Below are 115,343 nucleotides of genomic sequence, written 5' to 3' on the forward strand. Positions count from 1 at the left end.
CGCGAACGGGCCAGCGAGCGCGCCAGGGTGTTGGGGATGTAGCCCAACTCGCGGACCGCCTGCTGTACCGCTCCCACCGTTTCCGGGCTGACCTTGCGCGTGCCGTTGAGCACGTGGGACACCGTCGAAGTCGACACCCGCGCCAGCCGTGCCACGTCCTCCATCTTGACCACTGCGTTCACTCCTGCTGCCCGGCGTTTCAGTGCTTGCTCGACCAGCCAGTGTACGAACCGATGTTGTCGCGAGTGATCAGTTTCGGCGTGAGTTGGGTCACCGCTTCAGCGGGTTTCTTGTCGTTGAGCAGGTCGTTGCCGATCACCACTGCCTGCTGCGCCATGGCCCATGGGTCCTGACTGGCGGAGGCCTGGATCGACGACTCGGATTTCAGCGCATGCTCGATGTCCGGCGCGCCGTCTACCGAAGTAATCACGATGCCGCTGCGCTTGAGCTGCCTGGCGGCCAGGTCGCTGCCGATGGCTTGCGGGTCGTTGATCGCAAACAGGCCGTCGATTTTCGGGAAGCGCGTCAGGTAGCCCTGCATGGCATTCAGGCCGCCGTCGCGGGAGCCTTTGGCGTCCTGATCGTCAGAGAGAATCTTGATGTCCGGCGCGGCGGCGAATGCCGATTTGCATCCGGTCACGCGGTCGGTCACGGCGGTAACCTGCGGGCCGTTTTCGATGATCACATTGCCCTTGCCGGAGAGCTTGTCGACGATGAACTGACAGGCCAGCTTGCCGGCCTCGACGTTGTCGGTCTGCACGGTCGCGTCGACCTTGGCGGCGTTGACGTCAACGGCCACCACCTTGATTCCGGCTTTCTGCGCTTTCATCACCGCCGAGGCAATGGCGTTAGGGTCCACGGCGTTGATCAGAATCAGGTCCACGCCGGCAGCGATGAAGTTGTCGATCTGCGAGAACTGCTTGCTCAGGTCGTAATCGGCGGACACCGAGGTGACCTTGGCGTTGGGGTTGATTTCCAGCGCCTTGGCCTTGGCGCCGTCAGCCAGAGTGACGAAGTAGGGATTGCCCAGCGACCCCAAGGTAATGCCCACCGATTTCAGCTCGCGGGCCTCGACGCCCTGAGCCAACAGCGCGGCCAGGCACAGGGATACGACAGCAGGGAATTTGAGTTTGAAGTTCATGATTTCTCTCTTGTGATTATTGTTGAACGTATTTTTTGAGACCCAAACCACACGCTGGCTAATCACGTCCGCGCACCGGACTGGCGATAGCGGTCAAGCGCCACCGCGCCGATGATCACGATGCCCTTGATGATGTACTGCCAGATGTCCGAGACGCCCAGCAACACCAGGCCGTTGGTGAGCACGGCGATGATCAGCGCGCCGATCAGCGTGCCGCCGATGGTGCCGACGCCGCCGGTGAAACTGGTGCCACCAAGGATCACGGCGGCGATGGCATCCAGCTCGTACGACTGCCCCAGTTGCAGGCCGTTGGCGGCAAACAATCGTGAAGCGCTCATCACCGCACCGAGCCCGGCCAATGCGCCGGAAACGGCATAGACGAACAGCAGGACCTTCCACACCTTGATTCCGGAAAGTCGCGCGGCCTCGGGATTTCCGCCCACCGAATAGATCTGCACGCCCATGACCGTGCGCCGCAGGATGAACCAGGAAATGGCGATCACGGCCACTGCGATGATCACCAGCCAAGGCACGCCAAGCACCGAATCGTTGCCGATGAACGCGAATGGCAAGTCGGGATTGAATACGGTCTTGTCGTCGGCCAGCAAACGCGCCAGACCGCGCATCGCAGTGAGCGCGCCGAGGGTGACGATGAAGGGAGGCAGGCGCATGAAGGCGATCAGGCCACCGTTGACCAGCCCCAGCAACAGGCCAAAACCAACGCCGGCAAAAATCCCGAGCATGCCCCACTGCGGGGACATCGAAGCCTGCAAGGCAACCACTGCCGAGGCCGCGAGAATCGCCCCCACCGACAGGTCGATACCGGCAGTGAGAATCACGAAGGTCATGCCCGCCGCCAGCACCACGTTGACCGAGGCCTGCTGGGTGATGATCGACAGATTCTGCAAGGTCATGAAGCTGTCGGTCATCAGCGCAAAGCCCACCAGCAGCAATATCAGGACCGGCAGCATGCCGACAGTGCGCATCAGTTCACGCATGCGCTCGCGCTTGCTGATGGCGGCCACGGTTGGCGAGTTTTCCAGGGTCAGACTCATGGCCTGGTTTCCTTTTTTTGTTATTGAAATGTGAGATCTCAGCATTGACGCAACCCCCCACGGGCGTCATCCGGCGCCTGCAACACCGCAAACAGGCTCGGGCACCTGCTCACCCCCAGTCGCCAGATCGATAATCCGTTCCTGAGAAATCTCGTGCCCCGACGCACCGCCCACCTCGGCGACCAACTGCCCTTCGCGCATGACCAGCACACGGTCGCAGGTGCCGATGATCTCCGGCAGTTCGCTGGAAATCACCACGATGCCGACTCCGGCCTTGGCCAGCTCATTGATGATGCGGTAGATCTCCGACTTCGAGCCGATGTCAACGCCCCGGGTCGGCTCGTCGAGAATCAACACATGAGGTTTGACCTCCAGCAGCCGCGCCAACAGGACCTTCTGTTGGTTGCCACCCGACAGCGCACCGACGTTGACCTTGCCCGACGCCACGCGAATCGACAGCGAGCGAATCGCCTCCACCGCCCGCCGTGCGCCGCGTCCGCGATCCAGCACGCCGCCTGCATGAGCATCGGGCACGCAGGCGCAGACGTTGATGTTGTCGCGCACGCTCATGTCCAGGAACAGGCCCTGAGCCTTGCGATCTTCGGTCAGGTAAACCACCCCGGCGCGAATAGCATCGGTCGGATTGCGCAATTCAGTGATGGCTTTGCCGGCCACTTCGAGGGTGCCGGAGCTGCGTGCATCGGCAGCGAAAATCAGCCGCGCGAGTTCCGTGCGCCCTGCCCCGACCAGCCCTGCAATGCCCAGCACCTCGCCTGCGTGGAGGTCGAAACTGCATGGCTTCACTCGTTTGCCGTCGGCCATGTCGCGCACCCGCATGACCACCTGGCCGGGGTCATAGGGTGCGTGTTCTTTTTTGTAGAACCCAGAGAGATCACGGCCGACCATCAGCTTCACCAGCGCATCCGCCGAGAGCCCGTCGCGTTCAAGCATGCCGACGTACTCGCCATCGCGCAGCACCGACACCCGATCCGACAACTCGTAGATTTCCGCCATGCGATGGCTGATGTAGATGATCGCCAGACCCTGATCGCGCAGCTGTTTGATCAACGCGAACAGACGGTCGGTTTCCCGGGACGACAAGGGCGTTGTGGGCTCGTCCATCACCAGGATTTTTGCCTTGGCGTGCAGCGCCCGAGCGATCTCCACCAGTTGCCGTTCGGCAATCGACAGCACGCTGACCTTGGTCGAGGGTTTGAAATCGGCGCCCAACCGCGCGAGCACATCGACGCAACCGGCCTCCATCGCCTTGCGGTCGATGCTCCAGCCGCGACGCAGTTCACGGCCCAGGTAAATGTTCTCGGCCACGCTGAGGTTGGGGCACAGGCTCAACTCCTGATAGATCACCGCAATACCTTGGGCTTTGGCGGTCAACGGATCGAAGGACGCCAATGTCTGGCCGCCGATACGAATCTCACCCCCGGCATCGGCCTGATAGGCGCCGGAGAGGATTTTCATCAGGGTCGATTTACCCGCGCCGTTCTCGCCCATCAGCGCATGGACTTCGCCGGCGTAGACCTTGAGGGCAACGTTTTTCAGCACGCGCAGGCCGTTGAATGTCTTGGAAATGGCGTTCATTTCCAGCACAGGCATGGGGGATTCGGAGAGTAAGGCGCTCATGGGAGAGCCACCGAGGCTGGTGCTACAGGCGTTCGCGACGCCGTGAAAGCGCGCGGAATCAGAGCAGGCAAGCTGTTCATGTGCATCCTCGAGATTTCTTGTTGTTATGCGGGCCACCTCGAATCGGGCGGCGCTCGGGAACTGCTTTTCGGAATTGCGTTGAAACACTCTAGATCAGCTGAAACGATTCACGCAAGCGCTTGCTTTTTCTCCCCGACGAAAACCGTCAGTAGCTCGATGAATGGCCGACACAAAAAAACGCTCTGGTGTGCGGGTGTTCGGCCCGCCGCCAGAGCGTTGAGTTTTTTGCAAAAAAGTTAAGGTTTGGCGACTGTCCACATGTCCTTGAAGCCATCGCCCGTGGTGTCACCGGCTTTGGCGTCCTTGGTCCAGGTGTACAGCGGCATGCCGTTGTAAGCCCACTGCTTGCTGCCGTCGTCACGGGTCACGACGGTGTATTTGCCGTCGGTCTTGGCGTCCGCGCCGGCCATCAGCGGCGGCCAGGCCTTGGCGCAATCGCCGTTGCAGGCCGACTTGCCGTCGCTGTCTTTTTTGAAGGTGTAGAGGGTCATGCCCTTGTGATCGGTGAGCACTTCGCCTTTGTCGGTCTTGCCGGTCATTGCGGGGGCGGCAGCGAACGCCAGGCTTGAGGCACAGGTCAGGACCACGGCGGCGGTGAGGATGATTTTCTTCAGCATGGTGAACTCCTTGGTTATTTTTCGAGTAGGGGAGCAAACGCCAGAAACCTTCCAGGCTCCCGCTGCCCGCGCCAATTGACGCAAGCAGTGAAGGTAAACGTCTGTCGAAGGGGGTTTATTCCATGGGGCTGAAGAAATATTTTCAAACACCGCCATGAACCCTCAAGCCTTGGCGATTTCCGGCATCAGCATCCACTCAGCGCTGTCGTTCCAAACGTCCATCCGGGTGATCTTGCCGTTGCGCACTTCGAAGCGGTCCAGGTAGCGGTTGCCGGAGAAGCTGCGGCCGTCCGGCCATTCGCCGTACAGGGTGCCGTTGGAATACACCACGGTGTGGTCGCCGCGATCCATCCAGTCGAAATTGCCCAGTGCCTTCTTGACCCACGCGTAGCGCGCGCCGTTGAAGGCAGTGATGGTTTGCGGGTCGGGCATGGCGCGGCCACCGGTGAAGGTGATCTTCACGTCATCGCTCATGAAGGTCGCGGCGCGGACGGGGTCGGGTGCCATGGAAGCCTCCAGAAAATTGCTAACAATCTGTACGTCTTTATTCACTTCGGACATAACCCGCTCTCCTGACTCGATGAAGGCCCGTGATGGGCCGCATGCCTCTGCGTGGTGCAAAGCGCTTTAATTTGGAGCGAAATTGCTGGCCGTTTCGCCAGCAGCACGCGCTTTTAAAGCGTTCTCGGACTGGCATCCTACTTGCTAGCAATAATTTTACAAGTGCTAGCAATCAGGAGCGTCACCTATGTCCTTCCAGCGTCCAAACGTGCAGCGTCTGTTGTTCCCCGTGGCTGCGGCCTTCTCCCTCACGCTCGCCATTTGCGCTGGTGCGCAGGCTGCAGAACCTCCGATCAAGGTCGGTCTGGTGGCGGCGCTGTCCGGGCAATCGGCGAAATCCGGCGAGGCGCTGACTCGCGGCCTGACCATGGCCATTGACGAGGTCAACGCCCGTGGCGGTGTACTGGGACGCCCACTGGAACTGGTGCGCCGCGACGACGAAAGCAACCCGTCCAAAGGCATGCTGGCGGCGCGTGAGCTGATTCAGCGGGAGAAAGTCACGGTGCTGTTCGGCGGCCTCGACACGCCGGTGTCGCTGGCCATCGTGCCCTTGGCCAATCAGCTGAAAACCCCGTTCATGGGCATCTGGGCCGCGGGTACCAAGATCACCGAAAACGGCGCTGCAGATAACTACGTGTTCCGCGTCTCGGCTGTCGACGAACTGGTGGACGAGGCGCTGGTTAAATACGGGGCCGCTCAGGGCATGAAGAAGCCCGGCATGATCCTCATCAACAACCCGTGGGGCGAATCGAACGAAGCCGGCTTCAAGCGCGCACTGGAAAAACGCGGGCTGGAAAACGCCGGCGTCGAGCGCATTCAGGACAGCGACCTGGACGTGGTGCCGCAACTCACCCGCCTGAAAAACGCTGGCGCCGACACCCTGCTGATGGTCGGCAACGTCGGGCCATCGGCGCAGGTGGTGAAATCCCTCGACCGCATGGGCTGGGACGTGCCGGTGGTGTCGCACTGGGGCCCAGCAGGTGGTCGCTTCGGTGAACTGGCCGGGCCGAGTGCCTCGCGTGTTCACTTCATCCAGACCTACGTTTTCACCGAACACAACAACGCCAAGGGCGATGCCCTGCTCGCTTCGCTGAAAACCGCGTACCCGCAGATCAAGACCCTCGCCGACGTCACCCCGGCAGTCGGCATCGCCAACGCCTACGACGCTCTGCACCTCAGCGCGCTGGCCATCGAGAAAGCCGGGAGCACCGACGGCAAGGCAGTGCGCGACGGCTTCTACGGGATCACCGACTACGACGGCCTGATCAAGGATTACAAGCAGCCTTTCAATGCGCAGAAGCATGACGCACTGGGGCCGAACGACTATGTGTTCACCCACTTCGTCGGCGATCAGATCGTGCCGCTCAAGCCGTGAGCCAGACAGCAGCTTTGACTGAACCGTTTCGCACGCTCTAAGGAATCACGCCATGTTCACCGCCGCCATCGTCACCGGCCTCGGCCTGGGCAGCATGTACGCCCTGCTCGCCCTGGGTTTCCATCTGACCTACGTGGTTTCGCGCACGGTCAATTTCGCCCAGGGCAGCGCCATGATGGTCGGCGCTGTGCTGGGTTACACCCTGTGCATCACCTGGGGCTTGTCGCTGTGGCTGGCCTTGCCGCTGACCCTGTTGCTCAGCGCCCTGTATGGCCTGGTGATCGAACGCTGGCTGGTCCGCCCATTTCACGGCCGTGGCTCGCAAGCCTGGCTGCTGGCGACGGTCGCGGGGGGCATTCTGGTGGACAACCTGGCGCTGTTCACCTTCGGCAAGGAGCCGCGTCAGTACGAAAGCAGCCTGGTCAACTTGAAGATCGAGCTGTTCGGCAACGGCATCGGCGCCTTGCAACTGTTGATCCCGCTGATCGGCGCGGCCATTGCCCTGGCGCTGTTTCTGGTGCGGCGTTACACGCGGCTGGGCAAGGTGCTTGAAGCCTGCGTGCAGAACCCCAAAGCGGCGATGCTGATGGGCATCAACGTCAATCGGGTAGTCGCCATCGCCTTCGCCATCTCCACCGTGTTCGCCGCCGTCGCCGGGCTGTTGATTGCGCCGCTCTTCAGCGTTAACGCCGAGATGGGGATGTTGTTCGGCCTCAAGGCCTTCGCCGTAGCGATTCTTGGCGGTATTTCCAGCGCGGGGGGTGTGTTCGGTGCCGGGCTGTTGTTCGGCCTGACCGAAGCGCTGATCACCTTGTATTTCGGCTCGGCGTTTACCCAGATCTTTACTTTCGCTTTGGTGATCCTCGCCTTGGCGATTCGCCCCAACGGCCTGTTCGGCAGCCAGGCACTGGTGAAAGTATGAAAAACCTGAAAACCCTGCTGGGCCCTGTTTGCATTGCCGTGCTGGCGCTGTTCAGCGTGGCGGCTGTGTTTTTTCTCGACAGTTATTCGTTGCTGGTCTTTACCTTGTGCGCGCTGGCCGCCGTAGTCGGTGTCGGGCTCAACGTGTTGATCGGCCTGAGCGGGCAGATTTCGTTCGGACACATCGCGTTTTACGCCATCGGCGCCTACATCTCGGCGCTGATGACGCTCGCGGGAATGCCCCTGTGGCTGGCGGTTCCCGCAGCGGGCGTGGTGGCCGGCGCAGTCGGCGCGCTGCTGGCGATTCCGGCTTTACGTGTGACCGGGCCGTATCTGGCGATGATTACCATCGCCTTCTCATTCGTCGTGCATCACAGTCTGATCGAATGGCGCGACGTCACCGGCGGCTCCAATGGGCTGATGGGCATTCCTTTGCCGGAATTCGCCACAGTGGACCCTTCGATTCTGCTGGCGCTGATCGCGACTGCCCTGATGATCGCTGCGCTGGCGTTCTATCAACGCCTGCATCACAGCGGCTGGGGCAAGGCCATGCGGGCCGTTAAGGCGTCGGAAATCGCGGCGCGCTCGCTGGGCTTCAACCCGGTCGTCAGCAAGACCCTGGCCTTCGCGCTATCGGCACTGCTGACCGGCCTTGCGGGCGCGCTCTTGTCGCCGCTGCTGATGTTCATCAACCCAGAATCCTTCCCCTTCTCGCAGTCGATTCTGTTCGTGCTGGCGGTGATCGTCGGCGGTAGTGGCACGCTGTTCGGGCCCGTCCTCGGCGCCTTGTTGATCGTGCTGGTGCCGGAATTGCTGTCGGACTTCGCCGAATACCGGCTGCTGATTTTCTCCGTGTTGCTGCTGGTGGTGCTGTGGATCGCCCCCAACGGCTTGCTGGGCGCCCTCGCCCGCCGCTGGATCAAACCGACCCCACTGACCCCGCCCAGCCAGATCGACCAGAAACGCATCGCCGCTTACCTGCGCAGTCGCACTGGTGCCGATGGCTTGCACATTCGTGATATCGGTATTCGTTTCGGCGGCGTGCAGGCGGCGCAAGGCGTGAACCTGCATGCGCCAGCCGGCAGCATCACCAGCATCATCGGGCCGAACGGTGCGGGTAAAACCACGGTGCTGAACATGATCAGCGGTTTCTATGCCCCCGACAGCGGCCAGATCGAACTCGATCAACCGCTGGCCGGCCTGCCCGCGTGGAAAACCGCCCGAGCCGGAATTGCGCGCACGTATCAGACCACCCAGTTGTTTGGCGAGATGTCGGTACTGGACAACGTCCTGGTGGCGATGCAGAAAGGCCGAATGGGTTTTATCTTCGGCCACTCCACGTCTTCGCAGCGTGAACTTGCGCTGGATCTGCTGGCCCTGGTCGGTTATCGCGGCGCGGTCAATATCGCGGCTGATGACCTGCCCCACGTCGACCGCCGCCTGGTGGAAATCGCCCGGGCTCTGGCCACGGCGCCTGCGGTGTTGTTGCTGGATGAACCGGCTGCCGGTCTGAGCCGCCGCGACACCGATGCCCTGGCGATTCTGCTGCGGCAACTGGCGGGTTTCGGCCTGACCGTGATTCTGGTGGAGCACGACATGGCGCTGGTGATGGCGGTGTCCGAGCGTTTGCTGGTGCTCGACGCGGGCAAGCCGATCACCGTCGGTACGCCTGCCGAAGTGCAGCAGAACGAGCGCGTGATCGCAGCCTACCTGGGCGGCACCGAGTACCAGGCCACGCCACGGGATGAGGCCTGGGAAGGCAGCCACGATGCGCGTCTGTATGTGAAGGATCTGGTGATCGATTACGGCGCGGCGCCAGTGGTGAACAAGGTCAATCTGGTGGTCAATCCAGGTGAACTGGTGGCGATTCTTGGCGCCAACGGCGCAGGCAAATCGAGCATCCTGCAATGCCTCGCGGGCCTGCATCGAGCGTCCGGCGGCAGCATCCTGCTGGACAACGAAAACATCGAACAGGCCAGCGCCAGCAGCATCGCCGGGCAAGGGTTGGCGCTGGTGCCGGAAGGCCGTCAGGTGTTCCCGTATCTGAGCGTGCGCGACAACCTGCTGCTGGGGGGTTATTCCCGTCGCGATGCCTTCGACGCAGACGCCGAGATCGAAGCAATCCTCAAGCGCTTCCCGCGCCTGCGTGACCGCATCGACAGCCCTGCCGGTCTGCTCTCCGGTGGCGAGCAACAGATGGTCGCGGTCGGTCGCGGCTTGATGGCCAAACCGAAAATCCTGTTGCTCGACGAACCCTCGCTGGGGTTGTCGCCGTCGATGATCGGTGAGCTGTACGACGCCCTCGCCGCATTGCGTGACGAAGGCGTGACCCTGCTGCTGGTGGACCAGATGGCCAATCTCGCGCTGCAAGTGGCCGACCGCGCTTATGTGCTGGAAACCGGTTGCGTGATCAAGTCCGGCAGCGCCGCCGAACTGCGTGAAGACAGCGAGCTGGCAGCGGCGTATCTGGGTGAAGGAGTCTGCGCATGAGTGCCCTGATCATCAGCAATGCCCGGGTGGGCAACGACCTCGATACGACCACGCTGTATGTGGAAAACGGTCGCTTCGTGGCAGCCCTCGGCCGTGATACCGCGACCTGTGAAAGTCTCGACCTCGAGGGACGCCTGTTGCTGCCGGGCCTGATCGAAACCCACATCCATCTGGACAAGGCCTGCATCATGCAGCGCTGCCAGTTGCAGGCCGGCACCCTGGCAGAAGCCGTGCAACAGACCCGCGCCGCCAAGGCTGAATTCACCGAACAGGATGTCTATGAACGTGGCGCGCAGGTGCTGGACAAAGCGATCCTGCAAGGCACCACGCACATGCGCACCCACGTCGAACTGGACCCGCAGATCGGCCTGACCGGCTTCAATGCCATACGCCGTTTGCAGGCCGATTACGCCTGGGCAATCACGCTGGACATCTGCGTGTTCCCGCAGGAAGGCATGCTCAACAACCCTGGGACCGAGGCACTGTTACGTCATGGCCTGGAGAATGGTGCGACGGTATTGGGCGGTTGCCCTTACACCGACAGCGATCCATTGGCGCAGATTGACCGGCTGTTCGAACTGGCACTGGAGTACGACTGCGATCTGGACATGCACCTGGATTTCGATCTCAACCCTGAAGGCCTGACCATCGAGCACGTGGCGCGCTGTACGCAACAGCACAACTGGGGCGGGCGTGTGACGGTTGGCCATGTCACCAAGCTGTCGGCATTGCCGATGGAAGCGCTGATCGGCCTGGGTATTCGTCTTGCCGAGGCTGGCGTGCAAGTGACCTGCCTGCCGAGTACCGATCTGTTTCTCACCGGCCGCGAGCATTTCCATAACAAGCCGCGAGGCGTGGCACCGCTCAACCATTTGCACGCCTGCGGGGTGACCTGTTCGGTGTCGACCAACAACATCGGCAACCCTTTCACCCCGTACGGCGACGCGTCGCTGGTGCGTCAGGCCAACCTGTTCGCCAACGTCAGCCAGATGGGCACGGCGGCCGAGTTGCTGCAGTGCATGGCGTGGGTGTCGAGCGAATCGGCGCGGATGCTGCGCCTTAAGGACTACGGCCTGACGCCGGGTTGCCATGCGGACTTCATCGTCTTCGATGCGCCCTCACCTGCGGCGGTAATCGCCGAAATCAGCGCACCGTTGCTGGGGTATAAACGCGGCAAGCGCACGTTTGAAAGGCCGCAAGGCAGATTGCTTGCGCCTGAGTGATGATCAAGCCCACGGGATCGGCACAGACCCTGTGGGAGCTGGCCTGGTTACGACGGCCGCCAAAGCGGGGTGTCAGGCAGCACCGGTTCGCGGCCCTCGTAACCTCGGAACCCTCCCACAGGATCACCATAGACTCTGCGGAGCAGGCCCATCTTACGACGGCCGCCAAAGTGGTGTATCAGGCAGTCCCGGTTCGCGGCCCTCGTAACCTCGGAACCCTCCCACGGGGATTGGCCAGGGCTAAAATCAGTCGCTCAGCGCCTGCTTGAGATTGAACTCGGCAGGCACCGCCGCTTCCAGCGCAAGCTGCCCTTCCAGTTCATCCAGGTGCTCGATCATCACGGCCACGGCCTTCTCATGATCGCCCTGCTCAAGGGCACTGATGATCTGCTGATGCTCGTCCGAGGCACATGAAGGTACGTCGTTACGCTGATACAGCGCGACGATCAGCGAACTGCGCACCATCAGATTACCGAGGATATCGCTGAGCACACTGTTGCCGCAGATCGCGCCGAGCATCAGGTGAAACTCACTGAGCTCGCGCACGATGGCGCGCCGGTCGGTGTCGTTGGTTGCCTTGCGTTCGTTGTTCATGTGGGTGGCGACGCGCTGCCGTTGCTTGCGCATGATCGCCGGGGTGATGGACTCGACAATCGCCCGCTCGATGGCGCGCCGGGCGGTGAAGATATCCCGCGCCTCCTGGGCCGTCGGTTGCGACACCATGGCGCCGCGATTGGCTTCGATGGTCACCACCTTCTGCAACGCCAGACGTTGCAACGCCGCCTGCACATGGTTGCGGTTGGCTTGCAGGGTTTCGACGATCTGCGCTTCGATCAGCCGCGTGCCAGGCGGCAGGCGATGCTGGGCAATGGCCTTGTACAACGCATCGACGATGCGCTGTACCTCAAGCTGTTTGGCGGTGACAGTGCTCAAGCCCATCCATTCCTCGTTTCTGCAGAAGACCTTCTGCCTCGCGCGCCGCAGTGGCGGGCGGGCAACGGGCGGCATTATCCGCCAGCGCCCCAGGCACGGCAAACCCGGCGTTCAATGGCAGTCGAATCGACCTCACAGCCCCAGGCTCACGCCTTCACCACGGGGGTCATGCATCGCGTAAAGCGTGCCGTCACGCTCGACGCTGATGATCCCGGCATGCCCGGTCATCGGGCTTTGCGCGGGGATCAGTTCCACCTCATGGCCCATTTCCGCCAGCCCCACGGCGCTGTCAGGGCTGATGTCACTTTCCAGTTTCAGGTTGTCGGTGCTGTCGAAAAAGCTGCGCCCCAGCAAGAAGCGCGGCATGCGCAGTGCGCGGTCGACAGGCTGGCGGTAATCGATCAACTGCGTCGCCAGCACCATTTGCGTCTGCGGCTGGCCGTCGCCGCCCTGGGTCCCGAAGAAGAATCGGCGTCCGTCATCTGCCAGATAACAGGACGGATTGAGCGTGTGCGCCGGGCGTTTGCCCGGTGCCCAGCCGTTGACGTGATCCGGGTCGGCATTGAACCCCGCCGCACGGTTTTGCCAGAGCACGCCAGTGTCGCCGAGGATGCAGCCCGAACCGAAATCGTGGAACAGGCTCTGAATCAGGCAGGCCGTGCGGCCTTCGGAATCGGTCGCGGCCATCCAGATGGTGTCCGCCGGACGCCCCGGCTCGTTCCAGGGCGCGGCACGCTGATCGTCGATGGCAGCGGCGTAGCGCTCGATACTTTGCGGGGACAGGCTCGCAGCGAAATCCCAGCCGCCGTGGGACGGATCGCAGAGTTCGGCGTTGCGACGCAACAGGCCCTGTTTTATCGCCTCCACCAGCAGGTGATAGTAGGCCGCGCTGCCATTGCCGATCCCGGCCAAAGGTTTGTGCTGCAAGGACGCCATGGCCTGCAGGGTGTACACGCCCTGGCTTGGCGGTGCGACATTGAACAGCCGGCCCTGGCGATAAGGCACCGAAATCGGCGCCACTTCCGGGGCCTGGGTCGCACGTAGATCGGACTTGCTCAGGCCGCAGCCCAGGCGTACGAATGCCTCGCCGAACGCATCTGCCAACTCGCCTCGATAGAAATCCTCGACCCCATGACGAGCCAGGTGGCGCAGCGTGTTGGCCAGTTCCGGCTGGCGCAACACATCGCCCTCGCGCATCCAGCGCCCATCGGTTTTGCAAAGAGAGTGCAGATCCGAGAGCTGCTCGATCAACGGTTGACGCAATATCTGCCAGAACAACTGCGATCGGGAGACTGGCACGCCCTGATCCGCAACCGTCGCCGCATCACCCAACAAATCGGCCCAGCCCAGTCGCGACCCCCACTCATGGCGACTGATGTTCGCCGCCGTCTGCCAACTGGCCAGCGCACCGGCGGTGCTAGCCACAGAACTCGCCCCCCGCAAACCGATGCTGCCTGCCTCGGGCAAGCGCATTCCCGCCTGCCCGATCCCCACGATGGTGCGTACCTTGCGGTCATGGATCATCCACAGCGCATCGCCACCGAGCCCGGTCATGTGCGGAAAAACCGCACTGAGCATGGCACTCGCCGCCAGCATCGCGTCGATGGCCGTGCCCCCAGCCTCGAGAATCCTGAGCCCTGCGGCACTGGCTTCAGCGTGGGGAGTGGTGATGACAGCGCGGCGGGAAGTCGCAAGCATGGATGTGGGCCCTTATGCAGATTGCTAGCTATTTATTTTCCTGTGGCTAGCAAAGCAAAAGGTGTGCCGGACCTCTGGAGCTCAATCGTTGGAATTACTCTGCGTTCCTACAGCCTCAAGCCAGAATCTCAAGACCATATTTCTGCACGATGGTCAGCAACTTCAAAGCCATTCCTCCAGGTCTTTTAGCTCCCGCTTCCCATTGCTTGACTGTAGAGGTACTGGTGTTCAGATACCGGGCAAACACCGGTTGGCTAACGCGACTGCGTTCGCGGATTTCCTTGATTTGCGCCGGATTGATTTCAGCTGGCACTTCGGCGATACAGGTTTGGTCGAACTCACGCATTGTCGCCTTGTCGATTGCCCCGATTTCAAGCAGGGCAATAGCCGATTCGTGGACCGACTGCAGCGCCTCACTGTTGAATTTGTTGTCACTGCATATCTCCAAAAAATCCTCACGATCTACCAGACGCTGAATCTGGTCATTGCTCAAGCCTTCGTACCGCTTGGCAAGCTTCTGTGACGCCCACCATAACCTCCCCCGTCATCGCTTCCAGCTCAAACGACTCCAAGAAAAAGGCGAGAACATGAACATCACATTACAGATTATCTGCTCGCCAGGTCGGCGGTTAATCTGGCATCTCAAACATAGACGCCCCCATCATGCGCAATCGTTTGCACCACAGTGGCGCACGGCCATGTGCTTCCGGCATATCCCATACCGAACCGGCATAACGTTGTATTTTTGCGCATGGTAGCCTCGCACGATTATTGTGTTGGCGTTGATCGTTCCCTTCGATGATGGCCAGAACCAGGAAACGCCATGTCCAGAATTTCCCACTCCGCCCTGCGCCGCAATTTCCGTGAATTGCTGGCTTCCAAAGCCTGTTATGAAACCGCTTCCGTCTTCGATCCGATGTCGGCGCGCATTGCCGGCGATCTCGGTTTCGAAGTCGGCATTCTCGGTGGTTCGGTGGCCTCGCTGCAGGTCCTGGCAGCGCCGGACTTTGCGCTGATCACCCTGAGCGAGTTCGTCGAACAGGCCACCCGTATCGGCCGTGTCGCCCAGTTGCCTGTCATTGCCGACGCCGACCACGGCTACGGCAACGCGCTGAACGTCATGCGCACGGTTGAAGAACTGGAGCGTGCCGGCGTTGCGGCGCTGACCATCGAAGACACGCTGCTGCCCGCGCAATTCGGGCGCAAATCCACCGACCTGATCACCATTGAGGAAGGCATCGGTAAAGTCCGCGCCGCCCTGGAAGCTCGTGTCGATCCAGAACTATCGATCATCGCCCGCACCAATGCCGGCGTGCTGCCGGTCGAGGACATCATCGAGCGCACTCAGGCTTACGAAAAAGCCGGTGCGGACGGCATCTGCATCGTCGGCATCAAGGACTTTGAGCATCTGGAGCAGATCTCGGAAAAACTCACCGTCCCGCTGATGCTGGTGACGTACGGCAATCCGAAGCTCAACGACAGCCAGCGCCTGGCGGACCTTGGCGTGCGCATCGTCGTTGCCGGGCACGCGGCCTACTTCGCGTCGATCAAGGCGACCTACGACAGCCTGCGCGCCCAGCGCCGCATCACCCGCAGCACGGAGAACCTCAGCGCCACCGAGTTGACCCACACCTACACCCAGCCGGAAAGCTACGTGGCGTGGGCCAAAGAGTTCATGGATGTGCAGGAGTGATCCCAACGGGATCTGGAATCACAGCGTAGTCGTTTCTGCAGCCATGCGGCTTGCAAGCGGCAACAACTGACATGCCGCCGAGGAGCCGGACGGCTTCAGAGCTCCAGATTTCTCAACGATCAGAACAACCCCATCTGTCCGCCGATCAAGGTGCTGAAGTCATCCTGCACGAACGGCAGAATCGCATCGGCAATCGGCTGCAGTTGCCGGGTGATGTAGTGGTCGTAGTCGATGGGGGCGCTGCGCACTTCCAGCGGTTCGGGGCCTGCGACCGTGATCACGTAGCTGATCCAGCCACGGTTCTGATATTGCAGCGGCCGGCCCTGTTTCTGGTTGTACTCATCGGCGATGCGCGCAGCCCTGACGTGAGGCGGAACGTTGCGTTCATAGTCGTCCAGCGCGCGACGCAGGCGTTTGCGGTAGATCAATTGATTGTCCAGTTCGCCCGCGAGCGTGCGCCGCACGTAGTCGCGCACATAGTCCTGGTACGGGCGCCGATTGAAGATGCGCAAATAGAGCTCCTGCTGAAAGGTCTGAGCCAACGGAGACCAATCGGTGCGTACGGTTTCAAGGCCCTTATAGACCATTTCGTCTTCGCCACTGGCGCGAGTGACGAGCCCCGCGTAGCGCTTTTTGCTGCCCTCCTCCGCGCCGCGAATCGTCGGCATCAGAAAGCGCTTGAAGTGGGTTTCGAACTGCAACTCAAGCGCGCATTCCAGGCCGTATTCATCACGCAGGTGCTCACGCCACCAGTCATTCACGCCCTCGACCAGCGCCTTGCCGATGTGCGCGGCCTCTTCCTGACCGTGGGGGCGTTTGAGCCAGACAAACGTGGAGTCGGTGTCGCCGTAGATCACCTCATAGCCTTGGGCCTCGATGAGCTGGCGGGTCTGACGCATGATCTGATGCCCGCGCAGGGTGATCGACGACGCCAGCCGGGTATCGAAAAAGCGGCAGCCGCTGGAACCGAGCACGCCGTAGAAGGCATTCATGATGATTTTCAGCGCCTGAGACAGCGGCGCATTGCGCTCACGCTTGGCGGCTTCGCGCCCCTCGGCCACCCTTGAGACAATCGCGGGCAGGCAGTGCCGGGTGCGGGAAAAACGAGCCCCGCGAAAGCCTTCGACCGACTCACTGTCTTCGGGGTGTTTGAGGCCTTCGATCAGGCCGACCGGATCGATGAGGAAGCTGCGGATGATCGACGGATACAGGCTCTTGTAGTCCAGCACCAGCACAGACTCGTACAGGCCTGGCCGCGAATCCATGACGAACCCGCCAGGACTGGCTTCGGGCATGCGCTCGCCCAGATTCGGCGCGACGAAACCCTGACGATGCATCAATGGCATATACAGGTGCTCGAACGCCGCCACCGAACCGCCGCTGCGGTCGGCGGGTAACCCGGTGACGGTTGCCCGTTCCAAGAGGAATGTCAGCAGCTCGGTCTTGGCGAAAATCCGCGTGACCAGTTCGCAGTCCTTGAGGTTGTAGCGCGCCAGCGCGGGTTTATCCTCAGCGAACATGCGGTTGATTTCGTCCATGCGCTGGTACGGGTTATCGATGGCTTTCCCCTCACCCAGCAGCGTCTGCGCGACGTTCTCCAGACTGAACGACGCAAAGCTCCAGGTCGCAGAGCGCAGTGCTTCGATGCCATCGATGATCAGCCGCCCTGCCGCCGCCGCGAAGAAGTGGTTGTTTCGGGCGCCGTGTTCACGCCAGGTCATGACCTCGCCATCACGGCCCAGACGCAGCGGCACGTTCAGACGTCGTGAATGTTCATGCAACACGCGCAGGTCGAACTGCACCACGTTCCAGCCGATAATCGCATCGGGGTCGTGCAGCGCCAGCCATTCATTGAGCCTCTCCAGCAGGCTCACGCGGCTGTCGCAGTATTCGAACTTGAAATCCACTTGGGACGCATCGCCGTTGGCCGGCCCGAGCATGTACACCTGACGCTCGCCGCAACCTTCCAGTGCGATGGAATACAGCTCGCCGCGCTCGGTGGTTTCGATATCGAGCGACACCAGTTTCAATTGCGGCCGATAGTCCGGAGCCGGTTTCATCTGCGCGTCCAGCAGCAAGCCGTTGGCATCCGGCGTTCCGCCGAACTGCACGGGCGCTGTGATGAAGCGCTCCATCAGATATCGCTCTGGCGGGCGGACATCAGCCTCGTAGATGTCGACACTGGCCCTGCGCAGGTCTTTTTCCAGATTCATCAGTTGCCGGTGCTGCCGGGTATAGAGGCCCAGCACTGGCCGATGGCGGAAGTCGCAGAGTTCCAGGGGCTTGAGTTCGACGTTCTTTTCGCTGCGCAGCACGGCCTCGGCGCGCTCGCGGTGTTGCGCCGGGATGAAGGCGACCGAAGTCTGCAAAGGCAGCCGCAGGCGACGCGGGCCGTCGTCCGTCGCCAGCCAGAATTCGACTTCCGTGCCTGCGTCGGTATCGCGCCAATGCCGGGTCAGGACGAAGCCCTGCTGTAAATCCACCTGTGCAACCTCGAAAACTGTCTTTCAGGGGTGGGATTCTACGGCGATCACTGCCGGAAAGCCCGCAGTCTGGCGCGCTTGTTCCGGCTGCCTGAACAATCAATGGGGAACAATGCACGCCGCCGCGCTATCAGAAGATCACTCGCACACCATCTGAGGGATCCAGCATGCTCGTTCGACGTACCTCTCTGGCGGCCGCCGTCGCCGCCTCACTCCTCTGCTCCATGGCCTTTGCCGCCGAACTGCCTCCCGAACAGCTTCTGAAAAAAGCCGAAGCCGAACAGAAGGCGTATCTGGCCACCGTAAAACAACTGGTAGACATCGACACCGGCACCGGCCAGGCGCCAGGGCTGAAAACCGTCAGTGCGGTGCTGGTCGAACGCCTCAAAGCATTGGGCGCAACCGTTGAAACCACACCCGCGACGCCCTCTGCAGGCGACAACATCGTCGGCACGATGAAGGGCAATGGCAGCAAGAGCTTCCTGTTGATGATTCACTACGACACGGTTTTCGGCCCAGGCACTGCAGCGAAACGGCCGTTCCGGGTCGATGGCGAGCACGCTTACGGACCCGGTGTCGCCGATGCCAAGGGCGGCGTGGCGATGGTGCTGCATTCGCTGAAGCTGTTGCAGGATCAGAAGTTCAAGGACTTCGGCACCATCACCGTGCTGTTCAACCCGGACGAGGAAACCGGATCGGCGGGCTCGAAGAAAATCATTGCCGATCTCGCGCGCAAACATGACTACGTGTTCTCGTACGAGCCGCCCGACAAGGACGCGGTCACCGTCGCCACCAACGGCATCAACGGCGTGTTCGTCGACGTCAAAGGCAAATCCTCCCATGCAGGCTCCGCCCCCGAGGCAGGACGCAACGCGGCGATGGAATTGGCCCATCAGCTGGTACAACTCAAGGATCTGGGAGATCAGGCCAAGGGCACTACCGTGAACTGGACGCTGATCAAGGGCGGCGAGAAGCGCAACATCATTCCGTCCAGCGCAGCGGCCGAGGGCGACATGCGCTACTCGGACCTTAGCGAAACCGACCGCGTTCTCGCCGACGGGCAGCGCATCGTGCAGAACAAATTGATCGACGGCACCGAGGTCACCTTCCGCCTCGACAAGGGCCGCCCGCCACTGGTCAAGAACCCCGCCAGCGAAGACCTCGCGAAAACCGCACAGGCCCTGTACGGCAAGATCGGCCGCAACATCGAGCCCATCGCCATGCGCTTCGGCACCGACGCCGGCTACGCCTACGTCCCCGACAGCCAGAAACCCGCCGTGCTCGAAACCATGGGTGTGGTCGGCGCGGGATTACATGCCGATGATGAATATGCAGACCTGTCGAGCATCGCGCCGAGGTTGTATCTGAGCGTGGCGATGATTATGCAATTGTCTGCCCATCCTTGACGCCAATACGTGCGCGGCGGCTGTGGCAGACTTCGCCGCGCAGTGGCGAATTGGTGAAGGATTTAAAGTAATGGCCGAGCGGTTGTACTCGACTCAAGAGATCAGTCTCTCTCCAGAGCGCCAGCAAGAAGTCTTGCGCTCGCTGGAACTGCAGATGGACCGTAAGCACAAGCCAAAGACGGACTCACTTAATCGCGTCTTGACCGAAATGTTCGACGACCGACCTTATTTCAGTACTCGACTCACAGCTGGGTGGGAACCGGATCGGACCAGCCGTGGATTGACGAAGTTACTGAGCATTTACAGACCCAGGGAGCTACAGAACATTTGAGAGTGCAGCGCAGCGATGCTTGCATATAGGCACGACCGCGATCGTTTGGTCGAATACTTCTCGTGGGAGGGAGCTTGCTCGCGAAGCGTTTTGGACATTCGCTGAAGCTGCAGCGGATGTACTGCCCACTTCGCGAGCGAGCTCCACACGGTCCGCAGTTTCTGGAAGTCGAGTGTTGTTCACCCGAATGTTTGAAGTCCGGCGCTGTTCATGCAAACGCCGCGGATCCTGTGGGAGACGCCGGAGTTTACGACGGCAGCGATGGCGGTGGGTCAGTCAGTACCTACCAGCCTGAATCACCGCGTCGCCACTGTCGTAAGCTCCCAGCAGCTCCCACAGGGTCCGGGGTCTCTGGACGTCGGAGTTGTTCACGCGGCATGTTTGAAGGCCGGCGCTGTTCATGCAAACGCCGCGGATCCTGTGGCAGACGCCGGAGTTTACGACGGCAGCGATGGCGGTGGGTCCGTCAATATCTACCAGCCTGAATCACCGCTTCGCCACTGTTGTAACCTCCAGCAGCTTTCCCACAGGAACGTTAACAGTCCGGACGTTTGACGCCATTTCGGAGTGATCGGTACCGCGGTTTTCGGTCTACTCCAACGCCCCAACCACCCCACCCACAATCATCTCCACATCCGCCTCATCGATGATCAATGGCGGCAACAAGCGAATCGTCTGCCCCCGCGTGACGTTGATCAGCACGCCATGGTCCTGTGCGGCCTTCAGGCAGAGGTCACGGATGGGCCGATTCAGCTCGATCCCGACCATCAGACCCAGGCCCCGAACACCCGCCACATCCGGATGCCCGTGCAAGGCTTCGCGCAATCGCACCACGAGGCGTTCGCCCTGCCCTGCGGCGTTGTTCAGCAAGCCCTGCTGCTCGATGATATCCAGCACGGTGCAGCCCACGCGACAGGCCAGCGGGTTGCCGCCGAATGTGCTGCCGTGACTGCCTGGCGTGAACAGCCGCGCCACGGCCGCCGATGCCACGCAGGCACCGATGGGAATGCCATTGCCCAGTGCTTTGGCCAGGGTCATGACGTCCGGGACGATGCCGTCGTGCTGATGCGCGAACCAGCGACCGGTGCGGCCGATGCCGGTCTGGATTTCGTCGAGGATCATCAGCCAGCCGTTGTTGCTGCAATGCGCGCGCAGGGCTTTGAGATAACCCGGCGGCGGCAGCGCAACCCCGCCCTCGCCCTGGATCGGCTCCAGCATCACCGCGACGATGCGCTCGCCATAGACCCGCGCGGCCTGCCGAATGGCGTCCATGTCGCCGAACGCGACCTTGACGAACTCACCCGACATCGGGTGATACCCCAGGCGCGCCGTGCCGTTATCGCTGGCCGACAGTGTGCCGAGGGTGCGACCGTGGAACGCGTTTTCCATGACCACCACCAGAGGCCGTTCGATGCCTTTGGCCCAGCCATACAGACGCGCCAGTTTGAGCGCAGTTTCGTTGGCCTCGGCGCCGGAATTGTTGAAGAACACCTGCTCCAGGCCAGACAGCCGTGTGAGCTTCTCTGCCAGCCGCTGTTGCCAGTCGATGCGGTAATGATTGGAGGTGTGCAGGAGTAACCCCGCCTGTTCGCAGATCACCGAGACGATCCACGGGTGACTGTGGCCGACATTGGTCACGGCCACCCCCGCCACGGCGTCCAGGTACTGACGGCCGCTGTTGTCCCAGAGTCGCGCGCCTTCGCCCCGGACGAAACTCAGTGGCAGCGGTTTGTAGGTGTTCATCAGGCAGGCGGCGGTCATGTTCGAAGCTCCATCACGGTGGGATGCAGCCAGTATCGTTAACCCGATTTGCTGTATAAAGATCGACTTACTTCAGTGACTTTAAAGCAGAGATTGATAATGGACGTTTTCCAGGCCATGGCCGTGTTTGTCAAAGTCGTGGAAAGCGGCAGCATGACGGCCGCCGCGCGGCAGTGCGAAATGTCGACGACCATGGTCGGCAATCACCTCAAGGCGTTGGAGCAACGACTGGGCGTGAGCCTGTTGCAACGCACCACGCGCAGGCAAAACCTCACCGAGTTCGGGACGCAGTACTACCGCCGCTGTGTGGAAGTGCTGGCGCTGGTGAACGATTCCGAGCGCATGGCCGAACAGGCACAGACTCAGCCCAGCGGTACATTGCGCATCACCGCGCCGCCTGCGTTTGGCGCTGAACGGCTGGCGCCGATGCTCAGCGATTTCATTCAACGCTACCCACAAATCAAAGTGGAAGTGGTGCTGAGCAATCAGTTGATGGACCTGGTAGAGCACGGCTTCGACGCCGCCATTCGCCTCGGTGTCCCGGAATCTTCTGCGCTGATCGCACGACCTCTGCGCGATTACACGCTGACCATTTGCGCGTCGAGAGACTATCTGCAACGCCGGGGAACGCCGCTGCGCGCCGAAGACCTTGGCGATCACAACTGCCTGGCGTTCGCCTACCCGGCCGGCGATGACTGGCGCGCCGCCGACAAGCTATGGAAGCTCACGGGGCCGGAAGGTGTGATGGAGATCCCGGTGTCGGGCTCGATGATCGTCAACAGCTCACCCGCCTTGCGTCAGGCAGCGTTGTCAGGCATGGGCATTGCCATGCTGCCCGATGTGCTGGTCAGCGAAGACCTGCAAGCAGGCAGGCTGGAGCCGTTGCTGCAGCAGTATCAGCCTCCCAGTCGCCCGATGTGGCTGATGTACCCGCAGGATCGCTATCGACTGCCCAAAGTCAGGCATTTCGTGGAGTGTGCGCTGACTGAATGGGGGCAGTGAATCCCTGCGCTCAGTCCGGCTCCGCCACCGCAATCAGATCCATCTCCACCGTGGCGTTCTTCGGCAGCTGAAAGACGCCCACCGAACTGCGGGTATGGGCGCCTGCTTCACCGAACACGAAGAACAGCAGCTCCGATGCGCCGTCAGCCACCTCGCTCTGCTGGGTGAAGGTGTCAGTGCATTGCACGAACAGCGTCATGCGCAGCACACGTTTGATGTTGTCGAGGCTGCCCAGGCTGCGTTGCAGCAAGGCCATGGCGCGCAAGGCACTTATTTTCGCCCCCAGTTGCGCCCGCTCCAGGGTCACATCGGCGCCCGCTCGGCCGGTGACCACCACGGTGTCACCCACTCGCGGAATCTGCCCGCTGATGTAAATCTGATCCTCGTGACGAATCAGCGGCACGTAATTGCCTCCAATCCTGATCTCGCCATCGAAGTCATACCCCAACTGCTCACACGCCTGTCTGAAGCGAGCATCACACGACATTTTCAGTCCTTTTCGTTCGAAAAATGAATGAGAGCGCCTGCGCCCTCAGCATAAGGCTTGCCTCCACCATTTGCGCCATCAATCCCCGAGAGTTCCATAAACCCGAATTGATAACGGACATGTCGGGTATCGACAGAGAGAAATAGTGCGAATAGCCCTACGTCGATACAGTCATTACATCCTTAATCAAATGAGTCGAGGTTGGAAATGTCACGCGCCATCAAATTTCATCGCTTCGGCAAAGCCGATGTGCTCAGTTGCGAGGAGCAGCCTGACCGGTCCCCCGGTCCACAGGAAGTGCTGGTTCGTGCCGAGGCCATCGGCATCAGCTGGGACGACGTGTTGTGGCGGCAGAATCTGGGGCTGAGCAATGTGCAACTGCCTGCTGGCATTGGCAGCGAAATGGCCGGGATCGTCGAAGCCGTAGGCTCTGGCGTGACCGATTTGCAAGTCGGTGACAAGGTCGCCAGCTTCAAGGCCATGAGCGCCAACGACTACCCCGTGTGCGGCGATCATGTACTGGTACCGCGCAACGCCCTGACCCGCTACCCGAACGTCCTGACGCCGGTCGAGGCCAGCGTGCATTACACGCCCATGTTGCTGGCGTACTTCGCCTTCGTCGATCTGGCAAAAGTGCAGCCCGGCCAGACCGTGCTGGTCACCGACGCCGCCTATAGCCCGGGAATCGCTTTCGTTCAACTGGGCAAGGCGCTTGGTCTGCGGGTGATCGCAGCGACCCAGCACGCGGAACACCGCGAATACCTGCTGGCGAACGGTGCCGAGCGAGTGATCGTTACGGACGAAGACGACATTTGCCTGCGCATTGCCGCACTGACCAAAGGCCAGGGTATCGAGGCGGTGTTCGACGGTTTCGGCGGCATGCAGATGTCGATGCTCGGTGACGTCCTCGCACCCCGCGGCAGCCTGGTGCTGTATGGCTTGCGCGGCGGCAACAAGACGCCGTTCCCTGCACTGCAGGCGTTCCGCAAGAACATGCGTTTTTTCGTGCACTGCCTGGAGAACTTCACCGGCAAACCGGAGTTGGGTATCGAACAGGACACGGCGGCGATGAAACGTGCGCTGGACACCATCAATGAGCTGACCGTTCAGGGCCTGCTCAAACCGGACATCCATCGCACCTGGCCGTTCGAGCAGTTCGGCAAGGCGCACAACCATCTGGATGAAGACCCGGTGCGAGGTCGTGTGGTGTTGATGGTGCGTTGAACCACCGTCCGCGAATGTCACAGCGGTACCGTCTGCGCAATGCAGCGGGGCCTTTGATTCAAAACAGCATGGGCGCTTACTGAAGTCGACGGTAAACGCCTGAAGAATGTCCCCTTTTCCCTCGCTCTTGATCTTCCGTTGCCAACAGATGGCCGCAGAGGGTAGATCGCGCCTGCGAATCTGCAGGGTCCATCAGCAGCGCGTAATCAGGCCCTGCCGGGCAATGCGGGTCAGGTGTCGAATCACGGATTCAGCGTGTTCGGCATCTGGCGCCTGAACCACGGCGAGGTCGAACTGGTCGTTGGTGAAACGTTCGAGAGAGTCGTGGGTGTCGATGAACTGGATCAGGAAGGCGTGGGGCCCGTGCTGGCGACGGGGCCAGCCATCCAGGTAACGCAGCAGCGTTGGCTGATGGGAGCCGCCAAGGAGGATCTTGGGATTACGACGGGTGAACTGGCTGGCAATAGGTGCCAGACGGACGAGGGGGCGTGGGCTGGGGATGCTGCTCATAGTGTGGTTTCTCTGCCTCAGTGTTCCGCTGGGCAGCGGTGAGAGGCAACACCGAACCAGCGCTTTAGCGGTATTTCGATGGCGTTTTCACGACATCCGGCGCCCCGCAAGTAGCTGTTTAAATCGGCGCATGAGCAGCATCCTAGAGAAGCGGTGTGGGGATTGTCAATTGGCGGTGCAATGGTGGGGATTACGTTCAGATCCATTATCTTGGACGGCCCTTATATGGGGAGACGCTGGAGTTGTGCGACGGTACGGGCCGCGACTCGGACCATGCGGTCTGCAAATACCCTGTCTGCAACTGGCCCACCACTATCGCTGCTGTCGCACAGCTCCCGCTTCTCCCACAGGGATTGGTGCTGAACTCTACAACCTCGGCTCGACACATAACCCTGTCGCAGTCCGGCTTGCCGGCGGTGGCGCAAGTGAGGTCGCCTTCGTTAAGGAACGACGGCGACGGTGTTGCCAAACCAGAAGCAAGAGCGTTCTGGTCACTTTCGCGCTTTTCGAGAGTGACCCGCTGTAAGCGCGCAAAGGTGAATCGGCGTCAACACCGATAATGAATACACACGCAAAGCCAAAAGCCAGCTGACAAAAAAATCCCGATCTCAGAAAGACCGGGATTCTCGATAAAGCACCAATCGTTACTTAGTGGCGATCACCCGATCCAGCGAAACGCGTCCAGCGCCTTCCACCAGCACCGCAATCGCCGCACCCAACAACGCCAGGCCAAACTCGTAACCGTTGTTGGCCATGAACAGCCCGTTATGGATATGCACCGACAGGATCGCCACCACCAGCATCACAATCAACACAACAGCAGCAGGACGCACCAACAGGCCCAGGAACAGTGCCAGACCACCGAAGAACTCGGCACTGCCCGACAACAGAGCCATCAGATAGCCCGGATTCAGACCCAGACTGGCCATGTACTGACCGGTGCCTTCCAGACCATAACCACCAAACATGCCGAACAATTTCTGGCTGCCGTGAGCCATGAAGATGATGCCGACGAGAATGCGCAGGAGGGTGATGCCGTAGCCAGCGCGGGTGTTGAACAGCGATTTGAGTTGAGTGTTCATGGCGTTTAATTCCATTTGGGAAGAAGAAAGTGGCGCCATGATAATCGGATTAACAAATATGAATACCGCAAAAAACGCATCATCAATATCGAAATACTAGATTAATCGCGAACAGCCACTTTACGCTGTGAAGGACTCTCCAGCGAACTGCGCTCCTGGTCGTACGCCAGATAGTATTTGTTCACACTATTAACGTAGCTGACCACACCCATCCCCACCTGCTCCATCGCCACCCGTTCGACCTGGAAGAACCACTGATTGGGGTTCAGGCCCTGACGTTTGGCCTGGGTGCGCATCGCCTGCACCCGCTCGGGCCCCAGGTTGTACGCTGCGAGCGTGAACGCCATGCGCTCGCGCTCATTGATCCGGGGGCTGGCGAAAAACTTGCGCCGGATCATCGCCAGATACTTGCTCGCCGCCTGAACATTCCCGTCAACATCGTGGATATTGCCCACGCCCACCCGTTGCGCCGCTGAAGGCGTGATCTGCAGGAGCCCCGTGGCGCCGCTGCCGCCCTTGGCGGTCGGGTTCAGTTGCGACTCCTTGAAGGCCAGGGCGGCGAGGTCAAGCCAGTCCATTTTCTGCGCGTCGGCATGACGTTGCAGGGTTGGGCGCAATTTCTCCAGACGCTGGCGATCTTCACGTGCCAGGGGATAGTGGACGCGGTAAAGATCCTTGTAAGCCTTCTGGAACGCGATGTCCTGATTGGCGGGCGGCTCGTAGGTTTCCAGGAATCGGTCGACCGTGGCATGCAACATCACGGCGTCCTTGCGCACGAACCAGTTCATGTCGCCCGGATCGCTGAGCGCCAGCGAGCGGTCGACGCGCAGCTTGGGCATGACCTTCGCCCAACGCTCGGCAATCGGCTGCTCGACCACAGTCAGGTGATAAATCCCGGCCTGAACCATTTCCAGCACGTCTTCAACCGCAAGGCTCGGGTCGACCCACTCGATCTTTACCGGCGGCAACTTGCGCAGTGCCAGCTTCTGATTCAGTTGAATGATGGCTTCGTCCGCCGCACTGCCGTTGGCCAGCATCAGTGTGCGCCCCGACAGTTGCTCGGCGCGTTTGAAACTGCGCTCCCCGCGAACCCCGACCACCACCAACGGCACGTGGCTTACCACAGGTTCGGTGGCATCGACGTAGTGAGCGGCGCTGGCATCAAGCAGTTCGCCGGGCGCAACCATGTCGCCCTCCCCGCGTTGCAGCGCAGCGAGCAATTGGTCTTTGGCTTTGGGGATCAGTTTGAGGGAAACTTTCTGGCCATCGCGGGCGTGGCCGTTGAGGTATTGCTCGAACGCTTGCAGACGGCGGTACTCGACCCCGATGGGCTGGCCTTGCACTTCACCGGAACTGTTGCGGCTCTGGTTGACCAGCACGCGCAAGACCTTGCTGCTGCGAATGGCGGCGAGGTCGCGGACCTGAGTTTTCTTGATGACCACCGGCGGCCCGGCAGGACGCGCCTGGGCGTGGGTCGGAACCAGTAAAAGACACAGCAACGAGATCAGAGAGGCTCGGATCATTGACGCTCCGGGAAAATGCCGAAAAAACGGGCTTGAAGTCTGTGTTGGCCAGTCGCCAGCGCTGCGGACAGGTTCCGCAGCAGCAACATCACAGGGATCTAATAATTCTAAGCAGTTGAGTCTGCTTGTTTTTTATCGCTTCAATCGCTCTGGTATTCTTCTCGGCCTCCGGCCTGAGGTAGCACCATGCAACTAATCGACATCGGCGTCAATCTGACCAACCCAAGCTTTGCCTCAAAAGAGCGAGACGTTCTCGACCGTGCATACACTGCGGGCGTGGCTCAGTTGATCCTCACTGGCACCAGCGTCGAGACCAGCGAACAGGCTCTGCAGATGTGCCGCCAAATGGACGAAAGTGGTCAGCGATTATTCAGCACCGCCGGGGTACACCCCCATTCGGCGAGCGATTGGACACTCGACACCGAGAAACAGTTGCATGCCCTGCTCAAAGAAAATTCGGTGTGCGCAGTCGGCGAATGCGGGCTGGATTTCAACCGCGATTTTTCGCCGCGTCCGCAACAGGAAAAAGTTTTCGAAGCGCATCTTGCCCTGGCGGTCGCGCTGAAAAAGCCGGTGTTTTTGCATGAGCGTGATGCCGACGAGCGGCTGCTGGCGATCCTGCGCGACTACCGCGATCATTTGCCCGCCGCCGTGGTGCATTGTTTCACCGGCGAGAAACGCGCGCTGTTCAGCTATCTGGACATGGACCTGCACATCGGCATCACCGGCTGGATCTGCGACGAGCGCCGGGGTACACATTTGCACCCGCTGGTTCGGGAGATCCCCCGGGGGCGGCTGATGCTGGAAAGCGATGCGCCTTATCTGTTGCCGCGCAGCCTGCGTCCGAAGCCGAAAAACGGCCGCAACGAACCGGCCTATTTGCCCGAAGTGCTGCGCGAAGTGGCGCTGCATCGCGGGGAAACCCTAGAAGACGTTGCCGCCCACACCACCGCCTGCGCCCGGTCGTTCTTCTCGTTGCCCACTGTTTAACCTCCCAGAGCAGCAGGGCTTGCCGCGTTCGTGACGTCACCGAACGCACTGCGCGCCAGACCGTGGACGCGGCCAGCACCAGCGATGAACTGGCGACCCTGGCCAGAGAATTGAACACGGCAATCGGGCAGTTACGGCTTAAGCCGCGAACCCATTGCTTTCCCTCATGCTGGCTATGACACCGATAGCAAACCTCGATTCGCCGTCGTACGACGGCGGGCCTATTCTGAACTCATCGAAAACAGTTCTTATTCAGGCTTCACGAGGTCATCATCATGCCCAAGTTCATTTCCAACCTGCACCTTGAAGACTTCTTCTCGGCCAACAAGTACGGCCTTTCGTCGAAGCTGGTGCTGTCGTCCATGGCGTTCCCGCTGTCCGTCGTCTCGGGCTTGTTGTTGCTCGATGCGGCGCTGAATTCCAGCGTAACGTCTGCTGGCATCGGCATACTCGGCCTGATCGCAGCGCAGGCCATCAAAACCCGAGGCCAGTAAGGTCTCGGGGCAGTTCCCCAATTCAGCGTAATCCCTCGTGCAACAACCTTCACCCGGCGGCTCTCAGCCTGCGCTTTCAAGCTCCCTCTTTAACCAAAAACCGTCACTGTCTGGCGACTGATCGCCACCAACTCTCCTTTCGGCGTCCACAGCCCCGCAGCCACGTGCCCGTAGCCATCGCGCGCATGCTCGATCACGGCGCGGTATTGCGTCCAGTCATGAGTGGTCAGTTCCGGCAACGGCTGCACGAACTCGATGGTCCAGGTCAGCGAACTGCCCGGCGCCGGTTTGTTCAGGTGCGGCAAAACCGCGGGTGGCCAAGTGTCCGCAAGCGCCAGCAAATGGGCCTCAGTGAGTTTCTCTTCTTCGACATCCTTCAGCCGCGCATAGCCGCCGATGGCTGGCGACTTGGTATTGGTGTACGGCAACCCGCCCAATGCCCAGCGCATGTCGATAAATCGCAGGTATTCGGGCATGACGCCTGGAATGAAGGGGAATGGCGGCACGTCTTCGACGGGCTTGAATTGCGGCGCGGGCTCGGCCTGAACAGCGATCATCGACTCACGGGTCGCACCGAAACTGCCTTGGATCAGGGTCATGGTCTCGCCATTCTGCACCGCCCGCCCGAGCACCTGGCTGACCGCCTTGCCCTCGCGCAGGATTTCCACCTCGAACGAGATCGGTACATCGATTGCCGGAGGGCCGACGAAGCAGATCGCCAGTGAGCGAACAGGCCGATCCGCCGGGACTTTCGCCCGCATGGCTTCATATTGCAGGGCCGCCATCAGCCCGCCGAAGCACGAGCGCCCCTGGGACCAGGACGCCGGAATCGTCACGGCCTGGGGGTTGTCGCGAACAGCGTCGAGCAATTCGGAGAATTTCATGCGCACTCCATGTGGCCGATGACGAACATCTCCAGATGGTAGCGAGGCGTCGGCCGCAGGACAGGGTTCATAACTGCCAATCCTGCGGCTTGATCGGGGTCAATGGGCTGGAGCGTCACCAAAGCAGGCCTGAAACAGGCGGTCGAGCGCTTTGTCCGACTTTTCTTCGGCGCGCAGAATGCCCAACTCCCACCCGGCGACGCACGGCGCCAGGTCCGACTGCTGCTGCGCCTGGGCCAGCCACTGCAGGTGATCGTGCCAGTCACCCAATGCGCCCTGCGCGGCTTTGAGCCTTTTTTGCATGCCGGCCGGCTGATGACTGAGCTCGGGGTACGCCTCGGCGGCATAACGCACGCGCTTGATCAGCAAGCGCAAGCGATGCCGGTCGTGAGCCGGATCGGCCATGGCTTCGCGCAACTTCTTCCACTGCTTGTCCATGCGTTTTTCGATGCGTTGACGCAGCTTTTTCAGCAACCCGTGACGTTGTTGGGCGCGCAGAAACGAGGGCAACTGGTCCAGCACACCGAACAGCCGGTTGAGTTCGGCAGACGTGGCGACCTTCGGACAGGCTGATTGCAGATGCCTGGTGCGTTTCGACGCCGCCTGATCGTGGCCCTGCTCAGTCAGAAATGCCGCCAGCACCTGCATGTCGCGCAGCGGCGTAGTCAGTTCGCCAACCCCTTTGGCAGCCTCCTCGACCTGGTCCATCCCGGGTAATCCACGCAAGGGCCGCAACACACTGCGCAGCCGTCGCACAGTGGTACGCAGATCGTGCAGCGCCTCACTGTCGGTGGACGCCGCCAGCCGCGCGTGACAGGCCAGCAACTTGACGTTGAGACTGAGAATCTCGGCGATCAGGTGATCGACCATGGCAGACATGTGTGACTCCTTATCCAGCATTAAGGCTGCTTGTCTTTCACCGCCGACAAGCGCCAGGGCAGACTGCGGCGCAGATATTTCAAACGCCGGCGCAAATGGCCGACCGAGCCGGATATACCGGCATAACGTTGGGCTTCGAACTCTTCGGCAAAGCCTTCGATGGCTTCGGCGTGCGCAGGAAAACGCTGCGCGGCCCGACGGGCAAAGGCTTGCGCACCCTCGCCTTGTTGACGTCTGAGACCATGACGGGCGAGCAGTCGTTCGAACGCGTTGAACAGGCGCAGCTGTGAGTCGCTCTCACGCCGCCAGGGCTTGAATAGCCACAACGCCAGCAAACCGAGAATCACCAGCGCGCCAGCAGCGAACACCGGGGTTTCGAAGCCGGAGAACCAGCGGCCCAGCACCTGCAATTGTTGCTGGCCCTGATAACCCAGAACCCAGCGTTGCCAACCGTAGTTGAGGTTATCCCAACTCAGGCGGATCGAGTTCAGCCAGGCCAGATGCCGATAACGCAATGCAGACATGGGCGAGTCGGCGAGGAAGTCCTCATCCGCGGCGAGAGCCTGCTCCAGCCCCTGTTCGATTCGTGCAGGCGCCACGGCGGCGGTGGGGTCGACGCTGCGCCAGCCGACACCCGCCTGCCAGTACTCGACCCAGGCGTGGGCGTCGAACTGGCGCACGCTGATGTAGTTGCCATCCGGATTCAGCTCACCGCCCTGATAGCCCGCCACCACACGGGCGGGAATACCGGCCGCGCGCAGGACGAAGGTCATCGCGCCCGCGTAATGGGCGCAAAAACCGGCGCGGCTGGCGAACAGGAAATCGTCGATGCTGTTGGGCCCCAGCTGCGGCGGTTTCAGCGTGTAGTGGAAAGGCTGTTCAGTGAAATACGACAGCATGGCATCGACCAGCGCGTCGGGTTTCGGATAGCGCCGGTGCAGGTCGGCGGCCCACTCTCGCGCTTCCGGATTGCCTTTGGCCGGCAGTTGCAGATCCTGCAGGCGCCCGCCATCGCTGAGCGCGGTTTCGCGCACGGCGTCAGGCCAGGAGTTCACGTTATAGAGCATCGATTGCTCGACGGGGCGTCGGCGTTGCCAGCGGAAATCGCTCATCTGACGAACCCCCGCGAGATCGGTCTCGCCCACGTCCAGGGTCATCAACCAAGGCTTCCCGGTCGGCTCCATGACGATGCTGTAGCTGAGCTTTTCTCCTTGCTTGCGCCAGTCGGGAGCGTCCGGCACTTGCGCTCGAGAAGACTGCGACCAGCGTCTGCCATCGAATTGCTCCAGGGTCAGCCCGCGCCAGTATTGCTGATTGCGCGGCGGCACCGCCCCCTCGAAACTGGCGCGGAACACCAGAGCGGCGGACTTGCTCAACTCGGCGATGTCACCCGGTGCCATGCTGTCGGAGAGGCCAGTCAACGCCTTGTTGCTGGGCTGGGGCAACGACCAGAGCGGATCGAGGCGCGGGAAGAACAGAAACAGCAGCAACATGAGCGGCACCGCCTGCAACAGCAGCTTGCTCGCCAGCATCAGGGTGCCCGCCGGTTTATTCGACAGGTTCGATTGCTGCAAGCCGATCAACGCGGCGAGCAAGGTCGCGATGGGCAGCAGGGTGAACAGCCCCCAGAGCAGCGCATCCTCGAACAGATAGCCAACGGCGACGCAGAAGAAGCCCAGAAAGATCAGCACTAGCGCATCGCGGCGGGTCTGCATCTCCAGCATCTTCAGGATGAACGCAGCGATCAGCAGCGCCGCTCCGGCGTCCAGCCCCACCAGACTGCCTCGCGCGAGGAAGATCCCGCCTGCGGTGCCGACCAGCAACCCGGATTTCACCCAGGTCCCCGGCATCCGCACCCGCATGCGGAAGATCTGGATGCGCCAGAAGGTGCAGACCAGCCACAACACTATGAGGGAGACAGGGATGTGCAGGGCAAACGGCACGATCACCAGCGCCTGCGCGATCAACAGCCAGTTGAGGCTGACCCGCGGGATCGGCTGGGCAAGACTGGCCGATGTCATGACGACCTCTTGCTCATGCCCGCACCCCATACAGCGCCAGTTGGCGCAGGCAGGCTTCGCGGTGGGCGTCGCCGCTGTCCACGGCCGAGAGGAAACCCGGCAGTCGCAAGGCGAACGGCTGCTGCCGCTGGGACAGTTCCAGCACCCAATAGCACAGGCGCGACAGACGCTCTTCGATGTCCCCGCCCAAGGCCATGAAATCCAGACACAGGTCATGGCCGCTCAGGTCGGTGAACTCCTTGACCATCAACCCTTGCCCGCGCGACCAGGCTTTCCAGTGCATGCGCCGCAGCGAGTCGCCGTGCTGCCACACGCGCAGGCCCTGATAATCGTCGACGCCCTGCCCTCGAGTGGCCTGGCCGTCATCCTCTGCGTGAGGTTGTACCCCTTGCAGCAACGGCATACTGCCTGGCACCGGCCGCGGATAAATCAATACGGTCTGCTCCAGATCCAGCCAGCTCCAGGCGCGGAAGATGCCCAGCGGAAACACGCTTTCGACCCGCAGGCGCGGCGCCCGCAGCCAGCCGCGATGGGCGGCGGGCAGGGTCAGGGCGACTTCCACGAGCCGTTCGGGATCGACGTCAGTCTGCTCCAGTTGCTCGCTGTCCCAGCCCAGGGCAATGGCTTGATGGCCACCGGCTGCGCTCTCCAGCCGCAGACGAAGCTGCACCGGCTCGCCGACGAACACCGAGCGCGCATTGCTGGCGCTGAGGATCAGGCCGCTGAAATTGCGGTAAGTGTGCAGAATCGCAAGGATCCCCACCGAGAGCATGAGGAAGGTCAGGCCGTAAGCCAGACTGTTCTGATAGTTGATCGACACGAGCAACAGTAAAAACAGCACAAACGCGTACGTGCCGCCAACCCGCGTCGGCAGAATGAAAATTCGGCGGTGATCCAGCTCGATCCGCGAAGCCGGGGGAATACGACGTCCCACCCAGCGCTGCCAGACCGGTTTGAACTGTGGCATCAAAGCACCGGCACCTCACGCAGCAGCCATTGAACCAACGCCCCGCCGCCATGCCCGGTCGGATCGGTTCTCTCGCGCAAGCGATGGCCGATCACCGCAGGCAGAATCGCCTGAACGTCTTCAGGAATCACGTAATCACGTCCAATCAACAAGGCCCACGCCCGCGCTGCGGAGAGAATCGCCAGGCTGGCGCGTGGTGACAGACCATAGGCGAACTGAGGCTGGCTGCGGGTGGCATCCACCAGGCGCAGCACATAGTCCACCAGCGCATCGCTGGCCCGCACGCGGCGCGCTTCCTGTTGCAAGGCCGCCAGTTCAGTGTGGTCCAGAATCGGCTCGATACGTGGCAGTAACTCGCGCCGTGATTCTCCCTGCAGCAAGGCTTTTTCTGCCGCGCGTGCCGGGTAGCCCAAGGACAGGCGCATCAGAAAGCGGTCCAGTTGCGACTCGGGCAAGGCAAAGGTGCCACCCGAACTGAAAGGGTTTTGCGTAGCGATGACAAAAAACGGATCGGGCAGCAGACGGGTTGCACCTTCGATGGTGACCTGACCCTCTTCCATCGCTTCGAGCAAAGCGCTCTGGCTTTTCGGCGTGGCGCGGTTGATTTCGTCCGCCAGCACCAGTTCGGCGAAGATAGGCCCCGGATGAAAGGTGAATTGCCCGGTTTCCCGATCAAAGATCGAGGTGCCGAGAATGTCGCCCGGCAACAGATCTGAGGTGAACTGAATGCGCTGGAAGCTCAGCCCCAATACCCGCGCCAGCGTATGGCTGAGGGTGGTCTTGCCCATGCCGGGCAGATCTTCGATCAGCAGATGACCGCCGGCCAGCAGACAGGTCATGGCCAGGCGAACCTGCGGCTCCTTGCCCAGCACCACTTCATTGATCGCGTTGAGACACGCATCCAGTTTTCTGCCCATTGGAAAGCCTCCCCAGGCGACTGCTCTTGGCTAGTAGGACTGCAGAAAATGCCAGACGTGCAGCCACTTTAAGGTCAGCGTAGGCCCTTTTGCCAGAGCGGATGGGGGGATTGCGGAGGATTTGTTGCGGGAGGGTGAAGCAGTACGGCGAAACCGAAGAAGTCAGGGCTGCGGCATCGTCTGTAGCAGCACGGCTTGACGGCGGTTGGGGCGGCGAGTTCGCCACCGCCGGCAAGCCGGACTGCTACAGGTTTGTTTCAAGCCTCTTAACGGCCTGCACGGGACTCACGAATATAGAAACGGGCTTTCTCGGCTTTCTCGGAACAGCCCTCGAACGCTTCGAACTGTTGCTGGGTCTTGGCGCCGGTCAGCAGCGACAGGGCCTTGGAATAACTGACGGTCCCGGCGAACCCTTCGGCCTTGGCCAGATCCAGTTCGTGCCAGGCAGCGTCCAGATTGGTGGCGCACGAGTCGCGATAGGCGGTTTTACCGGCACAGCCTGTGAGAACAAGGGCAAGCAAAGGCAGGCAGATCCAGGCTTTCATTCAGTGTTACCTCAACAATGGAAATCGACGATGCGGCTTTGACGGTCTGGCGATGCAAAAGTGCCATGCTCAGACGTCGCAGAGTAGCTGATTTCAACGCTGAAGATTGGTCATGAAAACCGTAATAGGCGCCCCGCCCTCATTTCCATGATCGAGATGGGGTTGCACGGCGACAGCAGCCGCCGCGCAGGCCGGGATCAGTCCTTCGGCGCGTACTGCATGTCGCCATTGCCGAACGACCAGTTCTCTCGCTTGGTGTCCAGCAGGCTGATCCAGATATCTTCCTGGCGCAGCCCGGTCCGCTCATGAATGCCCTCCGCGACCGCCTTGTAAAACGCCTTCTTGACGTCGACCGTTCGCCCCTCGTTCCAGGTGATCTGGATGAACACGATGTTTTTACTGTAGGTGATGCCCAGATAACCTTCCGCCGGATACACCAGTTCATCGGCGGCGTGGCGGTGGACGATCTGGAATTTGTCGTGCTCGGGGACGCTGGCGATGCTGACCATGGCGTCGTAGATCACATCGCCGATGGCAGCGACCGTTTCAGTGGAAGTTTCAGCAGCTACGTCGATTCTGACCAGAGGCATGGGGAGGTTCCTTAATCTTGGGTGGTATTACCGATTCGGGCCTGGCCTGTCGACGCAGACTTGCGGTTGAGAAACACGTTGCCTGCCGGGGCCACTTGCCGGAAAAGAAGATTACACCCGTCATCCAGAAAAGATACAGTGCTGAATTTTCCTTCGAGCGCGATGGCGTCTGCAGCGGCAGATATCAGGATCCCTGCAAACACCAGATGAATCCGGGCAGCCTTGGGCGTAGGGTAGAACCATTGCAACGGGGAGCCTGCATATGAAAAAAAGAATAGCGCTGGTGTTGGGTTCCGGGGGCGCAAGGGGGTATGCGCACATTGGGGTGATCGAGGAGTTGGAACGGCGCGGTTACGACATCGCGTGTATCGCCGGTTGCTCGATGGGCGCGGTGGTCGGGGGGATTTACGCAGCGGGGAAATTGCCGGAGTACAAGGCCTGGATCCAGAGCCTGGACTATCTGGATGTGCTGCGTCTGGTGGACGTGAGTTTTCGTCTGGGGGCCATTCGCGGGGAAAAGGTCTTCGGCCAGATTCGCGAGATCGTCGGCGAGGTGAACATCGAGGACCTGCGTATTCCTTACACCGCTGTCGCCACGGACCTGACCAATCAGCAGGAGATCTGGTTTCAGGAAGGCAATCTGCACTCGGCCATGCGCGCCTCCGCCGCAATCCCCAGCCTGTTCACGCCAGTCGTCCAAGGCAATCGCACACTGGTGGATGGCGGGCTTTTAAACCCTTTGCCGATCGTGCCGGTGGTGTCCAGCCACTGCGATCTGATTGTCGCGGTCAACCTCAATTCGACCAACCAGAAACACTATCAGTTGCCGGTGATCGAGCGCCCACCCGCGGTGAAGAAGCGCTTCGACAGCCTGATCAGCTCCATCGGTTCGCATCTGCCCTTTCGGCGCAAAATCGACGTGGCGGGCAACGACATCCTGCGTCTGGAACAGGACAGCCTCAAGGCCACCGCCGCGACGCTGCCGAACAGTCCATGGCTGGGCAGCAACGACACCGAATCCGCCGACCCACAGGGCCAGCAACCGGCCGCCGCCCCGCAGCAAGCGGGTGCACCGAAATCCGCCAGCGGTTCGGTGATCGTCGACAACGTCGGCCCTGCTTCACTGCTGGACTTGATCAACCAGAGCTTTGAGGTGATGCAGACCTCACTGGCGCAATACAAGATCGCGGGCTACCCGCCGGACATTCTGATCAACGTGCCCAAGCGGGTCTGCCGGTTTTTCGAATTTTACAAAGCACCGGAGCTGATCGCCCTGGGCCGGGAGATCGCCCGGGATACGCTGGATCGGTATGAGCGCGAGCATTGAGCTCTGCGCCTCGCCGCAATACCTGTGGGAGACGCCGGAGGCCGCACAGCTCCAAGTCAAGGATGATCCGAGATCCCTGTGGGAGACGCCGGAGGTGACGACGGCAGCGAAATCAGAGTGTCAGCCAGCATATGAGCAGCCGACCCAGCGCGTTCGCTGCCGTCGCCAGCTCCGGCGTCTCCCACAGCACAGCATCTCCGATGCGGCCCAGTGAATCAGATTGGGCGCGTGCGCTGCCGTTGCACAGCTCTAGCAGCTCGCACAAAGCTCAGGGGTGAACCGAGATCCCTGTGGGAGACGCCGGAGCTGGCGACGGCAGCGAAATCAGAGTGTCAGCCAGCATATGAGCAGCTGACCCAGCGCGTTCGCTGCCGTCGNACGGCAGCGAAATCAGAGTGTCAGCCAGCATATGAGCAGCTGACCCAGCGCGTTCGCTGCCGTCGCCAGCTCCGGCGTCTCCCACAGCACAGCATCTCCCGAACGGCCAAGTGAACCAGATTGGGCGCGTGCGCTGCCGTTGCACAGCTCTAGCAGCTCGCACAAAGCTCAAGGGTGAACCGAGATCCCTGTGGGAGACGCCGGAGCTGGCGACGGCAGCGAAATCAGAGTGTCAGCCAGCATATGAGCAGCTGACCCAGCGCGTTCGCTGCCGTCGNCGGCAGCGAAATCAGAGTGTCAGCCAGCATATGAGCAGCTGACCCAGCGCGTTCGCTGCCGTCGCCAGCTCCGGCGTCTCCCACAGCACAGCATCTCCGAACGGCCAAGTGAACCAGATTGGGCGTCCTCCGTTACTACTGTCCAGGAGATTCCACCAACCGATACCCAACGCCCGCCTCGGTCACGATAAACCGGGGGGCCGCAGGATCATCAGCGAGTTTCTGCCGCAGATGCCCGACGACGATGCGCAGGTAATGGGTGTCCTCCACATGAGTCGGACCCCAGATGTCCTTGAGCAACTGCTGCTGGGTGATGACCCGCCCGGGATGCCGTGCCAGTTGCGCCAGCACTGCGTACTCCTTGCGCGTCAGCGCGACTTCGGCGCCATCGAGCAGCACTCGCCGATAGGGCAGATCCACCGTCAGCGGGCCGATCACCAGCGCCGACTCGGCCTGCCCGGTTTCTGGCGCTTGGCGCAGCAAGGCGCGAATCCGCGCCAGAAACTCCTGAATGCCAAACGGCTTGGTCACGTAATCGTTGGCCCCGGCATCCAGCGCCCGAACCTTTTCGCCCTCGCTGGCGCGCACCGACAACACCAGCACCGGCACCCCCGACCACTCGCGGAACTGGCTCAGCACGTTCTGGCCGTCCATGTCCGGCAGCCCGAGGTCGAGCACCAGCAAGTCCGGCTTGTTCAGCGCCGCCTGACTCAGCCCGTCACCGCCGGTCCCGGCCTCCAGCACTTTGTAGCCTTGTGACGCGAGGCTGATGCGCAGAAACTTGCGAATCTGCGGCTCGTCATCGATCACCAGAATGGTTGCGCTCTGGCTCATGGAAGTCTCATGACCCCGTGTTCTCCGAAAAAAGCGAGCGTACCGCAAAGCCCGCTCAAACCGCCTGCTCCATTTCCGCTTGCGGCTGGGCCTGCAAGGGCAAGTGCAGACAGATACAGGTGCCACGCCCGTCGATGCCGTCGCCGACGCTGACGCGTCCACCGTGGGCGCCGACCATGCCCTGGCAGATCGCAAGCCCAAGCCCCGTGCCCTGCCCGCCACGATCACCTCTCGCCGCGGTGTAGAACATGTCGAAAATCTTCGCCCGTTCTGCCTCGGGAATGCCCGGGCCTTCGTCGCTGACAGCAAATATCAGCTCATCGGCACTGGCCCGCACCTGCATGTGCAGACGGCCCTGAACCGGCGAAAAACGCGCGGCGTTTTCCACCACGTTGATCAACGCCTGCTCGATCAGCGCAGCGTGAACGTAGAGCAGTGGCAAGTCGGCGGGCAGATCGGTGCTCACCTGCAACGGCGCCAGTACCGCCCGCAGTCGGTTCAAGGTGCTGCCGACGATATCGCCCGGCGAGACCCAATCCCGCGCCAGCTTCAACGCGCCGTGGCCCAAGCGTGTCATGTCCAGCAGGTTCTGGATGTAACGGTCGAGGCGCTCGGCCTCGTCGCGTGTGCCTTCCAGCAGTTCGCGGCGGTCTTCCAGCGGGATCGCCTCGCCCAGTGCCAGGAGGCTGTCGATGCTGCCGCGCATGGCCGTGAGCGGCGTGCGCAGGTCGTGGGAAACCGAGGCCAGCAAGGCGCTGCGCAGTTGTTCGGTTTCACCGTGCAGGCGGGCGGCCTCCAGGTCCTCGGCCAGCCGTGCCCGGGCCAGCGCCTGCCCCAGTGGCTGACTCAAGGCGGTCAGCAATCGCCGACGCTGGGCGCTGAAACCCTGCCCCTCTCGCGGCCTGACGCCGAGCAAGGCCAGCGGCGCATCGTCGACCCACAATGGCAGCCACCACCAGTCGCCCGAAGGCAGCGTGCCGGTGCCCCTGCCTGCCGCCTGACCGTGCTGCCAGGCCCAGTCCGCTGCGGCGCGCTCGAATTCGGAAAACTCCAGACCGCCGCCGACTTCCACCTTCCAGCCTTGCTGCCCATCGTTATCGAGGATGCAGATGTGCAGCTCGCTCCAGCCCGCCAGGTGGTGGTCGGCAGCGCTCAGCACCGCTTGGCGATCGGTCGCAGCCGTGAGGCGTTTGGACAGGTCGAGCAGTTCGCTGGTCTCTTCCTGAGTGTCGCGCAAGGCCTGCAATTGCCGACGCTGACGGGCGGCAAGATTACCGGTCAGCGCAGCCATCATCAGGAAGAACAGCAGCGTCAGCACGTCTTCTTCGCGCTGAATGCTCAGGGAAAAGTTCGGCGGAATGAACAGAAAGTCATAGGCCAGAAACGACAGCACCGAACAGACCATCGCCGGCCCGACGCTGCTGCGCACCGCCACCAGCAGCACAGCGGCCAGGAACACCAGCGAAATGTTCGGCAGCGCCAGGACGCTGGAGACCGCCCACGCCAGGGCACTGGCGCAGACCGTCGCGATGATCGCCAGCAGATAATCGAACCACAGCAAATTGCGGGGCGTGGTCGAGCGCGGCTGATCGGCCCGCGCCTCGCTGTCCAGCACGTTGATCTCCAGACCCCGAGCGTTGCGCAGCAGACGCGCCGCCAGCCCGCCGCCGAAAATGCGACGCCGCAGCAACGGCCGGGACTGACCGACCAGCACCAGGCTGGCGCGACGTTCGGCGGCGTGTTGAATCAGGGTTTTGGCGACCTCCGGCGCGCGCAACACAACCACCTCGCCGCCCAGCCGTTCGGCCAGTTGCTGAGCATTCTGCAAACGGGTGCGCGCCAGCTCGTCGAAGAACCGGCCGTTGTCGACATGCACCAGACTCCAGGGCAGATGCCGGCGTTGCGCAACCCGACTGGCGTGGCGCACCAGACGCTCGGCCTGGGCATCGCCGTCGACGCCCACCAGCAGCCGACCGCGCACGGCGGGCGCAGCCTGGCCCAGTTGCCGATAACCCAGCGCCAGGTCGTTGTCCACCTGAGCGGCAGCCGTCTGCATCGCCAGTTCGCGCAACGCCGTCAGGTTGGTCTGTGTGAAAAAGGCATCGATGGCCGCCCTCGCCTGCTCAGGGACATAGACCTTGCCGTCGCGCAGCCGCTCCAGCAGCTCACGGGGCGGCAGGTCGATCAGCACCAGTTCGTAGGCCTCCTGCAGCACCCAGTCGGGCAGGGTCTCGCGCACCTGCACGCCGGTGATACCGCGCACCTGATCGTTAAGGCTTTCCAGATGCTGAACGTTGACCGTGGTGTAGACGTCGATCCCCGCCGAGAGCAGTTCCTGAATATCTTGCCAGCGCTTGGCGTGGCGACTGCCGGGCGCATTGCTGTGGGCGAGCTCATCCACCAGCACCAGCTTCGGCCTGGCCGCGAGCAGGCCGTCGAGGTCCATTTCTTCAAGCATCACGCCCCGGTATTCGGAGCGCAGCATTGGCAATTGCGGCAAGCCGCCGAGCAGCGCTTCGGTTTCGGCACGGCCATGGGTTTCGACCACGCCGACCAACAGGGAGGCACCCTGACGCAACTGCGTGTGTGCGGCCTGAAGCATGGCGAAGGTCTTGCCCACGCCGGGGGCGGCGCCGAGAAACACCTTCAAGCGCCCACGGTCGTCCCGGGGCAGATTGGCCAGCAAGGCGTCGGCGCGGCTGTTTGAGTTCACGATGGTTGTCCTGATGAAACAAAGCTATTCACGGAACGTGATCCTGATGGTGCGACACAACGCAATGGTAGGACGTGTGCGGTACCCGTGGGAGGGAGCTTGCTCCCTTCCACAGAACTCCGTAGTGGTCGCTCGACATCAACGATCAATTCACCACTTTCGTTGAAGGCAACCCGTTCAACCCCTGATTCAACGCCAGCACATTCACCACCGGCGGCCCGATCAACGGGCTGTAGGTGTTGGCTGCAACCAACTGCTGCACCGTGTCACGAGGCAGATGCCGCGCTGCCGCAATCCGCGCCACCTGATACTGCGCCGCAGCCGGGGACAGATGCGGATCCAGGCCACTGGCGGACGTGGTCAGCAGATTCAACGGCACCGGGCCCTGATTGTCGACCCTCTCCTTCTGCGCATCATCGCCGACACGCGTCGCCAGCGCCGGATTGCTCGGCGACAGGTTACTCGCGCCGCTGGCCACGGTGGCATAGGCACCCGCCGAAGGCCGTGGATGAAACCACTCCTCGCCGGTGAAGTTCTGCGCGATCAACTCCGAGCCGCGCACTTTTTCCTGATCGTCATACACCAGGCTGCCGTTGGCCTGTTCCGGGAACGCAACTTGCGCGACACCGGTCACTACCAGCGGATAAGCCACGCCGGTGATCAGGGTCATCAGAACGATCAGGCTCACGGCCGGACGCAATACACTGGACATCATTCAATCCTCAATCAGAGTAGGCGCAGCGGACCCGCGCGGGGCCGCTGCGCAGGCAATGGTTCAAACCAGATGCAGCGCGGTCAGTAGCATGTCGATCAGCTTGATGCCCACGAACGGCACCACGATGCCGCCCAGGCCGTAGATCAGCAGGTTGCGACGCAACAGGTGCGCGGCGCTGGCGGCCTGAACCCGCACGCCACGCAGGGCCAGTGGAATCAGCACCACGATGATCAGCGCGTTGAAAACGATCGCCGAGAGAATCGCGCTCTGCGGGCTGGCCAGGTGCATGACGTTGAGCACGCCCAACTGCGGATAGATCGCCGCAAACAGGGCCGGGAGAATGGCGAAGTACTTGGCCACGTCGTTGGCAATCGAGAACGTTGTCAGGGCGCCTCGGGTCACCAGCAACTCCTTGCCGATCTGCACCACGTCCAGCAGCTTGGTCGGGTCGCTGTCCAGATCGACCATGTTCGCGGCTTCACGCGCCGCCTGCGTGCCATCGTTCATCGCCATGCCGACGTCGGCCTGCGCCAGCGCCGGGGCGTCGTTGGCACCGTCGCCACACATCGCTACCAGACGACCGTCGTTCTGCTCCTGACGAATACGCTCCAGTTTCTTCTCTGGCGTGGCTTCGGCGAGCACATCGTCAACCCCTGCCTCGGCCGCAATGGCGGCGGCGGTCAGTGGGTTGTCGCCGGTCACCATGACCGTGCGGATGCCCAGTTTGCGCAACTCCTCGAAACGCTCGCGGATGCCGGGTTTCACCACGTCCTTGAGGTGAATCACGCCCAGCAATTTATCATCGCAGGCCACCAGCAACGGCGTGCCGCCGGTTTTGGCGATCTTGTCGATTTCCCGGGACAGGGTCAGCGGCAGATCGCTGCGATCAAGCCCGATGAACTTCAACAGCGAGTCCACCGCACCCTTGCGATACACATGACTGTCGAAGTCGACCCCGGACAGCCGGGTTTCGGCGCTGAACGGCACGGCAGTCAACTGACTCGGCGCAGGTTCGATCATCGAGTGCAGCGCCCGCAGGTATTCGACGATGGACTTGCCTTCGGCGGTGTCATCGGCCAGCGAAGCCAGCAAGGCGCCCTCGCCCAACTCTTTGGCGGTCACGCCGGGCGCGGCGTACACCGCTGCACAGCGACGGTTGCCGAAGGTGATGGTGCCGGTCTTGTCCAGCAACAGCACATGCACATCGCCTGCGGCTTCGACTGCACGACCGGATTTGGCGATCACGTTCAGGCGCACCAGACGATCCATGCCGGCGATGCCGATGGCCGAAAGCAGCCCGCCAATGGTGGTCGGAATCAGCGTCACCAACAGCGCCACGAGGAACACCAGCGGCAGATTGCCCCCCGCGAAGTGGGCGAACGGCTGCAGGGTCACGACCACTAACAGAAAGATCAGGGTCAGGCCGATCAGCAGGATATCCAGCGCCACTTCATTCGGCGTTTTCTGGCGTTTGGCGCCTTCGACCAGAGCGATCATGCGATCCAGGGTCGACTCGCCCGGGTTGGCACTGATGCGCACCAGCAGCCAGTCGGACACCAGACGGGTGTTGCCGGTAACCGCCGAGCGATCCCCGCCGGACTCGCGAATCACGGGCGCGGACTCACCGGTAATGGCCGCTTCGTTGACCGCCGCGATGCCTTCGATGACCTCGCCGTCGCCGGGAATCAACTCGCCCGCTTCGACGCGTACCACATCGCCCTTGCGCAACGCGCTGGCGTTGACCGTCAGATAGCCTCCGGTTGCGCCTTTCAATCGCGCCTTCAGGCCTTCGGTGCCAGCCTTGAGACTGTCGGCGCGCGCTTTGCCCCGACCTTCCGCCAAGGCTTCGGCGAAGTTGGCGAACAGCACGGTGAACCACAGCCACACGGCGATCTGCACGGCAACGAAGGTCGGTACGGCCGGGTCGGGGATCAGGCACAACACAGTGGTGAGGATCGCGGTCAGTTCCACAACCAGCATGACCGGTGCACGCTGCAGCTGACGCGGGTCGAGTTTGATGAAAGCCTGAATCAGCGCCGGGCGCCACAGCGCGGCAAAACCGGTTTTGGCAGGCTCGGCGGCGTGGCTCTGTTCAGGGTGCTTTGTCACAGGTGCAGGCATATTCATGATTCAGTCCTCAGAAACCCAGGCTCAGGCGTTCGGCAATCGGCCCCAATGCCAGGGTCGGCAGGAAGGTCAGGCCGCCCACCAGCAAAATGGTCACGGTCAACAGGGTGACGAACAGCGGGCCATGGGTCGGGAAGCTGTTGAGGCCCAGCGGTGAGGTTTTCTTCGCCGCAAGACTGCCCGCCAGGGCCAGCACTGGAAGGATGTAGCCGAAGCGGCCAATGAACATCGACAGGCTGAGCATCAGGTTGTGGAACAGCGTGTTGGCGCTGAAACCACCGAATGCCGAACCGTTGTTGGCGGTCGCCGAGGTGTAGGCGTAAAGCAGCTGACTGAAACCGTGTGGCCCAGGGTTGCTGACCGCACCGGCCGGGCCCGGCAGCGAGGCCGCCAGGGCGCCGAACACCAGCACACCGACGGGCATCACGATCAACGTCGCCACCAACAGTTTCACCTCGCGGGCCTGAAGCTTCTTGCCGAGGTATTCCGGCGTGCGACCAATCATCAGACCCGCCAGGAACACCGCAATCAACACGTTCAGCAACATGCCGTACAGGCCGGCGCCGACACCCCCGAAGATCACTTCGCCGACCATCATGTTGGCCAGCGCGACCATGCCGGTCAGCGGGTTGAGGCTGTCGTGCATGCCGTTGACCGAACCGTTTGACGCCGCCGTCGTGGCTGTCGCCCAGAGCACGGTGGCGGTGGTGCCGAAGCGCGTCTCCTTGCCTTCCATCGGCGCGGTCTGCTCCACGGACGCCAGGTTCAGCGTCGGGTTGGGCTGGTATTCGGCCCACAGCGCGGTGGCGCCGCCAACCAGAAACAGCACCAGCATGCAGGCGACGATGGCGCGGCTCTGGCGCATGTCCTTGACGTAATGGCCGAAGGTTAAGACCAGCGCAACCGGGATCAGGATGATCGAGACCAGCTCGAACAGGTTGCTCCACGCCGTCGGGTTTTCGAACGGGTGCGCCGAGTTGACGCCGAAGAAGCCACCGCCGTTGGTGCCCAGTTGCTTGATGGCGATCTGGCTGGCGGCCGGGCCGAGGGGGATAGTCTGCTCGGTGCCTTGTAGAGTGACTGCATCGACATAGTGAGCGAACGTCTGCGGCACGCCCTGCCACACCAGAAACAGCGCCAATACGATGCACAAAGGCAGCAGGCCGTAGAGGGTCGCGCGGGTCATGTCCGCCCAGAAATTACCGAGGTGTTGGGTCGAACGACGGCCGATCCCCCGACAGAACGCGATCAGCACGGCGATACCGGTGGCGGCACTGACAAAGTTCTGCACGGTCAGTCCCGCCATCTGGCTCAGGTAGCTCAGGGACGCCTCGCCGCTGTAATTCTGCCAGTTGGTGTTGGTGACGAAACTCATCGCCGTGTTGAACGCCAACGACCACTCCATCCCCGGCAGGCCTTGCGGGTTGAGCGGTAACGCACCCTGAAACAACAGGATCGCGAACAGCACGACAAACCCCGCCAGGTTGAACGCCAGCAGGGCCAGGGTGTAGGTTTTCCAGTTGTGTTCGACGGAAGGATCGACACCCGCCAGTCGATAACAGACACGCTCGACCGGGCCCATGACGGGGGTCAGAAAAGTGCGCTGGCCTTCCATGACCTTGTAATAGAAGCGGCCCAGCAGCGGCGCGGGCAGCAGGACCAGCGCGAAGAAGGCCAGAATCAGCAGATAGTCGTAACTGTGCATGGCCGTCACTCCTCGACCCGGCCGGCGCGCAGGAGCGCTACCAGCAAGTACACGAACAACCCTGCTGCCAACAGCAGTGACACCCCATCCAGAACGCTCATGAAAAACTCTCCGTCATACGGCGATTGCCGTGTGCAGGAATTGTCCTCAGTGGGGGTGTAAAGGAACGAGATCGAGAGGGCGTGCCGGGCATAAAGAAAGCGTAAAGACTGGCGGGTCTGTTGGGCTGCGGGGTGTAAAGAGCGGGTTTATGGGGAGGTTGGGTTTGTATGCGGATTCATTTGTGGCGGCGCTGGTACCGGCCCTGGCTAACGCCAGACCTGTTTCGCCTCCGGCGAGTTACATCAACTGAAAGCTTGACCGGCAACAGAGTATCTACAGCGTTGTGTGTCGAGCCGAAATCTCAAAATTGGACACCAATCCTTGTGGGAGACGCCGGAGGTCACGACGGTACGGGCCGCGATTCGGACGATGGCGGTGGGTCTGGTGGCTCATCTGCTCACTGATCCACCGCCTCGCTGCCGTCGCACAGCTCCGGCGTCTCCCACAAGAGTTGCGTCAGGACAGACAGCTGTGTTCGCTGTTGATCTTGATCTTGCTTCTAAGCGCGCGAAAGTCCAGACACCACATATCGCGACTTGGGTGCACGCCGAACGCAAGCGGCGCGCGTGGGCCGAACGGCATGGATGCCGCGAGAGCGCCGTCAGGACATGGATGTCCGTTCGGCGCGGGCCCACGGAGCGTCGCCTTCGTTAAGGTATTCCGACGAAGGAGGAACCCAACCAGGAGCCAGGACACTTGGTTACTTGGTGTCTTTTCAAGTAACTCGCCGAAGGCGAAACAGGTCGGGCGTTAGCCAGAGCCCTACCAGCCGCGCCGCGATTACGTGGCGTATCCAGATTTCCAGCTGCACACGGAACCCTATGGGAGACGCTGAAGTTGTGCTACAGCAGCGAAGCGGTGGGTCAGATGCCTCATCTGCTAAATGACGCAACGCCTCGCTGCCGTCGTGACCTCCGGCGTCTCCCACAGGAATTGCGTAAAAATCGAAGGCCGCGTTCGCTTTTGATCTTGCTTCTAAGCGCGCGTCAGTCGAGACGACACAAATCGCGACTTGGGTGCAGGCTGAACGCAGGCGTCGCGCAGTGGGCCGAGCGGCATGGATGCCGCGAGAGCGCTGCCAGGACATGGATGTCCGTTCAGCGCGGGCCCACGGAGCGTCGCCGGAGTGAGGGAACCCGAGGAACGAGGGCCCAACCAGGAGCTAGGACACTTGGTTACTTGGTGTCTTTTCAAGTAACTCGCCGAAGGCGAAACAGGTCTGGCGTTAGCCAGACCCCGTCTCACCCCCATCAAAGCTGCATGTACACTTCTCGATACATTCAGGACATTCCACCGACACCTCATCCCATCACCCTTCCGCCCCGCTCGCCAGCGAAGTAGCATGGCAGCGTCGTTCCTCACTCGCGGCCCACCCCGGCGGCATCACATGGCGGCAGCAACATGCAGACAACCCCAGACAGCACCACCGCCAACGCGCAGGCCGACGAGCGCCGCTGGACCACCCGCGCGCTGATCGTCGACGACGACGTACCGATCCGCGAACTGCTGTGCGACTACCTCGCCCGCTTCAACATCCAGAGCACCGGCGTCACCGACGGCAATGCCATGCGCGAAGCCCTCGCCGAAGAAACCTACGACGTCGTGGTACTGGACCTCATGCTGCCCGGCGAAGACGGCCTGTCCCTGTGCCGCTGGCTACGCAGCACCTCAGACATCCCGATCCTGATGCTCACCGCCCGCTGCGAACCCACCGACCGTATCATCGGCCTGGAACTGGGCGCCGACGACTACATGGCCAAGCCCTTCGAGCCGCGTGAACTGGTGGCCCGCATCCAGACCATCCTGCGTCGTGTACGTGACGACCGCACCGAAGAACGCACCACCCTGCGCTTCGACAACTGGCGCCTGAACAGCGTATTGCGCCAACTGACCGCACCGGATGGCCTCGTCGTGCCGCTGTCCAACGCCGAATTCCGCCTGCTTCGGGTGTTCCTTGAACGCCCCCGTCGCGTGCTCAACCGCGAACAACTGCTGGACGCCGCCCGTGGCCGCTCCATCGAAGCGTTCGACCGCAGTATCGACCTGCTGGTCTCGCGCCTGCGGCAGAAACTGGGTGACGATCCCAAGTCCCCGCAACTGATCAAGACCGTACGTGGCGAAGGCTACATGTTCGACGCCAGGGACATTGGTTGATCCGCTCAGCCGACACACTGTTCGCCCGGCTGTTCGGGGGCGCACTGCTGGCGATCGTTCTGGCCCACCTGCTGGCGTTCGCCTGGTTCCACTATTACGGACCAAAGATGCCACCGCCGCCCAGCGAGGCGCACCGGGAGGCCATGCAGCCGCGTCCACAACCGGACGGCACGCTGTCGGACATCGCCATGGACGCCTTACGTCCGCCGCCTCCGCCGCCAGGGCGCCCGCCGATACTGGGAATCCCTTTCATCCCCCTGCTGTTTCAACTGATCAGCCTGGTGATTGCAGCGTGGTTCGGTGCCAAGGCCCTGAGTCGTCCGATCCAGCGCATGAGCGATGCCGCCGAACGTCTGAGTGAAAACCTCGACACGCCTCCCCTTGCACTGAATGGCCCGCGGGAGGCCCGTCAGGCGGCGCTGACCTTCAACCTGATGCAGGAGCGTATCCGCGAGCAGGTGCAGCAACGCGGACGCATGCTCGCCGCAGTGTCCCATGACCTGCGCACCCCTCTGGCGCGCCTCAAGCTGCGCGTCGAACAGATCGACGAACCCAAGCTGCACGGGCAGATGACTCAGGACCTGAACGACATGATCGCCATGCTCGACGCGACCCTGACCTACTTGAACGAACAACGCACCAGCGAAGCGCTGCAGTATTTCGACGTCCAGGCGCTGATTGAATCCCTGACCGAAAACGCCCAGGACAACGGCGATGACGTCCAGGCCAGCGGCAGCTGCAAGCCGCTCAAATCCCAGCCCATGGCCCTGCGCTCATGCCTGCACAATCTGATCGATAACGCCTTGCGTTACGCTGGCCACGCGAGAGTGGTGATCGAGGATGCGAGCGACCGGCTTCAAGTGCGTGTCGTCGACAACGGTCCCGGTATCCCGGCCAACCTGCGCGAAGCGGTGTTCGAGCCCTTCTATCGGGTCGAAAGCTCACGCAACCGCAACTCGGGCGGGGTCGGCATCGGCATGACCATCGCCCGCGAGGCCGCGCGACGCATGGGCGGCGACCTGCGTCTGGAAGAAACACCCGGCGGCGGCCTCACCGCCGTGCTGGATCTGCCGCGCATCTGAAGCCCGGCTGCGTAAGCCCCCCGTTACAAACCCCACATACCCACGACACGCGCCCCATCGACGCTGCATAAGCCGGTGCACCGCCGGTTTTATCCATCTGATGGGGAGTCAGTCCGATGATCACAGGCATCAGCGGCAGCAGCAGTTATTCCAGTTACGTCAGCTCAAACACCAGCACCAGCGCCACCGGCAACAGCAAGAAATTCGCCGACGAGTTGTTGAAGAAACTCGACGCCAATGGCGATGGCAGTATCGACAAGGACGAGCTGAGCTCAGCGCTGACCCCGGATTCGAAAGACGGCATCACCGTCAGCCTGAGCAAGGCGTTCAGCGATCTGGACAGCGACGACGATGACAGTCTGGATGCCGACGAACTGGCAGCCATGACCCCACCGCCGCCGCCACCGATGCAGATGGACGCAGGCTCCGCCGCCGACGAAGCCCAAGACCTGCTCAGCGCGCTGGACACCGACGGCGACGGCAGCGTGAGCAGCGACGAACTGACCAGCGCCCTCAGCAGTTCTGACAGCAGCACCGACAGCAGCCAGGTGTTCGACGCGCTGGACACCAACAAGGACGGCACCGTCAGCCTCGAAGAACTGACCGCCAGCCTGCAGACCCAGCAACCGCCCCCACCCCCTCCTGCCCAAGACTCAAGTGACCTGTTCAGCAGTCTGGACAGTGACAGCGACGGCAGCGTCACAGCCGCAGAACTGATCAGTGCGCTGCAAAGCAGCGGCACTAGCACCAGCTCGTCCAGTAGCGACCAGATCGATTCGTTGTTCAGCGCCCTGGATGCCGACAGCAGTGGCGGTGTCAGCACAGACGAACTGACGGCCGCCTTGACCCCGAACAGCAGCAGCCAGCAACAGACCACGACGCAGGCCACTGAAGCGCTGAATCGCATGGTCGCCGCCCTCACCGATCGCTATAACCTCAACAGCAATGCGACAGCGGGCAAATACCTGAGCACGTCCGCCTGATAAAAAACCGCCGCTGAACCTGCATTCAGCGGCGGCTTGTTCGCCCAATGGCAGCCTATCTCGGCAATTGTCTGGCGCGACTGTCAGCCACCCAATCCAGCAACAGGCTATAGGCGACCGCCAGCAACGTCGGGCCGATGAACAGACCGATGAAACCGAACGCGAGCAAACCACCAAACACGCCCAACAGCACGATCACCAACGGCAGGTTGCCGCCACGACTGATCAGATAGGGCTTGAGCACGTTGTCGACGCCGCTGACGATGAAGGTACCCCACAGCCCGAGAAAGATCGCCATGCCGTATTCGCCCTTCCAGGCCAGCCAGGCTGTGGCCGGAATCCAGATCAGCGGCGGGCCCATGGGCACCAGGCTCAGCAGAAAGGTGCCGATCCCCAGCACCAGTGCGCCAGGCACCCCGGCGATCAGAAAACCGATCAGCGCCAGGACCGCCTGCGCCGCTGCCGTGCCGATCACGCCATTGACCACGCGTTGCACGGTGCCGGCCACCAGATCGACGTAATACTGCGCCCGATCGCCAATCAGCCGTTCAAGCAGACTGAGCACGAACGCCGCCAGACGCGGCCCGTCGCGATAGAAAAAAAACACGAAGACGATGCTCAAGGTCAGCTCAAGGATCCCGCCGCCGATCTGCGCACTGCGCGCCAGCAGCCAGTTGCCGACCTGCCCCAGATAAGGTTTGAGACTGGCCAGCATCGCCGCGCCCTGCTGATCGATGGTGGTCCAGTAACCCACCAGACGCTCACCCACCAGCGGAATGCTCGCCAGCCAAGTGGGTGGATCCGGCAAACCATCGACCTGTACATCCTTGATGAACACCGTGGCATCGCGCACATGATCGGCAAGGTTGAAGCCCAGCCACACCAGCGGCGCCGCCACCAGCAACATCCATCCGAGCGTCAGAATGCCCGCCGCCAGTGACTCTCGGCCCTTGAGCGCGCGGGTCAACAGGCGCATCAGCGGCCAACTGGCGAACGCCAATACCGCGCCCCAGAACAGCGCCGACCAGAACGGCGCCATGACCCAGAGACACGCGCCGAGCAACGCCAGCAGAAGAATCTGCACCAACAGGCGATCGTTATTGAGCATGGGTCGTTCCGTAGAAGATAAGTCCTGAGACTGGAGCATAACGGCGAACGTCGTCGCTCGCCGCTTTTAGAGCGTGAAACGCCAGAGACAGAGCGCGTTTCAGCGGATCAGTTCGACGATCAGCCCCTGAGTCTGTTTGGTGCCGGCTTCCAGTCGCGCCGCGCGCACGCCCTTAGTGGTCAACGCCTCACGCCAGGCTTCCCCCTGAGGACCTGACAGGGTCACGCGCAACGTGCTGTCGAGGTTCAGACCCCGTGACAGCAAGGTGATCCAAGGCTCCGCCGGGGCAGCGCTGAGCATGGGTAGATCCAGCTCACCGGTGCTTTTGAGTTCTCGCAACAAGGTCGCGGAGGTCGGCAGCAGCTCGCCCAACGGCGCGCTGGCCTGGAATTGCTCGACATGCAGATAAGCGCGGCGATTGCCCCGGGTGATGCTGTACAGCGCGACCAGCGAATCGTTGTTCGGAGCGGCAAGACGCAGCAGCAGATATGCCTGCCCGCTGTCGGCGCCGTATAGTCTTGAGTTGCCGAAGACTTCGTTCGCCCACAGGCTGCTCTCGCCACAATCCCGCGCCTGGCACCAGAACAACAACTGCGCATCCTGTTTTTGCAGCGCTTCACGGGCCGCCGTGAACGCCTCGTCAGCGGAGCGTTCGGGTGGCAATTCATAGGTCACGGAGGTCGCGCTGCCACGGGCAGAGACCTGACCATCGAAGCGCAACTGGCCGCTGATCTTGCGAATCGAGCCCAGGGGATAGATGCGTTCCAGCTCGGCGGCTGGACGATAATCGACGATTTCTGCGTCGGTGGGGCGTGGCAGATTGGCGAAGTCCTGACTGCCCGTGACGTCGGCAGCCTGGCTCGTTACGGCGTAAGCGCTCAGGCACAGGAGTAGAGCGAGCGCACGAGGTAGATACATGGGCGCTCTCATCGACTGCAAATCAGCGGACAAACAAATGCCGCACGAGTGTGCGGCGTGTAGGGAGGTGAAATGTTCGGGCGTGGGCAGTGGTCCATCATGCTGTCTCCTGTTTCAACTCGCCCAGCCTCGACAGTTGCGCTGCGCAAGTCAAGAAACGGCGAAGAACCGATTGAAACAGTCTGCAACAGCGCGCGCGCCCGCCTCGTCATTCAGGTGCAGATGATGGCCGCCGGGCAATGCAGTCACCTCAAACGGCACGCTCGCCAGCAGCGCCTTGTTTTGCGCCAGCATGCCCTCTTCGGCCACCACCAGTTGCGCCGGACAGCGAATGGCATTGACGAACGACAGCGCCTGAGTTCGGGTCAGACGCGTCGCTGACGCCAGGGTCAGACGGCTGTCGCTGCGCCAGGTGTAACCGCCAGGCACCGGCATCAGACCGCGCTGGGCCAGTAACTCGGCCGCTTCGCGACTGACCGCGACCACGCCCTTCATCCGCGCTTCGACCGCACGGTCCATCTCCTGATAGACCGGCTTGCGTTTGCTCGATTGCGTCAGCTGCGCCTGCAACGCGGCGCCCATGCGCTCGGCTGCGCCTTCAGGCTCGCCAAGGGGTGGAATGAGACCGTCGATCAAGGCCAGGCGGTTGATCCGCTCGGGCAAGGCACCCGCGATGATCACCGAGACGATGGCGCCCAGGGAGTGGCCAAGCAGGGAAAATTTTTCCCAGCCCATTTGCTGCGCTACCTGGAGTACGTCATGGGCATAGTCCGGCAAACTGTAACCAGCGCCCGCGGGACGATGATCGGAATGGCCATGGCCTGCCATGTCCAGCGCCAGAATGCGCAAGCCCTCGAGTTTGGGCGCCAGTCGGGCGAAGCTGTTGGCGTTGTCCAGCCAGCCATGCAGGGCAATCACTGGCGTTCCATCCTGCGGGCCGAACAGATGCGCCGCCAGCTCGATATGCGGCAGGCTCAGACGAACTTCTTCGACGGAACACGTCATGCGCGGGCTCGCGGGCGCGCCTGGCTGTCATTCGCGGACTGGCCGCGAGTGGACCAGCGGGAAAACAGGTTCTTGAGCATCTGCGCAGTATCCTCGGGGTGCTCCAGCGGAAACATGTGCCCGCCCGGTACCGAAAGATACTCGCCTTCGCGCATGCTTTTCACCGACATCGCATGATGGCGCCGCACAACGTCGCTGTGTTCACCCCGCACCATCGCCAGTGGTACCCGCAGATGGCGGGCCATGCCGGGGCTGGTGTGAGGCACGCTGCGGTAGATGCTGATCTCGGTCGCCGGGTCGAAACGCAGGCGCAATTGCTCGCCGTCCGGCTGCAAGCCATGCAGCAGATAGGCCTCGAAGCACTCGGGATCAAAGCGGCGGAACAGGTGCTTGCCGGAAAAATACTGGCGGGCGGCGTCCAAATCGCTGAACACCTCGCGTCGCCCAAGCGTGCGACCGGCCGGGGTGATGCGATCAATGAAACCAAAGCGTTTGGCCGCACGGATCATCCATTGATCGAAACGCGTCAGGACCGGCGAGTCGAGCATGACCACGCCTCGGTACAACTCCGGATGACGCAAGGCTGCGTGATAATGCAGCACACCGCCGAGTGAATGCCCCACGCCCCACACCGGCTGCCCCTGCTCACGCAGATGGTGAACCAGCTCATCGACCAGGTTCGGCCAGTTGTCAGTTACGGGGAAACGCGGATCGTGAGCGTGCTGCTCCAGATGAGTCACCTGAAACTCATCCCCAAGTGCTGCGAACAATTTGCCGTAGGTGGCGGAAGGAAAGCCATTGGCGTGAGCGAAAAACACGGGTTGGGTCATGCCGGCGCATCCAGAGAACCTTGAACAGGCTGCAATTGTGCGCACCGGCGCTGCAACGCGGCAATGACCGGAACTGCCATCGATGATGACACTCCGGTCATGCCGAATCCGGTCAGCGCGACGGTGGCTGCTCGCCCAGCGGAACGACCGCGACGGTCAGGCGCGAAATGCAGCTGGCCTTGCCTTCGTCGCTGGTCAGGCGGATGTCCCAGACGTGGGTGGTGCGACCAATATGCACGGGATGCGCGACGGCGGTGACCCGGCCGCTGCGTAAGCCACGCAGGTGGTTGGCGTTGATTTCGAGCCCGACGCAGAAGTATTTGCTGGTGTCGATCGCCAGATAGCTCGCCGACGATCCCACGGTTTCCGCCAATACCACCGAGGCGCCGCCGTGCAGTAGGCCATACGGCTGGTGGGTGCGGTGATCGACCACCATGCTCGCGGTCAGTGATTGCTCGTCAAAAGCCTCGAAACGGATGTCCAGCAGCTCACCGATGGTGTTCTTCTGCATGGCGTTAAGGGCTTCGAGGTTGGGGGTTTCACGCCATAGACTCATGGTTTTTCCTTGTTGTCTGTCGATATCGAGAATTGGACGCCACCGCCGACAAGCCGTGCTGCTACAGATATGTTCATTGCTATCGGGGTTGTGCAACACGTCACGCCGGATGCCGTACGCCCACCAGCTCCATCGCCCCTGCCAGCGGGAAATCCGCCTCCAGTTCTGCGAGACTGGCGGTGTGCATCGGCTCTGCCTGTTGCAGACTGCCATGCACCGCCAGACCGATCAGCGAACCCACCAATGGCTGATGGCTGACCACCAGCACGTTGTCCGAAGCGTACAGATCGAGGTTATCGAGGACTTTGCGCGGATTGCTGTCCGGGGTCAGCCACGGCACGGTCACCACGGCTTCGGAAAAACCCAGGGCCTGACGCACAAGCTCGGCGGTCTGCTGAGCACGCACATAGGGGCTGGCGATGATCCAGCGCAATGGCTGGCCCATCAGGCTGGCAGCGCTGCTCAACACCTCTGCCCGACCGTTGTCGGTCAGTTCACGTTCAGCGTCCGTGCGCGCGCGGTTTTGCGCCTCGCCATGACGCAGAATCCACAATTTCATAGCTTCGGTTCCTCGTCGCGCACCGGGTGCGCGGCGGCCGGGACGGTATGCGGCGCTTCGCCTTCCGGCGCGCGCGGGGTCGGCCAGTCGGCAAACGGCCAAGGTTTCTGATCGGTTTGAAAGGTGCCGAAACGGCCGATCTGCGCGAAGTACTGGCTCAGGCTGTCGCCGAACGACATCAGGCTCAGGCTGGGCGCGCCGTAGAACAGGCGATACGCCAGTTGCACCAGTACCACCACAGCCAGAACGGTGACCGCGACCTGCCAGACCACGACAAACACCACCATCCACAGGACGCGCAGCAGAATCGATTCGTGTTGCTTGAATTTGGACTCGTTCAAGAGCTTCTCCACTGAGCTAGAAAACACGGATGCACTGAAATCAGTTGAAACCACTGGTTGAAATGAAATCGACATCGGTTTTGGGTTCGGCGCGCATCAACAGTTCGATGACCTGCTCCAGCGTGCGCCCTTCGAAAAGAATCGCATGCAGACCGGCGACCAGCGGCATGTAGACCTGCAATTCCTGCGCCTTGACCTTGAGCACCTTGAGCGTATTGACGCCCTCGGCCACTTCGCCGAGACGGGTCACCGCCTCGTCCAGACTCAAACCCTGCCCCAGCGCGAAACCTACCTGATAGTTGCGGCTCTTGGGCGATGAGCAGGTGACGATCAGGTCGCCGACACCGGCAAGCCCCAGGAAGGTCATCGGGTTGGCTCCCTGACTCACGGCGAACCGGGTCATTTCCGCGAGCGCGCGGGTGATCAGCATGCTTTTGGTGTTTTCGCCCATGCCCAGCGCGACAGCCATGCCGGAGATGATGGCATAGACGTTTTTCAACGCCCCGCCCAGCTCGACACCGAAACGGTCGGCGCTGGCGTACACGCGAAACGTGCGGCCATGCAGCGCGGTCTGAACCTGCTGGCAGAGGTCTTCGTCTTCACTGGCGACCACGGTCGCGGTCAGTGCATGCTCGGCAATCTCGCGCGCCAGGTTGGGCCCGGACAGCACACCGATACGGGCTTTCGGGGCGATGTCTTCGAGGATCTCGCTCATAAGCTTGAAGGTCTGCGCCTCGATGCCCTTGGTCAGGCTCACAAGCATCTTGCCGGTCAGCAGATCGACATGGGGTGTCAGCACGCTGCGCAGGGCACTGGACGGCAAGGCAACGAACACCAGTTGGCTGTCTGCCAAGGTGCTTTGCAGATCCGTCACCGGCTCGACCCCATCGAGCACCTTGATGCCCTTGAGGTACCGCGGGTTCTCGCGATTGACGCGAATGGCCTCGGCTTGCTCGGGATCGCGCATCCATTGCCGGACCCGGTGACCGTTCTCGGCCAGCAGGTTGGCCACGGCCGTCCCGAAGCTGCCGCCACCCAGAACTGCGATCGGTTGCTGTTGGGTCATAAAACAATCCATCTTGAGCCATCAGATCTGGCGATGGCAGCATTATACGGAGCGCCGTGTTCGCCACCAGCGACAAAACACGACAGTGACACATATCGTCCAAGCCTTACTCTTCACAAGGAAATCACCTACGGCTCGGTTAAGATGCACGCCCCAGATGAAAATTCCGCAGCGGCGCCGATGAGCTATCGTTACGTCGCTTCCCGACGAGATTCAGATCGATGACCCACCTTCTGCCCGGCGCTGCCTGAACGATGGACAATGAAGTATCCATGACCGGCGCAACTCGTCCATGACGGCGCAGCGTGGCTGGAACATCAGCACCCGCACACAAATCCTCAGCCTGGGGCCGGCCCTGTTGCTGACGCTGCTGCTGATCAGTTTCTTCACAGTGGTCCGTATTCAGGATCTGCGCCAGGAGCTCACCCATACCGGCCAGTTGATAGCCAATCAGCTCGCCCCAGCGTCCGAATACGGTGTGATCGTCGGCAACAACGACGTGCTGGAAAGCCTGATGAAGGCCACCATGAGTACCCCCCACGTACGTTTTCTCGAAGTGCAGGACAGCACCGGCCAGGTACTTGTTCACGTCGAGCAAGCCCCCGAAAACGCGCGCGATCGACAGATGGAGATCTTCCAGGCGCCCATTCGTCTGCAACAGGTCAAGGGCGAAGGCAACCGTCTGGACGACGCCGACGACATCGCCACCGCGCCGATCGAGGATTATCTGGGCCGCGTGCTGGTGGGCATGTCCAGCGATGCATTCAACCTTCGTGAGCAGGAAATCCTTTTGAAGGCGGGCATCCTTGCCCTCTTCGCCCTGCTGTTTACCTACATCCTCGCGAGAAGGCTCTCATTGAGCCTGTCGCAACCGATCAGCGCCATGAGTGACGCCGTCAAAGCCATTCAGCATGGCGACTACACAGCGCCCTTGCCGGTGGCCGACGATGCCGAGCTCGGCGATCTGGCGCGCCACATCAACAACCTCGCGCAGGGCCTGGAAAAGGCCAGTCGTGAACAGAAACAAGCCATGGACGAGCTGATCAGGACCCGAGAAGAAGCCGAACGCGCCAACAGCGCCAAGTCCGAATTTCTGGCGATGATGAGCCATGAACTGCGTACGCCCATGAATGGCGTACTCGGCATGCTGCAGTTGATGGAAACCACCAGGATGACCGAGGAGCAGGCGGAATACGCCGCCCTTGCCACCGAATCCACCGAACATCTGCTGCGGGTGATCAACGACATTCTCGACTTCTCCCGCTTCGAGCGCGACGCGCTGGAACTGGAAAACATTTCCTTTAATCTGGCCGATCTTATTGCGACCTCGGTTCAGGCATTTGCCCACAACGCGCAACAGCGCGGGCTGGCCCTGGAACTGGACTTGCCTCAAGGTCTCGATCAGTTGCAGGTCAAGGGTGACCCGACACGCATCCGGCAGATTCTGGTGAACCTGATCGGCAATGCGCTGAAGTTCACCGAATTCGGCAGTGTGCGAGTACAACCCGCCTGGCAACAACACGACGAGCAGCACATCCTGTTCAGCTGCGCCGTCCGTGACAGTGGCATCGGCATTTCACCGGATCTGCTGGAGTCGATGTTCGACGCCTTTCAACAGGCGGATAACTCGATCTCGAGGCGCTATGGCGGCACCGGTCTGGGCTTGCCTATCGCCCGCAATCTGGCGGAACGGATGGGCGGATCCTTGAGCGCGCAGAGCAGCGAGGGCCTGGGTTCGGTGTTCAATCTGCAGATACCGCTGCAGTTGATTCAACAGGAGGAGCCTCAGCCGCAGCCGGGCACAGTGGACGAGATGCGCCAGGAGCGCGAGGGTTGTGTGTTGTTGGTTGAGGACAACCCGGTGAACCGCACAGTGGTCGAAGCCATGCTGCGTAGCCTTGGTCTGCAAGTCAGCGCTGCGGGGGACGGTGCTGAAGCCGTCAGCATGGTAAGCCGGGAAAAATACGCGCTGATTCTGATGGATTGCCGTCTTCCGGTGATGGACGGTTATGAAGCGACCCGCAGGATTCGGCAGCTACCGGGGCTCGAAACGCTGCCCATCATTGCCCTCACGGCCAATGCGCGGCACGGCGATCGAGAGATTTGCCTTCAGGCGGGCATGAACGATTACTTGGCCAAACCGTTCAAACGCACTGATTTACAGCAGGTTTTACAGCGCTGGCTGACCTTTAAGCCATCTGCGACTGGCGATAAATGATAAATTGCGGCAGTCTTGTGTGCCGTGATCGAACTGCGCCGACGCGCGGACGAAAAATTTCAGTGCACAGGTGTACATTGATTTCACCTGTGCTGTGACTTTCATTACAACGCAATAGTCTATGAGTAGGCTGCCAGCAGAGGGATGACCCGCTGGTCAGAACAGGATTGGGTAAGTATTGCCACACCCTGCCGCACAGGATTATCGAGGAGCTCGCATGACCAAACAAAACGCCTTTACCCGGGAAGACCTGCTGCGCTGCAGTCGCGGCGAGCTGTTCGGCCAAGGTAACGCGCAACTGCCCGCCCCCAACATGCTGATGATTGATCGGATTACCCATATCAGCGAAGAAGGCGGCAAGTACGGCAAAGGTGAATTGGTCGCCGAACTGGATATCACTCCGGACCTGTGGTTCTTCGCCTGTCACTTCGAAGGTGACCCGGTGATGCCAGGTTGCCTGGGCCTGGATGCCATGTGGCAACTGGTCGGTTTCTTCCTGGGCTGGCAAGGCCTGCCGGGCCGCGGCCGTGCGCTGGGCTCGGGCGAAGTGAAATTCTTCGGCCAGGTCCTGCCTAGCGCCAAGAAAGTCACTTACAACATCCAAATCAAGCGCGTCCTCAAAGGCAAGCTGAACCTGGCCATCGCCGACGGTTCGGTGACCGTGGACGGTCGCGAAATCTACACCGCCGAAGGCCTTCGCGTCGGCGTGTTCACCTCCACTGACAATTTCTAAGGGTATTCGCATGCGCCGCGTCGTTATCACTGGTCTGGGCATTGTTTCCTGCTTGGGCAATGACAAAGACACCGTTTCCGCCAACCTGCGTGCAAGCCGCCCTGGCATCCGTTTCAATCCGGAATATGCCGAAATGGGTCTGCGCAGCCAGGTTTCCGGCTCCATCGACCTCAACCTCGAAGAGCTGATCGACCGCAAGATCTACCGCTTCGTCGGTCACGCCGCGGCCTATGCCTATCTGGCGATGAAAGATGCGGTCACCGACTCCGGCCTGACCGAAGAGCAGGTGTCCAACCCGCGTACCGGCCTGATCGCCGGTTCCGGCGGCGCATCGACCCTGAACCAGATGGAAGCGCTGGACATCCTGCGCGAGAAAGGCGTCAAGCGCGTCGGTCCGTACCGCGTGACCCGCACCATGAGCAGCACCGTCTCGGCCTGCCTGGCGACGCCATTCAAGATCAAGGGCCTGAACTACTCCATCGCGTCTGCCTGTGCCACCAGTGCCCACTGCATCGGTACCGCGATGGAACAGATTCAGATGGGCAAGCAGGACATCGTCTTCGCCGGCGGCGGTGAAGAAGAACACTGGAGCCAGTCGTTCCTGTTCGACGCCATGGGCGCACTGTCCAGCAAGCGCAATGAAACCCCGCAACAGGCTTCCCGCGCCTACGACGCTGACCGTGACGGTTTCGTCATCGCTGGCGGCGGCGGCATGGTTGTCGTTGAAGAGCTGGAACACGCTCTGGCCCGTGGCGCCAAGATCTACGCCGAACTGGTTGGCTACGGCGCGACCTCCGATGGCTACGACATGGTCGCACCGAGCGGTGAAGGCGCGATCCGCTGCATGCAGCAGGCGATGTCTACCGTTGACGGCAAGATCGACTACCTGAACACCCACGGCACCTCGACTCCGGTCGGCGACGTCGCGGAAATGAAAGGTGTGCGCGAAGTCTTCGGTGCCAATGCTCCGGCGATCAGCTCCACCAAGAGCTTGTCGGGCCACTCGCTGGGCGCCGCAGGCGTTCACGAAGCGATCTATTGCATGTTGATGATGGAAGGGAACTTCATGGCGGGCTCCGCCAACATCGACGAGCTGGACCCGGAAGTAGCCGACCTGCCGATCCTGACCAAGACTCGCGAAAACGCCGAGATCAACTTGGTCATGAGCAACAGCTTCGGCTTCGGCGGCACCAACGCCACTTTGGTGATGAAGCGCTGGACCGGTAAGTAATTCGACCGATACAGCATGTGAAAAAGGCGCCTTTCGAGGCGCCTTTTTCATTTTGGGGGTCGGCACCTGTTCCTTCTGTAGCAGCACGGCTCGCCGGCGGCGGCGTCAGTCGGATCGCTACCGCCGGCAAGCCAGACTGCTACAGAAAAGGGTCACGTAGGCGAAATCACACCGAAAACGCCGCCACCATTCCGTTCAGATCCGTCGCCAGGCGGGACAAATCGTTGCTCGCGGCATTGGTCTGATTGGCCCCTGCCGAACTCTGCAATGCCAGATCGCGAATGTTGGTGAGGTTGCGATCGACCTCGCGCGCTACTTGCGCCTGCTCCTCGGAGGCACTGGCAATGACGGTATTGCGCTCAGTGATCAGCGTGATCGCTGCGGCAATCTCATCCAGTGCCACACCCGCAGACTGCGCCAGCTCAAGGGTCGAGCGCGCACGGCTGTTGCTGCCCTGCATCGCGGCGACAGCCTGATCGGTGCCCTGACGAATATCGCTGACCAGCAACTCGATTTCCTGGGTCGAGGACTGGGTACGATGAGCCAGCGCCCGCACTTCGTCTGCCACGACCGCAAAACCGCGACCGGCCTCGCCTGCCCGCGCAGCCTCAATCGCAGCATTCAGTGCCAGAAGGTTGGTCTGCTCGGCCACAGCACGAATGACATCCAGCACCTTGGTGATGCCATATACCTTCTGCGCCAGAATTTCCACCTGATCTCCCGTCTGCGTCACGTCCTGCGCCAGATGATTGATCGAGGTCACTGTGTCCTGAACCTGCTGGCGACCGCGCTGGGCGATGCGATCCGACTCGTCGGAAGCCTGCGAAGTCGCCACGGCGTTACGCGCCACCTCTTCTACGGCCGCGGTCATCTGATTGACGGCAGTGGCCGCCTGATCGATTTCCAGACTCTGCTGATGCAGGCCGCGTGTGGAGTCCTCAGTGACCGTGCTCAATTCTTCCGAAGCCGATGCCAACTGGTTCGACGAATCGGAAATACGCAGAATCGTGCGACGCAGACTCAGCTGCATGGCTTTCAGCGCTTCCAGCAGACGCGCAGGCTCATCACGCCCCTGCACGACAATGTCGGCGGTCAGATCGCCCGCTGCGATGACTTGAGCGATTCCCAGCGCCTGGGCCAATGGCTGGACGATGCTACGCGTCAGGCCCCACGCCAGCAGTAGCGTGATCAGGGCCGCGAACACAATCATCGCCATCACCCAGGCCTGTGCGCTACCGAACACCTGCCTGGCGAGATCGGTGGCTTCGCTGGCGCCTTTCTTGTTGATGACCGTCAGCTCATTGAGTGCCAGGGTCATCTTGTCGGCGTATTGATTCATCTCGCCATTGATGACCTGCGAGGCCTCCTCCATCTGATTCTGTCGGGACAACTCCATTACCCGGTTCTGACGCTGGAAATAGGCCTGCTTGGCCGACGCGAACCCTTCGTATAGCTCGCGCTCGCGGGATGACCCGATCAGCGCCGCATAACGCTGCTCAATAGTCTGCAGCCCGGTCTTGAGCTGATCGAGCTTGTTGTAGTTTTCCTGCAGTGCGTCGGCGTTACGGTTGAGCATCAGGCGCAAGGTCAGGGTCCTGATACGCATCAAATCTTGTCCCATGGTGCCCAACTCCATGACACTGGGGAGCCATTTGTTCTCCACCAGATCCGACTGTTTGCGCATGCTCGACATTTGCAGCAACGCAAAGGCGCCCAGACCGAAAACCAGCAGCGCCAGCAGCCCGAAGCCAAGCGCGGCGCGGGGTGCGATATTCATATTTCTAACGGTCATGATGGGTCCCTTCCTAAAAACCCTGCACTGAAAAAAGAGCAGCTGGTTGTGGCTACAGATATCGGCGAGCGCCCATGAGACCTGTAGGACAATTCACTAACTAGTTCGTAATAATTTATAACAATGAACGGTAAGCACAGACGATCCAGACGCCGACGCTTAGGCTTTTGTATCCTGTGACCACGTCCACCGAGAGCCCTGACATGCTGATCATCAAACCCCGCGCAGAAGACGTCGAAGGCCAGCCGATCCTGCGTCCCCTGCCCTCCGCCCAATGCCGCAGTGTCGGCCCGTTCGTTTTCTTCGACCATATGCTGGAAACCACCTACAACCCCGGCACCGGGATGGACATCCGTCAGCACCCACATATCGGGCTGTCGACCCTGACCTACCTGTTCGAAGGCGAGATTCAGCACAAGGACAGCCTGGGGAGCGACCAACACGTGCAGCCTGGCGAAGTCAGCTGGATGACGTCGGGCACCGCGATTGCCCACATCGAACGCACGCCACAGGCACTGCATGACAGTGGTTCACGATTGCATGGCCTGCAGGTCTGGCTGGCATCCCCAAAAGAACATGAACAAGGTCCCGGGCACTACAGCCATCACATCGCTTCCACGCTGCCTTTGAACGACAGCATGGGTATCGCGATTCGCATGATTGCAGGCCACGGTTTTTGTCTGACGTCGCCGGTGCCGGTGCTGTCGCCGACGCTGTACGCCGAATTGAAGATGCAGACCGCGACCACGTTGCTGATACCCGCCGAGCATGAGCAACGGGCGTTATATGTGATCGAAGGTGAAATGCTGCTCGATGGCAAACCGGTGGAGCCACGCAGCCTGGTGGTACTGGATGCGGGATACGAGCCGACGCTTTGCGCCGAGGGTGAATCCCACGCCGTGTTGATCGGCGGTGCGCCGCTGGACGGTCCGAGGAGGATGAACTGGAATTTCGTCGCCAGCGATCCGGCCTTGATCGATCAGGCCAGGGCGAAATGGGCGGCCAGGGACTGGCCGACGGTCCCGGGAGAAGTGGAGCGGATCGAGTTGCCGACGAGTAAACAGCAACAATCCTGAGGTCGGCATGAACCTGTAGCCGCCCGGCCGGACGGCTACAGAACGGGGATCGTCTTCAGATCACCATTATTGGCAGGAGCCAACGCTCAGCCCGCGAAGACTTCATCCAGCAAGTTGTGCATCGCGGTAAATGCGCGCTTGGACACCGTCGGGTTGTACATCTGCACGCCCGGGTTGTTGGCATGAGGGTCGGTGAACGAGTGGAATGCGCCGCCATAGCTCAACAGCTGCCAGTCGACATTGGCCGCGTTCATTTCCGCTTCGAATGCGGGCAGTTGCTCTTTCGGCACCAATGGGTCGGACGCACCGTGCAGCACCAGCACCTTGCCCTTGATGTTATTGGCATCCGCCGGGTTGGTGGTGTCCAGCGTACCGTGGAACGACACGGCGGCTTTCAATGGCGCCCCAGTGCGAGCCAATTCCAGCGCGCAGCAACCGCCGAAACAGAAACCGAACGCCGCCAGGCTCGCCTTGTCCACTGCCGCAGTGGTCTGAGCGGTCAGTTGATCCAGTGCTGCGGTCATGCGTTTGTTCAACAGCGCACGGTCGTTTTTCATCGGCATCATCGCGGCCGCCGCTTCGTCGCCATTTTTCGGGCGAACGTTCTGACCATAAAGATCAGCCAGCAGTACCACATACCCCTTGGCTGCGACGTCTTTGGCAATCTGCTCGGCGTCTTCGCTGATACCCATCCAGTTCGGCGCCATCACCAGACCCGGCACGGCCTTGGCACCTTCGCTGAATACCAGACGGCTCTCGTAGCTCTGACCGTCGATCTGATACACCACGGACTGCACAGTAACGTTGCTCATTGCTGACTCCTGCTGTTGAAGATGAAGGTAATCAAATGACAAAACCCGCCGAAGCGGGTTTTGACAGGGCTCGAATGTTAAACCGAGAGCTCGACCAATAACTTGTTCAAACGGCGCACGTAGGCAGCCGGATCCTTCAAGCTGTCACCGGCAGCCAACGCTGCCTGATCGAACAGAATGTGCGACAGCTCACCGAAGCGCTCTTCGCTCTGCTCGTTGTCCAGCTTGCCGATCAACGGGTGGGTCGGGTTGAACTCAAAAATCGGCTTGGAATCCGGAACCTTCTGACCGCTGGCTTCCAGAATCTGACGCATCTGCAGCCCCAGGTCCTGCTCACCGATGGCCAGAATCGCAGGGGAATCGGTCAGACGATGGGAGACGCGAACTTCGCTGACAGCATCGCCCAAGGCAGCTTTCAGGCGCTCGATCAAACCTTCCTTGTCCTTGGCGACTTCTTCCTGAGCCTTCTTGTCCTCTTCGGAATCAAGCTTGCCCAGGTCCAGGTCACCGCGTGCCACGTCAACGAAGCCCTTGCCGTCGAAGTCGCTGAGGTAGCTCATCAGCCACTCATCGATACGGTCGGTCAGCAGCAGCACTTCGATGCCTTTCTTGCGGAAGACTTCCAGGTGCGGGCTGTTCTTGACCTGCGCGTAGCTTTCGCCGGTGAGGTAGTAGATCTTGTCCTGACCTTCCTTGCCGCGAGCCAGATAGTCAGCCAGCGAAACGCTCTGCTCGCCGCTGTCGTCCGAAGTCGAGGCGAAGCGCAGCAGACCGGCGATCTTCTCTTTGTTGGCGAAGTCTTCCGCCGGGCCTTCTTTCATGACCTGACCGAAGTTTTTCCAGAAGCCCTTGTATTCTTCCGGCTGGTTCTTCGCCAGCTTCTCCAGCATGTCCAGCACACGCTTGGTCAGCGCGGACTTCATCGAATCGATGATCGGATCTTTCTGGAGGATTTCACGGGAAACGTTCAGCGACAGGTCATTGGAGTCCACCACACCCTTGATGAAACGCAGGTACAGCGGCAAGAACGATTCGGCCTGATCCATGACGAACACGCGCTGCACGTACAGCTTCAAGCCACGAGGCGCTTCACGCTGATACAGATCGAACGGGGCGCGGGCAGGCACGTACAACAGCGAGTTGTATTCCAGCTTGCCTTCGACCTTGTTGTGGCTCCAGGCGAGCGGGTTCTCGAAGTCGTGGGCGATGTGCTTGTAGAACTCCTGGTATTCCTCGTCTTTGACCTCGGTGCGCGGGCGGGTCCACAGGGCACTGGCACGGTTGACGGTTTCCCACTCCTGAACCGGCGCTGGCTCACCTTCGACCGCGACCTGCTCTTTTGGCAGTTCGATCGGCAAGGCGATGTGATCGGAGTATTTCTTGATGATGTTGCGCAGGCGGTAGCCGTCAGCGAACTCGTCTTCGGCACTCTTGAGATGCAGGACGATACGGGTGCCGCGCTCAGCCTTGTCGATGGTAGCGACTTCAAACTCGCCCTCGCCCTTGGAGGACCAGTGCACACCTTCGCTGGCAAGGGTGCCGGCACGACGGCTATAGACATCGACCTTGTCCGCCACGATGAACGCGGAATAGAAACCCACGCCGAACTGGCCGATCAGGTGCGAATCCTTCTTCTGATCGCCCGTCAGGTTTTTCATGAAGTCGGCGGTGCCGGATTTGGCGATGGTACCCAGATGGGTGATCACATCGTCGCGGTTCATACCGATGCCGTTGTCTTCGAGGGTGACGGTTTTCGCGTCCTTGTCGAAGCTCACACGGATCTTGAGCTCGGCGCCGCCTTCCAGCAGATCCGGCTTGGACAGCGCTTCGAAACGCAGCTTGTCCACAGCGTCCGAAGCGTTGGAAATCAGTTCACGAAGGAAGATTTCCTTGTTCGAATACAGCGAATGGATCATGAGGTGCAGCAGCTGCTTCACCTCGGTCTGGAAGCCCAGGGTTTCCTTTTGAGTTTCCACACTCATGGTCATCAAACTCCAATCAGTTCACACAAATAGGGGTAGCCGCCAAGCGCCAGACTGCCGGGCCGGACGGCGGGTTGTCATCAAGGTGGGGGCAGGGCCAGGGATTTCAAGCCCCGGTTGCGGGCGGACGTGCAATCTTCATCCGCAGTAAGGAAAGAGTGACGGCGGCCGAGCCGCTATGGCTCCAGCAAAAACGATTAACCTACAGAGCGCGCAGCAGATACGTAACAGCCGTGAAACAGTTATTCATTTATCCCGCTGAAACATGGAACTAACTTTATAAAGGCGCGTTCGAAGGCACGTAGATGTTCAATAAGGAGAAACACCCCATGCGTAATACTTTAGCCATTGCCCTCATGCTTTCTGCCACCCTGGGTCTCGCTGCCTGCGACAAAAAATCCGAGGATAAACAGCAAGATGCCAACAAGGCTGCCCAGCAGTCCCAAGAGTCGATGCAGAAGGCTCAAGACAAAGTGAACGACGCCGCCAAGGAAAGTCAGGAAGCTGCCCAGAAGAACGCCGAAGCCGCTCAAGAGCGCGCCAAAGAGGCCAACGATCAAGCGCCTGCACCAACTAAGCAGTAAGTTTCAGAGTTCCCAAAAAATAAAGCCCGCTTTTAGCGGGCTTTATTTTTATTCAGCGCACGTAAACGGCGTCGCTATTTTTCTGCAACACCGTCCTCCTCGTAGACCGCTTCTTCGCTGCGCTTGCCGATCATGCGATCCACCACAAACGCACCCAACAGGGTGATCAGTGATGGAATCAGCCAGGCCAGCCCCTGCTCGCTCAGCGGCAAGTGCGCCAGAGCGTCAGGCAGATGCTCGCCCAAGCCCGAACCCTTGATGGCGTCGATTGTGCCGAACAGGAAAGACACCAGCATTACCGGCGCAACAATGCGCCCTTGGGCGTACCAGAAGTCCTTGCAGAAACTCAGCGCGACCAAGGCAATGCACGGTGGGTAAATGGCCGTCAGCACCGGAATGGAGAACTGGATCAGCTTGGTCAGGCCCAGGTTGGAGACCAGCAACGAGAACGCGGCCAGCAGGATCACCAGCGTCTTGTAGGACAGCGGCAACAGGCGGCTGAAATACTCGGCGCAGGCGCAGGTCAGTCCCACTGCGGTCACCAGACACGCCAGCGAAATCAATACCGCAAGGAAACCGCTGCCCAAGGTGCCGAAGGTGTGCTGGACGTAGGCGTGCAGCACCGCAGCGCCGTTGGTCGCCCCCGCCGCAATGGCATGACTGTCCGAACCAAGACGGAACAGGCTGATGTAGACCAGCGCCAACCCTACCCCAGCGATCAGGCCGGCGATAATGGCGTATCGAGTGATCAGCTTGGGTGACTCGACACCACGGGAACGGATGGCATTGACGATAACGATGCCGAACACCAGTGCACCGAGGGTATCCATGGTCAGGTAACCGTTGATGAACCCTTGGGAGAACGGCGCGGCGACGTAGGCAGGCTGCGCGACACCGATATCACCGGCAGGCAGGGCAAATGCGGCAATGCCCAGAACCGCCAAGGCGATGATCTTCAGCGGCGCCAGAAAACGTCCGACCGTGTCGAGCAGACGCCCCGGATACAGGGAAATCCAGAACACCAGCAGGAAATAGACAAGGCTATAGAGGAACAACGCCAGCGGACTTTCGCCTGTGATCGGCGCCAAACCCACCTCAAAGGAAACGGTCGCGGTACGAGGCGTCGCGAACAGCGGCCCCACCGACAAGTAACAGACCGCAGCAAGCACCGTACCGGCGACCTTGCCGATCGGACTGCTCAGCGCATCCATGGCACCGCCGACCTTGGCAAGAGCGACCACGGTGACGACAGGCAGACCTACTGCAGTAACGAGAAAGCCCAGCGCCGCCATCCACACATGAGGACCGGCCTGCAAGCCAACGATTGGAGGGAAGATGATATTGCCAGCACCCACGAACAACGCAAACGTCATGAAGCCCAGCGCCAGGATGTCCTGACCTTTCAACACTTTCATCAAAGAAACCACACTGCTGAATCGGAATTAAGAAGAGGATTTCCCCGAGGGTGAGGGAAATGCTGCTCGTCCTTTTAGGACAAGCCCGTAGCGCAGAATGGCTCCTTATGGGGGCCGACCACGCAAAATGGCGGCTAGCCTACCCTATTTCCCGCACCGACACAGGGCACCCCGACCGATGTACGCACTTTCACGTCGCATATCAGAAAAGTCCTACAGGATTGCGTCAGTCATGAGATCGCCATCGCTGCCGTCGGACCTCCGGCGTCTCCCACAGGTTTTTCGTTGTGACACGACCAGGCGACACACGCAGACCGTAGCAGTCCGATGTTCGCAATTCCCCAACAGCTATACACACCTATCTGCCAATACCCAGAAAACACAAAGGCCACCCGAAGGTGGCCTTTGTCGATCGTTCAATGATCAGCAAGCAATGCTTACTTCTTCATTTCCCAACCAGTCAGCTCAGCCAGGGCCTTGCCGATGTCTGCCAGCGAACGCACGGTTTTAACGCCTGCGTCTTGCAGTGCAGCGAATTTCTCGTCTGCAGTGCCTTTGCCGCCAGAGATGATGGCGCCAGCATGGCCCATGCGCTTGCCCGGAGGAGCAGTCACACCTGCGATGTAGGAAACGACTGGCTTGGTCACGTTTGCCTTGATGTAGGCAGCCGCTTCCTCTTCAGCCGAACCACCGATTTCGCCGATCATGACGATCGCTTCGGTCTGTGGGTCTTCCTGGAACAGCTTCAGGATGTCGATGAAGTTGGAACCCGGGATCGGGTCACCACCGATACCAACGCAGGTGGACTGACCGAAACCGGCGTCAGTGGTCTGCTTCACAGCTTCGTAAGTCAGGGTGCCGGAACGCGACACGATACCGACTTTACCTGGCAAGTGAATGTGACCTGGCATGATGCCGATCTTGCACTCGCCCGGAGTGATCACGCCTGGGCAGTTAGGGCCGATCAGGGTAACACCCAGCTCGTCGCACTTGACCTTGGCATCCAGCATGTCGAGGGTCGGGATACCCTCGGTGATGCAGATGATCAGCTTGATGCCGCCGAAAGCAGCTTCCAGGATCGAATCTTTGCAGAAAGGAGCCGGAACGTAGATCACGCTGGCAGTTGCGCCAGTTTTTTCTACTGCTTCACGAACGGTGTTGAACACCGGCAGGTTCAGGTGAGTGGTGCCACCTTTGCCTGGCGTCACGCCGCCAACCATTTTGGTGCCGTAGGCAATGGCTTGTTCGGAGTGGAAAGTACCTTGAGAGCCGGTGAAGCCCTGGCAGATAACTTTGGTGTCTTTATTGATCAGGACGCTCATTATTTGCCCTCCGCAGCTTTGACGACTTGTTGAGCAGCGTCGGTCAAGCTGGTAGCAGCGATGATGTTCAAGCCGCTTTCTGCCAGTACTTTAGCGCCCAGGTCAGCGTTGTTGCCTTCAAGGCGGACAACGACCGGGATTTTCACGCCGACTTCTTTCACTGCGCCGATGATGCCTTCGGCAATCATGTCGCAACGAACGATGCCGCCGAAGATGTTGACCAGTACTGCTGCGACGTTGCTGTCGGACAGGATGATCTTGAAGGCTTCGGTCACGCGCTCTTTGGTAGCGCCACCACCTACGTCGAGGAAGTTGGCTGGCTTGCCGCCGTGCAGGTTGACGATGTCCATGGTACCCATGGCCAGACCGGCACCGTTGACCATGCAGCCGATGTTGCCTTCCAGTGCCACGTAGTTCAGTTCGAACTTGGCAGCATGGGCTTCACGTGGGTCATCTTGCGATGGGTCGTGGAAAGCCTTCAGCTTTGGCTGACGGTACATGGCGTTGGCGTCGATGTTGATCTTGGCGTCCAGGCAGTGCAGATCGCCGTCAGCCTTGATGACCAGCGGGTTCACTTCCAGCAGCGCCAGGTCGTGGTCCTGGAACAGCTTGGCCAGGCCAACGAAAATCTTGGCGAACTGAGCAACCTGCTTGCCTTCCAGACCCAGCTGGAATGCCAGATCGCGACCCTGGAATGGCTGAGCGCCAACCAGTGGATCGATAGTGGCTTTGAGAATCTTCTCAGGTGTTTCGTGAGCGATTTTCTCGATGTCCACGCCACCTTCGGTGGAGGCCATGAACACGATACGACGGCTCGAACGATCCACTACAGCGCCCAGGTACAGCTCTTTGGCGATGTCAGTGCAGGATTCAACCAGGATCTTGGTGACTGGCTGACCGTTTGCATCAGTCTGGTAAGTGACCAGACGCTTGCCCAACCACTGTTGAGCGAACGCAGCTGCGTCTTCCTTGCTGCGAACCAGCTTGACGCCGCCGGCTTTACCGCGACCACCTGCGTGAACCTGGGCTTTGACGACCCATTCGGTTCCGCCGATCTTGTCGCACGCTTCTGCTGCTGCTTCCGGGGTGTCTACTGCAAAGCCCTTGGATACTGGCAGGCCGTATTCAGCAAACAGCTGCTTACCCTGATACTCGTGAAGATTCATGCTTATTACCGTCTTCGTTAGGTACTGCGCATTCGGTGCTGCTCGTCTAAGCGTGCCGCACCACCTGTGACCGCTTCTCCCGTGAGGTCCCGGCCCTGCAATTGAATGCCGGTTCGAAACCCGTCGGGAGTTCGAGTCCGACGGACCTTCCGCGGTAAGCCTTGCGAACAAGGCTTACGACGGGCGGACCGCCGTGGTTTTTTCTTAGCGTTTTTTCTTGTTCTGGATGTGGATGGCGCCGCCATTCACAGCCAGAGCAGCTTCGTGCAGCGCTTCGGACAGCGTCGGGTGGGAGAAGACCATCATGCCGATGTCTTCGGCACTGGTGCCGAACTCCATACCGATCGCGCCCTGCTGTACCAGTTCTGCTGCACCCGGGCCAATGACATGCACACCCAGTACGCGGTCAGTCTTGGCATCAGCGATGACCTTGACGAAACCGCCAGTGTCGTTGGCTGCCATTGCACGGCCGCTGGCCGCGAACGGGAAGCTGCCGACGTTAACCTCAACGCCTTCGGCCTTCAAGGTCTGCTCGGTTTTACCGACCCACGCGATTTCCGGGTGGGTGTAGATAACCGACGGGATCAGGTCGTAGTTCATCTGGGTCTTGTGACCCTTGATGCGCTCGACCACCATGATGCCTTCTTCCGAGGCTTTGTGTGCCAGCATCAGACCACGGACCACGTCACCGATCGCGTAGACACCAGGAACGCTGGTCTCGCACTGATCGTTGACGAAGATGAAACCGCGCTCGTCGATATCGACGCCGCTGTCGGAGGCCAGCAGATCGGTGGTCACCGGACGACGGCCCACAGCAACGATCAGGCGGTCGAAAGTGATGTTCTGCTCACCGTCTTTGTCGGTGTAGTTGACGACAACTTCGTTGCCGTTGACTTTCGAGCCAGTCACGCGAGCGCCCAGCTTGATGTCCAGACCCTGCTTGGTGAAGGTCTTCTGAGCTTCTTTGGACACGGCTTCGTCAGCGGCTGGCAGGAATTTCTCCAGCGCTTCCAGAACGGTGACTTTGGAACCCAGACGCGACCATACCGAACCCAGTTCCAGGCCGATGACGCCAGCGCCGATAACGCCCAGGCGCTCAGGCACGGTCTGGAATTCCAGGGCACCGGTGGAATCGACGATCACATTCTGGTCGACCGGAGCCGGTGGAATGTCGATCGGACGGGAGCCGGAAGCCAGGATGATGTTGTCGGCTTCGATGACTTCGGTGGTGCCGTCAGGCTTGGTCAGCTCGACTTTCTTGCCGGCCAGCAGTTTGCCGTGGCCTTGCAGGGAAGTGACGCCGTTGGCCTTGAACAGGCTGGCAACGCCGCCGGTCAGGCCTTTGACGATCTGCGACTTGCGGCCAACCATGGCAGCCACGTCCATCTTTACGTCGGAAACCGAGATACCGTGAGTGGTGAACTGGTTTTTCGCCTCGTAGAATTTCCAGGAGCTGTCCAGCAGCGCCTTGGAAGGAATGCAACCTACGTTCAGGCAGGTACCGCCGAGAGCCAGCTTGCCCTCTTTATCCTGGTACTTCTCGATGCAGGCAGTCTTGAGACCAAGTTGCGCGGCCTTGATGGCGGCTACATAACCGCCAGGGCCTGCGCCAATCACTACCACGTCGAATTTCTGGGACATACAAAGAGTTCCTCTTTAGCTGCGAGCTTCAAGCCACAAGCTGCAAGCTGATCCGTGATGCTCTACAGACAAGTTGCAGCCTGTTATTGGGATGTTGCGACGCCCCAAGCGCGAGCGCCAGGCTGCTTTTGCTTGCAGCTTGGCGCTTGCGGCTCATGGCTGCCTTGAATCAGATATCCAGCAACAGACGAGCCGGATCTTCCAGCAGGTTCTTGATGGTCACCAGGAACGTCACAGCTTCTTTACCGTCGATCAAGCGGTGATCGTAGGACAGAGCCAGATACATCATCGGACGGATGACGACCTGACCGTTGATTGCCATAGGACGCTGAACGATGTTGTGCATGCCCAGGATGGCCGCTTGTGGCGGGTTGACGATCGGGGTCGACATCATCGAACCGAAAGTACCACCGTTGGTGATGGTGAAGGTACCACCGGTCATCTCGTCGATGGACAGTTTGCCGTCACGGGCTTTCTTGCCGAAGGTGGCGATGCCGCCTTCGATTTCAGCCAGGCTCATCTGCTCTGCGTTACGCAGAACCGGGACCACCAGACCACGGTCGCTGGACACGGCAACACCGACGTCGGCGTAGCCGTGGTAAACGATGTCGGAACCGTCGATCGAAGCGTTGACCGCAGGGAAGCGTTTCAGCGCTTCGGTGGCAGCCTTGACGAAGAACGACATGAAACCCAGGCGTACGCCGTTGTGGGACTTCTCGAACAGATCCTTGTACTTCGAACGCAGGGCCATGACTTCGGTCATGTCGACTTCGTTGAAAGTGGTCAGCATTGCCATGGTCGACTGAGCTTCAACCAGACGCTTGGCAACGGTGGCACGTACGCGAGTCATCGGTACGCGCTTCTCGGTGCGGTCACCGGCAGCGAAAACAGGCGTTGCAGCAGGAGCAGCGGCAGGCTTGGCAGCAGGTGCGGCGGCCGGAGCGGATTTCTTCGCTTCGATGGCAGCTACAACGTCTTCCTTGGTGACGCGACCATCTTTGCCAGTGCCCTTGATGCTGGCCAGGGCGATGCCGTTTTCTTCAGCCAGCTTGCGAGCAGCCGGAGCGCCGATGGCGTCTTCGTCGCCAGCAGGAGCAGCGGCTGGAGCGGCGGCAGCAGGAGCAGCGGCCGGGGCAGCAGCGGCAGCCGGAGCAGCCGATGCAGTGGCGCCCGCATCCAGAGTCGCGATCAGCTCGTTGGACAGGACGGTGTCGCCCTCGCCTTTCACGATCGATGCCAGCACGCCGTCAGCTTCGGCCAGAACTTCGAGAACGACTTTGTCAGTCTCGATGTCGACCAGCAGCTCGTCACGTTTAACCGCTTCACCCGGCTGTTTGTGCCACTTGGAAATGGTGCCGTCGGCAACGGATTCCGGGAAAGAGGGGGCTTTGATCTCAATAGCCATTGTCTGTAATTCCTTAATTCGGTTTCTAGTGCGCGAAGGCGTTAAACAGTGAACGCGTCTTGCAGCAGTTTTTCCTGCTGTTCGGCGTGCATCGAAGCGTAGCCACATGCAGGAGCAGCAGAAGCATCACGGCCGGCATACTCGAGAACGAGGTTGCGGTTGTGATTGCCGATGCTACGGCGCAAGTGATGCTGGCTGCTGTACCAGGCGCCCTGGTTCATCGGCTCTTCCTGACACCAGACCACGTTGGTCAGATTGGTGTAAGGCGCGATGGCCTCCATCAGGTCGTCTTCCGGGAACGGATAAAGCTGCTCGATACGCACGATGGCGATATCTTCGCGGCCTTCGGCACGGCGTTTTTCCAGCAGGTCGTAGTACACCTTGCCACTGCACATGACCAGACGGGTCACCTTGGCGGCATCGAGGGTGTCGATTTCCGGGATGACAGTCTGGAACGAGCCTTCGGCCAGATCTTCGAGCGTCGAGATGGCCAGCTTGTGGCGCAGCAGCGACTTGGGCGTCAGGACCACGAGTGGTTTGCGCAGCGGACGGATCACCTGACGGCGCAACAGATGGTAGATCTGTGCCGGGGTGGTCGGTACGCAGACCTGAATGTTGTGCTCGGCGCACAGCTGCAGGTAACGCTCCAGACGTGCAGACGAGTGCTCCGGACCCTGACCTTCGTAGCCGTGAGGCAACAGCATGGTCAGACCGCACAGACGGCCCCACTTGTGCTCGCCGCTGGTGATGAACTGGTCGATCACGACCTGAGCACCGTTGGCGAAGTCACCGAACTGGGCTTCCCAGATCACCAGCGCATTTGGCGAAGTGGTCGAGTAGCCGTATTCGAATGCCAGTACCGCTTCTTCCGACAGGAACGAGTCGTACAGGTCAAAGCGAGGCTGACCGGCGTACAGGTTCTGCAGAGGAACGTAAGTAGTGGCGTCTTTCTGGTTGTGCAAAACGGCGTGACGGTGCGAGAACGTACCGCGACCGACGTCTTGCCCGGTGATACGCACCGGGTGACCTTCGAACGCCAGCGTGGCGTAGGCCATGGTTTCTGCGTAACCCCAGTTGATCGGCAGGCCACCGGCTTGCATCTTCTGACGGTCTTCGTAGATCTTCTGGACCTGGCGCTGAACCACGAAGCCTTCCGGCAATTCCATCAGCTTGGCCGACAGTTCCTGCAGAGTCTTGAGGTCGAAACGCGTGTCATGACGAGCAGTCCAGGCGTGACCCAGGTACGGACGCCAGTCGACGAACAGTTCCTTGTTGGGCTCTTTGACCAGGCTCTTCACAACGTGCATGCCGTTGTCCAGGGCGTTGCGGTACTCGTCGACCTTGGTCTGAGCCGCTTCAGCACTGAGCGCGCCGCTGGCAGCCAATGCATCGGCATACAGCTCACGGGTGGTACGTTGCTTGGAGATCTGCTGGTACATCAGCGGCTGGGTACCGCTTGGTTCGTCAGCTTCGTTGTGGCCGCGACGGCGGTAGCAGACCAGGTCGATCACCACGTCACGCTTGAACTGCATGCGGTAGTCGATGGCCAGCTGGGTCACGAACATGACAGCTTCAGGGTCATCGCCATTCACATGGAGAATCGGCGCCTGAATCATCTTGGCAACGTCGGTCGCGTACTCGGTAGAGCGCGCGTCCAGCGGGTTGCTGATGGTGAAACCGACCTGGTTGTTGATCACGATGTGGATCGTACCGCCAGTCTTGAAGCCGCGAGTCTGCGACATCTGGAAGGTTTCCAGAACCACGCCCTGACCTGCGAATGCAGCGTCGCCGTGGATGGAAATCGGCAGCACTTTTTCGCCAGTGGTGTCGTTGCGACGGTCTTGACGCGCGCGCACCGAACCCTCGACCACCGGAGACACGATCTCCAGGTGAGACGGGTTGAATGCCATCGCCAGGTGAACTTCGCCACCGGTGGTCATGACGTTGGACGAGAAGCCCTGGTGGTATTTCACGTCACCGGAGCCCAGCTCGACCTTCTTCTTGCCTTCGAACTCGTCGAACAGCTCGCGCGGGTTCTTGCCGAAGGTGTTGACCAGAACGTTCAGACGGCCACGGTGGGCCATGCCGATGACGATTTCCTTGGTGCCATAGGAACCGGAACGCTGGATCAGTTCGTCCAGCATCGGGATCAGGCTTTCGCCGCCTTCCAGACCAAAACGCTTGGTGCCCGGGTATTTGGTACCCAGGTACTTTTCCAGACCCTCAGCCGCGGTGACGCGCTCGAGCAGATGGCTCTGAATGTCGGCGGAGTATGCTGGACGGCCACGCACGCTTTCGAGGCGCTGCATGAACCAGTTGCGCTGGTTGGAATCGACGATGTGCGTGAACTCGGCGCCGATGGTGCGGCAATATGTCTTCTGCAACGCGTCGACGATTTCGCGTAGGCTCGCCTCCTCCTTGCCGATGAACAGGTCGCCGGCACGGAAGGTGGTATCGAGGTCAGCGTCGGTCAAACCGTAATGGTTGATCGACAGGTCAGCTGGCGCAGTACGCTTCCACAAACCCAGAGGATCGAGTTGCGCACCCTGATGGCCGCGCATACGGAATGCCTGGATCAGTCGCAGAACTTCGACTTGCTTCTTCTCGTGCTCGCTGCTCACGCTACCGGCGGACACCGGCTGGGCGCGGCGCTGGTTTTTCCCCAGCAACACAAAATGATCGCGAACCGTAGAGTGCGATACATCGGTGGCAGTGCTGCCGTCAGCGGGCAACGTCTGAAAGTAGTTGCGCCACTCTTCTGGCACAGCGTTAGGGTCGTGCAGGTAGAGCTCGTAGAGCTCTTCCACATAGGCAGCGTTACCACCGGAAAGGTGGGCGCTGTTCCACATGCGCTGCATCACGCTTTCTTGCATGCTTGGTCACCCTCGGTTAGGGGACACCATCGGCGTCGACACCGTCGCAAACTTGAAAAGTCCATGTGCAGCGACTGTAACAAGCCACTTGGGATCACGCAGATAGTCCGGGTACCAGCCCGGATGCCCCTGCTGGTCTCATTTCTTCAAAATAAGAGCCGCAGCCTCATGACTGCTGCTCAGGTTAAAACTACGGCGCCGGTTGAAGCCTGCGCCGCAGCGTTTACGGGTACAACAGTTTCAAATGCTTCAGTACTGCAGGTGCTGCGAGTGCTACAGGTGCAACGAACTCAGACACCGCTGGACAGCAACATGCTGCGAACGTGACCAATGGCCTTGGTTGGGTTCAGGCCTTTAGGGCACACGTTCACGCAGTTCATGATCCCGCGGCAGCGGAACACGCTGAACGGATCGTCCAGTGAAGCCAGACGCTCCTGGGTCTTGGTGTCACGGCTGTCAGCCAGGAAACGGTAGGCTTGCAGCAGCGCAGCTGGACCGAGGAACTTGTCCGGGTTCCACCAGAACGACGGGCAGGAAGTCGAGCAGCAAGCGCACAGGATGCACTCGTACAGACCGTCCAGCTTCTCACGTTCTTCGGGCGACTGCAGACGCTCGATGGCCGGAGCCGGCGTGTCGTTCTGCAGGAATGGCTTCACCTTCTCGTACTGCTTGTAGAAGATGCTCATATCGACGACCAGGTCACGAATCACAGGCAAACCGGGGAGCGGACGCACCACCAGCTTGTTGTTCTTGACCACGGCGGACAGCGGCGTGATGCACGCCAGGCCGTTCTTGCCGTTGATGTTCATGCCATCGGAACCGCAGACGCCTTCACGGCACGAGCGACGATAGGAGAAACCTTCGTCTTGCTCTTTGATCAGCGCGAGTACGTCCAGAACCATCAGGTCCTTGCCACCGGTATCGACTTCGAAGACCTGGGTCTTGGGTGCGGAGTCGGTGTCCGGGTTGTAACGATAAACTTCGACTTTCAACATAGCGGCCACCCTTAGTAAGTCCGAATTTTCGGTTCAAACGCCGGTACTGTCTTCGGCGCAAAGTTGACTGCACGTTTGGCAACCCGCTTTTCACCCGGGTAGTACAGGGTGTGGCACAGCCAGTTCACGTCATCGCGATCTTCGAAGTCTTCACGGGCGTGGGCGCCGCGGGACTCGGTACGGGTTTCTGCGGCGATCGCGGTCGCTTCGGCAACTTCCAGCAGGTTCTGCAACTCGAGCGCTTCGATGCGCGCGGTGTTGAAAGCCTGGGACTTGTCGTTGATCTTGACGTTGGCGATGCGCGCGCGCAGATCGGCCAGTTGCTCGATGCCTTTCTGCATGTATTCGCCGGTGCGGAACACGCCGAAGTAGTTCTGCATGCAGCTCTGCAGCTCGCGACGCAGGGACGCGACGTCTTCGCCGTCGGTACGGCCGTTCAGTGCGTTCAGGCGCGCCAGGGCAGCTTCGATATCGGCTTCGGTAGCGTCGTCGTATTCAATGCCGTCGGTCAGCGCTTTTTCAAGGTGCAGGCCGGCAGCGCGGCCGAACACCACCAGGTCGAGCAGCGAGTTGCCACCCAGACGGTTGGCACCGTGAACCGATACGCAAGCCACTTCACCTACCGCGAACAGACCCGGGATAACCTGGTCCTTGCCTTCGGCGTCCATGGTCATTGCCTGGCCATGAATGTTGGTGGCAACGCCGCCCATCATGTAGTGGCAAGTCGGAACCACAGGAACCGGCGCAACGACAGGGTCGACATGAGCGAAGGTCTTGGACAGCTCACAGATACCTGGCAGGCGGCTGTGGAGCACTTCCTCACCCAGGTGATCGAGCTTGAGCATCACGTGGTCGCCGTTCGGACCACAGCCGTTACCGGCGATGATTTCCTTGACCATGGAACGCGCAACCACGTCACGACCTGCAAGGTCCTTGGCGTTCGGCGCATAACGCTCCATGAAACGCTCGCCGTGCTTGTTGATCAGGTAACCGCCTTCACCGCGGCAACCTTCGGTGACCAGTACACCTGCGCCGGCGATGCCAGTTGGGTGGAACTGCCACATTTCGATGTCCTGAACCGGAACACCGGCACGCAGCGCCATGCCGACACCGTCGCCGGTGTTGATCAGGGCGTTGGTAGTCGAAGCGTAGATACGCCCTGCACCACCGGTAGCCAGCACAGTGGCCTTGGCCTTGATGTACATGGTTTCGCCGGTTTCGATGCAGATCGCGATCACACCGACGAACGCGCCGTCCTGGTTCTTCACCAGATCAACTGCGTAGTACTCGTTCAGGAAGGTAGTGCCCGCTTTCAGGTTGCCCTGATAGAGGGTGTGCAGCAGTGCGTGACCGGTACGGTCGGACGCGGCGCACGTACGTGCAGCCTGACCGCCTTTACCGAAGTCCTTGGACTGGCCACCGAACGGACGCTGGTAGATACGACCGGTCTCGGTGCGAGAAAACGGCAGACCCATGTGGTCCAGCTCGAAAACCGCGGCAGGGCCTTCCTGACACATGTATTCGATAGCGTCTTGGTCACCGATGTAGTCGGAACCCTTGACGGTATCGTACATGTGCCAGCGCCAGTCATCGTTCGGGTCGGCCGAAGCGATGGCGCAGGTGATGCCACCTTGTGCGGAAACGGTGTGGGAGCGGGTCGGGAAGACCTTGGTGACTACGGCGGTCTTGTGGCCACCCTGAGCCAGCTGCAATGCAGCGCGCATGCCTGCACCGCCGCCACCAATGATGATGGCGTCGAATGAAATGGTATTAATGTTAGCCATGAATCAGATACCCCAAAGAATCTGCACACCCCAGACGAAGTAAGCGAACATCGCAACGCCGCAGACTGCCTGGAAAAGGAAACGCACAGCGGTCGCGGACTTGCCCAGCGCCATCGGCGTCAGGTAGTCGGTCGCGATGGTCCACATGCCGACCCAGGCGTGAGCGCCAAGGGCAACGAGGGCCAGCAGACTGAAGATGCGCATTGCCGTATGGGCGAACAGACCGTGCCATTGGGCGTAGTCCATACCCGGGTTACAGACGAGGTATCCGATCAGGAAAATGAAGTAAGCCGCGAGCACGACCGCAGAGACGCGCTGCGCCATCCAGTCATAGAGGCCCGAACGAGACAGGTTTGTGACGTTGGTTACCATATCCATACTCCCGCCAGAACGATTACCACCACGGACACGGCGATAACGATTTTGGAGCCCAGCTTGCCGCCTTCCAGCGTCTCACCGATGCCCGCATCCATGATCAGATGACGGATGCCCGCCACCAGGTGATAAAGCAGGGCGGACAGCAGGCCCCAGATCACAAGCTTGGCCAGCGTACTGGTCAGACACGCCTTCACCGCAGCGAAGCCTTCCTCGGAGCTCAGCGACTTGTCCAATGCGTAAAGCATGATGGCAATGCCGACAAAGAGGATGACACCGGAGATACGGTGGAGAATGGACGTGTAAGCAGTGACAGGGAGTTTGATGGTCCTTAGGTCTAGGTTTACAGGTCGTTGGCTATTCACGGCTTTTTTTCACACTGAAGAGCCCCTAACAATCAGGGCAAAGTTGTTGGGAAGTGCACTGGTCAGGTACCCACCACCCACGGAGTGACGACCCCCAGAAAAACAGGCCTGCAAGCCCCTGGCGGTCGGGTGCCGAGTATAGACAGTTAGCCAACTAATGACAACGCACCGACCCTCCCCTAATGGCTGATTGCTTTAGCTGAATAAAAGGCGTAAATGGCAGGGAAATTCGAGGAAAACAGCGGCTTAAAGCCTTCTGCCACAAGACTTTTGGCAAATTGACTTTAGAATTTATCTCACTATAGTGGTGCGGGCCCTGCGTGGGGGGCCTGTCTGATGATTTGAAGCATAAATAGGAGGCCACATGGCTGACAAAAAAGCGCAGTTGATCATCGAGGGCGCTGCCCCCGTCGAGCTGCCCATTCTGACCGGCACAGTTGGTCCCGATGTAATCGACGTACGCGGCCTGACCGCCACCGGACGCTTCACATTCGACCCAGGCTTCATGTCGACCGCCTCATGCGAATCCAAGATTACCTACATCGATGGTGATAACGGCATTCTGCTGCATCGTGGCTACCCGATCGAGCAATTGGCCGAGCAGTCGGATTACCTGGAAACCTGCTACCTGCTGCTCAACGGCGAACTGCCGACAGCCGAGCAGAAGGCCCAATTCGTCGTCACCGTGAAGAATCACACCATGGTGCACGAACAGCTGAAGACGTTCTTCAACGGCTTCCGTCGTGACGCCCACCCGATGGCTGTCATGTGTGGTGTTGTCGGCGCTCTCTCGGCGTTCTACCACGACTCGCTGGACATCAATAATCCGCAGCACCGCGAGATCTCCGCAATTCGCCTCGTCGCCAAGATGCCGACCCTGGCCGCGATGGTCTACAAGTACTCCATGGGCCAGCCCATGATGTACCCGCGCAACGACCTGAGCTACGCGGAAAACTTCCTGCACATGATGTTCAACACGCCGTGCGAGATCAAACCGATCAGCCCGACGCTGGCCAAGGCAATGGACCGGATCTTCATCCTCCACGCCGACCACGAACAGAACGCTTCGACCTCCACCGTGCGCATGGCCGGCTCTTCGGGCGCCAACCCGTTCGCCTGTATCGCTGCCGGTATCGCTGCACTGTGGGGCCCTGCTCACGGCGGCGCCAACGAAGCCGTGCTGACCATGCTCGATGAAATCGGCGATGTCTCGAACATCGACAAATTCATCGCCAAGGCCAAGGACAAGAACGATCCATTCAAGCTCATGGGCTTCGGTCACCGCGTCTACAAGAACCGCGACCCGCGCGCCACGGTGATGAAGCAGACCTGCGATGAGGTCCTGCGCGAGCTGGGCATCACCAACGATCCGCAGCTGGAACTGGCAATGCGCCTCGAAGAGATCGCACTGACCGATCCGTACTTCATCGAGCGTTCGCTGTATCCGAACGTCGACTTCTACTCGGGCATTATCCTGAAGGCGATCGGCATTCCGACCAGCATGTTCACCGTGATCTTCGCCCTGGCTCGCACCGTCGGCTGGATCTCGCACTGGAAAGAAATGCTCTCCAGCCCGTACAAGATCGGCCGTCCGCGCCAGCTGTACACCGGCGAAGTTTCTCGCGACATCGTTCCACTGGCCGAGCGCAAGTAAGTATGATCGCCAGCAAGCGACACCGATAAAGAAAAAGGCTGCCACTGGCAGCCTTTTTTCATTTCAGCGGAACTGTAGGGGTCTTGCCCTTACTTCTCGGCACGCTCTTTCAAGGCCTTCAGCGTGTTGAAAGGTGCATCGACGACGAACTTGTTGGCCAACCAGGACGGCACACTGCCACCCGGCTCGGTATGCACCTGATAGGTCACTTCAGTCTCGTTGGCCCCCTTGGGTACCAGCTTCCAGAAACCCTCCACCTGAGCCACACGTACAAAGCCCTTTTCTTCAGGGATGTACTTGGGCTGCCCCAGCAAATTACGCGTCAGACTGCCGTCAGCGCCTTCGACCGTAGTGATTTCAAGCACTGAATCTCGAGGTGTCACAGGCCATGGAGTATTGAACTGAGTGTAAGTCCAGGTCTTGTCGCCCTCGTGCTTGAGGATCTTCTGCGATTTACACTCATGGACCCATGCACACGCGCCCGCCACGTCCTCCTGCAAGCCCCGAAGCCTGGCAACGCTGGCCTTGATGGTGGCAACGCCTTGATAGGCCTTGTACTGCGACCCCGACACATCATTGAGGGAGACCTTGATGCCGTCTTCGTCTTTGGCGACCTTCCAGCCGTCGGCCTGTGCAGCCCCTGCGACCAGTACAGTCATACCAATGCCAAACGCAATCCGGTACAGCGAACCCATTGTCTTATTCCTTATTGTCTGAAGTTCTTGTCACGATCTATCCGACAGCGCAATCAAGCGACTGACGTAGCCTGCTCCCACCATCCGATGATCCGGATTGCCTCCTCGGCGCTGTCGCCACACACCTCAGGATCGGCGCCAAACCGACTGCACACCAGCGGCCGTTCCGGCTTGCCGAAAATTGCGCAGAGCATGTCGACAGAAAGATGCAGGCAACGCTCGCCCGCAGGCTTCCCCTTCGGCATGCCAGGGATCGGCGAAGAAATGGAGGGCGCGATGCAGCATGCGCCGCAGCCCGGACGGCATTCCATGGATACATTCTCTAGGAGGCGGTGGAAGATGACAGGATCTTAACCGCTAAAACGCGCGTTTGAAAATGAACGATTCACAGCGCGATACCGGCATGCGTCATTGCTTGAAGGTGAAGTCCACAGCAGCCCCTTCAACATCCTTGCGCGCCTCGTTTCGTAATTGCAGCTGCATTTCGTTGCTCAACAGGCGCCCCTGAAGCTGAAAATCAGGGTCGCTGCTGGTGTCCGGAAACATCTTGGGCAGCAGCGGCTTGGCTCCGGCAGCCGGGGCTTTGGACTTCGACACGGCAGTAATGACATTCGGCGGGGGAGTCATTTGCTTGACCATCTCGGGCGGCAGGCTCAAATCCAGGGAAGCCTTGGGAATCTTCGTCTCCTTCACAACCTGAGCGGGGCTTTTACTCTTGCTGGCCACCGGCGCACGGTCAGCGATGGCGGCATTATCCGCTTTGACCTTGGCGGATCTGGCGTTCGCGCCGGGCGCTTTTTGCTCGATAGCTGCGGCTTTGCCTGGCGTGGCTGCCTTCTGGGCGGTCTCAGGCTTGACTGGCTCAGCCTTGCTCGTCGCAGTCACGCGCACAGTCGGCACGCTGGGCGCAAGTTCATGGACTGGCGGCATGGCAGCAGCGGCTTTTTCTATCGGCTCAGGGGCCTGCACAGCCTTGGATTCCGGCGCCCCGACAGGTGCTACAGCCAACACTTTGGGCGCTGGCGCAGGCGGCTTTTCAGCGTCACAAGCACTCAACAACGCCACTAACAGCAAAGCAGTACAACGCAATGAATTCATGATCGAAACGGCAGAAAAAAGGCAGGAGCCGATATGCTGGCTCTTTGCGCGGCGGCTGACAAGTGAATGCCCTGTCAGCTAGCCCCCTGAAGGTGTTGAAAACAGTGAAAGCCCGGAGTTCACCAAGCCTGACCAGCGTCCTGACATAGCTGCTTGGCCAACATACCGAGGGTCATCAGCGCCCTCTCCGCCTCGCGGTTCCAAGGCAGGCCACAGTTCAGACGAATACAGTGGTTGAACTGTTCTGTGTTGCTGAAGATCAGGCCCGGCGCGATGCTGATGCCCTGCTCCAGCGCCCGGACGTGCAGCTCTTGGGTATTCACCCTGCCCGGCAAGCTGATCCAAAGAATGAAGCCACCCGCAGGACGACTGATCTGCGTGCCCTCGGGGAACATCTGCTGCACCGCCAGCTGAAAGGCGCTGAGATTCTTGCGGTGCTCCTGGCGGATATAGCGCAAGTGCCGATCGTACCCGCCATTCTCCAGATATGACGCCACCGCCATTTGCGTGACGCTGCATGCCGAATGTGTACTGAAGGTCTGCAGACGCTGGATTTCCGCCTGGTATTTGCCTGCAATCATCCAGCCGATTCGCACGCCCGGAGACAACGTCTTGGAGAAGCTCGAGCAGTAGATCACCCGCCCCAGGCGATCGAACGCTTTCAGGGCCTTGGTTTTGTTCTGCTCGTACATCAGCTCGCCGTAGATATCGTCCTCAATCACCTGGATATCAAAGTCCGACGCCAGTCGCAGCAGGTGCTTCTGGCGCTCTTCCGGCATGGTGCTGCCCAGCGGATTGCTCAGACGCGAGGTCATGACCAGCGCTTTGATCGACCACTGGTTGGCCGCCAGCTGCAAGGCCTCCAGGCTGATGCCGGTGTTCGGGTCGCTGGGGATCTCGATGACTTTCAACCCCAGCAGATCCGCCAGCTGCAACAGCCCGTAATAGGTGGGGGACTCGGCGGCGATCAGGTCGCCAGGACTGGTCAGTACGCGCAGCGACATTTGCAACGCGTCGACACAACCGTGGGTGATCACCACTTCCGACGGATCGACGACGACGCCGGCATCGCGCATGCGAATGGCGACCTGACGCCGCAATGGCTCGAAACCCGGGCTGAACATGTAGTTGAACGCGCGAGGGCTCTGGAATCGAGTGACCTTGGCCAATTGTTGATGCAGCGCGCGCAGCGGCAGGTAGTCGATATGCGGGACAGCGGCACCGAAGGCAAACACCCCTTCGCGACGTGCCTCGACCAATACCTGCTGAATGATGCTCGCCCGGGTAACCAGCCCTGGCCGCTCGACCCGCGCGATGTCAGGCGTCGGCGCGGTGAGGGCCGGTGTCTGGTGCACGTAATAGCCGGATTGGGGGCGTGCGCGGATCAGTCCTTGATCTTCAAGATTGGCGTAAGCCTGCAACACGGTCGCATGGCTCACGTTGAGCTGGGAGCTCATCTTCCGCACCGAGGGCACGCGCTCGCCAGGCTGGTAGACACCCCGACGAATATCCTCGGCCAACTGCTGGGCGATGCGCTGGTAAAGCAGAAGATTGGTCATTTCGCGTCCCTCGACTCCACTCTTTCAAGCCTTTCTGAATCTTGGCGTGACAAACAATTACAGTGCCGCACCACAACAGTTTGGAATTGTACTGGGACAGTTTGTTCAGAGGCTAGTCATACTTGACTGTGAATTAAAGTTTCATGCGTCGTAAGCGCCAAAAACGGTGGCTTTTTATAAAAAAAAGCCCGGCTTTTGATGAAAAAACCGGGCCCTAATGAAAAAAATTTTTAACGGGCGGCGCTCAACCGACCTTTTTCGTCAGAAAACACGATTTCTACACGACGATTCTGGGCTCGTCCCCGCTCTGACGTGTTCACGTCTACCGGAAACTGATCGCCATAGCCTTCGACCTGGATGCGCTCGTCCTCGATTCCCAGGTCCGACAATACGTCGGCCACTGCCTGAGCCCGATCTCGGGACAGCTGCAGATTTTCTGCGCTGTCGCCAGTGCTATCGGTGTAACCCTCGATCCGCACCACGCGCTTGGGATTGAACTGCAGGAACTGTACGACTTTGAGTACCGTACGGTTGGCAGAGCTTTTCAGCTCTGCGCGACCGGTGTCGAACAGCATGTCGCCAAGGGTCATCACCAGACCCCGCTCGCTTTGCTGAGTCGACAGGCTGATGACCTGATCCTGCGCCCACTGGCCCTGCTGCTGCGCACCGGCCAGTTTGGCCTCACGCAACGCCAGCTGCAGACGTTGACGCTCAAGTTCCAGCCGGGCAAGTTTCTCTTGATTAAGCAGCAACTGACTGTGCTCGGACGCGATGGCGCTATAGCGGCTGCTCAGATAGGCATAGTGCGTGACGTCACCGGAACTGCCGACATAACCTGACATCCGCTCGGCCTTGGCCAGTAACTCACCGGCGCGAATGACATCTTTGGGCGCACTGCGCAGCACGTTGGTATCGACCTTCACCTTCTGGAAATCGGCATTGGCGCCCTGCAACGCCTGCTCGCTGCTCTGATGACCGGCGCAACCGTACAAGCCGGCGCTTCCCAGCAACAGGCAAACACTCAGGACCCGAGGAATACGGTTCATTGTGCCGCCCCCAGCTGTTTGCGCAGACGATCCAGACGGGTATTCACCTGAGTCAGCTGTTCATTGCTTTTTTCAGTGAGTACGCGCGCTTCCGCCAACCGCGCATCCAGCTCGGCTTGCTCGGCCTGCATGCGTGCATCCTTGTAGGATTTGTCCGCCATGTCCGCGCGGGCCTGAGTCAGCTTCGACTGCGCAGTCGCCATGTCCGGCTCATCATCAGTAGCCCCCACCGCGACCGCCTGAGCGACGGCCTGCTCTGTGAGTTTCAACTGTTCGTTCGGCGCAGGATCGTTGGCGCAGCCGAACAGAGAGGCGATTGCCATGGCGGCGAGTAAAGGTCTTGTTTTCAAAAAGAAGCTCAAGAAACGTTCCTACTGGTTTGTGGTGCTGGCCGGCTGCTGCAACTGGGCTTTCCACAGTTCCAGATTGCGGGTGACGGCTTCACTGGAGCGGCCCGAAGCGGCCAATTCTGTCATTTTTTTCGCAAGCTGTCCGCGCAACCACGGGTCGTTGCATGCTGAATTGAAGGACAACGCCAGGTACAGGCCGGGACGGTCCAGCGGTAATGGCTGTGCGTGCAGGTCCTTGGCCATCCCTAGCGTCTGGGTCAGCGCCAGGCCGGCGTAGCGCCCGGCGAGCACGAACTCGACCTGGCCCAACATGAGCTTCTGAAACGCCTGGGTCAGATTGGGCTGCTTTTCCAACGTCAGATGTTCTTTAATCGAACTATCGAAACTGGAGGTGATTCGGGTCTTTTCGGAGATCGCCCCGGGATGCCCACGCAGATCTGCCAGCGCATTGAATGGTTGCGCATGACCGACGCGAGTCCAGACCATGATTTCGTTCTGCGCGATCGGCGGGTGGATGAAATCCAGAGACTCGAGTTCGGCACTGTTCAACGGCGTGTCGGCGAGCAGGTCCATGCGCCCGGTGCGCACCTCTTCCAGCGCCTGACTGCGCTTGCCACCAAACAGGAATTCAACCTTGACACCCATTTGCGTCGCCGCCTCTTTGAGCAAATCGGCGTTGGCACCCATCAGGTGTTTGGGATCCTGCGGGTCACGCCACAGATAGGGCGGCGCGTCCGGGCTGCCAGTCACGATGAGCCGATCACACTTGCCCGCAGCGAAGACCGCCGTCGAAGGCAACAGCAGAAACCCTGCGATCAGCGCTGTCAGCGTCTGCCTTGGCGACGACATTGCGACATCCTTTTTTCGATCCAATAAAAAAACCCGCTCATTCAAAGCTGCAGAAGGCGAAAGTCATCCGGCATATCAGATGGTCAACGCTTTCGAGCAGCCCGAAACGAACGGGTTCTCTTTATAAGTCAGACGGCTGGATTAGACCAGCTTCTCCAACTCAGGCACCGCTTCGAACAGGTCAGCAACCAGACCGTAATCGGCCACCTGGAAGATCGGTGCTTCTTCGTCCTTGTTGATCGCAACGATCACTTTGGAGTCTTTCATGCCTGCCAAGTGCTGGATCGCGCCGGAGATACCGACCGCAATGTACAGCTGAGGCGCAACGATCTTGCCGGTCTGACCGACCTGCATGTCGTTGGGTACGAAACCTGCGTCGACGGCAGCGCGAGAAGCGCCAACCGCTGCGCCCAGTTTGTCGGCCAATGCGTACAGGTGCTTGAAGTTGTCGCCGTTCTGCATACCGCGGCCGCCGGAAACGACGATTTTGGCAGCGGTCAGCTCAGGACGGTCGGACTTGGCCAGCTCTTCGCTGACGAAGGACGATTTGCCGGCATCGTGGGCAGCAGCCACCGCTTCAACAGCAGCAAAACCGCCTTCAGCGGCAACGGCGTCGAAGCCGGTGGCGCGGACGGTGATGACCTTGATGGCAGCCGACGACTGAACGGTCGCAATGGCATTACCGGCGTAGATCGGACGTTTGAAGGTATCGGCGCTTTCGACCGAGATGATCTCGGAGATCTGGTCAACATCCAGCTGCGCGGCAACGCGTGGCAGGATGTTCTTGCCATTGGAGGTGGCAGCAGCCAATACGTGGCTGTAGCCGGAAGCCAGCTCGGCTACCAGCGGTGCGACATTCTCTGGCAGTTGATGCGCGTAGGCCGCGTTGTCGGCGACCAGCACTTTGGCGACGCCGGCGATTTTCGCAGCGGCTTCGCCAACGGCACCGACGTTTTGGCCAGCGGCCAGGACGTGGATATCACCACCGATCTTGGCGGCAGCAGCAACGGTGTTCAGGGTGGCGGGAGCGATCGCGCCGTTTTCGTGCTCAGCGATTACGAGAATAGGCATCAGATCACCTTCGCTTCGTTTTTCAGTTTCTCGACCAGTTCAGCAACTGACTTCACCTTGATGCCAGCGCTACGGGCAGCCGGCGCTTCGACTTTCAGTGTCTTGTTGGTGGAGGACGTGGAAACACCCAGAGCGTCAGGCGTCAGCACTTCGAGAGGCTTCTTCTTGGCTTTCATGATGTTCGGCAGCGACGCGTAGCGTGGCTCGTTCAGGCGCAGGTCGGTGGTGACGATGGCAGGCAGCTTCAACGAAACGGTCTGTGCACCGGCATCGATTTCTCGAGTAACGTTGACGCTGTCCCCGGAGACTTCGACTTTCGATGCGAAGGTGCCTTGAGCGTAACCGCTCAACGCGGCCAGCATCTGACCCGTCTGGTTGTTGTCGCTGTCGATGGCTTGTTTGCCGAGGATGACCAGTTGTGGCTGTTCCTTGTCGACAACGGCCTTGAGCAACTTGGCCACGGCCAGGGAAGTCAGCTCGTCAGCGGATTCAACGAGGATGGCGCGATCGGCACCCAGTGCCAGAGCGGTACGCAGTTGCTCCTGAGCGGTGGTCGGGCCAATGGAAACGACGACGATCTCGGTCGCAACACCCTTCTCTTTCAGGCGTACGGCTTCTTCCACGGCGATTTCGCAGAAGGGGTTCATCGACATTTTGACGTTAGCGAGATCGACGCCGGAGTTGTCCGCCTTGACGCGAACCTTGACGTTGTAGTCGACCACTCGTTTGACAGCTACAAGAACCTTCATGGATTCCTCGTTACTCTCCGGTGAAAAGAAGTCGCCAGGCTCGGCCCGGCGATGGGTACACGTCAGTGTAAAGAACACCTCTGAAAACAGCGTATTCGTCGTTGCTTAACGGTGAGTTCGGCAAAAAACAACCGCTCTTCCCCGCCAATCCAAGCCATCCAACCATCGGCCGTGTAAACTGCTCCCCGCCTGGCTTACAGGGGATTGAAGGGGGCAGCCGCATGACTTTCGCGTCGCTTTTAGAGGTGCTCTTCGGTCTGACGGTCAGCCTACGGCGAGCGCAAAACCGCCCGTATCTTGACCGGAACGCCTATTGCGGTCAATACGACAAAAACGCCAGTCACAAGCCGTCTCCCTATGTTTTATCAGGGTTTCAGCTGATTCAAACAAACGTTTGTATTGGACCGGCAAGGTGGTGTAGATATAATGCGCCCCTTTGAGATGACGCTCGGATGACAACCTCTCCGCGTGTCGGTTTTTTGCACTTATAAAAAAATACCGTTTGAGCCTTGATCAGGAGATAGCCAGTGGAACGCGAATTTATGGAATTCGACGTCGTCATCGTCGGAGCCGGCCCTGCCGGGCTGTCCGCCGCATGCCGTCTGAAACAGAAGGCCGCCGAAGCTGGCCAGGAAATCAGCGTCTGCGTGGTGGAGAAAGGCTCTGAAGTCGGCGCCCATATCCTCTCCGGCGCGGTATTCGAACCTCGCGCTCTTAACGAGCTGTTCCCTGACTGGAAAGAGCTCGGCGCACCGCTGAACACCCCGGTCAAAGGCGACGACATCTATGTGCTGACCAGCAGCGAGGCCGGCACCAAGGTCCCGGGCGCGTTCGTGCCCAAGACCATGCACAACGAAGGCAATTACATTATCTCGCTTGGCAACCTGTGCCGCTGGCTGGCGCAGCAGGCCGAGAACCTGGGCGTGGAAATCTACCCAGGCTTCGCCGCTCAGGAAGCGCTGATCGACGAAAACGGCGTAGTGCGCGGGATCATCACCGGTGATCTGGGCGTCGACCGCGAAGGCAATCCGAAAGAAGGCCTGTACACCCCCGGCATGGAGCTTCGCGGCAAGTACACGCTGTTCGCCGAAGGCTGCCGTGGCCACATCGGCAAGCAACTGATCAAGCGTTACAACCTGGACAGCGAAGCCGACGCCCAGCATTACGGCATCGGTCTGAAGGAAATCTGGGAAATCGACCCGGCCAAACACCAGCAAGGCCTGGTGGTGCACACCGCCGGCTGGCCGCTGGATGTGATGGGCACCGAGAACACCGGCGGCTCCTTCCTTTATCACTTGGAAAACAACCAGGTGGTGGTCGGCCTGATCGTCGATCTGTCCTACGCCAACCCGTTCCTGTCGCCGTTCGACGAGTTCCAGCGCCTCAAGCATCACCCGATCCTCAAGCAGTACCTGGAAGGCGGCAAGCGCATCAGCTACGGCGCTCGGGCAATCTGCAAGGGCGGTCTGAACTCGCTGCCGAAAATGGTCTTCCCCGGCGGCGCGCTGATCGGTTGCGATCTGGGCACCCTGAATTTCGCCAAGATCAAGGGCAGTCATACCGCGATGAAGTCCGGGATGCTCGCGGCCGATTCCGTTGCTGACGCGCTGTTTGCCGGCAACGAAGGCGGCGATGCGTTGAACACCTACGTCGAAGCCTTTAAAGGCAGCTGGTTGCACGAAGAATTGTTCGCCAGCCGCAACTTCGGCCCGGCCATCCACAAGTTCGGCCCGATCTTGGGCGGCGCCTTCAACTTCATCGATCAAAACCTGTTCGGCGGCAAGATTCCGTTCACGTTGCGCGACAACAAGCCTGACTACGCGTGCATGAAGCTGGCGGCCGACTCGAAGCGGATCGACTACCCGAAACCGGACGGCAAGCTGAGCTTCGACAAACTGAGTTCAGTGTTCATTTCCGGCACCAACCATGAAGAAGAGCAGCCGTGCCACTTGAAGCTGAAGGATCCGAGCATCCCGATCAGCGTCAACCTGCCCAAGTACGACGAGCCTGCGCAGCGCTACTGCCCGGCGGGCGTGTATGAAGTGGTAACCCAGGAAGACGGTAGCAAGCGCTTCCAGATCAACGCGCAGAACTGCGTCCACTGCAAAACCTGCGACATCAAGGATCCGTCCCAGAACATCACCTGGGTCACCCCTGAAGGCGCGGGCGGGCCGACCTACCCGAATATGTAAACGCAGCCTACGGCTGGAAAAGCCTGCGTGATGCACTCTGTGGGAGGGAGCTTGCTCGCGAAAGCGGTGGTTCAGACAACACTATGGTGTCTGACCCACCGCTTTCGCGAGCAAGCGCCCTCCCACAATTGCTTCAGCGCTACGCCGAAAACCTCAACTGTGCCCCCTCCTCCCCCGGATTACGATCAAAGTAACGCTTGTACTCGCGACTGAACTGCGAGGTGCTCTGATAACCCACCTTGTGCGCGGCCTGCGCTACGCCCATCCCTTCGCCGATCAGCATCTGCTGCGCCTTCAGCAGCCGCACGCGCTTGAGGTACTGCACCGGCGACAGCAAGGTGCTGCGCTTGAAATGCTCATGGAAGGTCGATGCGCTCATGTTCGCGCAACGGGCCAGATCCTCGACACTCAGGGCTTCGTTATAGTGATTGCGCAAATACTGCAACGCTGCCCCGATCCGGGCGAAATGCCCTTGCTGCTCGACCAGTGCACGCAATACGCCTGCCTGCGGTCCACGCAATGCGGCGTACACGACTTCACGCACCCGCGCCTGCCCCATCACCTGAGCGTCCAGCGGGTCATGCAGACAGCGCAGCAGGCGCTCGACGCTCTCGCGCATCGGCGCATCCAGTTCGGCCGAAGTCATCGATTCCGGCGTCTGCGCCTTGACCTTCACGTCCGGCGCCTCACCCATGGCTTGCACCAGCTCACTCAAGACCGTGCGATCAATCGACACGGCAACGCCATACATCGGCTCGTCCTGAGTGGCGAAGGTCTCGCACATGAACGGCACCGAAAGCGCCTGTACCAGATAGTGGCCGGCGCCGTACTCGAAGGTACGAGGCCCAAGACGCGCCAGTTTGCTGCCCTGAGCCAGGACGATCAGGCTCGGCTCGTAAATCTGCGGGCTGCTGGCGACGTAAAAGTCCCAGGACATCGCCTGAACGCCCGGCACGCGGGTATCGACAAAGCCTGGACGCGAGGCCAGCGGTTTGATCAGGGACACCAGTGTGGCATTGGAATCGGAATGAAGAGTCAGTGACATGGATAACCGGGACGGAGGATTAGACAGTGCAATCATCGCAGATCTGCCGCACGACGCATCACTGGATCAGACAGGTTCGGAGGATCAGGCATGACTCACGTAGGAATGGTCATGGCTGATAAGGGCGTCGCTGCGCAGAATGCACCGCCTCAACTGTCATCGTTTATGCGAGGTTTCACATGTACACAGCTATCGGTTACGCCGCTCAATCGGCCACGGCACCCCTCGCCCCCATGACCTTCAACCGCCGCAGCCCGCGCCCGGACGACGTGGCGATCGAGATCCTCTACTGCGGCGTCTGCCACTCCGATATCCACCAGGCACGCAATGAATGGGGCATCGCCGTTTACCCGCTGATGCCCGGCCACGAGATCGTCGGCAAGGTCACCGAAGTCGGCGCCAACGTGAGCAAACACAAGGTCGGTGATCTGGTTGGCGTTGGCTGCATGGTCGACTCCTGCCGCCATTGCGAAGCCTGCGCCGCAGACCTTGAGCAATATTGCCTTGAAGGCCCCACCCTGACCTACGCCACCCCTGACCGCATCGACGGCAGCAACACCATGGGCGGCTACTCCAACAGCATCGTGGTCAGCGAGCATTTCGTGGTGCGTATCCCGGAGAAACTGGATCCGGCGGCTGCCGCCCCGATCCTCTGCGCCGGCATCACCACCTACTCGCCACTCAAGCACTATGGCGTCAAGGCGGGTGACAAGGTGGGCGTGCTGGGCATGGGCGGTCTGGGCCACATGGGTATCAAGTTCGCCAAGGCCATGGGCGCCGAAGTGACCTTGTACACCCGCTCGGCGAGCAAGGCTGAAGAAGCCCGTTGTCAGGGTGCCGATCATGTGATCGTGTCCACCGACGCCGAGCAGATGAAAGCCGCAGCGGGTCATTTCGACTTCCTGCTGGACACCATTCCGGTGCAGCACGACCTGAACCCCTATCTGGAAACCCTGCGCTTCGACGGCGTGCACATTCTGGTGGGCCTGATCGAGCCAGTCGACCCGGCACTGCATGCGGCCAATCTGGTGATGAAGCGTCGTGTACTGGCCGGCTCGTTGATCGGCGGCATTGCTGAGACCCAGGAAGTGCTGGATTTCTGCGCCGAGCACGACATCAGCTGCGACATCGAAATGCTCGACATCAAAAACATCAACGAGGCGTACAGCCGCATGATTGCCGGTGACGTGAAGTACCGTTTCGTGATCGATATGGCGACGTTGAAGGCCTGATCATTCGCTTTGCTGCCGCAACGCTGACTAACGGCAGACGACCTGCCTGAAGTGGGAGGGAGCTTGCGCGCGACGAGATTTGTCTGGCGATTAACCTGTGTCAGATGTACCGGCCTCTCGCGAGCAAGCTCCTTCCCTCGGTCATCCGCGGCATAGGAAATTTCGGGGTAACTTGACTAGCCACCGAGTTCCGCCGACAACCGCGCTGTCACTTCCTTGATCACCGGCACCAGCTCGGCCATCTTCTCAAGCGGCATGTACGGTACGGTACTGGCGATGCTGATCCCGGCGACGATGTGTTTGCTGGCGTCGCGAACAGGCGCCGCGACACAGCGAATAGACGGTTCGTTGTCTTCCAGATCGAACGCGTAGCCACCCTTCACATACTCGTGCATACGTTCGCGCACCTGCTCCCACGTCTGCTCCTGATGGGCAGGCCACAACGGGTTTCTCGCCACCTCCGGCACGCTGACGTCATACAGACGGCGCCACTCGCTTTCCGGGCTGTCCAGCAGCAGCGCCTTGCCGATACCGGTGCGCGCCAACGGCATGCGATGCCCCACCCGAGAGCGCATTTCCGGGCCATTGCGGCCAGGGTTCTTGTGCAGATACAACACCTCGTCCCCATCACGTACGGCAAGATGAATGGTATCGCCGGTCAGGGCTGACAGCTCGTCAAGAAACGGCCGCGCCAGCATCGCCAGCGGCAGTTCCTCACGCGCCTGAAACCCCAGTTCGATCAACTTGGGTCCCAGCAGATAACCCACTTGCGGCAGCACACGCAGATAACGCTCCTCCACCAGACAACTGGCCAGGCGATGGGTGGTGCTGCGCGTGGTGCCGATCAGTCGGGCAATTTCCTTGAGGTCGCGCGCGCCGCTGGCAACGGCCTGAACCACGCCCAGACCGCGCAGCAGGGTTTGCGTGCCGGTGGGTGCCGCGTCTTTGCCGGCCACATTTGCGGTGTCGGAAGAGTCTTGCATATCGCGCCTTATCGAATCGGAAAGCTGGCGGCATTATCGTCGCCAGCTCTCGCAGTGCCAATCGTTACAGCTCGATCCGCTCGACCTTGCCCACCAGCAGGATGTATGACAGCGCCCCCAGCAGCGCCAGCACGGCGATGTAGGTGATGGCCGGTGCGAAGGAGTCGCCGGTCGCCAGGAAGCCAATGACAATCGGCGTGGCAATCGCCGCCAGGTTGCCGATCAAATTGAAGGTGCCTCCGGTCAAGCCCAACAGACGTGCCGGCGCCAGGGTCGAAACCAGCGACCAGGTAATCGACGCCAGGCCATTGCCGAAGAACGCCAGGGCCAGGAAGGCAATTACCAGCGGCGTCGATTCGACGTAGTTGGCGCCGATGATCGAGGTGGAAATCAGCAGCCCGGCAATGATCGGCAACTTGCGCGCGAAGCCTACGGTGTAGCCGCGACGGATCAGCCAGTCAGAGAAGAACCCAGAGCACAACACACCGACGAAGGCGGCAAGAAAAGGCAGCGATGCCAGCAGGCCGGACTTGATGAAATCCATGCCGCGGTACTTCACCAGGTAGGTCGGGAACCAGGTCAGGAAGAACCACAGCGTCGAGTTCAGGCAGAACTGGCCCAGGTAAATACCCCACAGCTTGCGCTTGCTGAGCACGATCCCCAGATCCTGCCAGCTGAAACCGCTCCTGGCTTTTTCGGTGTCGGTCTGGATATCGACAAGACCGCCGCCCTCCTTGATCAGGTCGATTTCGCTCTGGTTGACGCCTTTGAAGTCACGCGGCTCGCGATAAACCATGTACCAGATCGCGGCCCAGATCACGCCGACGCCCCCGGTGGCAACGAACACCATGTGCCAGCCGAAGGTGGCCTGCAGCCAGGCGAGTACCGGGGTCAGGAAGGCCAGGCCGACGAACTGGCCAGAGGTATAAAAGCCGACCGCCGTGGCGCGTTCTTTTTCAGGGAACCAGGCGGTGACTACACGGCTGTTGATCGGGTAAGCCGGAGCTTCCAGCGCACCGACGGCCATGCGCAACAGGAACAGGCCGAGGAAGCTGCCGACAAAGCCCAGGAAGATGGTCGCGATCGACCACAGGGCCAGTGCGACGGTATAGAGAATGCGCGGTGGAACACGGTCCACCAGCCAGCCGCCGGGCAATTGCATGGCGGCGTAGGTCCAGCCGAAGGCGGAGAACACCAGGCCGACGTGAACAGGATCGATACCCAGCTCGCTGGTCAGGGCGGGCGCGGCAATGGAGAGGTTGCTGCGGTCCAGGTAGTTGATCACGACGGTGATAAACAGCAGGACCATGATGAAAAAGCGTTTGCGGGTCGGCGTGGCGGTAATCGCCCGCGCCTCTGGCAAGGTCTGTGTGCGCATGGGGAGTGCCTCTTTTTATGTTTATCTGAGGTCTGGAATTTTTTGTGTCTTGCTTTCGATACCGCCACCGAAACCGTGATCGTTCCACACGCTCTGCGTGGGAATGCCTCACATGACGCTCTGCGTCATCCGGGACGCAGAGCGCCCGGACAGCGTGGAACGTTCAACGATCAGGTCTGGCTGACTGCACAATCACCACTCGGCGAAACTGCCGTCGGCGTGACGCCAGATCGGGTTGCGCCAGCGGTGACCGATGGCCGCGCGCTCCTTGACGTATTCCTCGTTGATCTCGATGCCCAGGCCCGGGCCGTTCGGGATCTTCACCATGCCCTTGTCGTAGTCGAACACTTCAGGGTTCTTGATGTAATCGAGCAGGTCATTGCTTTCGTTGTAGTGAATGCCCAGGCTTTGTTCCTGAATGAACGCGTTGTAGCAGGCCGCATCCAGTTGCAGACACGCTGCCAGCGCAATCGGCCCCAGCGGGCAATGCAGCGCCAGCGCCACGTCGTAGGCCTCAGCCATGTTGGCGATCTTGCGGGTTTCGGTGATGCCGCCCGCGTGGGAAGCATCGGGCTGGATGATGTCGACGTAGCCTTCGCTCAGCACTCGTTTGAAGTCCCAGCGGGAGAACAGACGCTCGCCCAAGGCAATCGGCGTGCTGGTCAGCGGTGCGAGTTCCTTCAGGGCTTCGTAGTTTTCGCTGAGCACTGGTTCTTCGATGAACATCAGCTTGTACGGGTCCAGTTCTTTCATCAGCACCTTGGCCATAGGCTTGTGGACCCGGCCATGGAAGTCGACACCGATGCCGACGTTCGGGCCCACTGCGTCCCGCACGGCGGCAACGTTGGCCAGCGCCAGATCGACTTTCTCGAAGGTGTCGAGGAACTGCAGCTCTTCGGTGCCGTTCATCTTCACCGCAGTGAAGCCACGGGAAACGGCTTCTTTTGCCGCACGCGCCGTGTCGGCCGGACGGTCACCGCCGATCCACGAGTACACGCGGATCTTGTCACGCACCTGGCCGCCCAGCAGATCGCTGACCGAAACGCCCAGCGCCTTGCCCTTGATGTCCCACAACGCCTGGTCGATGCCGGCCAGCGCGCTCATGTGGATTGCGCCGCCCCGGTAGAAGCCGCCGCGATAGAGCACGGTCCAGATGTCTTCGATGTTGCGCGGATCCTTGCCGATCAGGTAGTCGGACAGTTCTTCAACAGCGGCGGCGACGGTGTGCGCGCGCCCTTCGACCACAGGCTCACCCCAGCCGGTGACGCCCTGATCGGTTTCCACTTTCAGGAAACACCAACGCGGCGGAACGATGAAGGTCGTGAGTTTGGTGATTTTCATCTCTTGTCTCTCTTGTATTCGAAACCGGTTATTCAAACGCTGCGGTCAGTGCATCACTGTTGGTTCGCAGGGCGATATTGATTCCAGGCCGCCACATAGCCTTTGGCGCGCTCGGCGACGTCTGCAGCGCTCATCCCCGGCTTGAACAGCCCGGAACCCAGGCCGAAGCCCTTCACGCCAGCGTCGAGGAACACTTTCATGTTGTCCGGCGTGATTCCGCCGACCGGCAGCAACACGGTGCCGGCCGGCAATACCGCAAGCCATGCCTTGACCACCGCTGGCCCCATCTGCTCGGCAGGGAACATCTTCAGTACGTCAGCGCCTTCTGCCAGTGCAGCGAAGGCCTCGGTCGGCGTCGCGACGCCCGGGGACAGAAACAGGCCTTCGGCCTTGGCGGCGCGCAAGACGTCCGGGTCGCTGTGGGGCATGACGATGACCTGTCCGCCGGCTTCTTTGACCTGACGCACCTGCTCCGGGGTCAACACCGTTCCGGCGCCGATCAGGCAATCGGCGGGCAGGCTCTGACGCAGCAAGCGTATGCTGTCGTACGGCTGAGGGGAATTGAGCGGTACTTCAATGACGCGAAAGCCGGCCTGGTACAGGACATCGCCGATAGCCGGTGCTTCTTCGGGGCGCAGGCCGCGCAGGATAGCGACCAGACCGTTTTGCGCGAGGGCTTGTTTGAGCATCTCAGTTCTCTACAGGAAGGGGCCGGGAAGCGGCCGCAGTAGTGGAAGAAATCAGTCCAGCCTGAACCGCAACCTGCCATAGGCCACGCTCGGTCGCCTGTTCGGCCAGGTTCACATGCGCGAAGCCGTTGGCATTCAGCGCACGCTGGTAGCGCTCCAGCAGCGGGCCGCTACCGATCAGAATGACCGCAGGCAGATTCGTTTCGTGCTGACGGAGCAACTGCGCCAGGGCCACGATTTCGTGGCCGATCAGCAACCCCGACAGGTAGTCGGGTTGTGCAGTGCCTGGCAGGGAGCCAGTCAGGCCGAGGGTCCGGCAACTGAAGATCGTCGACAGAGGCCCAGCCGCGCCACTCGGCGATTTCGCGACTGCCACGCCACGATCGAACGCTGTGGTATCGAACGCATCGCTGCGCTGCATGGTGCGCCCGAGAATGGTGTGACTGGACAACGCGGCGTAAACCTCGCCGGTCATGAAGGTATCGAAATGCACGATTTGTCCATCGACCGCCCTCACCCATTTCGAATGACTGCCCGGCAGACCGATCAGCAAAGGTTTGTCGGCTTCGCTCGCGGGCAGTGAACTGAGAATGCCGAGGACCTGGGTTTCTTCGCCGCGCATGACGTTCGGCAACTCTGAGCGCTGCAGCACGCCAGGAACGATATACACGTCCACACCCCGCAGGCTACGCACCGCGACCAGCGCCGAGCTCAGCCCGGCAACGCTGGCGGGGGTTTGCTGATAGACCGCTTCGCGCCAGCCTTGAGCGCTGCCGACCATGCCACAGGCAATGACCGGCAACGTCGGATCAGCGTCGAGCCAGTCCCCACAGGCTTCGTCGAAGGCCAGTTCGAAGCCGTCGCTGCACATCTGGCCGGCAATCTGCCGCGCAGTCATAGGCAGCTGCATGATGCCCGCGCTGAGCGAGCGATGTTCCAATACTCGGCCGTGTTCACCGAGCCGATACGCGCGAAGGGACGTCGTTCCCCAATCGAGCGCGATCAATTGCGCCTGCATGGCTTCACCTGATTGTTATTGATGAGTGAATGCGGGACGAACTATAAACCCGACAAGCAATAAATCTCAATATGTAAATTATCGTCCCATATTTTGGGATATTTACGTTTTGCGACGAAAGCACTTCATCTGCATCTATTTGAATGTGGTGCCAGGCCGATTCGCTGAGGCATACTCCGACGCTCTTGGCGACCGAATTCCTACACGCCAAGACCACCGCTCATCAGCCGTCAGTGCCGAAGGTGGTAACCTCCCCGCCCTTTTCTCACATGCCTTTTACCGGTCTCGTCTGCACTTCTTGCAGGCGGCCAGCTGCCCCCCTACGTCTAAACTCATCTACAAAAGGACCCGTCAGATGAAGCGATTTCTCGTGCTCGACAGCTTGCGAGGCCTATGTGCAGTCGCCTTGATCGTTCATCACTCACACATTGAGCGCAGCATCACTGAGCTGACGTTTTTCCGAAACGCCAGTCAGTTCGTGGGCTTTTTCTTCGCCTTGAGCGGGTTTCTGATTTATCGACGCTACATCGGCAACCTGAGTACGCCTCGGCAGTTAGGCGAATTCGTCGTTAAGCGCACCTGTCGCGTCATGCCCCTGCACATTGCCGTGCTGCTGTTTTTCATCGGTTTCGAATGCCTGAAGCTGGTGCTGGAGCGTTACGGGCTGTCATTGAATTATCCGGCCTTCAGTGGCGACCGCGCTCCGGGCGAAATCCTGCCCAATCTTCTGTTGATCCAGGCTTGGTGGCCGACGTTCAACGCCCTATCGTTCAACTATCCATCGTGGTTCATCAGCGTCGAGTTCTATCTGTGGATGACCTTTGCGCTCATTCTGTTCTCGCTGCCAGGGCTGGCGCGCAAGTTGTTCTCGCTGCTATGCGTTCTGGCCTTCGTGGCGCTGTACAAGGATTTCAGTCTGATTCCGCGCAACGTGCTGTGGGGCGCTTCGTGCTTCTTCGCGGGCGCGATCACCTATCGGTTGTATGTGCGGCTGCATGACTGGATGCCGGGAGTGGTGATCGCCAGTGTGCTGGAGGTCGGGACTCTGGGCGCAATTTACTGGGTCATGACGGAAGGCGAGCAGCCGCTGACCATCGAACTGGGGATGCTGTTCTGCCTGGCAGTGCTGATCTTTGCCTTTGAAGCCGGGGTCATCTCGCAATTGCTGCGTCTTCGGTCTTTCCCGGCGCTGGGCAAGTTATGGCTGTCGATCTACCTGACCCACGCTGCCGTAATCTTCATGCTCGCCACGGCGCTGACCATTGCGGCGAAGTTCAGCGGCTTTTCGATGCTGGTCGACAGGCCTGGCGAGACCAGCGGCACGATGGTGCGTTATCTGAGCACCGGGACCGCGCTGAACGATAATTTGCTGATGCTATTGGTGGTGGTCGCCGTGGTGGTGGTTTCGATGCTGACCCGCCGGTATATCGAAACCCCCTGGATTCGGTTTGGCAGGCATTGGCACCACGGCACGTTGTTTCGCCGCAGGAAGGATGATCAGCGGCAGGGTGTTTGATGTGTATGGCGGTTTAGGGCACTTTTTAGGTGTCCGTATCCGAGATCAGCGAAACAGGTCTGGCGTTAGCCAGACCCCATATCAGCGCCATACGACCGCCGGACAAACACACAAAGCCCGGCACCAGCCCGAAAACGCCCGCATAAAAAAACCGCCCCTAAAAGGCGGTTTTTTCATTTACGGCACAAAGAACGAATCACCGCTCCAGCAGAATCCGCAACATGCGACGCAGTGGCTCGGCCGCGCCCCACAGCAGCTGGTCACCCACGGTGAACGCGCCCAGGTACTGCGAACCCATGTTCAGCTTGCGCAGACGACCCACCGGAATGTTCAGCGTGCCGGTCACGGAAGTCGGGCTCAGCTCCTGAATGCTCGCCTCACGGTTGTTCGGCACCAGCTTCACCCAAGGGTTGTGCTGGCTGATCATGCCTTCGATATCGGCAATCGGAACGTCTTTGTTCAGCTTGATGGTCAGCGCCTGGCTGTGGCATCGCATGGCGCCGATGCGCACGCAGATACCGTCGACCGGGATCGGGCTCTTGAAGCGACCCAGAATCTTGTTGGTCTCCGCCTGCCCCTTCCACTCTTCACGGCTCTGACCGTTCGGCAGTTCCTTGTCGATCCACGGGATCAGGCTGCCGGCCAGCGGCACGCCGAAGTTTTCTGTCGGGAAGCTCTCGCCGCGCATGGCTTCGGCCACTTTGCGGTCGATGTCCAGAATTGCACTGGCAGGGTTCGCCAGTTCATCAGCCACCGAAGCGTTGATGGCGCCCATCTGTTTGATCAGCTCACGCATGTTCTGCGCGCCGGCACCGGAGGCCGCCTGATACGTCATGACGTTCATCCACTCGACCAGACCGGCCTCGAACAGACCGCCCAGACCCATCAGCATCAGGCTGACGGTGCAGTTGCCGCCGACGTAGTTCTTGGTACCGGAATCCAGCTGTTGGTCGATCACCTTGCGGTTGACCGGGTCAAGGATGATCACTGCATCGTCCTGCATGCGCAGGGCCGAGGCCGCATCGATCCAGTAACCCTGCCAGCCTGCTTCACGCAGCTTCGGGAACACCTCGTTGGTGTAGTCGCCGCCCTGGCAGGTCAGTACCACGTCCAGGGTCTTGAGCTCGTCAATGCTGTAGGCATCCTTCAGCGGCGCAATATCCTTGCCCACCGATGGACCTTGTCCACCGACGTTGGAGGTGGTGAAAAAAACCGGCTCAATGAGATCGAAATCCTGCTCTTCCAGCATGCGCTGCATGAGCACGGAACCAACCATACCGCGCCAACCGACCAGACCTACACGTTTCATCGCAACTACACCTTAATTAAAAGTGGGGCCCCTCACGCAGAGAGCCTTTCGACTCGATCTTGCAGTAGTGGGCCCGAGATATTACAGATTGCGCAGCGCGGCGACTACGGCGTCGCCCATTTCCCGGGTACCGACTTTGGCATTGCCTTCGGACCAGATGTCGCCAGTGCGCAGACCTTGATCCAGCACCAGGCTTACGGCCTTCTCGATGGCATCGGCGGCGGTGTGCTGGTTGAAGCTGTAACGCAGCATCATCGATACCGACAGGATGGTCGCCAACGGGTTGGCCACGCCTTTGCCAGCGATGTCCGGAGCCGAACCGTGGCAAGGCTCGTACATGCCCTTGTTGTTCGAATCCAGCGAGGCCGACGGCAGCATGCCGATGGAACCGGTGAGCATCGACGCTTCGTCGGACAGGATGTCGCCGAACATGTTGTCGGTCACCATCACATCGAACTGCTTCGGCGCGCGGACCAGCTGCATGGCGGCGTTGTCCACGTACATGTGGCTCAGCTCGACGTCCGGATAGTCCTTGGCAACCTGCTCGACCACTTCACGCCACAGCTGGCTGGAAGCGAGAACGTTGGCCTTGTCGACCGAGCACAGCTTCTTGCCACGCACGCGGGCCATGTCGAAACCGACACGGGCGATGCGGCGGATCTCGCTCTCGCTGTACGGGAGGGTATCGTAAGACTGACGCTCGCCGTTTTCCAGTTCGCGGGTGCCACGTGGCGCGCCGAAATAGATACCGCCGGTCAGCTCGCGAACGATGAGGATGTCCAGACCCGAAACGATTTCCGGCTTGAGGCTCGAAGCATCGGCCAGCTGCGGGTACAGGATGGCCGGACGCAGGTTGGCGAACAGACCCAGTTGCGAACGGATTTTAAGCAGACCGCGCTCAGGACGGATGTCGCGCTCGATGGCGTCCCATTTCGGGCCGCCGACCGCACCCAGCAGCACAGCATCGGCAGTACGGGCGCGTTCGAGCGTTTCATCAGCCAGCGGCACGCCATGCTTGTCGATGGCCGCGCCACCGATCACGTCGTGGCTGAATTCGAAACCCAGTTGATACTTCTCGTTGGCCAGGTCCAGCACCTTGACCGCTTCGGCCATGATTTCCGGACCAATGCCATCACCTGGGAGAATCAGAATCTGCTTGCTCATAACGTCCTCTTATCAATATATACATCGGCGCTACAGGAGCGCCGATGGGAAAAGCGGTTGTGTCGATATCGCACCGTTCCGACTGTTGCAGCACGGCTTGCCGGTGCTGGCGTCCTTGAAACCGCAACCGCCGGCAAGCCGGGACTGCTACAGGATATCAATGCACCTCAAGCGTCGCGGAACAACCATGGCTGCGTCGCACGATGCTTGCTTTCGAACGTCGCGATCGCATCGCCATCGACCAGCGTCAGGCCGATGTCGTCCAGGCCGTTGAGCAGGCAATGCTTTCGGAACGCGTCGATTTCGAAGCTGTACACCTTGCCATCTTCGCGGGTCACGGTCTGCGCGGCGAGGTCGACATTCAACTGGTAGCCCGGATTGGCTTCGACCACCTTGAACAGCTCGTCGACTTCAGCTTCGCTCAGAATGATCGGCAACAGGCCATTCTTGAAACTGTTATTGAAGAAGATGTCGGCGTAGCTCGGCGCGATGATGCTGCGAAAGCCGTACTCTTCCAGTGCCCATGGCGCGTGCTCACGGCTGGAGCCGCAACCGAAGTTTTCGCGGGCCAGCAGTACGCTGGCGCCTTGATAACGTTCGTGGTTGAGCACGAACTCCTTGTTCAGCGGACGCTTGGAGTTGTCCTGATAAGGCTGCCCCACATCCAGATAACGCCACTCGTCGAACAGGTTCGGACCGAAACCGGTGCGACGGATCGACTTCAAGAACTGCTTGGGGATGATCTGGTCAGTGTCGACGTTGGCACGATCCAGCGGAGCGACCAAACCGGTGTGTTGAGTAAAAGGCTTCATGCTGGGCTCCTTAGTGCTGGCTCATGGTGCGAACATCGACGAAACGACCGTTGACCGCCGCTGCCGCCGCCATCGCCGGGCTCACCAGGTGAGTACGACCACCGGCACCCTGACGGCCTTCGAAGTTACGGTTGGAGGTGGACGCGCAATGCTCGCCACTTTCCAGGCGGTCCGGGTTCATCGCCAGACACATGGAGCAACCTGGCTCACGCCATTCGAAACCGGCTTCGAGGAAGATCTTGTCCAGGCCTTCCTTTTCCGCCTGTTCTTTCACCAGACCCGAGCCCGGCACGACGATGGCCTGCTTGATGGTCGATGCGACCTTGCGGCCCTTGGCAATGTCTGCCGCAGCGCGCAAATCTTCGATACGCGAGTTGGTGCAGGAACCGATGAACACGCGATCGAGCTGAATGTCAGTGATCGCCTGATTGGCCTTGAGGCCCATGTATTTCAATGCACGCTCAATGGAGCCGCGCTTGACCAGATCAGACTCCTGCGCCGGATCAGGCACATTCTGATCGACAGCGAGGACCATTTCCGGCGAGGTGCCCCAGCTTACTTGCGGCTTGATCTGGGTGGCATCGAGCTCGACCACGGTGTCGAACACTGCGTCGTCGTCGGAAACCAGGTCTTTCCAGGCCTCGACCGCCATGTCCCACTGCTCACCCTTTGGCGAGAAAGGACGGCCTTTGACGTAGGCAACGGTCTTCTCATCGGTGGCCACCAGGCCGACGCGGGCGCCGGCCTCGATGGACATGTTGCAGATGGTCATGCGGCCTTCGACCGACAGATCGCGAATCGCGCTTCCGGCGAACTCGATGGCGTGGCCGTTACCACCGGCGGTGCCAATCTTGCCGATGATGGCCAGAACGATGTCCTTGGCGGTCACGCCGAACGGCAACTTGCCTTCGACCTTCACCAGCATGTTCTTCATCTTTTTGGCGACCAGACACTGGGTGGCGAGCACATGCTCGACCTCGGAGGTGCCGATACCGTGTGCCAGCGCGCCGAATGCGCCGTGGGTCGAGGTGTGGGAGTCGCCGCAGACCACGGTCATGCCCGGCAACGTCGCGCCCTGCTCAGGGCCGATCACATGAACGATGCCCTGGCGAACGTCGTTCATCTTGAATTCGGTGATGCCGTATTCGTCGCAGTTATCGTCCAGCGTCTTGACCTGCAGACGGGACACCTGATCAACGATGGCGTCGACGCCGTCCTTGCGATCAGGGGTGGTCGGAACGTTGTGGTCGACGGTGGCGACGTTGGCGTCAATGCGCCATGGCTTGCGGCCAGCCAGACGTAGGCCCTCGAAAGCCTGTGGCGAGGTCACTTCGTGGATGATGTGACGGTCAATGTAGAGCAGCGCCGAACCATCGTCGCGCTGCTTGACCAAATGCGAATCCCAGAGCTTGTCGTAGAGCGTTTTGCCGGCCATCAGACGGTTTCCTCATCAGCTTTTTTCTATGCCCGGTTCATTGACTGGCAATGACCGTTGGCTTGTCGGGCGGATGCTAGGGGTCGTGCGCAACCAGCTCAAATCCAGACTTTCTCTGGATGTGTGCCGAAGGGTTCGTCGCAGCGGCCCGCCTTGGTTCAGGGCATCCGTATCAGCGTGTTTCGTTGCCGGGTCATCGGTGCCTGCTCAGCGCAGCAAAAGACCCTTGGCGTGTGGGGAGATGCTATGGAATATGTTTAAATAACTCAAATTCATATTTTTCATGCTTTGGATAACCAAAAGGAATCCGAAATGGAGCTGGCGAATCTCAACGCTTTTATCGCCATTGCCGAGACCGGCAGTTTTTCTGCCGCAGGCGAGCGCCTGCACCTGACACAGCCTGCGATCAGTAAGCGAATCGCAGGGCTGGAGCAACAACTCAATGTACGCCTGTTTGATCGCCTGGGCCGGGAAGTCAGTCTGACGGAGGCCGGCCGGGCTTTGCTGCCGCGCGCCTATCAGATCCTGAATGTGCTGGATGACACTCGGCGGGCGCTGACCAACCTCACGGGCGAGGTCACCGGCCGCCTCAGTCTGGCCACCAGCCACCACATCGGGCTGCATCGCCTGCCGCCTTTATTAAGGGCATTTACCCGAACCTATCCGGACGTCGCGCTGGACATCGAATTTCTGGATTCAGAGGTCGCCTACGAAGAAATCCTCCATGGCCGCGCCGAGCTGGCGGTCATCACCCTGGCCCCCGACCCGCATTCGCTGATCAAGGCCGTGACGGTGTGGGACGACCCGCTGGATTTCGTGGCAGCGCCCGAGCATCCGCTGGCCAATACCGCCAATGTCAGCCTCGCCGATATCGCCAGCTACCCGGCGGTGTTTCCCGGTGGCAACACCTTCACCCACCACATCGTCAGCGGCCTGTGCGAAGCCCAGGGGCTCAAGCCGAACATCGCCATGAGCACCAACTACATGGAGACGATCAAGATGATGGTGTCCATCGGGCTGGCCTGGAGCGTGCTCCCCAGAACCATGCTCGATGAACAAGTTGCGCGCATTCCGCTGCCGGGCATTCAGCTGCGTCGCCAGCTAGGCTACATTGTTCACACGGAACGTACGCTGTCGAACGCCGCCAAGGCCTTCATGGCGTTGCTTGACGCCCAGACCACCGTCGCCGAAGCGGCTGCTGCTCACTGATCGACCTACAGGCTTTATCATTTAAGGCTCGTGATCACATGCCCATAACCGCAGACAGCGCACCGTTTCGATTGAATGGTCTGGTATTGACCGCGAAGGAGTCGGAGAAACACTTCGCGACGCTCTTCAACCTCAGCCCCAACGTGGTGCTGCTCACCCGTTTCGAAGACGGCCTGATCTGCAATGCCAATTGCCATTTCGAATCCACCTTTGGTTGGCCGTTGCAAGAGTGTGTGGGACGAACAACCCTGGACATAGGTCTCTGGACCGATCCGCTGCAACGCAGGCACGCGCTTGACAGGACCTTTGCCACCGCAAAGCCTGCCCATCTGGAAACTCAGTGGTGCGCGCGCGATGGCGGCGTCCACGACGGCACTCTGTACACCCAGCAACTGGAACTGGACGCTGGCGTGTATCTGCTGAGCACCTTTATCGACAATACCGAGCACAAGCTCGCGCAGCAGGCGCTCAAGGCCAGCGAGGAGAAATTCGCCAAGGCGTTTCACTCAAGCCCCGACGCCATCATCATCACCGAGCAGGCCACCGGCCGGTACCTGGAGGTGAACGACGGTTTCTGTCGGCTCACGGGCTACAGCGCCGACGACGTCATCGGCCGCACGGTGTATGAGTTCGCGATCATGGCCGACATCACCCAGCGCACGCGCCTGATACAGGAAATGGAAGAGCACGGCCGGGTGCGTAACCGAGAACTGCTGGGCCGCGACAAGAATGGCGAGATCATCACGGTCGACGTCTCCATCGATCCGCTGATGCTCAATGACATCGAATGCCTGCTGATCACTGCCCGTGACATCAGCCAACTGAAAAACGCCCAGGCGCAGATCCAGCATCTGGCGTATCACGATTCGCTGACCAACCTGCCAAACCGCGCATTGCTCATGGATCGCCTCAGCCAGCAGATCGCCCTGCTCAAGCGCCACAATCTGCGCGGCGCTTTGCTGTTTCTCGATCTGGACCACTTCAAGCACATCAATGACTCTCTGGGCCATCCGGTGGGCGACAGTGTGCTGAAAGTCATCACTGCGCGCCTTGAGGCCAGCGTCAGGCTGGAAGACACCGTTGCGCGCCTGGGCGGAGACGAATTCGTCGTGCTGATCAGCGGCCTGGAGGGGACGCGAGACGCAGTGATCGACCAGGTGCGCGGGCAGGCCGATACCCTCCGGCAATTACTCGCGGAGCCGATGTTCCTCGATGGTCACCGACTGCAAGTCACACCCAGCATCGGCGTGGCCTTGATTCCCGATCATGGGTCCACGCCCGCCGACTTGCTCAAGCGCGCCGACATCGCGCTGTATCGAGCCAAGGATTCAGGGCGCAATGCCACACAGATGTTCCACAGCACCATGCAAAAAGCTGCCAGCGATCGTCTGCGTCTGGAAAACGACCTGCGCCAAGCGCTCGCCCGCGGAGAATTCAGCCTCAGCTATCAGCCCCAGGTGGACACCCGCGGCAACCGCATCGTCGGCGCCGAAGCCCTGCTGCGCTGGCAACATCCAAGCCTGGGCAACCTGCCGCCCAACCAGTTCATTCAGGTCATGGAAGAAAGCGGGATGATTCTCGAGGTCGGCAACTGGATTCTTGAGGAGGCCTGCAAGGCCGGTAGCGAACTGGTGCGCAAGGGCCTGATCGATACCCAGGACTTCAGCCTGTGCGTGAACATCAGCCCACGTCAGTTTCGACAGACCGACTTCGTCGAACGGGTCGAACGCTGCCTGCGAACCTATGACCTGCCCAATCGCCTGCTGAAGCTGGAAATCACTGAAGGCATCGTCATTCAGAACCTGGAAGACACCATCGCCAAGATGCTGCAACTCAAGCAGATGGGCATCAGCTTTGCGATGGATGACTTCGGTACCGGCTACTCGTCGCTGACCTACCTCAAGCGCCTGCCGGTAGACGCGCTGAAGATCGATCAATCCTTCGTCCGCGATGCCACCAGCGACCCCAACGACGCTGAAATCGTCCGCGCCATCGTGGCCATGGCCGCCAGCCTGAACCTTGCGATCATTGCCGAGGGCGTGGAAAAGCAGGAGCAACTGGACTTTCTGGCTCAGCTCGACTGCCACTTTTATCAGGGTTTTCTGTTCAGTGAGCCGCTGAGCGTGGCGGGGTTCGAGGCGTTGTTGCGTGAGCGGCAAATTGAGTGACACGCTTGTGCCCGGAGCGCCGGATCAAAAAAGTCGTCATTCAATAGGTTACAAAAAAGGCGCCCCGAAGGGCGCCTTTCTCATGGCTGGCGTTTGGATCAATGCGCCAGGTTTTTCTGGCCATTGATCTGGATACGCTTGGGCTTGGCTTCTTCAGGTACCAGGCGCAGCAGGTCAATGTTCAGCAGGCCGTTGGCCAGTGCAGCGTTCTGCACTTCGATGTGATCGGCCAGACGGAACGACAGCTTGAACGCGCGTTGGGCAATGCCCTGGTGCAGGAAGGTCACTCCTTCTGCTGCCTTGTCGCGTTTGCTGCCTGTGACGGTCAGCACACCCTTCTCGACCTGCAACTCCAGGTCTTCTTCCTGGAAACCCGATGCCGCGATGACGATGCGGTATTGGTCATCTGCGTGCTTCTCGACGTTGTAGGGAGGGTAGCTGCTGGCCGACTCGTTACGGGCAGCCGATTCGAACAGATCGTTGAAGCGGTCGAAGCCCACGGAAGAACGGAACAGTGGAGCCAGAGAGAAAGCGGTAGTCATGTTGAATCTCCTGATAAATCAGCAAGTGTTTGTCTCCGCGACCCGATTTCGGCATCGCGTAATCCCAAGATTGGGACAGTCACTTCTGTTTCAAGAGTCGCTATGAAATTTTTTTCAGGCCGCTTCCTGCTCGACGATTCCCAGCATCTGGCTGATGCGCTCGCAGTCGGTCTCGCGACGCAATGCATCGAACAACACGACAGCCTCGGGATAGCTCTTGGTCAGCAATACCACCCATTGCTTGAGTCGCCCCGGCGCCTGAACACGGGTCATCTTGGCCAGGGCCCGTTGCCAGAAGACCCTGAGCAGCGGTTGCAGCTCCTGCCAAGTCATCTCGACGACGTCGCGTCCGGCCTCGGCGGCAGCAATCTGCCGTCCCAGATCAGGACGCGCCACGAGGCCTCGGCCGATCATGATGTCGCGCCCGCCGCAGATTTCGCGGCAGCGGCGCCAGTCGTCGACGGTCCAGATCTCGCCATTGGCGATGATCGGGATTTTTACCACGTCCTGAATCTTGCCGATCCACTCCCAATGGGCGGGCGGCTTGTAGCCATCGACCTTGGTTCGCGCGTGGACCACGATGTGTTCGGCGCCACCGGCCTCCAGCGCTCTGGCGCAGTCCAGCGCGGGCTCGGTGCTGTCGTAACCCAGACGCATCTTGGCAGTGACCGGAATGTGCGCCGGCACCGCGCGGCGGACATGGCTGAGGATCGAATGCAGCAGCTCCGGCTCCTTCAGCAGCACTGCCCCGCCCCGGGACTTGTTGACAGTCTTGGCCGGGCAGCCGAAGTTCAGGTCGATGACTGGCGCACCCAGCTCAGCAGCGAATGCGGCGTTTTCCGCCAGACACACAGGGTCGGAGCCCAGCAGCTGGACACGCAATGGCACACCGGCGCGAGTCTTGGCGTCCGTCAGCAGTTCCGAGGCGAACTTGTGGAAGTAATGCGCAGGCAACAGACGCTCGGTCACCCGGATGAATTCGGTCACGCACCAGTCGATGCCGCCAACCTGAGTCAGCACATCGCGCAGAATGTCGTCGACCAAGCCCTCCATGGGCGCCAGAGCAATTTGCATGGATCACACTCGAAAAAAAGTCCGGCAGTTTACGCAGTGACTACCAGATTGGGAACGGCCCTGGCACGCCGGGCGTCAGGACGTCGCCAGTTGCAGCGCCGGCGCGTACCCGTCGATGAACTCAACTGGCATGCGTTTCGGCTTGCCGGTAGACAGTTCGATGCAGACAAAAGTGGTTTGCGCGCGCAGCAACGTCACGCCATCGCTTGGGCGCTTGAGCTGAAAGCGCCGGGTCATCTTCAGCCGTTGATCCCAATCGACGATCCAGGTCGCCAGTTGCAGATCGTCATCCTGATAGGCGCTGGCGAGGTAATCGATTTCGTGGCGAACCACCGCCATCGCACGGTCCAGACGCCGGTACTCGGTCAGGTCCAGGCCCAACTGCTGTGAGTGACGCCACGCGCAGCGCTCCAGCCAGGTGACATAAACCGCATTGTTGGCGTGCCCCAATCCATCGATGTCGTCTTCGACCACGTGCAGATCGATGACGAACGGCGTTGCCAGATCCCAGACCATGCTCGTTCCTGCCCCCTCATGAATGCATTCGGCGGCCAGTGTAACGAAAAGCGTCGGGCGTTGAAGCGCTCTGTCGGGATTGCCTTAGAGCATGGCCGACTTCGCGGCCCGCAGCACGCGGTCCGACAACTCGTTGGGGCCCAGTGCCCGCGCCAGTGCCAGGCCGCCCAGCATCAGCGCGATATCAGCCAGCGTCTTGTCGGTTTCTTCGGGGCTTGCGGCCAGTTGCGCGACCATGAGCTCGATATGCTCGGCCAGCGCACCACGAAAGTCATCCGACAGACGCGCCATTTCGCCGATGGCCGTCGGCAGCGGGCAGGCGTGATCTTCAGCGTCGCGATGCTTGCGGGATAAATAGAATGCCGCCAGCAAGGCGCGGCGCTCTTCGCCCGGCAATTGGTCGTCGATTTTGGCGACCATTTCCCGCCGCTCGCTGAGCAGGTGGTTGAAAGCCTCCAGCATCAAGGCTTCCTTACTGTCGAAGTGGGCATAGAAACCGCCAACCGTCAGCCCCGCCGCTCCCATGATTTCGTTCACGCTGGGCTCGACCGGCCCGCGAGCGATCAGCGCGACGCTGGCTGCGTTGAGAATACGTTCGCGGGTTTGTGCTTTTTTATCGTTCATGTCCGCCTCCCGGATGATGGCAGTAATATTATCTGCATCATGGGGGATGGCAAGCGAAGAGAACGGGTACCGGCTTTGGATGCCGGTGAATTTTGTGGGGAGGAGCTTGGGGTCGCGCTGAGAAGACCGATTGGTCAGACCGACCGTGCGGGTCGCAGGAAAATAAAACCCCAGAAAAACAAAAGGGCCATTCAATAATCGAATGACCCTTGGTCTCGCAGAGCGAGAAATCGTGGCGTCCCCTAGGGGACTCGAACCCCTGTTACCGCCGTGAAAGGGCGGTGTCCTAGGCCACTAGACGAAGGGGACGCAAAACCTTCAGTCAGGTTCGTCGTAAACATCTTCAACGAACCTTGGCAAATTTGGTGGAGCTAAGCGGGATCGAACCGCTGACCTCCTGCATGCCATGCAGGCGCTCTCCCAGCTGAGCTATAGCCCCGGATTTACGTCTCTCGACGGAGGTCAACCTTGCGGCATCACTCGGTAAAACTGGCGTCCCCTAGGGGACTCGAACCCCTGTTACCGCCGTGAAAGGGCGGTGTCCTAGGCCACTAGACGAAGGGGACATAACCTTTGTGTACCTGATCGGTGCTGGTTCCGATTTGCGGTACAAACTTCAAGGCAGTGTAGCCAACCTTGAAGCTTCTAAATTGGTGGAGCTAAGCGGGATCGAACCGCTGACCTCCTGCATGCCATGCAGGCGCTCTCCCAGCTGAGCTATAGCCCCACAATACACTCTCAGATCACCTTGCGTTGCCGCCGTGTATCTGTGTTGCCGTGTGGACGGGGCGCATATTAAGTGCGGCCCCGATACCTGTCAAACTTTTTTTAAAACAATTTCAAAAGAATTTTCCGGGATAACAATCACTTACCGCCCTCCCCTGAATAATCAGGGGGTTGCTTGGCCGATGCGCACCCGGGTTCGGCTACGCACAGCGGCCGACCGCCACTCAGCCGATGGAGCCAAGCAGCTTTTCCCATTCCTTGTTTTCTTTCTTCGAGACGCCGCCTAGCAGGTCAAGGGCCTGGCGCAGACGATAGCGAGTCAGGTCCGGACCGAGGATTTCCATGGCGTCGGTCACCGAGACCGAGTTGGCCTGGCCAGTGACTGCAGCAAACATCAGCGGCATGGCATCACGCAGCTTCAGTTGCAGATGCTCGACCACTGCCTGGATGCAACCGGTGATGCTCTCTTTCTCCCACTGACGCAGGGATTCGAGTTTCCAGAGGATCAACTGCATCACCTGACGCACCTGCTCCGGCGACAGCTTCTTGTGCTCGAACAGCTTGACGTCCGGATTCACGCCACCGGCGAAAAAGAACCCGCCCAGCGGCGCGACCTGACTAAACGTTTCGACGCGGCCCTGAACGTGCGGCGCGATCTTCATCATGTAGTCGCTGTTGAACGCCCACTTCTGAACCCGTGCGGCGAACTCTTCGACCGGCAACTCACGCAGCCACTGGCCATTGAGCCAGGAGAGTTTCTCGATGTCGAAAATCGGCCCGCCCAGGGACACGCGATTCAGGTCGAAATTGTCGACCATTTCCTGCAACGAGAACTTCTCGCGCTCGTCGGGCATCGACCAGCCCATGCGGCCCAAGTAGTTGAGCATCGCCTCTGGCATGAAGCCCATGCGCTCGTAGAAAGTCACCGACGTCGGGTTCTTGCGCTTGGACAGCTTGCTCTTGTCCGGGTTACGCAGCAGCGGCATGTAGCACAGGGCCGGCTTTTCCCAGCCGAAGTATTCGTAGAGCAGGATCAGTTTCGGCGCCGATGGCAGCCATTCTTCGCCGCGCAGCACGTGGGTGATACCCATCAAATGGTCGTCGACGACGTTGGCCAGGAAGTAGGTCGGCAGACCGTCGGTCTTCATCAGGACCTGCATGTCCATGCGGTCCCACGGGATTTCCACTTCGCCACGCAGGATGTCCGGCACGACGCAGACGCCTTCGCTCGGCACCTTCATGCGAATCACGTGAGGTTCGCCAGCGGCCAGACGACGCTCGACTTCTTCCTTCGACAGCAGCAGCGCGCGGCCGTCGTAGCGTGGGGTTTCGCCACGGGCCATCTGCTCGGCGCGCATCTGGTCCAGCTCCTCGCTGGTGCAGAAGCACGGGAAGGCATGACCGGCGTCGACCAGTTGCTGGGTGTACTTCTTGTAGATGTCGCCACGCTCGCTCTGGCGATACGGGCCGTGCGGACCACCGACGTCCGGGCCTTCGCTCCATTCGATGCCCAGCCAGCGCAGGGCGTCGAAAATCTGTTGTTCGGACTCGCGGGTCGAGCGCAACTGATCGGTGTCTTCAATGCGCAGGATGAATTCGCCACCATGCTGCTTGGCAAAGCAATAGTTGAACAGTGCGATGTAAGCCGTGCCAACGTGGGGGTCGCCGGTTGGCGATGGCGCGATGCGGGTACGAACGGTGGTCATGGAAAATTCCGAATAGGTCGAACAAGCCGCGAATCTTAACAGGCGCGAGCGTCGCGGCTCCAGCACCGGGACCGGATCGCCAGGCAGATTCGCGCAGGTGGGAACTGAGCGTAGCCAGTGCGCGGGCATGTGCCAGAAATGAATACCGGATTATCAGTTCCAGTCATTATTTCAACGATGGCTAGGTGCCAGACTTCATTTGCTGATAAATTTCCTTACATTCTAATAATCCAGAACGACCATGCCTGCCCAACTCAAACGCCGCCTGTTCATCTTCTTTGTGGTGGTCCTGCTGATCGCCCTCGCCTTCTTTGCCCAATGGTATCTAAAAGGACGCTTCTACGAGACCACCGACAACGCCTACGTTCAGGGTGAGATCACCCGCATTTCCAGCCAGCTTGGCGCCCGCGTCAGCGAAGTGCTGGTGCAGGACAACCAGCACGTCGACAAAGGCCAGCTGCTGGTGCGGCTGGAACCTGACGATTTCCGCCTGTCCATTGATCGCGCTCAAGCGACACTCGCCACCCGCGAAGCCGAGCGAGTTCAGGCGCAGAGCAAGCTGACCCAGCAATCGAGCCTGATTGCCGCCAGCGACGCGCAGGTTCAGGCCAATCAAGCGACGCTGGGGCGCACTCAGATCGATCTGGCGCGGCTACAGAAACTGCGCACGCCGGGCTTCGTCTCGGAAGAACAGGTCACCACCATGACCGCCGACAGCAATGTTGCGCGCTCGCAAGTCACCAAGGCCCAGGCCGACGCCCAGAGTCAGCGCCAGCAGGTCAACGCGCTGAACGCCGAGATCAAGCGCCTCGATGCGCAGATCGCTACCGCCCGCGCCGATCTGGCCCAAGCGCAAATCAACATGCAGCGGACCGAAATCCACTCCCCCATCAGCGGCCTTGTCGGTCAGCGCGCGGCGCGCAACGGTCAGTACGTGCAGGCTGGCGCTTATCTGCTGTCCATCGTTCCCGACGAAGACATCTGGGTGCAGGCCAACTTCAAGGAAACCCAGATCGAACATATGGGGATCGGCCAGTCCGCGGAGCTGACCTTCGACAGTTTCCCCGGCACGCCGATAAAAGGTCAGGTCAACAGCCTGTTTGCCGCTTCAGGCGCGCAGTTCAGCCTGCTGCCGCCCGACAACGCGACCGGCAATTTCACCAAGGTCGTGCAGCGTATCCCGGTAAAACTGACGTTTGCCCCGGATAATCCGCTGCACGGCAAGATCCGTCCGGGCATGTCGGTGACGGTTTCGGTCAACATCAAACCGGCAAACGACACTCAAAGTGGCCGGTGACGAACTGACCCGCCCGGTCGGCGAACCGACCCGGCGGGACTGGATCGCGGTGATGAGCGTGATGCTGGGCGCTTTCATGGCGGTGCTGGACATCCAGATCACCAACTCCTCGCTCAAAGACATTCAAGGCGCGCTATCGGCCACTCTTGAAGAAGGCTCGTGGATTTCCACGTCTTATCTGGTGGCCGAGATCATCATGATCCCGCTCACGGCCTGGCTGGTGC

99 protein-coding genes, 4 tRNA genes and 1 pseudogene (2 of these 104 running past the window's edge) are annotated in these 115,343 nt (G+C 60.5%); 27 read left to right on the top strand and 77 right to left on the bottom strand.

Going from position 1 to position 115,343, the window contains the following annotated elements; genetic code table 11:
* The 6 genes from BWR59_RS18435 to BWR59_RS18460 form a co-directional block, all read right to left on the bottom strand.
* Positions 1–173, bottom strand: partial view of a LacI family DNA-binding transcriptional regulator gene (locus BWR59_RS18435; protein ID WP_081567066.1) — the 5' portion only. The gene continues 826 nt to the left of window position 1, outside the view; only the first 173 of its 999 coding nucleotides appear in the window; the start codon lies at positions 171–173; its stop codon lies beyond the left edge, outside the window.
* 26 nt (positions 174–199) lie between these two features.
* Positions 200–1,141 (bottom strand): ABC transporter substrate-binding protein, encoded by a 942-nt coding sequence (locus BWR59_RS18440; RefSeq protein WP_081567067.1) that lies wholly within the window; start codon positions 1,139–1,141, stop codon positions 200–202.
* A 62-nt stretch (positions 1,142–1,203) separates the two neighbouring features.
* Positions 1,204–2,196: a ribose ABC transporter permease gene (locus tag BWR59_RS18445; RefSeq protein WP_081567068.1), complete on the bottom strand. Its 993-nt coding sequence runs from the start codon at positions 2,194–2,196 to the stop codon at positions 1,204–1,206.
* Positions 2,197–2,262: 66 nt separating this feature from the next.
* Complete coding sequence (locus BWR59_RS18450; protein WP_218191240.1) at positions 2,263–3,834, bottom strand: sugar ABC transporter ATP-binding protein; 1,572 nt, start codon at positions 3,832–3,834, stop codon at positions 2,263–2,265.
* Between the two features lie 317 nt (positions 3,835–4,151).
* Entirely contained in the window at positions 4,152–4,532 is a 381-nt protein-coding gene (locus BWR59_RS18455) for a hypothetical protein (protein ID WP_081567069.1), read from the bottom strand.
* Positions 4,533–4,694: 162 nt separating this feature from the next.
* Complete coding sequence (locus tag BWR59_RS18460; RefSeq protein WP_269140355.1) at positions 4,695–5,039, bottom strand: nuclear transport factor 2 family protein; 345 nt, start codon at positions 5,037–5,039, stop codon at positions 4,695–4,697.
* Between the two features lie 241 nt (positions 5,040–5,280).
* Between BWR59_RS18460 and BWR59_RS18465 the strand changes: the two genes are divergently transcribed.
* Genes BWR59_RS18465 through BWR59_RS18480 form a run of 4 tightly spaced genes read left to right on the top strand, consistent with a single transcriptional unit; the run spans position 5,281 to position 11,102 of the window.
* Positions 5,281–6,468, top strand: coding sequence for an ABC transporter substrate-binding protein (locus BWR59_RS18465; RefSeq protein ID WP_081567071.1), 1,188 nt, complete (start codon positions 5,281–5,283; stop codon positions 6,466–6,468).
* 52 nt (positions 6,469–6,520) lie between these two features.
* Complete coding sequence (locus BWR59_RS18470) at positions 6,521–7,390, top strand: branched-chain amino acid ABC transporter permease (RefSeq protein ID WP_081567072.1); 870 nt, start codon at positions 6,521–6,523, stop codon at positions 7,388–7,390.
* Positions 7,387–9,879, top strand: coding sequence for a branched-chain amino acid ABC transporter ATP-binding protein/permease (locus BWR59_RS18475; protein ID WP_081567073.1), 2,493 nt, complete (start codon positions 7,387–7,389; stop codon positions 9,877–9,879). Before BWR59_RS18470 ends, BWR59_RS18475 begins: the two co-directional genes overlap by 4 nt.
* Positions 9,876–11,102 (top strand): amidohydrolase family protein, encoded by a 1,227-nt coding sequence (locus tag BWR59_RS18480; RefSeq protein ID WP_081567074.1) that lies wholly within the window; start codon positions 9,876–9,878, stop codon positions 11,100–11,102. The genes BWR59_RS18475 and BWR59_RS18480 overlap by 4 nt, the downstream gene beginning before the upstream one ends.
* Positions 11,103–11,348: 246 nt before the next feature.
* Here the strand turns inward: BWR59_RS18480 and BWR59_RS18485 are convergent, their stop codons facing one another.
* From BWR59_RS18485 to BWR59_RS18495, 3 genes are all read right to left on the bottom strand, one after another.
* The gene (locus tag BWR59_RS18485; RefSeq protein WP_081567075.1) at positions 11,349–12,041 is read right to left on the bottom strand and encodes a GntR family transcriptional regulator; all 693 of its coding nucleotides are present in this window, start codon (positions 12,039–12,041) and stop codon (positions 11,349–11,351) included.
* A 126-nt stretch (positions 12,042–12,167) separates the two neighbouring features.
* Positions 12,168–13,733 (bottom strand): gamma-glutamyltransferase, encoded by a 1,566-nt coding sequence (locus BWR59_RS18490; protein ID WP_081567076.1) that lies wholly within the window; start codon positions 13,731–13,733, stop codon positions 12,168–12,170.
* Between the two features lie 115 nt (positions 13,734–13,848).
* A complete protein-coding gene (locus BWR59_RS18495) occupies positions 13,849–14,175 on the bottom strand; it encodes a DNA-binding transcriptional regulator (protein ID WP_081567184.1) in 327 nt (108 codons plus the stop codon).
* A gap of 381 nt (positions 14,176–14,556) precedes the next feature.
* On the opposite strand from BWR59_RS18495, the gene BWR59_RS18500 reads away from it, so the two are divergent.
* Positions 14,557–15,426, top strand: a complete 870-nt coding sequence (locus BWR59_RS18500) for an oxaloacetate decarboxylase (protein WP_081567077.1) — start codon at positions 14,557–14,559, stop codon at positions 15,424–15,426.
* Between the two features lie 119 nt (positions 15,427–15,545).
* On the opposite strand, the gene BWR59_RS18505 is transcribed toward BWR59_RS18500, so the two are convergent.
* Positions 15,546–17,909 carry a DNA polymerase II gene (locus tag BWR59_RS18505; protein WP_081567078.1) on the bottom strand — a complete coding sequence of 788 codons (2,364 nt, stop codon included), beginning with the start codon at positions 17,907–17,909 and terminating at the stop codon, positions 15,546–15,548.
* Positions 17,910–18,076: 167 nt separating this feature from the next.
* Here BWR59_RS18505 and BWR59_RS18510 point away from each other — a divergent pair, with 167 nt between their 5' ends.
* Complete coding sequence (locus tag BWR59_RS18510) at positions 18,077–19,315, top strand: M20/M25/M40 family metallo-hydrolase (protein WP_081567079.1); 1,239 nt, start codon at positions 18,077–18,079, stop codon at positions 19,313–19,315.
* 922 nt (positions 19,316–20,237) lie between these two features.
* Here the strand turns inward: BWR59_RS18510 and BWR59_RS18525 are convergent.
* Positions 20,238–21,407 carry an aspartate aminotransferase family protein gene (locus BWR59_RS18525; protein ID WP_081567082.1) on the bottom strand — a complete coding sequence of 390 codons (1,170 nt, stop codon included), beginning with the start codon at positions 21,405–21,407 and terminating at the stop codon, positions 20,238–20,240.
* 99 nt (positions 21,408–21,506) lie between these two features.
* On the opposite strand from BWR59_RS18525, the gene BWR59_RS18530 reads away from it, so the two are divergent.
* Positions 21,507–22,409, top strand: a complete 903-nt coding sequence (locus tag BWR59_RS18530; protein ID WP_081567083.1) for a LysR family transcriptional regulator — start codon at positions 21,507–21,509, stop codon at positions 22,407–22,409.
* Positions 22,410–22,419: 10 nt separating this feature from the next.
* On the opposite strand, the gene BWR59_RS18535 is transcribed toward BWR59_RS18530, so the two are convergent.
* Entirely contained in the window at positions 22,420–22,896 is a 477-nt protein-coding gene (locus BWR59_RS18535) for a RidA family protein (RefSeq protein ID WP_081567084.1), read from the bottom strand.
* Positions 22,897–23,103: 207 nt separating this feature from the next.
* On the opposite strand from BWR59_RS18535, the gene BWR59_RS18540 reads away from it, so the two are divergent.
* Positions 23,104–24,120, top strand: a complete 1,017-nt coding sequence (locus BWR59_RS18540) for a zinc-dependent alcohol dehydrogenase family protein (RefSeq protein WP_081567085.1) — start codon at positions 23,104–23,106, stop codon at positions 24,118–24,120.
* A 192-nt stretch (positions 24,121–24,312) separates the two neighbouring features.
* Here BWR59_RS18540 and BWR59_RS18545 read toward each other — a convergent pair whose 3' ends face one another.
* From BWR59_RS18545 to BWR59_RS18555, 3 genes are all read right to left on the bottom strand, one after another.
* Positions 24,313–24,621, bottom strand: a complete 309-nt coding sequence (locus tag BWR59_RS18545; RefSeq protein ID WP_081567185.1) for a hypothetical protein — start codon at positions 24,619–24,621, stop codon at positions 24,313–24,315.
* 653 nt (positions 24,622–25,274) lie between these two features.
* The gene (locus BWR59_RS18550; protein ID WP_081567086.1) at positions 25,275–25,712 is read right to left on the bottom strand and encodes a DoxX family protein; all 438 of its coding nucleotides are present in this window, start codon (positions 25,710–25,712) and stop codon (positions 25,275–25,277) included.
* A gap of 101 nt (positions 25,713–25,813) precedes the next feature.
* Complete coding sequence (locus tag BWR59_RS18555) at positions 25,814–27,235, bottom strand: transglycosylase SLT domain-containing protein (RefSeq protein ID WP_081567087.1); 1,422 nt, start codon at positions 27,233–27,235, stop codon at positions 25,814–25,816.
* Positions 27,236–27,421: 186 nt separating this feature from the next.
* On the opposite strand from BWR59_RS18555, the gene BWR59_RS18560 reads away from it, so the two are divergent.
* Together BWR59_RS18560 and BWR59_RS18565 are read left to right on the top strand one after the other, a co-directional pair.
* Complete coding sequence (locus BWR59_RS18560) at positions 27,422–28,225, top strand: TatD family hydrolase (RefSeq protein WP_081567088.1); 804 nt, start codon at positions 27,422–27,424, stop codon at positions 28,223–28,225.
* Between the two features lie 275 nt (positions 28,226–28,500).
* Positions 28,501–28,719, top strand: coding sequence for a hypothetical protein (locus BWR59_RS18565; RefSeq protein ID WP_081567089.1), 219 nt, complete (start codon positions 28,501–28,503; stop codon positions 28,717–28,719).
* Positions 28,720–28,808: 89 nt separating this feature from the next.
* On the opposite strand, the gene BWR59_RS18570 is transcribed toward BWR59_RS18565, so the two are convergent.
* The 7 genes from BWR59_RS18570 to BWR59_RS18600 form a co-directional block, all read right to left on the bottom strand.
* Positions 28,809–29,603 (bottom strand): thioesterase family protein, encoded by a 795-nt coding sequence (locus BWR59_RS18570; protein WP_081567090.1) that lies wholly within the window; start codon positions 29,601–29,603, stop codon positions 28,809–28,811.
* Between the two features lie 99 nt (positions 29,604–29,702).
* Complete coding sequence (locus BWR59_RS18575) at positions 29,703–30,482, bottom strand: CHAD domain-containing protein (protein WP_081567091.1); 780 nt, start codon at positions 30,480–30,482, stop codon at positions 29,703–29,705.
* Positions 30,483–30,502: 20 nt separating this feature from the next.
* Positions 30,503–32,503, bottom strand: a complete 2,001-nt coding sequence (locus BWR59_RS18580; protein WP_081567092.1) for a DUF3488 and DUF4129 domain-containing transglutaminase family protein — start codon at positions 32,501–32,503, stop codon at positions 30,503–30,505.
* Positions 32,504–32,516: 13 nt separating this feature from the next.
* Complete coding sequence (locus BWR59_RS18585) at positions 32,517–33,473, bottom strand: DUF58 domain-containing protein (RefSeq protein WP_143490869.1); 957 nt, start codon at positions 33,471–33,473, stop codon at positions 32,517–32,519.
* Entirely contained in the window at positions 33,470–34,387 is a 918-nt protein-coding gene (locus BWR59_RS18590; protein WP_081567094.1) for a MoxR family ATPase, read from the bottom strand. The genes BWR59_RS18585 and BWR59_RS18590 overlap by 4 nt, the downstream gene beginning before the upstream one ends.
* Before the next feature lie 266 nt (positions 34,388–34,653).
* A complete protein-coding gene (locus BWR59_RS18595) occupies positions 34,654–34,932 on the bottom strand; it encodes a hypothetical protein (RefSeq protein ID WP_062381160.1) in 279 nt (92 codons plus the stop codon).
* Between the two features lie 197 nt (positions 34,933–35,129).
* Positions 35,130–35,522: a tautomerase family protein gene (locus tag BWR59_RS18600; protein WP_081567095.1), complete on the bottom strand. Its 393-nt coding sequence runs from the start codon at positions 35,520–35,522 to the stop codon at positions 35,130–35,132.
* 262 nt (positions 35,523–35,784) lie between these two features.
* Here BWR59_RS18600 and BWR59_RS18605 point away from each other — a divergent pair, with 262 nt between their 5' ends.
* The gene (locus tag BWR59_RS18605) at positions 35,785–36,849 is read left to right on the top strand and encodes a patatin-like phospholipase family protein (protein WP_081567096.1); all 1,065 of its coding nucleotides are present in this window, start codon (positions 35,785–35,787) and stop codon (positions 36,847–36,849) included.
* Positions 36,850–37,640: 791 nt separating this feature from the next.
* Here BWR59_RS18605 and BWR59_RS18615 read toward each other — a convergent pair.
* The 6 genes from BWR59_RS18615 to kdpF form a co-directional block, all read right to left on the bottom strand.
* Positions 37,641–38,339 (bottom strand): response regulator, encoded by a 699-nt coding sequence (locus BWR59_RS18615; protein WP_081567098.1) that lies wholly within the window; start codon positions 38,337–38,339, stop codon positions 37,641–37,643.
* 55 nt (positions 38,340–38,394) lie between these two features.
* Positions 38,395–41,052: a sensor histidine kinase KdpD gene (locus BWR59_RS18620; RefSeq protein WP_081567099.1), complete on the bottom strand. Its 2,658-nt coding sequence runs from the start codon at positions 41,050–41,052 to the stop codon at positions 38,395–38,397.
* A 145-nt stretch (positions 41,053–41,197) separates the two neighbouring features.
* Positions 41,198–41,764 (bottom strand): potassium-transporting ATPase subunit KdpC, encoded by a 567-nt coding sequence (gene kdpC / locus BWR59_RS18625; protein ID WP_081567186.1) that lies wholly within the window; start codon positions 41,762–41,764, stop codon positions 41,198–41,200.
* 63 nt (positions 41,765–41,827) lie between these two features.
* Entirely contained in the window at positions 41,828–43,894 is a 2,067-nt protein-coding gene (kdpB, locus tag BWR59_RS18630; protein WP_081567100.1) for a potassium-transporting ATPase subunit KdpB, read from the bottom strand.
* Positions 43,895–43,904: 10 nt separating this feature from the next.
* The gene (gene kdpA, locus BWR59_RS18635; RefSeq protein ID WP_081567101.1) at positions 43,905–45,599 is read right to left on the bottom strand and encodes a potassium-transporting ATPase subunit KdpA; all 1,695 of its coding nucleotides are present in this window, start codon (positions 45,597–45,599) and stop codon (positions 43,905–43,907) included.
* Positions 45,600–45,604: 5 nt separating this feature from the next.
* The gene (kdpF, locus tag BWR59_RS18640; RefSeq protein WP_037009437.1) at positions 45,605–45,700 is read right to left on the bottom strand and encodes a K(+)-transporting ATPase subunit F; all 96 of its coding nucleotides are present in this window, start codon (positions 45,698–45,700) and stop codon (positions 45,605–45,607) included.
* Between the two features lie 1,402 nt (positions 45,701–47,102).
* Between kdpF and BWR59_RS18645 the strand changes: the two genes are divergently transcribed.
* From BWR59_RS18645 to BWR59_RS18655, 3 genes are all read left to right on the top strand, one after another.
* Positions 47,103–47,855 (top strand): response regulator, encoded by a 753-nt coding sequence (locus tag BWR59_RS18645; RefSeq protein WP_081567102.1) that lies wholly within the window; start codon positions 47,103–47,105, stop codon positions 47,853–47,855.
* Positions 47,852–48,937 carry a HAMP domain-containing sensor histidine kinase gene (locus BWR59_RS18650; RefSeq protein ID WP_081567103.1) on the top strand — a complete coding sequence of 362 codons (1,086 nt, stop codon included), beginning with the start codon at positions 47,852–47,854 and terminating at the stop codon, positions 48,935–48,937. Before BWR59_RS18645 ends, BWR59_RS18650 begins: the two co-directional genes overlap by 4 nt.
* A gap of 116 nt (positions 48,938–49,053) precedes the next feature.
* Positions 49,054–49,920: an EF-hand domain-containing protein gene (locus tag BWR59_RS18655; RefSeq protein WP_081567104.1), complete on the top strand. Its 867-nt coding sequence runs from the start codon at positions 49,054–49,056 to the stop codon at positions 49,918–49,920.
* A gap of 55 nt (positions 49,921–49,975) precedes the next feature.
* On the opposite strand, the gene BWR59_RS18660 is transcribed toward BWR59_RS18655, so the two are convergent.
* The 8 genes from BWR59_RS18660 to BWR59_RS18695 form a co-directional block, all read right to left on the bottom strand.
* Positions 49,976–51,028: an AI-2E family transporter gene (locus BWR59_RS18660; RefSeq protein ID WP_081567105.1), complete on the bottom strand. Its 1,053-nt coding sequence runs from the start codon at positions 51,026–51,028 to the stop codon at positions 49,976–49,978.
* Between the two features lie 99 nt (positions 51,029–51,127).
* Positions 51,128–51,958: a DUF4892 domain-containing protein gene (locus BWR59_RS18665; RefSeq protein ID WP_081567106.1), complete on the bottom strand. Its 831-nt coding sequence runs from the start codon at positions 51,956–51,958 to the stop codon at positions 51,128–51,130.
* A gap of 138 nt (positions 51,959–52,096) precedes the next feature.
* Entirely contained in the window at positions 52,097–52,951 is an 855-nt protein-coding gene (locus BWR59_RS18670; protein ID WP_081567107.1) for an alpha/beta hydrolase, read from the bottom strand.
* Complete coding sequence (locus tag BWR59_RS18675) at positions 52,948–53,781, bottom strand: alpha/beta hydrolase (protein WP_081567108.1); 834 nt, start codon at positions 53,779–53,781, stop codon at positions 52,948–52,950. The genes BWR59_RS18670 and BWR59_RS18675 overlap by 4 nt, the downstream gene beginning before the upstream one ends.
* Positions 53,782–53,893: 112 nt before the next feature.
* The gene (locus tag BWR59_RS18680) at positions 53,894–54,337 is read right to left on the bottom strand and encodes a hotdog fold thioesterase (RefSeq protein ID WP_081567109.1); all 444 of its coding nucleotides are present in this window, start codon (positions 54,335–54,337) and stop codon (positions 53,894–53,896) included.
* A gap of 100 nt (positions 54,338–54,437) precedes the next feature.
* Positions 54,438–54,896 (bottom strand): phosphohistidine phosphatase SixA, encoded by a 459-nt coding sequence (gene sixA / locus BWR59_RS18685; RefSeq protein ID WP_081567110.1) that lies wholly within the window; start codon positions 54,894–54,896, stop codon positions 54,438–54,440.
* Positions 54,893–55,237, bottom strand: a complete 345-nt coding sequence (locus BWR59_RS18690; RefSeq protein ID WP_178111239.1) for a DUF4389 domain-containing protein — start codon at positions 55,235–55,237, stop codon at positions 54,893–54,895. The genes sixA and BWR59_RS18690 overlap by 4 nt, the downstream gene beginning before the upstream one ends.
* 40 nt (positions 55,238–55,277) lie before the next feature.
* Entirely contained in the window at positions 55,278–56,303 is a 1,026-nt protein-coding gene (locus tag BWR59_RS18695; protein ID WP_081567112.1) for an NAD(P)H-dependent glycerol-3-phosphate dehydrogenase, read from the bottom strand.
* A 292-nt stretch (positions 56,304–56,595) separates the two neighbouring features.
* On the opposite strand from BWR59_RS18695, the gene BWR59_RS18700 reads away from it, so the two are divergent.
* From BWR59_RS18700 to fabB, 3 genes are all read left to right on the top strand, one after another.
* The gene (locus tag BWR59_RS18700) at positions 56,596–58,521 is read left to right on the top strand and encodes a response regulator (RefSeq protein ID WP_081567113.1); all 1,926 of its coding nucleotides are present in this window, start codon (positions 56,596–56,598) and stop codon (positions 58,519–58,521) included.
* A 217-nt stretch (positions 58,522–58,738) separates the two neighbouring features.
* Positions 58,739–59,254, top strand: coding sequence for a 3-hydroxyacyl-[acyl-carrier-protein] dehydratase FabA (gene fabA / locus BWR59_RS18705; RefSeq protein ID WP_081567114.1), 516 nt, complete (start codon positions 58,739–58,741; stop codon positions 59,252–59,254).
* Between the two features lie 10 nt (positions 59,255–59,264).
* A complete protein-coding gene (fabB, locus tag BWR59_RS18710) occupies positions 59,265–60,485 on the top strand; it encodes a beta-ketoacyl-ACP synthase I (RefSeq protein ID WP_081567115.1) in 1,221 nt (406 codons plus the stop codon).
* Positions 60,486–60,651: 166 nt separating this feature from the next.
* Here fabB and BWR59_RS18715 read toward each other — a convergent pair whose 3' ends face one another.
* Positions 60,652–62,277: a methyl-accepting chemotaxis protein gene (locus tag BWR59_RS18715; protein WP_081567116.1), complete on the bottom strand. Its 1,626-nt coding sequence runs from the start codon at positions 62,275–62,277 to the stop codon at positions 60,652–60,654.
* A 203-nt stretch (positions 62,278–62,480) separates the two neighbouring features.
* Between BWR59_RS18715 and BWR59_RS18720 the strand changes: the two genes are divergently transcribed.
* Positions 62,481–63,353, top strand: a complete 873-nt coding sequence (locus BWR59_RS18720; protein WP_081567117.1) for a pirin family protein — start codon at positions 62,481–62,483, stop codon at positions 63,351–63,353.
* Positions 63,354–63,439: 86 nt separating this feature from the next.
* On the opposite strand, the gene BWR59_RS18725 is transcribed toward BWR59_RS18720, so the two are convergent.
* The gene (locus BWR59_RS18725; RefSeq protein ID WP_081567118.1) at positions 63,440–64,165 is read right to left on the bottom strand and encodes a dienelactone hydrolase family protein; all 726 of its coding nucleotides are present in this window, start codon (positions 64,163–64,165) and stop codon (positions 63,440–63,442) included.
* 77 nt (positions 64,166–64,242) lie between these two features.
* A complete protein-coding gene (gene htpG, locus BWR59_RS18730; RefSeq protein ID WP_081567187.1) occupies positions 64,243–66,147 on the bottom strand; it encodes a molecular chaperone HtpG in 1,905 nt (634 codons plus the stop codon).
* 329 nt (positions 66,148–66,476) lie between these two features.
* On the opposite strand from htpG, the gene BWR59_RS18735 reads away from it, so the two are divergent.
* Positions 66,477–66,731: a hypothetical protein gene (locus tag BWR59_RS18735; RefSeq protein WP_081567119.1), complete on the top strand. Its 255-nt coding sequence runs from the start codon at positions 66,477–66,479 to the stop codon at positions 66,729–66,731.
* Positions 66,732–66,805: 74 nt separating this feature from the next.
* On the opposite strand, the gene brnQ is transcribed toward BWR59_RS18735, so the two are convergent.
* The 10 genes from brnQ to sdhC all read right to left on the bottom strand — a co-directional run bounded on the left by brnQ (position 66,806) and on the right by sdhC (position 80,072).
* The gene (brnQ, locus tag BWR59_RS18740; RefSeq protein WP_081567120.1) at positions 66,806–68,146 is read right to left on the bottom strand and encodes a branched-chain amino acid transport system II carrier protein; all 1,341 of its coding nucleotides are present in this window, start codon (positions 68,144–68,146) and stop codon (positions 66,806–66,808) included.
* A 437-nt stretch (positions 68,147–68,583) separates the two neighbouring features.
* Entirely contained in the window at positions 68,584–69,468 is an 885-nt protein-coding gene (sucD, locus tag BWR59_RS18745) for a succinate--CoA ligase subunit alpha (protein ID WP_081567121.1), read from the bottom strand.
* Positions 69,468–70,634 (bottom strand): ADP-forming succinate--CoA ligase subunit beta, encoded by a 1,167-nt coding sequence (gene sucC, locus BWR59_RS18750; RefSeq protein ID WP_081567122.1) that lies wholly within the window; start codon positions 70,632–70,634, stop codon positions 69,468–69,470. Before sucC ends, sucD begins: the two co-directional genes overlap by 1 nt.
* 204 nt (positions 70,635–70,838) lie before the next feature.
* Positions 70,839–72,275, bottom strand: a complete 1,437-nt coding sequence (gene lpdA / locus BWR59_RS18755; protein WP_081567123.1) for a dihydrolipoyl dehydrogenase — start codon at positions 72,273–72,275, stop codon at positions 70,839–70,841.
* Between the two features lie 169 nt (positions 72,276–72,444).
* The gene (gene odhB / locus BWR59_RS18760) at positions 72,445–73,680 is read right to left on the bottom strand and encodes a 2-oxoglutarate dehydrogenase complex dihydrolipoyllysine-residue succinyltransferase (protein WP_081567124.1); all 1,236 of its coding nucleotides are present in this window, start codon (positions 73,678–73,680) and stop codon (positions 72,445–72,447) included.
* Between the two features lie 41 nt (positions 73,681–73,721).
* The gene (locus BWR59_RS18765; protein WP_081567125.1) at positions 73,722–76,553 is read right to left on the bottom strand and encodes a 2-oxoglutarate dehydrogenase E1 component; all 2,832 of its coding nucleotides are present in this window, start codon (positions 76,551–76,553) and stop codon (positions 73,722–73,724) included.
* 290 nt (positions 76,554–76,843) lie between these two features.
* Complete coding sequence (locus BWR59_RS18770; protein WP_081567126.1) at positions 76,844–77,548, bottom strand: succinate dehydrogenase iron-sulfur subunit; 705 nt, start codon at positions 77,546–77,548, stop codon at positions 76,844–76,846.
* 11 nt (positions 77,549–77,559) lie between these two features.
* Positions 77,560–79,332, bottom strand: a complete 1,773-nt coding sequence (gene sdhA, locus BWR59_RS18775; protein ID WP_081567127.1) for a succinate dehydrogenase flavoprotein subunit — start codon at positions 79,330–79,332, stop codon at positions 77,560–77,562.
* A 3-nt stretch (positions 79,333–79,335) separates the two neighbouring features.
* Positions 79,336–79,704, bottom strand: coding sequence for a succinate dehydrogenase, hydrophobic membrane anchor protein (sdhD, locus tag BWR59_RS18780; protein WP_081567128.1), 369 nt, complete (start codon positions 79,702–79,704; stop codon positions 79,336–79,338).
* Complete coding sequence (gene sdhC, locus BWR59_RS18785; RefSeq protein WP_081567129.1) at positions 79,698–80,072, bottom strand: succinate dehydrogenase, cytochrome b556 subunit; 375 nt, start codon at positions 80,070–80,072, stop codon at positions 79,698–79,700. Before sdhC ends, sdhD begins: the two co-directional genes overlap by 7 nt.
* A 364-nt stretch (positions 80,073–80,436) precedes the next feature.
* Here sdhC and gltA point away from each other — a divergent pair, with 364 nt between their 5' ends.
* Positions 80,437–81,726: a citrate synthase gene (gltA, locus tag BWR59_RS18790; protein ID WP_062381071.1), complete on the top strand. Its 1,290-nt coding sequence runs from the start codon at positions 80,437–80,439 to the stop codon at positions 81,724–81,726.
* An 89-nt stretch (positions 81,727–81,815) separates the two neighbouring features.
* On the opposite strand, the gene BWR59_RS18795 is transcribed toward gltA, so the two are convergent.
* From BWR59_RS18795 to BWR59_RS18835, 9 genes are all read right to left on the bottom strand, one after another.
* The gene (locus tag BWR59_RS18795; RefSeq protein ID WP_081567130.1) at positions 81,816–82,421 is read right to left on the bottom strand and encodes an START domain-containing protein; all 606 of its coding nucleotides are present in this window, start codon (positions 82,419–82,421) and stop codon (positions 81,816–81,818) included.
* A 53-nt stretch (positions 82,422–82,474) separates the two neighbouring features.
* The gene (locus tag BWR59_RS18800) at positions 82,475–82,732 is read right to left on the bottom strand and encodes a YkgJ family cysteine cluster protein (RefSeq protein WP_081567131.1); all 258 of its coding nucleotides are present in this window, start codon (positions 82,730–82,732) and stop codon (positions 82,475–82,477) included.
* 97 nt (positions 82,733–82,829) lie between these two features.
* On the bottom strand, positions 82,830–83,519 hold the full coding sequence (locus BWR59_RS18805) for a hypothetical protein (RefSeq protein ID WP_081567132.1): 690 nt from the start codon (positions 83,517–83,519) through the stop codon (positions 82,830–82,832).
* 119 nt (positions 83,520–83,638) lie between these two features.
* Positions 83,639–85,078: a PLP-dependent aminotransferase family protein gene (locus BWR59_RS18810; RefSeq protein ID WP_081567133.1), complete on the bottom strand. Its 1,440-nt coding sequence runs from the start codon at positions 85,076–85,078 to the stop codon at positions 83,639–83,641.
* Between the two features lie 230 nt (positions 85,079–85,308).
* Complete coding sequence (locus BWR59_RS18815; protein ID WP_081567134.1) at positions 85,309–86,124, bottom strand: OmpA family protein; 816 nt, start codon at positions 86,122–86,124, stop codon at positions 85,309–85,311.
* On the bottom strand, positions 86,121–86,474 hold the full coding sequence (locus BWR59_RS18820) for a DUF4398 domain-containing protein (protein WP_168184507.1): 354 nt from the start codon (positions 86,472–86,474) through the stop codon (positions 86,121–86,123). Before BWR59_RS18820 ends, BWR59_RS18815 begins: the two co-directional genes overlap by 4 nt.
* A 21-nt stretch (positions 86,475–86,495) precedes the next feature.
* Entirely contained in the window at positions 86,496–87,323 is an 828-nt protein-coding gene (locus BWR59_RS18825; RefSeq protein WP_081567136.1) for a transporter substrate-binding domain-containing protein, read from the bottom strand.
* Positions 87,324–87,464: 141 nt separating this feature from the next.
* On the bottom strand, positions 87,465–88,394 hold the full coding sequence (locus tag BWR59_RS18830; protein ID WP_081567137.1) for an FAD-binding protein: 930 nt from the start codon (positions 88,392–88,394) through the stop codon (positions 87,465–87,467).
* The gene (locus BWR59_RS18835) at positions 88,394–89,143 is read right to left on the bottom strand and encodes an electron transfer flavoprotein subunit beta/FixA family protein (RefSeq protein WP_074753422.1); all 750 of its coding nucleotides are present in this window, start codon (positions 89,141–89,143) and stop codon (positions 88,394–88,396) included. Before BWR59_RS18835 ends, BWR59_RS18830 begins: the two co-directional genes overlap by 1 nt.
* Before the next feature lie 527 nt (positions 89,144–89,670).
* Here BWR59_RS18835 and BWR59_RS18840 point away from each other — a divergent pair.
* Positions 89,671–91,335, top strand: coding sequence for an electron transfer flavoprotein-ubiquinone oxidoreductase (locus BWR59_RS18840; RefSeq protein WP_081567138.1), 1,665 nt, complete (start codon positions 89,671–89,673; stop codon positions 91,333–91,335).
* Between the two features lie 139 nt (positions 91,336–91,474).
* On the opposite strand, the gene BWR59_RS18845 is transcribed toward BWR59_RS18840, so the two are convergent.
* Positions 91,475–92,380 carry an AraC family transcriptional regulator gene (locus tag BWR59_RS18845; RefSeq protein WP_081567139.1) on the bottom strand — a complete coding sequence of 302 codons (906 nt, stop codon included), beginning with the start codon at positions 92,378–92,380 and terminating at the stop codon, positions 91,475–91,477.
* A gap of 179 nt (positions 92,381–92,559) precedes the next feature.
* On the opposite strand from BWR59_RS18845, the gene BWR59_RS18850 reads away from it, so the two are divergent.
* Positions 92,560–93,612, top strand: a complete 1,053-nt coding sequence (locus BWR59_RS18850) for an NAD(P)-dependent alcohol dehydrogenase (protein ID WP_081567140.1) — start codon at positions 92,560–92,562, stop codon at positions 93,610–93,612.
* A 176-nt stretch (positions 93,613–93,788) separates the two neighbouring features.
* Here the strand turns inward: BWR59_RS18850 and BWR59_RS18855 are convergent, their stop codons facing one another.
* The 5 genes from BWR59_RS18855 to BWR59_RS18875 form a co-directional block, all read right to left on the bottom strand.
* On the bottom strand, positions 93,789–94,595 hold the full coding sequence (locus BWR59_RS18855) for an IclR family transcriptional regulator (protein WP_081567141.1): 807 nt from the start codon (positions 94,593–94,595) through the stop codon (positions 93,789–93,791).
* A gap of 64 nt (positions 94,596–94,659) precedes the next feature.
* Positions 94,660–95,973: an MFS transporter gene (locus BWR59_RS18860; RefSeq protein WP_081567142.1), complete on the bottom strand. Its 1,314-nt coding sequence runs from the start codon at positions 95,971–95,973 to the stop codon at positions 94,660–94,662.
* Between the two features lie 192 nt (positions 95,974–96,165).
* Positions 96,166–97,314 (bottom strand): galactonate dehydratase, encoded by a 1,149-nt coding sequence (dgoD, locus tag BWR59_RS18865; RefSeq protein ID WP_074753428.1) that lies wholly within the window; start codon positions 97,312–97,314, stop codon positions 96,166–96,168.
* Positions 97,315–97,367: 53 nt separating this feature from the next.
* Positions 97,368–98,003, bottom strand: a complete 636-nt coding sequence (locus BWR59_RS18870; protein ID WP_081567143.1) for a 2-dehydro-3-deoxy-6-phosphogalactonate aldolase — start codon at positions 98,001–98,003, stop codon at positions 97,368–97,370.
* A 1-nt stretch (position 98,004) separates the two neighbouring features.
* Positions 98,005–99,021, bottom strand: a complete 1,017-nt coding sequence (locus BWR59_RS18875) for a 2-dehydro-3-deoxygalactonokinase (protein ID WP_081567144.1) — start codon at positions 99,019–99,021, stop codon at positions 98,005–98,007.
* 355 nt (positions 99,022–99,376) lie between these two features.
* Here BWR59_RS18875 and BWR59_RS18880 point away from each other — a divergent pair, with 355 nt between their 5' ends.
* A complete protein-coding gene (locus BWR59_RS18880; protein WP_081567145.1) occupies positions 99,377–100,537 on the top strand; it encodes an acyltransferase in 1,161 nt (386 codons plus the stop codon).
* 196 nt (positions 100,538–100,733) lie between these two features.
* Here BWR59_RS18880 and asd read toward each other — a convergent pair whose 3' ends face one another.
* The 4 genes from asd to leuC all read right to left on the bottom strand — a co-directional run bounded on the left by asd (position 100,734) and on the right by leuC (position 105,257).
* Positions 100,734–101,846 (bottom strand): aspartate-semialdehyde dehydrogenase, encoded by a 1,113-nt coding sequence (asd, locus tag BWR59_RS18885; RefSeq protein ID WP_081567146.1) that lies wholly within the window; start codon positions 101,844–101,846, stop codon positions 100,734–100,736.
* An 81-nt stretch (positions 101,847–101,927) separates the two neighbouring features.
* Entirely contained in the window at positions 101,928–103,010 is a 1,083-nt protein-coding gene (gene leuB / locus BWR59_RS18890; RefSeq protein ID WP_081567147.1) for a 3-isopropylmalate dehydrogenase, read from the bottom strand.
* A 167-nt stretch (positions 103,011–103,177) separates the two neighbouring features.
* Entirely contained in the window at positions 103,178–103,822 is a 645-nt protein-coding gene (gene leuD, locus BWR59_RS18895) for a 3-isopropylmalate dehydratase small subunit (RefSeq protein WP_081567148.1), read from the bottom strand.
* Positions 103,823–103,832: 10 nt separating this feature from the next.
* Positions 103,833–105,257 (bottom strand): 3-isopropylmalate dehydratase large subunit, encoded by a 1,425-nt coding sequence (gene leuC, locus BWR59_RS18900; RefSeq protein WP_081567149.1) that lies wholly within the window; start codon positions 105,255–105,257, stop codon positions 103,833–103,835.
* Between the two features lie 312 nt (positions 105,258–105,569).
* On the opposite strand from leuC, the gene BWR59_RS18905 reads away from it, so the two are divergent.
* Positions 105,570–106,466, top strand: coding sequence for a LysR family transcriptional regulator (locus BWR59_RS18905; RefSeq protein WP_081567150.1), 897 nt, complete (start codon positions 105,570–105,572; stop codon positions 106,464–106,466).
* A gap of 101 nt (positions 106,467–106,567) precedes the next feature.
* Positions 106,568–108,634, top strand: a pseudogene (locus BWR59_RS18910) (EAL domain-containing protein); the annotation flags it as partial.
* Positions 108,635–108,732: 98 nt separating this feature from the next.
* Here BWR59_RS18910 and BWR59_RS18915 read toward each other — a convergent pair.
* From BWR59_RS18915 to gltX, 9 genes are all read right to left on the bottom strand, one after another.
* Positions 108,733–109,176, bottom strand: coding sequence for an Hsp20 family protein (locus BWR59_RS18915; RefSeq protein WP_081567152.1), 444 nt, complete (start codon positions 109,174–109,176; stop codon positions 108,733–108,735).
* Between the two features lie 114 nt (positions 109,177–109,290).
* On the bottom strand, positions 109,291–110,250 hold the full coding sequence (locus BWR59_RS18920) for a tRNA-dihydrouridine synthase (protein WP_081567153.1): 960 nt from the start codon (positions 110,248–110,250) through the stop codon (positions 109,291–109,293).
* A gap of 75 nt (positions 110,251–110,325) precedes the next feature.
* Positions 110,326–110,766 (bottom strand): thioesterase family protein, encoded by a 441-nt coding sequence (locus BWR59_RS18925; RefSeq protein WP_081567154.1) that lies wholly within the window; start codon positions 110,764–110,766, stop codon positions 110,326–110,328.
* 84 nt (positions 110,767–110,850) lie between these two features.
* Positions 110,851–111,390, bottom strand: coding sequence for a TetR/AcrR family transcriptional regulator (locus BWR59_RS18930; RefSeq protein ID WP_081567155.1), 540 nt, complete (start codon positions 111,388–111,390; stop codon positions 110,851–110,853).
* A gap of 233 nt (positions 111,391–111,623) precedes the next feature.
* Positions 111,624–111,699: transfer RNA gene (locus tag BWR59_RS18935), tRNA-Glu, on the bottom strand.
* Between the two features lie 54 nt (positions 111,700–111,753).
* Positions 111,754–111,829, bottom strand: a tRNA-Ala gene (locus tag BWR59_RS18940).
* A gap of 51 nt (positions 111,830–111,880) precedes the next feature.
* Positions 111,881–111,956, bottom strand: a tRNA-Glu gene (locus BWR59_RS18945).
* Positions 111,957–112,041: 85 nt separating this feature from the next.
* Positions 112,042–112,117, bottom strand: a tRNA-Ala gene (locus BWR59_RS18950).
* Positions 112,118–112,340: 223 nt separating this feature from the next.
* On the bottom strand, positions 112,341–113,822 hold the full coding sequence (gene gltX, locus BWR59_RS18955) for a glutamate--tRNA ligase (RefSeq protein WP_081567156.1): 1,482 nt from the start codon (positions 113,820–113,822) through the stop codon (positions 112,341–112,343).
* A 241-nt stretch (positions 113,823–114,063) separates the two neighbouring features.
* Here gltX and BWR59_RS18960 point away from each other — a divergent pair, with 241 nt between their 5' ends.
* Positions 114,064–115,119: an HlyD family secretion protein gene (locus tag BWR59_RS18960; RefSeq protein ID WP_081567157.1), complete on the top strand. Its 1,056-nt coding sequence runs from the start codon at positions 114,064–114,066 to the stop codon at positions 115,117–115,119.
* Between the two features lie 49 nt (positions 115,120–115,168).
* Positions 115,169–115,343, top strand: partial view of an MDR family MFS transporter gene (locus BWR59_RS18965; RefSeq protein ID WP_168184508.1) — the start only. It continues 1,316 nt past the right edge of the window; 175 of the gene's 1,491 nt are visible here — the first part of the coding sequence; its start codon is at positions 115,169–115,171; its stop codon lies off the right edge, out of view.

This window comes from Pseudomonas sp. Bc-h (assembly GCF_002080045.1).
Taxonomy (GTDB): Bacteria; Pseudomonadota; Gammaproteobacteria; order Pseudomonadales; family Pseudomonadaceae; genus Aquipseudomonas.

Bases quoted from the DNA above. Each gene is read 5' to 3' on its own strand.
- BWR59_RS18440 (WP_081567067.1), bottom strand. From the start codon at position 1,141: ATGAACTTCAAACTCAAATTCCCTGCTGTCGTATCCCTGTGCCTGGCC.
- BWR59_RS18445 (WP_081567068.1), bottom strand. From the start codon at position 2,196: ATGAGTCTGACCCTGGAAAACTCGCCAACCGTGGCCGCCATCAGCAAG.
- BWR59_RS18450 (WP_218191240.1), bottom strand. From the start codon at position 3,834: ATGAGCGCCTTACTCTCCGAATCCCCCATGCCTGTGCTGGAAATGAAC.
- BWR59_RS18455 (WP_081567069.1), bottom strand. From the start codon at position 4,532: ATGCTGAAGAAAATCATCCTCACCGCCGCCGTGGTCCTGACCTGTGCC.
- BWR59_RS18460 (WP_269140355.1), bottom strand. From the start codon at position 5,039: ATGGCACCCGACCCCGTCCGCGCCGCGACCTTCATGAGCGATGACGTG.
- BWR59_RS18465 (WP_081567071.1), top strand. From the start codon at position 5,281: ATGTCCTTCCAGCGTCCAAACGTGCAGCGTCTGTTGTTCCCCGTGGCT.
- BWR59_RS18470 (WP_081567072.1), top strand. From the start codon at position 6,521: ATGTTCACCGCCGCCATCGTCACCGGCCTCGGCCTGGGCAGCATGTAC.
- BWR59_RS18475 (WP_081567073.1), top strand. From the start codon at position 7,387: ATGAAAAACCTGAAAACCCTGCTGGGCCCTGTTTGCATTGCCGTGCTG.
- BWR59_RS18480 (WP_081567074.1), top strand. From the start codon at position 9,876: ATGAGTGCCCTGATCATCAGCAATGCCCGGGTGGGCAACGACCTCGAT.
- BWR59_RS18485 (WP_081567075.1), bottom strand. From the start codon at position 12,041: ATGGGCTTGAGCACTGTCACCGCCAAACAGCTTGAGGTACAGCGCATC.
- BWR59_RS18490 (WP_081567076.1), bottom strand. From the start codon at position 13,733: ATGCTTGCGACTTCCCGCCGCGCTGTCATCACCACTCCCCACGCTGAA.
- BWR59_RS18500 (WP_081567077.1), top strand. From the start codon at position 14,557: ATGTCCAGAATTTCCCACTCCGCCCTGCGCCGCAATTTCCGTGAATTG.
- BWR59_RS18510 (WP_081567079.1), top strand. From the start codon at position 18,077: ATGCTCGTTCGACGTACCTCTCTGGCGGCCGCCGTCGCCGCCTCACTC.
- BWR59_RS18525 (WP_081567082.1), bottom strand. From the start codon at position 21,407: ATGACCGCCGCCTGCCTGATGAACACCTACAAACCGCTGCCACTGAGT.
- BWR59_RS18530 (WP_081567083.1), top strand. From the start codon at position 21,507: ATGGACGTTTTCCAGGCCATGGCCGTGTTTGTCAAAGTCGTGGAAAGC.
- BWR59_RS18535 (WP_081567084.1), bottom strand. From the start codon at position 22,896: ATGTCGTGTGATGCTCGCTTCAGACAGGCGTGTGAGCAGTTGGGGTAT.
- BWR59_RS18540 (WP_081567085.1), top strand. From the start codon at position 23,104: ATGTCACGCGCCATCAAATTTCATCGCTTCGGCAAAGCCGATGTGCTC.
- BWR59_RS18550 (WP_081567086.1), bottom strand. From the start codon at position 25,712: ATGAACACTCAACTCAAATCGCTGTTCAACACCCGCGCTGGCTACGGC.
- BWR59_RS18555 (WP_081567087.1), bottom strand. From the start codon at position 27,235: ATGATCCGAGCCTCTCTGATCTCGTTGCTGTGTCTTTTACTGGTTCCG.
- BWR59_RS18560 (WP_081567088.1), top strand. From the start codon at position 27,422: ATGCAACTAATCGACATCGGCGTCAATCTGACCAACCCAAGCTTTGCC.
- BWR59_RS18565 (WP_081567089.1), top strand. From the start codon at position 28,501: ATGCCCAAGTTCATTTCCAACCTGCACCTTGAAGACTTCTTCTCGGCC.
- BWR59_RS18570 (WP_081567090.1), bottom strand. From the start codon at position 29,603: ATGAAATTCTCCGAATTGCTCGACGCTGTTCGCGACAACCCCCAGGCC.
- BWR59_RS18575 (WP_081567091.1), bottom strand. From the start codon at position 30,482: ATGTCTGCCATGGTCGATCACCTGATCGCCGAGATTCTCAGTCTCAAC.
- BWR59_RS18580 (WP_081567092.1), bottom strand. From the start codon at position 32,503: ATGACATCGGCCAGTCTTGCCCAGCCGATCCCGCGGGTCAGCCTCAAC.
- BWR59_RS18590 (WP_081567094.1), bottom strand. From the start codon at position 34,387: ATGGGCAGAAAACTGGATGCGTGTCTCAACGCGATCAATGAAGTGGTG.
- BWR59_RS18595 (WP_062381160.1), bottom strand. From the start codon at position 34,932: ATGAAAGCCTGGATCTGCCTGCCTTTGCTTGCCCTTGTTCTCACAGGC.
- BWR59_RS18600 (WP_081567095.1), bottom strand. From the start codon at position 35,522: ATGCCTCTGGTCAGAATCGACGTAGCTGCTGAAACTTCCACTGAAACG.
- BWR59_RS18605 (WP_081567096.1), top strand. From the start codon at position 35,785: ATGAAAAAAAGAATAGCGCTGGTGTTGGGTTCCGGGGGCGCAAGGGGG.
- BWR59_RS18615 (WP_081567098.1), bottom strand. From the start codon at position 38,339: ATGAGCCAGAGCGCAACCATTCTGGTGATCGATGACGAGCCGCAGATT.
- kdpC (WP_081567186.1), bottom strand. From the start codon at position 41,764: ATGTCCAGTGTATTGCGTCCGGCCGTGAGCCTGATCGTTCTGATGACC.
- kdpB (WP_081567100.1), bottom strand. From the start codon at position 43,894: ATGAATATGCCTGCACCTGTGACAAAGCACCCTGAACAGAGCCACGCC.
- kdpA (WP_081567101.1), bottom strand. From the start codon at position 45,599: ATGCACAGTTACGACTATCTGCTGATTCTGGCCTTCTTCGCGCTGGTC.
- kdpF (WP_037009437.1), bottom strand. From the start codon at position 45,700: ATGAGCGTTCTGGATGGGGTGTCACTGCTGTTGGCAGCAGGGTTGTTC.
- BWR59_RS18645 (WP_081567102.1), top strand. From the start codon at position 47,103: ATGCAGACAACCCCAGACAGCACCACCGCCAACGCGCAGGCCGACGAG.
- BWR59_RS18655 (WP_081567104.1), top strand. From the start codon at position 49,054: ATGATCACAGGCATCAGCGGCAGCAGCAGTTATTCCAGTTACGTCAGC.
- BWR59_RS18660 (WP_081567105.1), bottom strand. From the start codon at position 51,028: ATGCTCAATAACGATCGCCTGTTGGTGCAGATTCTTCTGCTGGCGTTG.
- BWR59_RS18665 (WP_081567106.1), bottom strand. From the start codon at position 51,958: ATGAGAGCGCCCATGTATCTACCTCGTGCGCTCGCTCTACTCCTGTGC.
- BWR59_RS18670 (WP_081567107.1), bottom strand. From the start codon at position 52,951: ATGACGTGTTCCGTCGAAGAAGTTCGTCTGAGCCTGCCGCATATCGAG.
- BWR59_RS18675 (WP_081567108.1), bottom strand. From the start codon at position 53,781: ATGACCCAACCCGTGTTTTTCGCTCACGCCAATGGCTTTCCTTCCGCC.
- BWR59_RS18680 (WP_081567109.1), bottom strand. From the start codon at position 54,337: ATGAGTCTATGGCGTGAAACCCCCAACCTCGAAGCCCTTAACGCCATG.
- sixA (WP_081567110.1), bottom strand. From the start codon at position 54,896: ATGAAATTGTGGATTCTGCGTCATGGCGAGGCGCAAAACCGCGCGCGC.
- BWR59_RS18695 (WP_081567112.1), bottom strand. From the start codon at position 56,303: ATGACCCAACAGCAACCGATCGCAGTTCTGGGTGGCGGCAGCTTCGGG.
- BWR59_RS18700 (WP_081567113.1), top strand. From the start codon at position 56,596: ATGACGGCGCAGCGTGGCTGGAACATCAGCACCCGCACACAAATCCTC.
- fabA (WP_081567114.1), top strand. From the start codon at position 58,739: ATGACCAAACAAAACGCCTTTACCCGGGAAGACCTGCTGCGCTGCAGT.
- fabB (WP_081567115.1), top strand. From the start codon at position 59,265: ATGCGCCGCGTCGTTATCACTGGTCTGGGCATTGTTTCCTGCTTGGGC.
- BWR59_RS18715 (WP_081567116.1), bottom strand. From the start codon at position 62,277: ATGACCGTTAGAAATATGAATATCGCACCCCGCGCCGCGCTTGGCTTC.
- BWR59_RS18720 (WP_081567117.1), top strand. From the start codon at position 62,481: ATGCTGATCATCAAACCCCGCGCAGAAGACGTCGAAGGCCAGCCGATC.
- BWR59_RS18725 (WP_081567118.1), bottom strand. From the start codon at position 64,165: ATGAGCAACGTTACTGTGCAGTCCGTGGTGTATCAGATCGACGGTCAG.
- htpG (WP_081567187.1), bottom strand. From the start codon at position 66,147: ATGAGTGTGGAAACTCAAAAGGAAACCCTGGGCTTCCAGACCGAGGTG.
- BWR59_RS18735 (WP_081567119.1), top strand. From the start codon at position 66,477: ATGCGTAATACTTTAGCCATTGCCCTCATGCTTTCTGCCACCCTGGGT.
- brnQ (WP_081567120.1), bottom strand. From the start codon at position 68,146: ATGAAAGTGTTGAAAGGTCAGGACATCCTGGCGCTGGGCTTCATGACG.
- sucD (WP_081567121.1), bottom strand. From the start codon at position 69,468: ATGAGCGTCCTGATCAATAAAGACACCAAAGTTATCTGCCAGGGCTTC.
- sucC (WP_081567122.1), bottom strand. From the start codon at position 70,634: ATGAATCTTCACGAGTATCAGGGTAAGCAGCTGTTTGCTGAATACGGC.
- lpdA (WP_081567123.1), bottom strand. From the start codon at position 72,275: ATGTCCCAGAAATTCGACGTGGTAGTGATTGGCGCAGGCCCTGGCGGT.
- odhB (WP_081567124.1), bottom strand. From the start codon at position 73,680: ATGGCTATTGAGATCAAAGCCCCCTCTTTCCCGGAATCCGTTGCCGAC.
- BWR59_RS18765 (WP_081567125.1), bottom strand. From the start codon at position 76,553: ATGCAAGAAAGCGTGATGCAGCGCATGTGGAACAGCGCCCACCTTTCC.
- BWR59_RS18770 (WP_081567126.1), bottom strand. From the start codon at position 77,548: ATGTTGAAAGTCGAAGTTTATCGTTACAACCCGGACACCGACTCCGCA.
- sdhA (WP_081567127.1), bottom strand. From the start codon at position 79,332: ATGGCTAACATTAATACCATTTCATTCGACGCCATCATCATTGGTGGC.
- sdhD (WP_081567128.1), bottom strand. From the start codon at position 79,704: ATGGTAACCAACGTCACAAACCTGTCTCGTTCGGGCCTCTATGACTGG.
- gltA (WP_062381071.1), top strand. From the start codon at position 80,437: ATGGCTGACAAAAAAGCGCAGTTGATCATCGAGGGCGCTGCCCCCGTC.
- BWR59_RS18795 (WP_081567130.1), bottom strand. From the start codon at position 82,421: ATGGGTTCGCTGTACCGGATTGCGTTTGGCATTGGTATGACTGTACTG.
- BWR59_RS18800 (WP_081567131.1), bottom strand. From the start codon at position 82,732: ATGGAATGCCGTCCGGGCTGCGGCGCATGCTGCATCGCGCCCTCCATT.
- BWR59_RS18805 (WP_081567132.1), bottom strand. From the start codon at position 83,519: ATGAATTCATTGCGTTGTACTGCTTTGCTGTTAGTGGCGTTGTTGAGT.
- BWR59_RS18810 (WP_081567133.1), bottom strand. From the start codon at position 85,078: ATGACCAATCTTCTGCTTTACCAGCGCATCGCCCAGCAGTTGGCCGAG.
- BWR59_RS18815 (WP_081567134.1), bottom strand. From the start codon at position 86,124: ATGAACCGTATTCCTCGGGTCCTGAGTGTTTGCCTGTTGCTGGGAAGC.
- BWR59_RS18825 (WP_081567136.1), bottom strand. From the start codon at position 87,323: ATGTCGTCGCCAAGGCAGACGCTGACAGCGCTGATCGCAGGGTTTCTG.
- BWR59_RS18830 (WP_081567137.1), bottom strand. From the start codon at position 88,394: ATGCCTATTCTCGTAATCGCTGAGCACGAAAACGGCGCGATCGCTCCC.
- BWR59_RS18835 (WP_074753422.1), bottom strand. From the start codon at position 89,143: ATGAAGGTTCTTGTAGCTGTCAAACGAGTGGTCGACTACAACGTCAAG.
- BWR59_RS18845 (WP_081567139.1), bottom strand. From the start codon at position 92,380: ATGTCACTGACTCTTCATTCCGATTCCAATGCCACACTGGTGTCCCTG.
- BWR59_RS18850 (WP_081567140.1), top strand. From the start codon at position 92,560: ATGTACACAGCTATCGGTTACGCCGCTCAATCGGCCACGGCACCCCTC.
- BWR59_RS18855 (WP_081567141.1), bottom strand. From the start codon at position 94,595: ATGCAAGACTCTTCCGACACCGCAAATGTGGCCGGCAAAGACGCGGCA.
- BWR59_RS18860 (WP_081567142.1), bottom strand. From the start codon at position 95,973: ATGCGCACACAGACCTTGCCAGAGGCGCGGGCGATTACCGCCACGCCG.
- dgoD (WP_074753428.1), bottom strand. From the start codon at position 97,314: ATGAAAATCACCAAACTCACGACCTTCATCGTTCCGCCGCGTTGGTGT.
- BWR59_RS18870 (WP_081567143.1), bottom strand. From the start codon at position 98,003: ATGCTCAAACAAGCCCTCGCGCAAAACGGTCTGGTCGCTATCCTGCGC.
- BWR59_RS18875 (WP_081567144.1), bottom strand. From the start codon at position 99,021: ATGCAGGCGCAATTGATCGCGCTCGATTGGGGAACGACGTCCCTTCGC.
- BWR59_RS18880 (WP_081567145.1), top strand. From the start codon at position 99,377: ATGAAGCGATTTCTCGTGCTCGACAGCTTGCGAGGCCTATGTGCAGTC.
- asd (WP_081567146.1), bottom strand. From the start codon at position 101,846: ATGAAACGTGTAGGTCTGGTCGGTTGGCGCGGTATGGTTGGTTCCGTG.
- leuB (WP_081567147.1), bottom strand. From the start codon at position 103,010: ATGAGCAAGCAGATTCTGATTCTCCCAGGTGATGGCATTGGTCCGGAA.
- leuD (WP_081567148.1), bottom strand. From the start codon at position 103,822: ATGAAGCCTTTTACTCAACACACCGGTTTGGTCGCTCCGCTGGATCGT.
- leuC (WP_081567149.1), bottom strand. From the start codon at position 105,257: ATGGCCGGCAAAACGCTCTACGACAAGCTCTGGGATTCGCATTTGGTC.
- BWR59_RS18905 (WP_081567150.1), top strand. From the start codon at position 105,570: ATGGAGCTGGCGAATCTCAACGCTTTTATCGCCATTGCCGAGACCGGC.
- BWR59_RS18915 (WP_081567152.1), bottom strand. From the start codon at position 109,176: ATGACTACCGCTTTCTCTCTGGCTCCACTGTTCCGTTCTTCCGTGGGC.
- BWR59_RS18920 (WP_081567153.1), bottom strand. From the start codon at position 110,250: ATGCAAATTGCTCTGGCGCCCATGGAGGGCTTGGTCGACGACATTCTG.
- BWR59_RS18925 (WP_081567154.1), bottom strand. From the start codon at position 110,766: ATGGTCTGGGATCTGGCAACGCCGTTCGTCATCGATCTGCACGTGGTC.
- BWR59_RS18930 (WP_081567155.1), bottom strand. From the start codon at position 111,390: ATGAACGATAAAAAAGCACAAACCCGCGAACGTATTCTCAACGCAGCC.
- gltX (WP_081567156.1), bottom strand. From the start codon at position 113,822: ATGACCACCGTTCGTACCCGCATCGCGCCATCGCCAACCGGCGACCCC.
- BWR59_RS18960 (WP_081567157.1), top strand. From the start codon at position 114,064: ATGCCTGCCCAACTCAAACGCCGCCTGTTCATCTTCTTTGTGGTGGTC.